107 protein-coding genes and 1 riboswitch (1 of these 108 only partly in view) are annotated in these 113,010 nt (G+C 58.6%); of the genes, 69 read left to right on the forward strand and 38 right to left on the reverse strand.

Annotated elements, in window-relative coordinates:
* The first annotated feature begins 235 nt into the window (after window positions 1–235).
* From hrpB to ACQZ5F_RS22255, 3 genes are all read left to right on the forward strand, one after another.
* Window positions 236–2,722, forward strand: coding sequence for an ATP-dependent helicase HrpB (gene hrpB, locus ACQZ5F_RS22245; protein ID WP_225339009.1), 2,487 nt, complete (start codon window positions 236–238; stop codon window positions 2,720–2,722).
* A 29-nt stretch (window positions 2,723–2,751) separates the two neighbouring features.
* Window positions 2,752–4,059 carry a two-component system sensor histidine kinase ActS gene (gene actS / locus ACQZ5F_RS22250; RefSeq protein WP_082178795.1) on the forward strand — a complete coding sequence of 436 codons (1,308 nt, stop codon included), beginning with the start codon at window positions 2,752–2,754 and terminating at the stop codon, window positions 4,057–4,059.
* A 73-nt stretch (window positions 4,060–4,132) separates the two neighbouring features.
* Entirely contained in the window at window positions 4,133–4,720 is a 588-nt protein-coding gene (locus ACQZ5F_RS22255; RefSeq protein WP_046799745.1) for an ActR/PrrA/RegA family redox response regulator transcription factor, read from the forward strand.
* A gap of 6 nt (window positions 4,721–4,726) precedes the next feature.
* Here ACQZ5F_RS22255 and ACQZ5F_RS22260 read toward each other — a convergent pair whose 3' ends face one another.
* Window positions 4,727–5,212, reverse strand: a complete 486-nt coding sequence (locus tag ACQZ5F_RS22260; protein ID WP_225339008.1) for an MmcB family DNA repair protein — start codon at window positions 5,210–5,212, stop codon at window positions 4,727–4,729.
* Window positions 5,213–5,395: 183 nt separating this feature from the next.
* Between ACQZ5F_RS22260 and ACQZ5F_RS22265 the strand changes: the two genes are divergently transcribed.
* The gene (locus ACQZ5F_RS22265; protein WP_046799744.1) at window positions 5,396–6,109 is read left to right on the forward strand and encodes a L,D-transpeptidase; all 714 of its coding nucleotides are present in this window, start codon (window positions 5,396–5,398) and stop codon (window positions 6,107–6,109) included.
* 80 nt (window positions 6,110–6,189) lie between these two features.
* Here the strand turns inward: ACQZ5F_RS22265 and ACQZ5F_RS22270 are convergent, their stop codons facing one another.
* The 4 genes from ACQZ5F_RS22270 to hslV all read right to left on the reverse strand — a co-directional run bounded on the left by ACQZ5F_RS22270 (window position 6,190) and on the right by hslV (window position 11,547).
* On the reverse strand, window positions 6,190–8,358 hold the full coding sequence (locus ACQZ5F_RS22270; RefSeq protein ID WP_225339007.1) for a malate synthase G: 2,169 nt from the start codon (window positions 8,356–8,358) through the stop codon (window positions 6,190–6,192).
* A 119-nt stretch (window positions 8,359–8,477) separates the two neighbouring features.
* On the reverse strand, window positions 8,478–9,443 hold the full coding sequence (locus ACQZ5F_RS22275; RefSeq protein WP_225244842.1) for a DUF1402 family protein: 966 nt from the start codon (window positions 9,441–9,443) through the stop codon (window positions 8,478–8,480).
* Between the two features lie 196 nt (window positions 9,444–9,639).
* Window positions 9,640–10,947: an ATP-dependent protease ATPase subunit HslU gene (gene hslU, locus ACQZ5F_RS22280; protein ID WP_225339006.1), complete on the reverse strand. Its 1,308-nt coding sequence runs from the start codon at window positions 10,945–10,947 to the stop codon at window positions 9,640–9,642.
* Between the two features lie 75 nt (window positions 10,948–11,022).
* On the reverse strand, window positions 11,023–11,547 hold the full coding sequence (gene hslV / locus ACQZ5F_RS22285) for an ATP-dependent protease subunit HslV (protein WP_046799741.1): 525 nt from the start codon (window positions 11,545–11,547) through the stop codon (window positions 11,023–11,025).
* A 201-nt stretch (window positions 11,548–11,748) separates the two neighbouring features.
* On the opposite strand from hslV, the gene hisB reads away from it, so the two are divergent.
* Genes hisB through coaA form a run of 7 tightly spaced genes read left to right on the forward strand, consistent with a single transcriptional unit; the run spans window position 11,749 to window position 16,375 of the window.
* Entirely contained in the window at window positions 11,749–12,345 is a 597-nt protein-coding gene (gene hisB, locus ACQZ5F_RS22290) for an imidazoleglycerol-phosphate dehydratase HisB (protein WP_046799740.1), read from the forward strand.
* Window positions 12,346–12,367: 22 nt separating this feature from the next.
* Window positions 12,368–12,862: a DUF2628 domain-containing protein gene (locus ACQZ5F_RS22295; protein WP_225339005.1), complete on the forward strand. Its 495-nt coding sequence runs from the start codon at window positions 12,368–12,370 to the stop codon at window positions 12,860–12,862.
* A 1-nt stretch (window position 12,863) separates the two neighbouring features.
* A complete protein-coding gene (hisH, locus tag ACQZ5F_RS22300; protein WP_137085585.1) occupies window positions 12,864–13,514 on the forward strand; it encodes an imidazole glycerol phosphate synthase subunit HisH in 651 nt (216 codons plus the stop codon).
* Window position 13,515: 1 nt separating this feature from the next.
* The gene (gene hisA, locus ACQZ5F_RS22305) at window positions 13,516–14,265 is read left to right on the forward strand and encodes a 1-(5-phosphoribosyl)-5-[(5-phosphoribosylamino)methylideneamino]imidazole-4-carboxamide isomerase (RefSeq protein WP_225339004.1); all 750 of its coding nucleotides are present in this window, start codon (window positions 13,516–13,518) and stop codon (window positions 14,263–14,265) included.
* Window positions 14,262–15,038: an imidazole glycerol phosphate synthase subunit HisF gene (gene hisF / locus ACQZ5F_RS22310; protein ID WP_046799736.1), complete on the forward strand. Its 777-nt coding sequence runs from the start codon at window positions 14,262–14,264 to the stop codon at window positions 15,036–15,038. Before hisA ends, hisF begins: the two co-directional genes overlap by 4 nt.
* 15 nt (window positions 15,039–15,053) lie before the next feature.
* A complete protein-coding gene (locus tag ACQZ5F_RS22315; protein WP_046799735.1) occupies window positions 15,054–15,377 on the forward strand; it encodes a phosphoribosyl-ATP diphosphatase in 324 nt (107 codons plus the stop codon).
* Window positions 15,374–16,375 (forward strand): type I pantothenate kinase, encoded by a 1,002-nt coding sequence (gene coaA, locus ACQZ5F_RS22320; protein WP_170979844.1) that lies wholly within the window; start codon window positions 15,374–15,376, stop codon window positions 16,373–16,375. The genes ACQZ5F_RS22315 and coaA overlap by 4 nt, the downstream gene beginning before the upstream one ends.
* 43 nt (window positions 16,376–16,418) lie before the next feature.
* Here the strand turns inward: coaA and lysM are convergent, their stop codons facing one another.
* From lysM to ACQZ5F_RS22335, 3 genes are all read right to left on the reverse strand, one after another.
* Window positions 16,419–16,868, reverse strand: coding sequence for a peptidoglycan-binding protein LysM (lysM, locus tag ACQZ5F_RS22325; RefSeq protein WP_225339003.1), 450 nt, complete (start codon window positions 16,866–16,868; stop codon window positions 16,419–16,421).
* Between the two features lie 86 nt (window positions 16,869–16,954).
* The gene (gene arfB, locus ACQZ5F_RS22330; RefSeq protein ID WP_046799733.1) at window positions 16,955–17,389 is read right to left on the reverse strand and encodes an alternative ribosome rescue aminoacyl-tRNA hydrolase ArfB; all 435 of its coding nucleotides are present in this window, start codon (window positions 17,387–17,389) and stop codon (window positions 16,955–16,957) included.
* A 127-nt stretch (window positions 17,390–17,516) separates the two neighbouring features.
* A complete protein-coding gene (locus ACQZ5F_RS22335; RefSeq protein ID WP_137085579.1) occupies window positions 17,517–19,127 on the reverse strand; it encodes a phosphoenolpyruvate carboxykinase in 1,611 nt (536 codons plus the stop codon).
* A 338-nt stretch (window positions 19,128–19,465) separates the two neighbouring features.
* Here ACQZ5F_RS22335 and chvI point away from each other — a divergent pair, with 338 nt between their 5' ends.
* The 12 genes from chvI (at window position 19,466) to trxA (ending at window position 37,018) form a co-directional block, all read left to right on the forward strand.
* Window positions 19,466–20,191, forward strand: a complete 726-nt coding sequence (gene chvI / locus ACQZ5F_RS22340; RefSeq protein ID WP_080842436.1) for a two-component system response regulator ChvI — start codon at window positions 19,466–19,468, stop codon at window positions 20,189–20,191.
* Between the two features lie 56 nt (window positions 20,192–20,247).
* Window positions 20,248–22,038, forward strand: coding sequence for a two-component system sensor histidine kinase ChvG (gene chvG / locus ACQZ5F_RS22345; protein WP_046799731.1), 1,791 nt, complete (start codon window positions 20,248–20,250; stop codon window positions 22,036–22,038).
* Window positions 22,028–22,492 (forward strand): HPr kinase/phosphorylase, encoded by a 465-nt coding sequence (locus ACQZ5F_RS22350; protein WP_046799730.1) that lies wholly within the window; start codon window positions 22,028–22,030, stop codon window positions 22,490–22,492. The genes chvG and ACQZ5F_RS22350 overlap by 11 nt, the downstream gene beginning before the upstream one ends.
* Window positions 22,493–22,617: 125 nt before the next feature.
* Entirely contained in the window at window positions 22,618–23,019 is a 402-nt protein-coding gene (locus ACQZ5F_RS22355) for a PTS sugar transporter subunit IIA (RefSeq protein ID WP_003505374.1), read from the forward strand.
* Between the two features lie 11 nt (window positions 23,020–23,030).
* Window positions 23,031–23,306: an HPr family phosphocarrier protein gene (locus ACQZ5F_RS22360; RefSeq protein ID WP_046799729.1), complete on the forward strand. Its 276-nt coding sequence runs from the start codon at window positions 23,031–23,033 to the stop codon at window positions 23,304–23,306.
* A gap of 127 nt (window positions 23,307–23,433) precedes the next feature.
* Window positions 23,434–24,834 (forward strand): adenosylhomocysteinase, encoded by a 1,401-nt coding sequence (ahcY, locus tag ACQZ5F_RS22365; RefSeq protein ID WP_046799728.1) that lies wholly within the window; start codon window positions 23,434–23,436, stop codon window positions 24,832–24,834.
* Window positions 24,835–25,042: 208 nt separating this feature from the next.
* Entirely contained in the window at window positions 25,043–27,628 is a 2,586-nt protein-coding gene (locus tag ACQZ5F_RS22370) for an ATP-binding protein (RefSeq protein ID WP_448731088.1), read from the forward strand.
* The gene (gene tsaE, locus ACQZ5F_RS22375) at window positions 27,625–29,136 is read left to right on the forward strand and encodes a tRNA (adenosine(37)-N6)-threonylcarbamoyltransferase complex ATPase subunit type 1 TsaE (protein ID WP_225244851.1); all 1,512 of its coding nucleotides are present in this window, start codon (window positions 27,625–27,627) and stop codon (window positions 29,134–29,136) included. Before ACQZ5F_RS22370 ends, tsaE begins: the two co-directional genes overlap by 4 nt.
* 16 nt (window positions 29,137–29,152) lie before the next feature.
* Window positions 29,153–29,890 (forward strand): nucleotidyltransferase family protein, encoded by a 738-nt coding sequence (locus ACQZ5F_RS22380; protein ID WP_225339001.1) that lies wholly within the window; start codon window positions 29,153–29,155, stop codon window positions 29,888–29,890.
* Complete coding sequence (addB, locus tag ACQZ5F_RS22385) at window positions 29,887–33,072, forward strand: double-strand break repair protein AddB (protein WP_225339000.1); 3,186 nt, start codon at window positions 29,887–29,889, stop codon at window positions 33,070–33,072. The genes ACQZ5F_RS22380 and addB overlap by 4 nt, the downstream gene beginning before the upstream one ends.
* Window positions 33,062–36,619, forward strand: a complete 3,558-nt coding sequence (gene addA / locus ACQZ5F_RS22390; protein WP_225338999.1) for a double-strand break repair helicase AddA — start codon at window positions 33,062–33,064, stop codon at window positions 36,617–36,619. Before addB ends, addA begins: the two co-directional genes overlap by 11 nt.
* 78 nt (window positions 36,620–36,697) lie before the next feature.
* Window positions 36,698–37,018 carry a thioredoxin gene (gene trxA / locus ACQZ5F_RS22395; RefSeq protein ID WP_046799722.1) on the forward strand — a complete coding sequence of 107 codons (321 nt, stop codon included), beginning with the start codon at window positions 36,698–36,700 and terminating at the stop codon, window positions 37,016–37,018.
* Window positions 37,019–37,066: 48 nt separating this feature from the next.
* Here the strand turns inward: trxA and ACQZ5F_RS22400 are convergent, their stop codons facing one another.
* The 8 genes from ACQZ5F_RS22400 to ACQZ5F_RS22435 all read right to left on the reverse strand — a co-directional run bounded on the left by ACQZ5F_RS22400 (window position 37,067) and on the right by ACQZ5F_RS22435 (window position 45,319).
* Window positions 37,067–38,446 carry a bifunctional folylpolyglutamate synthase/dihydrofolate synthase gene (locus ACQZ5F_RS22400; RefSeq protein WP_225338998.1) on the reverse strand — a complete coding sequence of 460 codons (1,380 nt, stop codon included), beginning with the start codon at window positions 38,444–38,446 and terminating at the stop codon, window positions 37,067–37,069.
* 84 nt (window positions 38,447–38,530) lie between these two features.
* On the reverse strand, window positions 38,531–39,427 hold the full coding sequence (gene accD, locus ACQZ5F_RS22405) for an acetyl-CoA carboxylase, carboxyltransferase subunit beta (RefSeq protein ID WP_046799720.1): 897 nt from the start codon (window positions 39,425–39,427) through the stop codon (window positions 38,531–38,533).
* A 26-nt stretch (window positions 39,428–39,453) separates the two neighbouring features.
* The gene (trpA, locus tag ACQZ5F_RS22410) at window positions 39,454–40,293 is read right to left on the reverse strand and encodes a tryptophan synthase subunit alpha (protein WP_046799768.1); all 840 of its coding nucleotides are present in this window, start codon (window positions 40,291–40,293) and stop codon (window positions 39,454–39,456) included.
* A 4-nt stretch (window positions 40,294–40,297) separates the two neighbouring features.
* Window positions 40,298–41,518 carry a tryptophan synthase subunit beta gene (trpB, locus tag ACQZ5F_RS22415; protein WP_046799719.1) on the reverse strand — a complete coding sequence of 407 codons (1,221 nt, stop codon included), beginning with the start codon at window positions 41,516–41,518 and terminating at the stop codon, window positions 40,298–40,300.
* A gap of 1 nt (window position 41,519) precedes the next feature.
* Complete coding sequence (locus ACQZ5F_RS22420; protein ID WP_225338997.1) at window positions 41,520–42,182, reverse strand: phosphoribosylanthranilate isomerase; 663 nt, start codon at window positions 42,180–42,182, stop codon at window positions 41,520–41,522.
* A 99-nt stretch (window positions 42,183–42,281) separates the two neighbouring features.
* On the reverse strand, window positions 42,282–43,049 hold the full coding sequence (locus ACQZ5F_RS22425; RefSeq protein ID WP_052818635.1) for a M48 family metallopeptidase: 768 nt from the start codon (window positions 43,047–43,049) through the stop codon (window positions 42,282–42,284).
* A gap of 68 nt (window positions 43,050–43,117) precedes the next feature.
* Window positions 43,118–44,350: a polyhydroxyalkanoate depolymerase gene (locus ACQZ5F_RS22430; RefSeq protein WP_225338996.1), complete on the reverse strand. Its 1,233-nt coding sequence runs from the start codon at window positions 44,348–44,350 to the stop codon at window positions 43,118–43,120.
* Between the two features lie 126 nt (window positions 44,351–44,476).
* Window positions 44,477–45,319, reverse strand: a complete 843-nt coding sequence (locus ACQZ5F_RS22435) for a fumarylacetoacetate hydrolase family protein (RefSeq protein ID WP_046799715.1) — start codon at window positions 45,317–45,319, stop codon at window positions 44,477–44,479.
* 128 nt (window positions 45,320–45,447) lie between these two features.
* On the opposite strand from ACQZ5F_RS22435, the gene ACQZ5F_RS22440 reads away from it, so the two are divergent.
* Window positions 45,448–46,050, forward strand: a complete 603-nt coding sequence (locus ACQZ5F_RS22440) for a nitroreductase family protein (protein WP_052818636.1) — start codon at window positions 45,448–45,450, stop codon at window positions 46,048–46,050.
* Window positions 46,051–46,153: 103 nt separating this feature from the next.
* Here ACQZ5F_RS22440 and gyrB read toward each other — a convergent pair whose 3' ends face one another.
* From gyrB to ACQZ5F_RS22465, 5 genes are all read right to left on the reverse strand, one after another.
* On the reverse strand, window positions 46,154–48,589 hold the full coding sequence (gene gyrB, locus ACQZ5F_RS22445) for a DNA topoisomerase (ATP-hydrolyzing) subunit B (protein WP_225338995.1): 2,436 nt from the start codon (window positions 48,587–48,589) through the stop codon (window positions 46,154–46,156).
* 157 nt (window positions 48,590–48,746) lie between these two features.
* The gene (locus tag ACQZ5F_RS22450; protein WP_046799712.1) at window positions 48,747–49,112 is read right to left on the reverse strand and encodes a helix-turn-helix domain-containing protein; all 366 of its coding nucleotides are present in this window, start codon (window positions 49,110–49,112) and stop codon (window positions 48,747–48,749) included.
* Window positions 49,109–49,678 carry a Smr/MutS family protein gene (locus ACQZ5F_RS22455; RefSeq protein ID WP_046799711.1) on the reverse strand — a complete coding sequence of 190 codons (570 nt, stop codon included), beginning with the start codon at window positions 49,676–49,678 and terminating at the stop codon, window positions 49,109–49,111. The genes ACQZ5F_RS22450 and ACQZ5F_RS22455 overlap by 4 nt, the downstream gene beginning before the upstream one ends.
* Window positions 49,675–50,787 carry a murein transglycosylase A gene (mltA, locus tag ACQZ5F_RS22460; protein ID WP_225338994.1) on the reverse strand — a complete coding sequence of 371 codons (1,113 nt, stop codon included), beginning with the start codon at window positions 50,785–50,787 and terminating at the stop codon, window positions 49,675–49,677. Before mltA ends, ACQZ5F_RS22455 begins: the two co-directional genes overlap by 4 nt.
* Window positions 50,784–51,482: a Tim44/TimA family putative adaptor protein gene (locus ACQZ5F_RS22465; RefSeq protein WP_046799709.1), complete on the reverse strand. Its 699-nt coding sequence runs from the start codon at window positions 51,480–51,482 to the stop codon at window positions 50,784–50,786. The genes mltA and ACQZ5F_RS22465 overlap by 4 nt, the downstream gene beginning before the upstream one ends.
* A 154-nt stretch (window positions 51,483–51,636) precedes the next feature.
* Between ACQZ5F_RS22465 and ACQZ5F_RS22470 the strand changes: the two genes are divergently transcribed.
* Window positions 51,637–52,197 (forward strand): FxsA family protein, encoded by a 561-nt coding sequence (locus ACQZ5F_RS22470; protein ID WP_046799708.1) that lies wholly within the window; start codon window positions 51,637–51,639, stop codon window positions 52,195–52,197.
* Window positions 52,198–52,299: 102 nt separating this feature from the next.
* Window positions 52,300–52,782: a protein-export chaperone SecB gene (gene secB, locus ACQZ5F_RS22475; protein ID WP_046799707.1), complete on the forward strand. Its 483-nt coding sequence runs from the start codon at window positions 52,300–52,302 to the stop codon at window positions 52,780–52,782.
* Window positions 52,783–52,890: 108 nt separating this feature from the next.
* Here the strand turns inward: secB and dnaQ are convergent, their stop codons facing one another.
* From dnaQ to ACQZ5F_RS22500, 5 genes are read right to left on the reverse strand one after another with little or no spacing between them, the layout of a single operon-like run.
* Window positions 52,891–53,589, reverse strand: a complete 699-nt coding sequence (dnaQ, locus tag ACQZ5F_RS22480) for a DNA polymerase III subunit epsilon (protein WP_046799706.1) — start codon at window positions 53,587–53,589, stop codon at window positions 52,891–52,893.
* Window positions 53,582–54,187 (reverse strand): dephospho-CoA kinase, encoded by a 606-nt coding sequence (coaE, locus tag ACQZ5F_RS22485; RefSeq protein WP_225338993.1) that lies wholly within the window; start codon window positions 54,185–54,187, stop codon window positions 53,582–53,584. The genes dnaQ and coaE overlap by 8 nt, the downstream gene beginning before the upstream one ends.
* Window positions 54,187–55,047 carry a shikimate dehydrogenase gene (locus tag ACQZ5F_RS22490; protein ID WP_225338992.1) on the reverse strand — a complete coding sequence of 287 codons (861 nt, stop codon included), beginning with the start codon at window positions 55,045–55,047 and terminating at the stop codon, window positions 54,187–54,189. The genes coaE and ACQZ5F_RS22490 overlap by 1 nt, the downstream gene beginning before the upstream one ends.
* Window positions 55,040–55,639: a Maf-like protein gene (locus ACQZ5F_RS22495; protein WP_052818643.1), complete on the reverse strand. Its 600-nt coding sequence runs from the start codon at window positions 55,637–55,639 to the stop codon at window positions 55,040–55,042. Before ACQZ5F_RS22495 ends, ACQZ5F_RS22490 begins: the two co-directional genes overlap by 8 nt.
* A gap of 31 nt (window positions 55,640–55,670) precedes the next feature.
* Entirely contained in the window at window positions 55,671–56,492 is an 822-nt protein-coding gene (locus tag ACQZ5F_RS22500) for a pyruvate, water dikinase regulatory protein (RefSeq protein WP_046799702.1), read from the reverse strand.
* Window positions 56,493–56,900: 408 nt separating this feature from the next.
* Here ACQZ5F_RS22500 and hemE point away from each other — a divergent pair, with 408 nt between their 5' ends.
* From hemE to ACQZ5F_RS22540, 8 genes are all read left to right on the forward strand, one after another.
* Window positions 56,901–57,935, forward strand: a complete 1,035-nt coding sequence (gene hemE, locus ACQZ5F_RS22505; protein ID WP_225338991.1) for a uroporphyrinogen decarboxylase — start codon at window positions 56,901–56,903, stop codon at window positions 57,933–57,935.
* Entirely contained in the window at window positions 57,932–58,477 is a 546-nt protein-coding gene (hemJ, locus tag ACQZ5F_RS22510) for a protoporphyrinogen oxidase HemJ (protein WP_225338990.1), read from the forward strand. Before hemE ends, hemJ begins: the two co-directional genes overlap by 4 nt.
* Window positions 58,478–58,663: 186 nt before the next feature.
* A complete protein-coding gene (gene rho / locus ACQZ5F_RS22515; RefSeq protein WP_004444236.1) occupies window positions 58,664–59,929 on the forward strand; it encodes a transcription termination factor Rho in 1,266 nt (421 codons plus the stop codon).
* Between the two features lie 88 nt (window positions 59,930–60,017).
* Complete coding sequence (mnmE, locus tag ACQZ5F_RS22520; RefSeq protein ID WP_448731089.1) at window positions 60,018–61,346, forward strand: tRNA uridine-5-carboxymethylaminomethyl(34) synthesis GTPase MnmE; 1,329 nt, start codon at window positions 60,018–60,020, stop codon at window positions 61,344–61,346.
* 62 nt (window positions 61,347–61,408) lie between these two features.
* A complete protein-coding gene (gene mnmG, locus ACQZ5F_RS22525) occupies window positions 61,409–63,292 on the forward strand; it encodes a tRNA uridine-5-carboxymethylaminomethyl(34) synthesis enzyme MnmG (protein WP_225338988.1) in 1,884 nt (627 codons plus the stop codon).
* An 11-nt stretch (window positions 63,293–63,303) separates the two neighbouring features.
* Window positions 63,304–63,921, forward strand: coding sequence for a 16S rRNA (guanine(527)-N(7))-methyltransferase RsmG (gene rsmG / locus ACQZ5F_RS22530; protein ID WP_225338987.1), 618 nt, complete (start codon window positions 63,304–63,306; stop codon window positions 63,919–63,921).
* A 19-nt stretch (window positions 63,922–63,940) separates the two neighbouring features.
* On the forward strand, window positions 63,941–64,735 hold the full coding sequence (locus tag ACQZ5F_RS22535) for a ParA family protein (protein WP_225338986.1): 795 nt from the start codon (window positions 63,941–63,943) through the stop codon (window positions 64,733–64,735).
* 30 nt (window positions 64,736–64,765) lie between these two features.
* Window positions 64,766–65,647, forward strand: coding sequence for a ParB/RepB/Spo0J family partition protein (locus ACQZ5F_RS22540; protein ID WP_046799695.1), 882 nt, complete (start codon window positions 64,766–64,768; stop codon window positions 65,645–65,647).
* Between the two features lie 62 nt (window positions 65,648–65,709).
* Here ACQZ5F_RS22540 and ACQZ5F_RS22545 read toward each other — a convergent pair whose 3' ends face one another.
* Window positions 65,710–65,910 carry a DUF1674 domain-containing protein gene (locus ACQZ5F_RS22545; protein WP_137085547.1) on the reverse strand — a complete coding sequence of 67 codons (201 nt, stop codon included), beginning with the start codon at window positions 65,908–65,910 and terminating at the stop codon, window positions 65,710–65,712.
* Window positions 65,911–66,029: 119 nt separating this feature from the next.
* Here ACQZ5F_RS22545 and htpX point away from each other — a divergent pair, with 119 nt between their 5' ends.
* The 4 genes from htpX (at window position 66,030) to purH (ending at window position 71,962) form a co-directional block, all read left to right on the forward strand.
* Window positions 66,030–66,989 carry a zinc metalloprotease HtpX gene (htpX, locus tag ACQZ5F_RS22550; RefSeq protein WP_046799693.1) on the forward strand — a complete coding sequence of 320 codons (960 nt, stop codon included), beginning with the start codon at window positions 66,030–66,032 and terminating at the stop codon, window positions 66,987–66,989.
* Window positions 66,986–68,386, forward strand: coding sequence for an RsmB/NOP family class I SAM-dependent RNA methyltransferase (locus ACQZ5F_RS22555; RefSeq protein ID WP_225338985.1), 1,401 nt, complete (start codon window positions 66,986–66,988; stop codon window positions 68,384–68,386). The genes htpX and ACQZ5F_RS22555 overlap by 4 nt, the downstream gene beginning before the upstream one ends.
* 124 nt (window positions 68,387–68,510) lie before the next feature.
* Window positions 68,511–70,178, forward strand: a complete 1,668-nt coding sequence (locus ACQZ5F_RS22560) for a heparinase II/III family protein (protein WP_225339011.1) — start codon at window positions 68,511–68,513, stop codon at window positions 70,176–70,178.
* Window positions 70,179–70,345: 167 nt separating this feature from the next.
* Entirely contained in the window at window positions 70,346–71,962 is a 1,617-nt protein-coding gene (gene purH / locus ACQZ5F_RS22565; RefSeq protein WP_225338984.1) for a bifunctional phosphoribosylaminoimidazolecarboxamide formyltransferase/IMP cyclohydrolase, read from the forward strand.
* 86 nt (window positions 71,963–72,048) lie between these two features.
* On the opposite strand, the gene ACQZ5F_RS22570 is transcribed toward purH, so the two are convergent.
* Both ACQZ5F_RS22570 and ACQZ5F_RS22575 read right to left on the reverse strand, forming a co-directional pair.
* Window positions 72,049–73,581 (reverse strand): UxaA family hydrolase, encoded by a 1,533-nt coding sequence (locus ACQZ5F_RS22570; protein WP_225338983.1) that lies wholly within the window; start codon window positions 73,579–73,581, stop codon window positions 72,049–72,051.
* A 42-nt stretch (window positions 73,582–73,623) separates the two neighbouring features.
* Window positions 73,624–74,316, reverse strand: a complete 693-nt coding sequence (locus tag ACQZ5F_RS22575) for a FadR/GntR family transcriptional regulator (protein WP_225338982.1) — start codon at window positions 74,314–74,316, stop codon at window positions 73,624–73,626.
* 257 nt (window positions 74,317–74,573) lie between these two features.
* Between ACQZ5F_RS22575 and ACQZ5F_RS22580 the strand changes: the two genes are divergently transcribed.
* The 9 genes from ACQZ5F_RS22580 (at window position 74,574) to ACQZ5F_RS22620 (ending at window position 83,888) form a co-directional block, all read left to right on the forward strand.
* Window positions 74,574–76,136 (forward strand): sugar ABC transporter ATP-binding protein, encoded by a 1,563-nt coding sequence (locus ACQZ5F_RS22580; RefSeq protein ID WP_225338981.1) that lies wholly within the window; start codon window positions 74,574–74,576, stop codon window positions 76,134–76,136.
* A gap of 8 nt (window positions 76,137–76,144) precedes the next feature.
* Entirely contained in the window at window positions 76,145–77,167 is a 1,023-nt protein-coding gene (locus tag ACQZ5F_RS22585; RefSeq protein WP_149900368.1) for an ABC transporter permease, read from the forward strand.
* Window positions 77,168–77,243: 76 nt separating this feature from the next.
* On the forward strand, window positions 77,244–78,185 hold the full coding sequence (locus ACQZ5F_RS22590; RefSeq protein WP_046799686.1) for an ABC transporter substrate-binding protein: 942 nt from the start codon (window positions 77,244–77,246) through the stop codon (window positions 78,183–78,185).
* A 64-nt stretch (window positions 78,186–78,249) separates the two neighbouring features.
* Complete coding sequence (locus ACQZ5F_RS22595; protein WP_137085537.1) at window positions 78,250–79,263, forward strand: aldo/keto reductase; 1,014 nt, start codon at window positions 78,250–78,252, stop codon at window positions 79,261–79,263.
* A gap of 4 nt (window positions 79,264–79,267) precedes the next feature.
* Window positions 79,268–80,089, forward strand: a complete 822-nt coding sequence (locus ACQZ5F_RS22600; RefSeq protein WP_225338980.1) for an amidohydrolase family protein — start codon at window positions 79,268–79,270, stop codon at window positions 80,087–80,089.
* A gap of 3 nt (window positions 80,090–80,092) precedes the next feature.
* Window positions 80,093–81,103: a zinc-binding alcohol dehydrogenase family protein gene (locus ACQZ5F_RS22605; RefSeq protein WP_046799683.1), complete on the forward strand. Its 1,011-nt coding sequence runs from the start codon at window positions 80,093–80,095 to the stop codon at window positions 81,101–81,103.
* Window positions 81,100–82,233 (forward strand): mannitol dehydrogenase family protein, encoded by a 1,134-nt coding sequence (locus ACQZ5F_RS22610; protein ID WP_225338979.1) that lies wholly within the window; start codon window positions 81,100–81,102, stop codon window positions 82,231–82,233. The genes ACQZ5F_RS22605 and ACQZ5F_RS22610 overlap by 4 nt, the downstream gene beginning before the upstream one ends.
* A gap of 11 nt (window positions 82,234–82,244) precedes the next feature.
* Complete coding sequence (locus ACQZ5F_RS22615) at window positions 82,245–82,574, forward strand: L-rhamnose mutarotase (protein WP_046799681.1); 330 nt, start codon at window positions 82,245–82,247, stop codon at window positions 82,572–82,574.
* Window positions 82,575–82,610: 36 nt separating this feature from the next.
* Window positions 82,611–83,888, forward strand: a complete 1,278-nt coding sequence (locus ACQZ5F_RS22620) for an L-fuconate dehydratase (RefSeq protein WP_448731090.1) — start codon at window positions 82,611–82,613, stop codon at window positions 83,886–83,888.
* Here the strand turns inward: ACQZ5F_RS22620 and cobD are convergent.
* The gene (gene cobD / locus ACQZ5F_RS22625) at window positions 83,870–84,916 is read right to left on the reverse strand and encodes a threonine-phosphate decarboxylase CobD (protein WP_225338977.1); all 1,047 of its coding nucleotides are present in this window, start codon (window positions 84,914–84,916) and stop codon (window positions 83,870–83,872) included. The two genes, ACQZ5F_RS22620 and cobD, sit on opposite strands and share 19 nt — an antisense overlap.
* Here cobD and cbiB point away from each other — a divergent pair.
* Complete coding sequence (cbiB, locus tag ACQZ5F_RS22630) at window positions 84,915–85,880, forward strand: adenosylcobinamide-phosphate synthase CbiB (RefSeq protein WP_225338976.1); 966 nt, start codon at window positions 84,915–84,917, stop codon at window positions 85,878–85,880. The genes cobD and cbiB overlap by 2 nt on opposite strands.
* On the opposite strand, the gene ACQZ5F_RS22635 is transcribed toward cbiB, so the two are convergent.
* A complete protein-coding gene (locus ACQZ5F_RS22635) occupies window positions 85,867–87,324 on the reverse strand; it encodes a cobyric acid synthase (RefSeq protein WP_225338975.1) in 1,458 nt (485 codons plus the stop codon). The two genes, cbiB and ACQZ5F_RS22635, sit on opposite strands and share 14 nt — an antisense overlap.
* A gap of 1 nt (window position 87,325) precedes the next feature.
* Entirely contained in the window at window positions 87,326–87,943 is a 618-nt protein-coding gene (gene cobO / locus ACQZ5F_RS22640) for a cob(I)yrinic acid a,c-diamide adenosyltransferase (protein WP_225338974.1), read from the reverse strand.
* A 133-nt stretch (window positions 87,944–88,076) separates the two neighbouring features.
* Window positions 88,077–88,294: riboswitch (cobalamin riboswitch) on the forward strand.
* Window positions 88,295–88,414: 120 nt separating this feature from the next.
* Here cobO and ACQZ5F_RS22645 point away from each other — a divergent pair.
* From ACQZ5F_RS22645 to ACQZ5F_RS22675, 7 genes are read left to right on the forward strand one after another with little or no spacing between them, the layout of a single operon-like run.
* The gene (locus tag ACQZ5F_RS22645; RefSeq protein WP_052818662.1) at window positions 88,415–88,840 is read left to right on the forward strand and encodes a DUF1636 family protein; all 426 of its coding nucleotides are present in this window, start codon (window positions 88,415–88,417) and stop codon (window positions 88,838–88,840) included.
* Window positions 88,837–89,874, forward strand: coding sequence for a cobalamin biosynthesis protein CobW (cobW, locus tag ACQZ5F_RS22650; protein ID WP_225338973.1), 1,038 nt, complete (start codon window positions 88,837–88,839; stop codon window positions 89,872–89,874). Before ACQZ5F_RS22645 ends, cobW begins: the two co-directional genes overlap by 4 nt.
* A gap of 24 nt (window positions 89,875–89,898) precedes the next feature.
* Window positions 89,899–93,249, forward strand: a complete 3,351-nt coding sequence (cobN, locus tag ACQZ5F_RS22655) for a cobaltochelatase subunit CobN (RefSeq protein WP_225338972.1) — start codon at window positions 89,899–89,901, stop codon at window positions 93,247–93,249.
* A complete protein-coding gene (gene cobG / locus ACQZ5F_RS22660) occupies window positions 93,249–94,607 on the forward strand; it encodes a precorrin-3B synthase (RefSeq protein WP_225338971.1) in 1,359 nt (452 codons plus the stop codon). The genes cobN and cobG overlap by 1 nt, the downstream gene beginning before the upstream one ends.
* Window positions 94,604–95,236, forward strand: a complete 633-nt coding sequence (locus tag ACQZ5F_RS22665) for a precorrin-8X methylmutase (protein WP_225338970.1) — start codon at window positions 94,604–94,606, stop codon at window positions 95,234–95,236. Before cobG ends, ACQZ5F_RS22665 begins: the two co-directional genes overlap by 4 nt.
* A complete protein-coding gene (locus tag ACQZ5F_RS22670; protein WP_225338969.1) occupies window positions 95,233–96,000 on the forward strand; it encodes a precorrin-2 C(20)-methyltransferase in 768 nt (255 codons plus the stop codon). The genes ACQZ5F_RS22665 and ACQZ5F_RS22670 overlap by 4 nt, the downstream gene beginning before the upstream one ends.
* Complete coding sequence (locus ACQZ5F_RS22675) at window positions 95,997–96,758, forward strand: precorrin-3B C(17)-methyltransferase (protein ID WP_052818668.1); 762 nt, start codon at window positions 95,997–95,999, stop codon at window positions 96,756–96,758. Before ACQZ5F_RS22670 ends, ACQZ5F_RS22675 begins: the two co-directional genes overlap by 4 nt.
* Here the strand turns inward: ACQZ5F_RS22675 and ACQZ5F_RS22680 are convergent.
* Window positions 96,725–97,507, reverse strand: coding sequence for a cobalt-precorrin-6A reductase (locus tag ACQZ5F_RS22680; RefSeq protein ID WP_052818669.1), 783 nt, complete (start codon window positions 97,505–97,507; stop codon window positions 96,725–96,727). The genes ACQZ5F_RS22675 and ACQZ5F_RS22680 overlap by 34 nt on opposite strands.
* On the opposite strand from ACQZ5F_RS22680, the gene cbiE reads away from it, so the two are divergent.
* The 3 genes from cbiE to cobM are packed head-to-tail and all read left to right on the forward strand — an operon-like array spanning window position 97,506 to window position 99,984.
* Window positions 97,506–98,801: a precorrin-6y C5,15-methyltransferase (decarboxylating) subunit CbiE gene (gene cbiE / locus ACQZ5F_RS22685; RefSeq protein ID WP_225338968.1), complete on the forward strand. Its 1,296-nt coding sequence runs from the start codon at window positions 97,506–97,508 to the stop codon at window positions 98,799–98,801. The two genes, ACQZ5F_RS22680 and cbiE, sit on opposite strands and share 2 nt — an antisense overlap.
* On the forward strand, window positions 98,795–99,214 hold the full coding sequence (locus ACQZ5F_RS22690) for a cobalamin biosynthesis protein (protein WP_225339010.1): 420 nt from the start codon (window positions 98,795–98,797) through the stop codon (window positions 99,212–99,214). The genes cbiE and ACQZ5F_RS22690 overlap by 7 nt, the downstream gene beginning before the upstream one ends.
* A complete protein-coding gene (cobM, locus tag ACQZ5F_RS22695) occupies window positions 99,211–99,984 on the forward strand; it encodes a precorrin-4 C(11)-methyltransferase (protein ID WP_052818672.1) in 774 nt (257 codons plus the stop codon). The genes ACQZ5F_RS22690 and cobM overlap by 4 nt, the downstream gene beginning before the upstream one ends.
* Here the strand turns inward: cobM and ACQZ5F_RS22700 are convergent.
* Complete coding sequence (locus ACQZ5F_RS22700) at window positions 99,939–101,069, reverse strand: cobalt-precorrin-5B (C(1))-methyltransferase (protein ID WP_225338967.1); 1,131 nt, start codon at window positions 101,067–101,069, stop codon at window positions 99,939–99,941. The genes cobM and ACQZ5F_RS22700 overlap by 46 nt on opposite strands.
* A 58-nt stretch (window positions 101,070–101,127) precedes the next feature.
* Here ACQZ5F_RS22700 and cobA point away from each other — a divergent pair, with 58 nt between their 5' ends.
* From cobA to ACQZ5F_RS22715, 3 genes are all read left to right on the forward strand, one after another.
* Window positions 101,128–101,916, forward strand: a complete 789-nt coding sequence (gene cobA / locus ACQZ5F_RS22705) for a uroporphyrinogen-III C-methyltransferase (protein WP_052818674.1) — start codon at window positions 101,128–101,130, stop codon at window positions 101,914–101,916.
* Window positions 101,913–103,229, forward strand: a complete 1,317-nt coding sequence (locus ACQZ5F_RS22710) for a cobyrinate a,c-diamide synthase (protein ID WP_225338966.1) — start codon at window positions 101,913–101,915, stop codon at window positions 103,227–103,229. The genes cobA and ACQZ5F_RS22710 overlap by 4 nt, the downstream gene beginning before the upstream one ends.
* A gap of 228 nt (window positions 103,230–103,457) precedes the next feature.
* The gene (locus ACQZ5F_RS22715; RefSeq protein WP_312357182.1) at window positions 103,458–104,699 is read left to right on the forward strand and encodes a cytochrome-c peroxidase; all 1,242 of its coding nucleotides are present in this window, start codon (window positions 103,458–103,460) and stop codon (window positions 104,697–104,699) included.
* Here the strand turns inward: ACQZ5F_RS22715 and leuB are convergent.
* The 3 genes from leuB to ACQZ5F_RS22730 form a co-directional block, all read right to left on the reverse strand.
* Window positions 104,680–105,792 carry a 3-isopropylmalate dehydrogenase gene (leuB, locus tag ACQZ5F_RS22720; protein WP_225338217.1) on the reverse strand — a complete coding sequence of 371 codons (1,113 nt, stop codon included), beginning with the start codon at window positions 105,790–105,792 and terminating at the stop codon, window positions 104,680–104,682. The two genes, ACQZ5F_RS22715 and leuB, sit on opposite strands and share 20 nt — an antisense overlap.
* Window positions 105,793–106,011: 219 nt before the next feature.
* On the reverse strand, window positions 106,012–106,617 hold the full coding sequence (gene leuD, locus ACQZ5F_RS22725; RefSeq protein WP_046799662.1) for a 3-isopropylmalate dehydratase small subunit: 606 nt from the start codon (window positions 106,615–106,617) through the stop codon (window positions 106,012–106,014).
* Window positions 106,618–106,781: 164 nt separating this feature from the next.
* Window positions 106,782–107,012: a hypothetical protein gene (locus ACQZ5F_RS22730; protein ID WP_046799661.1), complete on the reverse strand. Its 231-nt coding sequence runs from the start codon at window positions 107,010–107,012 to the stop codon at window positions 106,782–106,784.
* Window positions 107,013–107,121: 109 nt separating this feature from the next.
* Here ACQZ5F_RS22730 and ACQZ5F_RS22735 point away from each other — a divergent pair, with 109 nt between their 5' ends.
* Both ACQZ5F_RS22735 and ACQZ5F_RS22740 read left to right on the forward strand, forming a co-directional pair.
* The gene (locus ACQZ5F_RS22735) at window positions 107,122–108,033 is read left to right on the forward strand and encodes an HpcH/HpaI aldolase/citrate lyase family protein (protein ID WP_225338218.1); all 912 of its coding nucleotides are present in this window, start codon (window positions 107,122–107,124) and stop codon (window positions 108,031–108,033) included.
* Complete coding sequence (locus ACQZ5F_RS22740; RefSeq protein ID WP_003492695.1) at window positions 108,030–108,236, forward strand: DUF1737 domain-containing protein; 207 nt, start codon at window positions 108,030–108,032, stop codon at window positions 108,234–108,236. Before ACQZ5F_RS22735 ends, ACQZ5F_RS22740 begins: the two co-directional genes overlap by 4 nt.
* Before the next feature lie 17 nt (window positions 108,237–108,253).
* Here ACQZ5F_RS22740 and ACQZ5F_RS22745 read toward each other — a convergent pair whose 3' ends face one another.
* Entirely contained in the window at window positions 108,254–108,694 is a 441-nt protein-coding gene (locus ACQZ5F_RS22745; RefSeq protein WP_046799659.1) for a metallopeptidase family protein, read from the reverse strand.
* A gap of 332 nt (window positions 108,695–109,026) precedes the next feature.
* Between ACQZ5F_RS22745 and rplU the strand changes: the two genes are divergently transcribed.
* From rplU to proB, 6 genes are all read left to right on the forward strand, one after another.
* Window positions 109,027–109,341, forward strand: coding sequence for a 50S ribosomal protein L21 (gene rplU / locus ACQZ5F_RS22750; protein ID WP_003492690.1), 315 nt, complete (start codon window positions 109,027–109,029; stop codon window positions 109,339–109,341).
* Between the two features lie 40 nt (window positions 109,342–109,381).
* Window positions 109,382–109,651 (forward strand): 50S ribosomal protein L27, encoded by a 270-nt coding sequence (gene rpmA / locus ACQZ5F_RS22755; RefSeq protein WP_003492686.1) that lies wholly within the window; start codon window positions 109,382–109,384, stop codon window positions 109,649–109,651.
* 131 nt (window positions 109,652–109,782) lie between these two features.
* A complete protein-coding gene (locus tag ACQZ5F_RS22760; RefSeq protein WP_046799658.1) occupies window positions 109,783–110,415 on the forward strand; it encodes a GNAT family N-acetyltransferase in 633 nt (210 codons plus the stop codon).
* On the forward strand, window positions 110,412–111,002 hold the full coding sequence (locus ACQZ5F_RS22765) for a GNAT family N-acetyltransferase (RefSeq protein WP_448731091.1): 591 nt from the start codon (window positions 110,412–110,414) through the stop codon (window positions 111,000–111,002). The genes ACQZ5F_RS22760 and ACQZ5F_RS22765 overlap by 4 nt, the downstream gene beginning before the upstream one ends.
* 220 nt (window positions 111,003–111,222) lie before the next feature.
* Window positions 111,223–112,290, forward strand: coding sequence for a GTPase ObgE (gene obgE / locus ACQZ5F_RS22770; RefSeq protein WP_006310970.1), 1,068 nt, complete (start codon window positions 111,223–111,225; stop codon window positions 112,288–112,290).
* Window positions 112,287–113,010 carry the 5' portion of a glutamate 5-kinase gene (gene proB, locus ACQZ5F_RS22775; RefSeq protein ID WP_448731092.1) on the forward strand. It continues 446 nt past the right edge of the window, so 724 of the gene's 1,170 nt are visible here — the first part of the coding sequence; its start codon is at window positions 112,287–112,289; its stop codon lies beyond the right edge, outside the window. Before obgE ends, proB begins: the two co-directional genes overlap by 4 nt.

Here is a 113,010-nt window from a genome sequence, read left to right on the forward strand (position 1 = left end):
ACAGACTTTAACGAAAACACCAACAAAGAACCCGAAAGTGCAGAATCTCTCGCCGTTTTCATCATGCACGCGATGCATCCCTTCCATCTCCCATTAAAGACAGGGCGCGAGCGATCTCGATTTCGCCCGAAGCGCAATCACGAAACCCTCATAGTCCGCTGTCCAAGCGCCGGGTCGTGCTTTAGAACCGCAGGGAGACGCTCATATACCAACCCAATGCCGCAGGCTTCTTCGCATGACCAGAACACCAACTCCCATAAAGACCGACTTGCCCGCGCTTCCCGTCAGCGACGTTCTCGGCGATATTGCCGATGCGCTGGCCGGCGCGAAGCGCGCGGTCCTTTCGGCTCCTCCGGGGGCAGGCAAGACGACACTGGTCCCGCTTCATCTTCTGCGGCAGGAATGGCGAGGTGACGGCAAGATCATTCTTCTTGAACCGCGCCGGCTTGCCGCACGGGCCGCAGCCGGACGCATGGCGGATCTGTTACACGAAAGCGTCGGAGACACGGTCGGCTACCGCATGCGGCTCGACAATCGTATCTCCTCGAAAACCCGGATAGAGGTGGTGACCGAAGGGGTCTTCGCTCGGATGGTTCTCGACGATCCGGAACTTGCAGGCGTTTCCGCGGTGATTTTCGACGAGTTTCATGAACGGTCACTCGACGGCGATTTCGGTCTGGCTCTGGCACTCGACGTGCAGGATGGATTGCGAGACGATCTGCGTATCCTCGTTATGTCCGCCACTCTCGATGTGGAACGCATCAGCACGCTGATGGGCGCCGCGCCAGTGGTTCAGAGCCTCGGCCGGACATTTCCAATCGATATCCGCTACGAGGATCGCTGGCACGGAGCTCCGGTTGAAGAGAAAGTCACCAAGGCGATTATCGAAGCCCATGCGGCGGAAACGGGTTCCATCCTTGCCTTCCTGCCGGGGCAGGCGGAAATCACCCGCACGGCCGCACGGCTGGAGGGACGCTTTTCCGATGATACGGACATCATCCCGCTTTACGGTAACCTGTCGCAAAAAGAGCAGGACGCAGCGATCAAGCCGGCGGCGGCCGGACGACGCAAGATCGTGCTTGCCACCTCCATCGCGGAAACCTCGATCACCATCGACGGCGTGCGTGTGGTGATTGACAGCGGGTTGCAGCGACTACCGGTGTTCGAACCGGCAACGGGAATAACGAGGCTGGAGACCGTGCGGGTATCGCGGGCTTCTGCAGATCAGCGGGCTGGCCGCGCGGGGCGAACGGAACCCGGCGTTGCGATCCGTCTATGGCATCCGGGGCAGACGGCGGCGCTTAATGTCTTTACGCCACCACAAATTCTGGCGAGTGATCTTTCCGGCCTTGCGCTGGATCTCGCCCATTGGGGTGTTCACGATCCTTCCATGCTCGCCTTTCTGGACACACCGCCTGAAGTCGCGCTTAAGGAATCGGTGGCGCTTCTCAAAAATCTCGGTGCTCTCGATGAAAGCGGCGCACTGACACAGCGTGGTCGCCTGATGCGCGGCCTTTCACTGCCGCCACGGCTGGCGGCGATGGTGATTGCAGCGGCAAGCGAGGGTGCGGGGAAAAAGGCGGCGATGCTCGCCGTCATGTTGACGGAACAGGGGCTGGGCGGAAACGATCTCGATCTCGATGAACGGCTGCGGCGCTTTATCTCCGACAGGAGCGAAAGAGCGCAGGCGGCGCGCAAGCTGGCATCAAGGCTGTTCGATGCGATTGGCGATACAAAGACGGTAGCCGAATTGCCGAGCGAAGCCGGCCCGCTGCTGCTGCATGCCTATCCGGACAGGATCGCGCTTCAGCGCGGAGCACGCGGCCGTTATGTGATGGCGAATGGGCGCGGCGCCGAACTTGCCGAGACCGAGCGGCTGGCGGCGAGCAGAATGCTTGTCGTGGCCGACATTACCGGGCGAGCGGCGCAACCGCGCATCCTTGCGGCAGCAGGCATTGACAGGGTCGATATAGAAGAGCGGATGCCGCACCTTATCGTTCAGCAGGACCAGTTGCTCTTTGACAAGGCAAGCGGCCAGGCACGCGCCCGCCGGGTCACGCGCCTCGGCGCCATCATCCTCGATGAAACGCCCCTGCCCCGCCCGGAAGGCGAAAAGGCAGCACAGGCGCTGGCCAATGGCATTCGGGAATTCGGCATCGGCATTCTGCCCTTCTCGAAAGAAACCCTGCAGCTACGCGACCGGATCGGTTTTCTGAACGCGAGCATCGGTGATCTCTGGCCCGACGTCAGCGATGCGGCATTGCTTTCGCGACTTGATGACTGGTTCGTTCCTTTCCAGCACGGTGCGCGTAGCCTGCAGGACATTCGACCCGGCAGCCTTTCCGAAGGGATTATGTCTCTGGTACCGCACGAGGTGGCGCGTGACCTCGGAAGACTAGCGCCAACACATTTCGAGGCGCCGACGGGCCAGCGGCATCCCATTCGATATGATGCCAGCGAACCGACCCTTTCCATTCGCGTGCAGGAGCTTTTCGGGTTGACGTCGCACCCCGCAATCGCGCAGGGGCGCTTGCCTCTGCTGCTGGAATTGACGTCGCCGGCACACAGGCCGATACAGACCACACGCGATCTTCCCGGTTTCTGGGCGGGATCGTGGAAAGATGTGCGGGCGGATATGCGTGGGCGTTATCCGCGCCATCCATGGCCGGAGGACCCGGCAGCGGCGCTGCCGACCAGCCGTGCGAAACCGCGCGGAACGTGACGACGATGAATAGGGTAAAGGAGACGAAGGTGGCTGGCCATCCTATCGAAACCACAAGGCTTGGCCGCGCCAGCCGCAGAATAAGGCTGCAGACAATTGTCTGGCTGCGATGGCTCGCCGTTGCCGGACAGACGGCGACGATCTTGTTCGTTGCTTTCGGGCTTAACTTCCCGCTGCCGCTTCTGGCCTGCGGCCTGCTGATTGCGGCGCTGGCGCTTGCCAATCTGTTTCTCACCGCCCGCTTTCCCTCCACCTATCGCCTGGAACCCTGGGAAGCGACATTGCTGCTGGCCTTCGACCTACTGCAATTGACGGCGCTGATCTATATTACCGGCGGCCTTTCCAATCCTTTCGCACCGCTGATCTGCGTGCAGGTGATCATCGCGTTTGCCTCGCAGCCGTTGCGGCATTCGCTTATTCTTCTTGCCTTTGCCGTCATCTGCTCAACAGCGATCGCCTTTTCGCCGTTTCCGGTTCCCTGGTATCCCGGCGAGGTTTTGCCGATCCAGCTCCTGCTGCATGTCGGTACCTGGGTCGCGATCATCGCCACCACATCCTTTGCGGCCTTTTATGCCTATCGCGTTTCGCATGAGGCCAATCAGCTGGCGGACGCGCTGGCCGCAACCGAACTGGTGCTGGAGCGGGAAAAACACCTCTCGCAGCTGGATGGGCTGGCAGCCGCCGCAGCGCATGAGCTCGGCACGCCGCTTGCGACCATCAGCGTTGTCGCCAAGGAAATGGAGCGCGAGCTCGGAAATGATGAAAAATATGGCGAAGACATAGCGCTGCTGCGCAGCCAGAGTGAAAGGTGCCGCGATATTCTGCGCCGCCTCACATCGCTTTCCGCCGATAATGAGGAACATATGCGTCGCCTGCCGCTCTCTTCACTGATCGAGGAGGTAATGGCGCCGCACCGGGAATTCGGCATTCGCCTCGAACTTGTGGAAAAGAGCAACCGGGCCGACGAACCGGTCGGCATTCGCAATGCCGGCATCATCTATGGACTGGGCAACCTCATCGAAAACGGCGTGGATTATGCGCGGGAGAAGGTGACGGTGACGGTGGAGCATGATTCGCAGAACGTCGCGGTCCTCATCGAGGATGATGGGCCGGGTTATGCCCATGACGTGCTTGCCCGTATCGGCGAGCCCTATGTGACCGAACGTCACAACGACACGCGGGCGGGCGGGCTGGGGCTTGGCCTTTTCATTGCCAAGACGCTGCTTGAGCGATCCGGCGCCACCGTTACCTTCGAAAATCTTGGCTCCAGCAAAACCGGCGCGCGGGTCACAATCATCTGGCCTCGCGCGCTTATGGACGATAAAAGAAACCGTTGACTTTACCATCCACGTTGAAGCGGCGATAAGAAGAAGAAAACAAAGCCGACGAAGTTGCCGGAAGGCCGGAAACATGAAGACAGAAGACCAGACCCCAACCACCAGCGCACCCGCGGACGATATCGATCCCATCGGACCCGACAAATCTCTGCTGATCGTCGATGATGACGGGCCGTTTCTGCGTCGGCTTGCCCGGGCAATGGAAACGCGCGGCTTTGCCGTCGACACTGCCGAGACGGTGAGCGAGGGCATTGCCCGCTCCAAGGCCGCGCCGCCCAAATATGCGGTGGTCGATCTGCGGCTTACCGATGGCAACGGGCTGGAAGTGATCGAAGCTATCAGGCAGAACCGGGACGATACACAGATTGTCGTGCTGACCGGTTATGGCAATATCGCAACCGCCGTTACCGCCGTGAAGCTCGGAGCGCTGGACTATCTCGCCAAACCCGCAGATGCGGACGATGTCTTTAATGCGCTTACACAGCGCAAGGGTGAAAAGACCGAAGTTCCCGAGAACCCCATGTCAGCCGACCGTGTGCGGTGGGAGCATATTCAGCGCGTTTATGAAATGTGCGAACGCAACGTCTCAGAGACCGCCCGCCGTCTCAACATGCACCGGCGCACCTTGCAGCGCATTCTCGCCAAGCGCGCACCCAAATAAGCGGCGTCATTCGCCGAAACTGCGCCCGGTTGTCCATTCCGCCAGCATCAACCGGGTTGCAGCAGTTCTCGAGAAATCCAGCATCACCGATTTGCGGGTCGCCGGCGGCAATTTATGCTCCGGCGCATCGCGAAGCATATGGGCGCCATATCCATCCGAGAGGATCAATCCGCATTCTTCCGGAAAGATATCGGTCGGCACTTCGGGATGTGTCGCGAAAAACAGCCTGTCGCAATGCAGGCGGTATTCCGGCCATTTGCGATCGACACGGAAATCCTCGACCGAGGATTTGATTTCGATGATCCAGATCTCCCCCTTGACCGACAGGCTGATGAGATCCGCCCTTCGTCCACTCGCAAGCGGCAGTTCCGGCAGCACCGAATGGCGCATCTCGTGCAAAAGCACCTGAACGCCACGACGCACCAGCATCGCCTTGTCCGACTGGCGGCCGTCTATTAAGGGATTATTGTTGGTAACGGAAAGAATAGTCATGGATAAAGGCTGCTGAAGCGTTTGGCCTATTGTTGCAAAAAGGCAATCAACCGGCAATTTTAGATGCGCAGCCGTTTCGCGGCGACGCAACGGCTTGCCAAGAGCGGCTGAATGGAAAATAACCGATTTATCCAATTAAGCCTACTCCTTCGCACAATTTGGCGAATTTTCCGCGAGAACGACATGCGCATCCGTACTTCATTGACCGCACTTGGTCTGACGGCAGCACTGGCTCTGGCCGGCTGCGCTGAAACCACATCCCAATCAACTCGCCCGACATCCGGCAAGATAGCGGCATCAGTGCCGGTTGCTGATCCCGTTCCGGCAAAAGTCGAAACCGTTCAGATTTTCAATGACGTATACGGTCCCGTGACCGATGCGGGCTACGCGCTGCCGGCCATTCCGATCAATCGTGTAAACGAGAAGTTCCGCCGTCAGATCGTTGAGTTCCAGACGAACGAACGTCCCGGCACGATCATCGTCAATACGCGCGATCGTTACCTCTATTATATACTGTCCGGCAACCGCGCCGTCCGTTACGGCATCGGCGTCGGCAAGGCAGGTTTCGCCTGGGCCGGTGAAGCCTATGTCGCCTGGAAGCAGGAATGGCCGATGTGGCATCCGCCGAAGGAAATGGCGGACCGCAAGCCGGAAGTCGCGAAATATGTCGAGGCAGGCATGGGCCCCGGCCTGTCCAACCCGCTCGGCGCGCGCGCCATGTATCTCTTTAACGAAAAGGGACAGGATACGCTGTTCCGCATCCATGGTTCGCCCGAATGGGCTTCGATCGGCACCGCCGCCTCTTCCGGCTGCATCCGCATGATCAACCAGGATGTCATGGATCTTTACAGCCGCGTCCGTCCGGGCCGCAGCTCCAAGGTCGTCGTGATCCAGTAAGATCAGATACAAGCAAAGAAAAAGCCGCCGTGGAATTTCCCGGCGGCTTTTTTTTTATCCTAGACGTCTAAGCAGCAGCTTCAGGCTGACTGCTTCGCCTTCAATTCCAGACGGCGGCGGTGCAGAACCGGTTCAGTGTAGCCATTCGGCTGTTCACGGCCCTTCAGTACAAGCTCGACAGCCGCCTGAAATGCGATCGATCCTTCAAAATCGGACGCCATCGGCAAATAGGCTGGGTCGTCGGCATTCTGCCCGTCGACTACCGCAGCCATGCGCTTCATTGTCTCAACGATCTGCTCTTGCGTCACCACGCCATGGCGCAGCCAGTTCGCCATGTGCTGTGCGGAGATGCGCAGCGTAGCGCGATCTTCCATCAGTCCGACATTGTTGATATCAGGCACCTTGGAACAACCCACACCCTGATCGACCCAGCGCACGACGTATCCCAGAATGCCCTGCGCATTATTGTCGAGTTCGCGCTGGATTTCCTCCGGCGTCCAATTGGGACGCGGCGCGACCGGCACCGACAGAATATCGGAAAGCTTCGCGCGGCCTCGGCTTTTCAAGCCTTCCTGAACGGCTGCGACATCGACCTTGTGATAATGTGTGGCATGCAGCGTCGCCGCCGTCGGCGAAGGCACCCAGGCGGTGTTGGCGCCTGCTTTCGGATGTGCGATCTTCTGCTCCAGCATTGCCGCCATCAGGTCCGGCATGGCCCACATGCCCTTGCCGATCTGCGCATGGCCGGAAAGGCCGCATTCCAGCCCGATATCGACGTTCCAGTTCTCGTAAGCCGCGATCCAGGCCGCCTGCTTCATGTCGCCCTTGCGGATCATCGGCCCCGCTTCCATCGAGGTATGGATTTCGTCGCCCGTGCGGTCGAGGAAGCCGGTGTTGATGAAAACGACGCGGTCCTTCGCAGCACGGATGCTTTCCTTGAGGTTGACTGTGGTGCGGCGCTCCTCATCCATGATGCCCATCTTCATGGTATTCGGCGCCATGCCGACGAGGTTTTCGACGCGAGAGAATATCTCGTTGGCGAAAGCGACCTCTTCCGGCCCGTGCATCTTCGGCTTGACGACATACATGGAGCCGGCGCGGGAATTCTGCCGCCGCCCGGACGGGCCGACATCGTAAAGCGCGATCAGCGCGGTGACGACAGCATCCATGATGCCTTCCGGGACCTCACGACCATCTCTATCGAGGATTGCCGGATTGGTCATGAGATGACCGACATTGCGCACCAGCATCAGCGAGCGCCCCGGCAAAGTGAGCGCCGAACCATTGGGTGCGGTATAATAACGATCTGGGTTCAGCCTACGGGTGAAGGTCTTGCCACCCTTCGCAACCTCTTCCGTCAGATCGCCGCGCATCAGGCCAAGCCAGTTGCCGTAAACCAGAACCTTGTCTTCGGCATCAACGGCAGCGACCGAATCCTCGCAATCCATGATGGTTGTCAGCGCGGATTCGAGAATGACATCCGAGATACCTGCCTTATCCCCCTTGCCGATTTCGGTCGAAGGATCGATGACGATCTCGGTGTGCAAACCATTCTTGCCAAGCAGGATGGTTGCCGGCCTTTCTGCCTCGCCGGTAAAACCCTTGAATTGCGCGGCATCCTTCAGTCCCGTCGTGCCGTCACCGATTGCAAGCTGCAATGCCCCGTCAGCGATCTTGAAGCCGGTCACATCCGACCAGCCTGCCGTTTCGAGCGGGGCCGACTCGTCAAGAAAGTTGCGCGCCCAGGCGATGACCTTTTCGCCGCGTTTCGGATTATAGCCCCTGCCCTTTTCCGCGCCATCGGCATCAGAAATGGCATCCGTGCCATAAAGCGCATCGTAAAGCGAACCCCAGCGGGCATTGGCGGCATTCAGCGCGTAACGCGCATTCATGACCGGGACAACGAGCTGCGGGCCGGCGACAGCGGCAATTTCAGGATCGACATTGCTGGTTTCCACCTTGAAGCCGGGACCTTCAGGCAGCAGATAACCGATTTCCTTCAGAAAGCTCTCATAGGTGTCAAAATCCACCGGAGCGCCATTTTGCCGATACCAGCCATCCAGCTTTTCCTGCAGGGCGTCGCGCTTTGCCAGCAATTCACGGTTCTTGGGAGCAAGCGCATGGACGATGGCAGAAAAGCCTTCGAAGAAAGTCTCGTTGTCCAGGCCCGTGCCCGGCAGGACTTCATCCGTCAAAAAGGCATAAAGCCTGTCATCGATGGAAAGACCGAATTTATTCGTGCGGCTCACATGCGCCTCCTTTATTCTGAAGGCACAGATTGGACGCGGAGACCGCCGCTCGTCAATTGCGGCAGGCAGCCAAATATTATTTCCTTTTTGGAAACAATGTAGGCGATAATCGCCTTTTTCTACAAAAGCGCCTGCAGGTCCTTGATACGGTCATTCACCAGCCAGCCGTAATAGTTTTCTTCCGGCAACAGGGGCTGTTCGCCGCCTGCGGCGCGCTGGCGGTTTTTCTGTGCGAGAGCGGCCGCCCGCTGCTGAGAGCCGCCGACATTATAAAGCGTGGAGGTCACGCCCGGATTTCTCGAAATATCCATGTCGGCAATCGATCTGTAATCATCGATCGATTTGCGGATGGAGGCGGCCATGAAGGCCAGCGAGCGGTCCGGGTCCATGATCGCGGTATAGACGGCGGTGGCGTCGTTCTCATCCAACCTGTCATAACCAGAGGTTTTCGAAACCATGTCGGACAACATCAGCGCCGTCAGCGGGTTGATCTGGCCGAGACCGAAGGTCTGTCCGGCGTAGAAGGGCTGGAAAAACACAGCACTGAAACGGTTGTTCGGATAGGCAATGCCATCCACCGTCTTGCCGCGGAAGCTGTCGTCCCAGACATCTTCCCGACAGTTCCAAAGGCCGTAGGAATCCTTTTTCGACTGACATCTGGTAAATTGCGAACGTGCCAGAAACTGCGCGATGGTTTCGTCCTTGTAGCCGAAACGGAAGCTGCTGCCGGCATAGGAGGCAGCTTTGACATAGTAGGATTGCAGCCGGTCATAGGCGTCGACATTGTAGGTATGCTCGCCGACAATCGCACCGATCATATGGATCGGATCGATGCCGTAGCGCCCGGCAGTCGACTTGATCTTGGCGATCAGCGCCTTGTCGGAGGACAAGAGGTCGATCACCTTCTGGTATTTGCGTTCGAAAGAGCTGTTGGACGCCTTGGTTCTGCGGGCGGAAGCGCCGGGAACACCGGGCTGTTCGGCGTTGCGATTGCCCGGTGGAACGACCGTCGCCGCCTCGGCATAAGAAGATGAAACGGCAGTGACCGCCAGAGCCACGGCAAATGCCAGAAGAGTTTTGCGCACGAGCGAATGCCTTTTCTCAAGCCTGCGGCTTCCCTTCGAAACACGTGAGGAAAACCGGACCATTCCACGAAAGCGGTTCCAACCGGAATGCAGCCCTTCCCATAAACAAAATGCGGGCTGAATGCGAGATGAGGCAGATAAAATAAAAGAGTGCGGCAAATATGGCCGCACTCTTCTTTCGTTCTCCCTGAAGTCTTCAGAGAATATAACGCGACAAATCCGTATCGGCGGCAAGATCGCCGACATGTTTTTTGACGTATTCCTGATCGATCTTGACGGCAGAGCCGCCGCGATCCGGCGCGTTGAATGAAATCTCGTCCAAGACACGCTCCATCACCGTCTGCAGGCGACGAGCACCGATATTCTCAACCGACGAATTGAGATGAACGGCCACATCGGCCAGGGCGTCAATCGCATCATCGGTGAAATCAAGGTTGAGTTCTTCCGTCGCCATCAGCGCCTTGTACTGCCGGATGAGGCTTGCTTCCGTCTCGGTCAGGATACGGCGGAAATCCTCCTTGGTCAGCGGCTTCAACTCGACGCGGATCGGCAGGCGGCCCTGAAGCTCCGGCAAAAGATCGGATGGCTTTGCCACATGGAACGCGCCTGACGCGATGAACAGGACGTGGTCGGTCTTGACGGGGCCGTATTTCGTCGAAACCGTCGTGCCTTCGACAAGCGGCAGGAGATCGCGCTGCACGCCTTCACGCGAGACACCGGCGCCCATGCCGCCATCGCGCGCCGCGATCTTGTCGATCTCGTCGAGGAAGACAATGCCATCATTTTCCACCGACTTCACTGCTTCGCGCTGGATCATTTCATTGTCGAGCAGCTTGTCGGATTCGTCGCGGACGAGATCGGTATAGGATTTCGAGACCGTGGTGCGCACCTTCTTGGTGCGTCCGCCCATGGCCTTGCCGAACATTTCAGACAGGTTGAGGACACCGATATTGGCGCCCGGCATGCCGGGAATTTCGAAACCGGGCATGCCCGAGCCGCTATCGGCCACCTCGATATCGATTTCCTTGTCGTCCAACTCGCCATCACGCAGCTTCTTGCGGAAGCTTTCGCGGGTGCCGGGCGACGCCGTCGTGCCGACAAGCGCATCAAGCACCCGTTCTTCAGCACTGGCATGCGCCTTGGCCTGTACTTCGGCGCGTTTCTTTTCACGCACGAGGCCGATACCGATTTCCACGAGATCGCGGATGATCTGTTCGACATCGCGGCCGACATAACCGACTTCGGTGAACTTGGTCGCCTCGACCTTGATGAAGGGAGCGCCGGCAAGCTTGGCGAGACGCCGGGAAATCTCGGTCTTTCCGACGCCGGTCGGTCCGATCATCAGGATATTCTTGGGCATCACTTCATCGCGCAGGCTCTCATCGAGCTGCTGACGACGCCAGCGGTTGCGCAGTGCGATCGCGACCGCACGTTTCGCATCATGCTGGCCGATGATGTGGCGGTCCAGTTCCGAGACAATTTCCCGGGGTGAAAAATTGGTCATTCTATCCTCTCGGCTTTCCTGCTCCGGCCGGCCATTCCGGCCCGGCCCACAGGACCCATGTTTGAGAAAATTCGCTTATTCGGCGTCGAGCGTTTCGACGACGAGATTATGGTTGGTATAAACGCAGATATCGGCGGCGATATCGAGCGCCTGGCGCGCCACCTCTTCGGCAGACTTGTCCGTGTCCATCATGGCGCGGGCAGCCGCAAAGGCGTAATTACCGCCGGAACCGATGGCGATCGCACCGTGCTCAGGCTCCAGCACATCGCCATTACCGGTGATGGCGAGCGTGGTGGATTTATCGGCCACCAGCATCATCGCTTCGAGGTTGCGCAGATATTTGTCCGTGCGCCAGTCCTTCGCAAGCTCCACGGCCGCGCGCATCAACTGGCCGGGATATTGCTCGAGTTTCTTTTCAAGACGGTCGAGCAGCGTGAAGGCATCCGCAGTCGCGCCAGCAAAACCAGCAATCACTTCACCCTTGCCGATGCGGCGAACCTTGCGGGCATTACCCTTCATGACGGTCTGGCCAAGGCTTACCTGACCATCGCCAGCCATGACGACCTTGCCGCCTTTTCTGACTGTAATAATCGTTGTCATCAAACACCTGTCTGCCCTTAAGGGCCTGCGGTTAGCGGGCCGGCATGCGGCCCTTCTCGAGTTCTATGTAAGTTTGCTTTTCGCGATTGCAATCTTCGAGGCGACGCACCGTTTTCGGCATGTCAGGCAAGACGATGGAACAACTGGATATTTGTGTCCCGTGCTGATAAGGAACGGCGACATTTTCACGGAGCGGCCAAAATGGCAGAACGTAAAGGCGAGATTATCCGCACCACCAACGAAACCTCGGTTTCGGTGCGCGTGGATATCGACGGCACCGGCAAGTCGACAATTTCCACCGGCGTGGGATTTTTCGACCATATGCTGGACCAGCTGAGCCGCCATTCGCTGATCGACATGGACATCGAGGTCAAGGGCGACCTGCACATCGATGATCATCACACTGTTGAAGATACCGGCATAGCCATCGGTCAGGCGATTGCCAAGGCGCTGGGTGACCGCCGCGGCATTACCCGTTACGCCTCGCTCGATCTTGCCATGGACGAAACGATGACCAAGGCGGCGGTCGATATTTCCGGCCGGCCCTTTCTCGTGTGGAATGTGAACTTCTCCGCACCGAAGATCGGCACATTCGACACCGAACTGGTGCGCGAGTTCTTTCAGGCGCTGGCCCAGAATGCCGGCATTACGCTGCATATCCTGAACCATTACGGCGCCAACAACCATCATATCGCCGAAACATGCTTCAAGGCCGTTGCCCGCGTTCTTCGCACGGCAACCGAGATCGACCCCCGGCAGGCAGGCCGCGTTCCCTCGACAAAGGGCATGCTGGCCTGACGCCAAAGCTGTCAGGAAGCCCATGACAAGCTATCTCGTTCTGGAAGCCCCCAACGGGCCGGACAGGGACCACAAGACGACCCGCTTCATCGCAGACCGTTTCGTCTGGCTGGCGCTGGTCGCGCCCTGGCTCTGGTTGGCCATTAACCGGTTGTGGCTGGCGGCGGCCATCGTTGTCATTGTGCTCCTTCTGGCCGGGCAGGTCTCAATATTAGCCGGATTCGAACCGGTTGGTATTCTCTTCGGTTTCGCCATTGGACTCGTCACGGCGCTGGAGGGACGCGATTTTCTCGTCCGGCACCTGATCCGCAAAGGCTGGACGCTGACGTCAGTTGTTTCCGCCCCTGATCTTTCGAGCGCCGAAGACATATATTTCTCCGGTGTCTCCGAAAACGCCGAAACGGCGGAACAACTGTCCCAGCCGGTCTGGACCCCCTCGCCGCAAAAGCGAGGTGACAAGAATTTCGTCAACGATCCCGCCGGATCGTTTCTTTTCGACTTGAATGGAAGGCGCTGACATGCGTGTCGCGATCATCGACTACGGTTCTGGCAACCTGCGTTCGGCCACCAAAGCTTTCGAGCGTGCCGCCCGCGAAGCTGGCATCAATGCAACCATCGACCTGACCGACAGGCCGGATCACGTCGCTTCGGCGGACCGCATCGTCCTGCCTGGTGTCGGCGCCTATGCGGATTGCCGTGCCGGTCTCGATGCCGTTCCCGGCATGCATGAGGCGCTCATTGAAGCCGTCGAGAAAAAAGCCCATCCCTTCCTCGGCATCTGCGTCGGCATGCAGCTGATGTCCTCGCGCGGGCTCGAAAAGACTGTCAGCACCGGGCTCGGCTGGATCGAAGGCGACGTCGTTGAAATGACGCCGTCCGATCCGACGCTCAAAATTCCGCAGATCGGCTGGAACACGCTGGAAATCCGGCATACCCACCCTCTTTTCGACGGCATCAAGACCGGTGCTGACGGCCTGCACGCCTATTTCGTGCATTCCTACCATCTGGCAGCCAAGCACTCGACGGATGTCATCGCCACCACCAATTACGGTGGCGCGATGACGGCTTTCGTCGGTCGCGACAATATGGCCGGCGCGCAGTTCCACCCGGAAAAAAGCCAAACGCTCGGCCTTGCCCTGATTTCCAATTTCCTGCGCTGGAAGCCCTGACATGATCCTTTTTCCCGCAATCGACCTCAAAGACGGCCAGTGCGTTCGCCTGAAACTCGGCGATATGGACCAGGCCACAGTCTATAACGAGGATCCTGGCGCGCAGGCGAAGGCCTTCGAGGATCAGGGTTTCGAGTGGCTGCACGTCGTTGATCTCAACGGTGCCTTCGCCGGTGAGACCGTCAATGGTGAGGCGGTCGACGCCATTCTGAAAGCCACGAAAAATCCAGTGCAGCTTGGCGGCGGCATCCGCACGCTCGATCATATCGAAGCGTGGCTGAGCCGTGGCCTTGCCCGCGTCATTCTCGGCACCGTCGCGGTGCGCGATCCGGTTCTGGTTATCGAAGCCTGCAAGCGTTTCCCCGGCCAGGTCGCCGTCGGCATCGATGCCAAGGGCGGCAAGGTTGCCGTCGAGGGCTGGGCGGAAGCTTCCGAACTCGGCGTCATCGAACTCGCCAAACGTTTCGAAGGCGCCGGCGTTGCCGCCATCATCTATACCGATATCGATCGTGACGGTATTCTGGCTGGTATCAACTGGGCCTCGACGCTGGAACTGGCGGATGCCGTCTCCATCCCGGTCATCGCTTCCGGTGGCCTTGCCTCCATCGACGACATCAAGCGCATGTTGCAGCCGGATGCCGCAAAGCTCGAGGGCGCGATTTCCGGCCGCGCGCTCTATGACGGGCGCATCGACCCCGCCGAGGCGCTCGCCCTCATCAAGGCGGCTGCAGCCAAGGAGGTAAAAGCATGACCCTCAAAGCCCGCGTTATTCCCTGCCTCGATGTGAAGGACGGCCGTGTCGTCAAGGGCGTGAACTTCGTCGACTTGATCGATGCCGGCGACCCGGTCGAGGCGGCGAAGGCCTATGATGCGGCAGGGGCCGATGAACTCTGCTTCCTCGACATCACCGCCTCCTCGGATAATCGCGACACGATCTTTGATGTCGTATCACGCACGGCCGACCATTGTTTCATGCCGCTAACCGTCGGCGGCGGTGTCCGCGCCGTCGCGGACATCCGCAAGCTGCTTCTCTGCGGCGCGGACAAGGTCTCGATCAATTCCGCAGCCGTCAAGGATCCGGATTTCGTGGCGCAAGCGGCCGACAAGTTCGGCAACCAGTGCATCGTCGTTTCTATCGACGCCAAGCGGGTTTCGAAGGATGGAGAAGAAGGCCGCTGGGAAATCTTCACCCATGGCGGACGCCAACCGACGGGCATCGACGCCGTGGAATTCGCCATCAAGATGGTTGAACGCGGCGCCGGCGAATTGCTCGTGACCTCAATGGACCGCGACGGCACCAAGAGCGGCTACGATATCGGCCTGACGCGCAGCATTGCCGATCAGGTTCGTGTACCCGTCATCGCCTCGGGTGGCGTCGGGACTCTCGACGATCTGGTGGCAGGCGTGCGTGATGGCCACGCAACTGCGGTGCTTGCCGCCTCCATCTTCCACTTCGGCACCTATTCGATCGGGCAAGCCAAAAACTACATGGCCGAGCATGGCATCGCCATGCGTCTCGACTGATTGCAGGAACTCTTCATGAGCGCATTTTCCCTTTCCGATCTGGAACGCATTGTCGCGACCCGCGCCGCTGCATCTCCCGACGAATCCTGGACAGCCAAACTCGTTGCGGCGGGCCAGGATCGTGCAGCGAAAAAATTAGGCGAAGAGGCGGTCGAGGCCGTCATCGCCGCCATCGCAAAAGACCGCGACGGGCTGAAAAACGAGGCTGCCGACCTGCTTTATCATCTGCTGGTGGTACTGAAGATCGCCGACATTCCGCTGAGCGACGTTTTTGCCGAACTGGAGCGCCGGACGGGCCAGACGGGCCTTGCGGAAAAGGCGGCGAGGCCGACATCATGAATGTCACGGCAGGCAGCGGGGAGAGAGGCATGCCAGGCACACTCGATCATTTTCGGCCGGATGAATATTCGCCCTATCACTTCTTCAGTTCCGAAGAATGGGCGAAATTCCGTGCCGACACGCCACTTACATTGTCGGCCGACGAGGTCAAAAGACTACGCTCGCTGGACGACCCGATCGATCTGGACGAGGTGCGGCGCATTTACCTGTCGCTGTCGCGCCTACTGTCCTCGCATGTGGAAGCATCGCAGCTGCTGTTCGAGCAGCGCAACCGCTTCCTCAACATGGGGGACGTCAACAAGACGCCTTTCGTCATCGGCATCGCCGGTTCGGTGGCCGTTGGCAAATCCACGACAGCGCGTATCCTGAAAGAGCTTCTGGCCCGCTGGCCCTCCAGCCCGAAGGTCGATCTCATCACCACTGACGGATTTCTCTATCCGAACGAGGTGCTGCGGCGTGAGAACCTGATGGAGCGCAAGGGCTTTCCGGAAAGTTACGATATCGGCGCGCTCTTGCGTTTCCTCTCGGCGATCAAGGCGGGCCAGCCGAATGTGAAGGCGCCGCGCTATTCGCACCTGACCTATGACGTTCTGCCGAACGAATTCACTGTCATCGACCAGCCTGATATCCTGATTTTCGAAGGCATCAACGTGCTGCAATCGCGCGACCTGCCGGCGGGCGGGCGGATCGTGCCGATCGTTTCGGATTTCTTCGATTTCTCGATCTATATCGATGCTGACGAGGACTTCATTCATAACTGGTATGTGAACCGGTTCATGAATCTTCGGCAAACCGCGTTCCGCGACCCGAATTCATTCTTCAACCGCTATGCCTCGATCAGCGAAGAAGCGGCGCTGAGCATTGCCGAAGGTCTCTGGCAGAACATCAACCTGAAGAACCTGCGTCAGAACATCGTGCCGACACGCCCGCGTGCCGACCTTATTCTGCGTAAGGGAAAGAACCACCTGATCGACACGGTGGCGCTTCGCAAGCTGTAAAAGATGCCGCGCATGGCGGCATCTCCGGTGATTAAACCCGTTATTATGTGAGGTCGGGAATACGCAGAACCTGTCCGGGGTAGATTTTATCGGGATGGGTCAGCATCGGCTTGTTGGCTTCGAAGATAATGTTGTTCTTCGCGCCATTAGCCTTGCCGTACTGGGCTTCGGCAATCTTCCAGAGATTGTCGCCCTTCTTGACCGTGTAGAAGACGGGTTCTTTTGCCGGGGCTTCGGCCACTTTCAGCTCGCCGGCCTCGACCTTGGAAATGCCGAGCGTATTGCCGACCGCGATGACCGCCTTTTCGAAAACCGACTGATCGGCCACTTCGCCCTTCAGAACGACTTTGTCGTCCACCACTTCGACCTGAACCTTGTCCGTGCCGAGATCGTGGGAAGCGAGCTCCTTCTTGACCGCATCGACATCAGGTGCGTCATCGCCGCCGATACCGAGCTTCTTTCCCGCTTCCTTGATGAAATTGAACAGACCCATAGCACCCTCCTTGGTTGTAGGGAGGATTACCAGACGATATTTGAAGCTCTATGACAAGGGCGAAACATTTGTCGCCGCGCGGGAGCCTAGTCGCCCGAGGGTTTGCCGCGCATTTTCTTGATATCGGAGCGACCGGACTTCGCCTTGAGACGACGCTCCACAGAACCCTTGGTGGGTTTGGTGGCCTTTCGCACCGGCGGCGGCGGGGCGGCGGCTTCGAGGATCAGCTCCTTCAGCCGTTCGCGCGCATCTTCGCGATTGCGCTCCTGGCTGCGAAACCGGCTCGCCTCGATCATCAGCACGCCGTCTTTCGACACACGTCTGCCACCCAGACGCAGGGCATTCGCCTTCACCCGTTCCGACAGGGAGGGCGAATTGGCGATGTCGAAAAACAGCTGGACCGCCGTCGAGACCTTGTTGACGTTCTGGCCGCCCGGCCCGCCAGCCAGCACGAATTGCTCCGTCAGCTCCCAGCCGGCAATGGTGATACGGTTGCTGATGTAAAGCGGGTCGCTGGCCATGATCTTTCTCCGCGCCGGTGATGCCACAGAACGCGCGAAATGAAAACAGTGGCCAGAATCAAGAGCCCGGCAAAAAAGAAACCCGGCACAAGGCCGGGTTCCCTCCTCCTCACATATGAGGCTTCATTCATTCAGCCGCGAGCAGAAGGCCCGGCGCTGCGTCGCGAACCTTGCTGTCGACGTGGTCTTCGAACTTGGTGAAGTTCGTGACGAACATCGACACCAGCTTCTTCGCCTGCGCGTCATAGGCTGCGCCATCGGCCCAGGTCGAACGCGGATCGAGGATTGCGCTGTCAACGCCATCAAGCGACAGGGGTACGGCGAAACCGAAATTCGCATCGGTGCGGAACTCGGCATCCTTCAGCTCGCCGGTGAGTGCGGCCGTCAGAAGCGCGCGGGTCGCTTTGATCGGCATGCGCTTGCCGATGCCATAAGCGCCGCCGGTCCAGCCGGTGTTGACCAGCCAGCAATCGACGCCGTGCTTGCCAATCAACTCGCGCAGCAGGTTGCCGTATTCCGCCGGATGGCGCGGCATGAAGGGGGCGCCGAAGCAGGTGGAGAAGGTCGCTTCCGGTTCCGTTACGCCCTTTTCCGTGCCGGCAACCTTTGCGGTGTAGCCGGAGAGGAAGTGGTACATGGCCTGTTCCGGCGTCAGCCGGGCAATCGGCGGCAGCACGCCGAAGGCATCGGCCGTCAGCATGATGATCGTCTTCGGATGACCGGCAATGCCCGTTTCCGATGCATTCGGAATGAAGTGCAGCGGGTAGGCGCTGCGGGTGTTTTCCGTCAGTGAATTGTCATTGAAATCAGGAACGCGGTTTTCGTCGAGCACGACGTTTTCAAGAACCGTGCCGAAACGACGGGTCGCAGCATAGATTTCCGGCTCGGCTTCGGCCGAAAGCTTGATCGCCTTGGCATAGCAGCCACCTTCGAAATTAAAGATGCCGTGCTCGCCCCAGCCATGTTCATCATCGCCGATAAGCGTGCGCGAAGGGTCAGCCGAAAGCGTGGTCTTGCCGGTGCCGGACAAACCGAAGAAGACGGCGGAATCACCCTCAGGACCGACATTGGCCGAGCAATGCATCGGCATCACGCCCTTGGCCGGCAGAAGGTAGTTCAATACCGTAAAGACCGACTTCTTGTTTTCACCGGCATAGGAAGTCCCGCCGATGAGGACGAGGCCATTGGTCAGGTCGCAGGCGATGACGGTTTCCGAACGGACGCCGTGACGGGCCGGATCGGCCTTGAAGCTTGGCAGGTTGATGATGGTGAGTTTCTGCTTGAAGCCCGCCAGTTTTTCCTGCTTCGGACGGATCAGCAGATTGCGGATGAACAGCGAATGCCAGGCAAGCTCGGTGACGACGCGAGTCGGTAGCGCATTTTCCTCATCGGCGCCGCCGATCAGGTCCTGAACATAGAGGGTCTTGCCGGCGGCATGGGCCAACATGTCCTGACGCAGCAGCTCGAAGTTTTCTGGCGACAGCGGCTTGTTATTGTCCCACCAGATGGTGTTCTCGGTGGAAGCGTCGCGAACGACGAATTTGTCCTTCGGCGAACGGCCCGTGTGCTGGCCGGTGACGGCGCGCAGCGCGCCATCAATGGTCAGTTCGGCCTCGCCGTTGCGGATCGCCTCTTCGTATAATTCGCTCTCATTGAGGTTATAAAAGACGCGGGAGGCCTCGCCCAGTCCGAGTTCCGCAACTCCATTGGCAGGATTATGAACCCCAAGCTCGTTCATGACGCGTTCCTTGTTAATGACGGTAAGGACGTTGAAATTTTCACGGAAAATACGTGGCGGCTTTTGGAAACGCAAGAGCCGAACTTTAAAAAACTTAGTGATTTCAATATATTAATCGATTTAAAAGATTTTATTTCTTTTTAAATCGGTTGAAGACGCATTAAAATCCAGCTGCGGCGTTTTCACGAAATCCGCTCGCCGCACCCTTACGATTTTGGGGCGAGTTTTCCTTTGCCACAATTTGTTCCACCTTTATACTCAAGAGAGTGGCTCGCGGCGCACAACCTGGCTGGGTGAATGTCGGGAGTTACGAGAAAATGACGATGGAGACCAACTACATGCAGACGATCGCGCTTGTCGACGATGACCGGAATATTCTGACTTCGGTATCGATCGCGCTCGAAGCCGAAGGCTACCGGGTCGAAACGTATACGGACGGCGCCTCCGCGCTTGACGGGTTGATCGCCCGTCCGCCGCAGCTCGCCATTTTCGATATTAAGATGCCCCGCATGGACGGCATGGAGCTTTTGCGGCGCCTGCGTCAGAAATCGGATCTGCCGGTGATCTTCCTCACCTCCAAGGATGAAGAGATCGATGAATTGTTCGGCCTGAAGATGGGCGCGGATGACTTCATCACCAAACCCTTCTCGCAGCGCCTTCTGGTGGAACGCGTCAAGGCGATCCTGCGCCGCGCCAGCAGCCGCGATGCCGCGCCAGCAACTGGCGGCGCACTAAAGCCGACGGCGGACCAGCAGGCCCGCACGCTGGAGCGCGGGCAGCTCGCCATGGACCAGGAACGCCACACCTGCACCTGGAAGGGCGAACCGGTAACACTCACCGTCACCGAATTCCTCATCCTGCACTCGCTGGCGCAGCGGCCGGGCGTGGTGAAAAGCCGCGACGCGCTGATGGACGCCGCTTATGATGAGCAGGTTTATGTGGATGACCGCACCATCGACAGCCACATCAAGCGCCTTCGCAAGAAGTTCAAACTGGTCGATGGCGACTTCGATATGATTGAAACGCTTTATGGCGTAGGATATCGCTTCCGCGAAGCGGCCTGAATCGGCACGCAAATCGGAAGAGACCACCCGAAGAGTGGTGGCGAGGACTTAAATACGTGCTGAAGAAAACGCCGGAAACCGTCTCGGATAGCGACGATGCCGAAGAACGCGGCAGCGAACGCCGCCATCGTATCCATCCGCTGACGATCATCCGGCGCATTTTCGGCAATGCGGTGTTTTCCAGCCTCACGCGCCGTATTCTTTTCTTCAATGTCGCGGCGACGGTCGTTCTGGTCGGCGGTATTCTCTATCTCAACCAGTTCCGTGAGGGGCTGATCGACGCGCGGGTCGAAAGCCTTCTGACGCAGGGCGAAATCATTGCCGGCGCGATTTCGGCTTCCGCTTCGGTCGATACCAATTCGATCACCATCAATCCCGAAAAGCTTCTCGAATTGCAGGCGGGGCAGAGCATCACCCCCGCTCCCAATGACGAGGATTTGAGCTTCCCGATCAATCCGGAACGGGTGGCGCCAGTGCTGCGACGGCTGATTTCACCGACGCGCACCCGCGCACGGCTCTTCGATGCCGATGCCAATCTGCTGCTCGATTCGCGCCATCTTTATTCACGCGGACAGGTTCTGCGCTTCGATCTGCCGCCGGTAACACCGGAAACCCAGACCTGGGGCGACTGGTTCACCAGCATGTTCAACCGTATGCTGCAGCCGAGCAGCCTTCCGCAATATAAGGAGGCGCCTGGCGGCGACGGTTCGATCTATCCGGAAGTCATGAATGCGCTGACCGGTGTGCGCGGCGCGGTCGTGCGCGTCACCGAAAAGGGCGAGCTGATCGTTTCAGTCGCCGTGCCGGTGCAACGCTTCCGGGCCGTGCTCGGCGTCTTGCTGCTCTCCACGCAGGCGGGCGATATCGACAAGATCGTGCATGCGGAGCGCCTGGCCATCATGCGTGTTTTCGGCATCGCCACGCTGGTCAATATCGTTCTGTCGCTGCTTCTGTCATCGACCATCGCCACACCGCTGCGGCGGCTTTCGGCCGCCGCGATCCGTGTACGCCGCGGGGCGCGAACGCGTGAGGAGATACCGGATTTTTCGGCACGTCAGGATGAAATCGGCAACCTGTCGATTGCCCTGCGTGAAATGACGACGGCGCTTTACGACCGTATCGACGCAATCGAAAGCTTCGCCGCCGACGTCAGTCATGAACTCAAGAACCCGCTGACCTCGCTGCGCAGCGCCGTGGAAACCCTGCCGCGCGCGAAAACCGAAGAGTCGAAGCAACGGCTGACCGAGATCATCTTCCATGATGTACGCCGCCTCGACCGCCTGATCAGCGACATTTCGGACGCGTCGCGGCTCGATGCCGAGCTGGCGCGCGCCGATGCCTCGCCGCTCGACCTCGATGTGCTGATGAAGGGGCTGGTGGACATATCCCGCCAGATCAGCACCAAGAAGAAAAGCGTGGCAATCGACTATGTGGCCGACCGGAAGGCCGGAAGCAAAACCTCTTTCGTGGTGAATGGCCACGACCTTCGCCTCAGCCAGATCGTCACCAATCTGATCGAGAATGCCCGTTCTTTCGTGTCAGAAGAAAGTGGCCGCATCACCGTGCGTCTTTCCCGCCACAAGGATCGCTGCCTCGTGCAGGTGGAAGACAATGGACCCGGCATTCAGGCCGAAGATATCGACCGGATTTTCGAACGGTTTTACACAGACCGACCGGCAAGCGAAGGCTTCGGCCAGAATTCCGGCCTTGGCCTTTCCATCAGCCGCCAGATCGCCGAAGCCCATGGCGGCAGCCTCAGGGCGGAAAATGTCGTCGACAAATACGGCGTGATTTCCGGCGCGCGCTTCACCCTGTCGCTGCCGGCGGCCGAAACCCATGAACGCTGAACGCTTCAACCTGCACGCCACCGCCATCACCGTTCAAAACACGGGAATCCTCTTTACGGGACCATCCGGCAGCGGCAAAAGCGAGCTTGCCTTCAGTTTTCTGACCGAGGCTGAACGCTGCGGATTGCCGGCGGCGTTGATCGCGGACGATCAGATTTTCGTGTACCGCGACGGCGAACACATCATTGCCGAGCGGCCGCAAACGATTGCCGGCCTGCTGGAGTTGCGCGGCAGCGGCATTGTTTCGCTCAACAGCGTTGCGAGCGCTCCACTACATTTTGCGGTTACGACAGTTCTTTCACCGGAAAATCCGAGACTTCCCGAAGATGACGAAGCGTTTTTGCTGCCCTGTGGCGGGCATATTCCGCTTCTGCGCATTCCGCTTGCAAGTCTTACGCCCTATGGAAAATTTGCTGCACTTGCTCAGAATCTTTTTAAAACGAATGTGAAGTGACGATGATTCGGGCGATTTTAGGCTTGCGATTCGCATTTTCCTCATCAAGATGAAATCCCACCGATGGACAGGATTGCCGCGTTGCGATAGTCGGCAATGAGAGTGCGTGTGCAAGGGAGCATTTCATGATCGGACTAGTGCTTGTCACCCATGGCAAGCTGGCTGAGGAGTTTCGCCATGCGTTGGAGCATGTCGTCGGTCCCCAGAAATTGATCGAGACGGTTTGTATCGGTCCCGAAGACGACATGGATCAGCGCCGGCAGGATATCATCGACGCCGTTGCGCGTGCCAATGATGGCAATGGTGTTATCATACTGACGGACATGTTCGGTGGCACACCGTCCAATCTCGCAATCTCCGTCATGAATAACGGCAATGTCGAAGTCATCGCCGGGGTCAATCTTCCCATGCTGATCAAGCTTGCCGGCGTTCGCAGCGAGGACAATATGGACAAGGCCCTTCAGGATGCATCCGATGCCGGCCGCAAATATATCAACGTCGCCAGCCGCGTTTTAAGCGGCAAGTGAGAAGTCAGCCCATGTCGCCTCTCTCCCGGGAATTGCCGATCATCAACAAGCGCGGTCTCCACGCCCGGGCATCTGCGAAATTCGTTCAGATGGTCGAGGGCTTCGATGCGACGATCACGGTTTCCAAGGACGGCATGACCGTCGGTGGCACTTCCATCATGGGCCTGATGATGCTGGCGGCCAGCCCCGGCTGCAGCGTCTATGTCGAGGCAAGCGGCAATCAGGCGTCGGAGGCGCTGGCCGCATTGGAAGCTCTGGTGGCCGACCGCTTCGGCGAAGAAGCCTGAGCCAGCAACATATAAAGACATAAAGACCTCTTTATATCATCATTGCCAGATCGTTTGTGGCCTGCTAAACCGCTGCTACGTTTAAAAGCTGGGCCAACAGGCGTGGCATTCTGATCTGGAGAACTTCATGAGCCTTGAGAAGGACTACATTGTCGCCGACATCAACCTTGCCGCATTTGGCCGCAAGGAGCTGGACATCGCCGAAACCGAAATGCCCGGCCTGATGTCCTGCCGCAAGGAGTTCGGCGAAAGCAAGCCGCTGAAGGGCGCACGTATCACCGGTTCCCTTCACATGACGATCCAGACCGGCGTTCTCATCGAAACGCTGAAGGAACTGGGCGCAGACGTTCGCTGGGCCTCCTGCAACATCTTCTCGACGCAGGATCATGCGGCAGCGGCCATTGCAGCGGCTGGCATTCCGGTCTTCGCCGTCAAGGGTGAAAGCCTGACGGAATATTGGGAATATACCGACAAGATCTTCCAGTGGACCGATGGCGGTCTGTCCAACATGATCCTCGACGATGGCGGCGATGCCACCATGTACATCCTGCTTGGCGCACGTGCCGAAGCTGGCGAAGACGTTTTGTCCAATCCCGGCTCTGAGGAAGAAGAAATTCTTTTCGCGCAGATCAACAAGCGCCTGAAGGCTTCTCCCGGCTGGTTCACCAAGCAGCGCGACGCACTGAAGGGCGTTACCGAAGAAACGACGACGGGCGTTCATCGTCTTTACGATCTCAGCAAGAAGGGCCTCCTGCCGTTCCCGGCCATCAACGTCAATGACAGCGTCACCAAGTCGAAGTTCGACAATAAATACGGCTGCAAGGAATCTCTGGTAGACGGCATTCGTCGTGCAACCGACGTGATGATGGCCGGCAAGGTCGCCGTCGTTTGCGGTTACGGCGATGTTGGCAAGGGCTCTGCCGCCTCGCTGCAGGGTGCCGGCGCCCGCGTCAAGGTCACCGAAATCGACCCGATCTGCGCGCTTCAGGCTGCCATGGATGGTTTTGAGGTCGTTCGCTTGGAAGACGTCATTTCCTCGGCGGATATCTTCATCACGACCACCGGCAACAAGGACGTGATCCGCATCGAGCATATGCGCGAGATGAAGGACATGGCGATCGTCGGCAATATCGGCCACTTCGACAACGAGATTCAGGTCGCATCGCTGCGTAACCTGAAGTGGACGAACATCAAGCCGCAGGTCGACATGATCGAGTTCCCGAAGGGCAACCGCATCATTCTTCTGTCCGAAGGTCGCCTGCTGAACCTCGGCAATGCCACCGGCCACCCGTCCTTCGTCATGTCTGCGTCCTTCACCAACCAGGTGCTTGGCCAGATCGAGCTCTTCACCAAGCAGGGCGAATACAAGAACGAAGTTTACGTGCTGCCGAAGCACCTCGATGAGAAGGTCGCGCGTCTTCACCTTGAGAAGCTCGGTGTGCGGCTAACTGAACTTTCCGATCTGCAGGCAGATTATATCGGCATCTCCAAGGAAGGCCCGTTCAAGGCCGAACACTACAGATATTAATATCATAGTTAATATCCACTGAAATTACACAACATCTAGATGCCGCGCACTTGACAAAGTGCGCGGCATCTTTTTTGCGCGCTCCCTTTCCGCAGATTTATGAAGGCGGTATTGTCATCAGACTTGATTCGGACACGCCAAAGGGCGGCGGGGACGAAATGGGATGTCTTGTCGAAGATGCGGCACATAGGACGGAGACAGACCGGGGATGACGGTTCACAATTCGGATCTGCGCGAGCAGACAGTTCAACGCGTTGAAAACACGCAAGCTGGCGTGGCATTGAGCGCGCAGGTTCTGGCGCATTGCCGGCTGGCGATCAGCGCGGTCCGGACAGGCTTTTCACGGCTTCCCGTGCTGATGTCGGGGACGATCCTTGCCGGTTCGGCAAGTGTCGCGCTGGCGCAGGATGGCCTTGTTGCCAAGACGGGTGCGCGGCTGTTCTCCTCCGGCGAAACAATCACCTATTCGCTCTTTGTCGGCATGCTTTCGGCGACGCTGTTTTCCGTCGTCTGGCTGGTGCGCCAGCGCGGCAATATAGAGTCGGAAAGCAGTGAATACCGCAAGGCCCTTGCCGAAACCCATCACAAGATCGCCAAATACGAGGCGCTGATTTCCGATAAGGGCCGGCGCATCGTTATCTGGGACGGCGCTGACAAGCGGCCCGAATTTCTGGGGCAATTGCCCGTGGAGACCGGCGCGCCGCAAGCGGATCATGATTTTCTGGCCTTCGGGCGCTGGCTGAAACCGTCCTCTGCGAGCCAGCTTGAAAAATCCCTCGAAAAACTTCGCAGCCACGCGCAGAGTTTCGACCTGACCATCGAGACGCAGCGCGGCGAAGTCATTGAAGTTCAAGGCCGGGTCTCCGGCGGCAATGCATTTGCACGTTTCGTCGCGCTTAATAATCTGCGCGCCGAACTTGCTGAATTGCAGGTGGAGCGCGAGCGTTTGATCGCCTCGGTCTCGACGTTTCAGGACCTTCTGAATTCCATCGAACAGCCCGTCTGGCGCCGCAATGGCGAAGGCGAGCTAACCTGGGTCAACCATGCCTATGCGCAGGCCGTGGATGCGCGCGATGCCGATCAGGCCGTTCTTGAAAAACGCGAGCTGTTGAACACCGTTACCCGGCAGAAGATACGCGCCGCCGCAACGCCGGAATCACCCTATCACGATCGCATTTCGACCGTGGTCTCCGGCAACCGCACCTTCTTCGACGTTGTCGATATCAAGACCGCGGCGGGTTCGGCCGGTATCGCCATCGATGCCACCGAAACGGAAACAATCAGCGAAGAACTCAAGCGGGTTCTCAAGAGCCATGCCGAAACGCTGGATCATCTGGCGACGCCCGTCGCCATCTTCGACGGCCGGCAGCGGCTGCAATTCTACAATCAGGCTTTTGCGACCCTTTGGGGTCTCGATCTGGTTTTCCTCGAATCCGGTCCTGATAATTCCGAGCTTCTCGACAGGCTGCGCACCGCCGGCAAATTGCCCGAACAGCTGAATTGGAAAAACTGGAAGGAGACGGCCCTCGCCGTTTACCGTTCGCTCGATACCAAAACCGATCTCTGGCACCTGCCGAATGGGCAGACGCTGCGGGTCATCGCGACCGCCCATCCGCAGGGTGGCGCGACCTGGGTTTTTGAAAACCTGACCGAACAGGTCGACCTGCAGATGCGCTACAACACGCTGGTGAAGGTGCAGGGCGAAACCATCGACCATCTGGCTGAAGGTGTGGCCGTGTTCGGTGCGGATGGCCGCATTCGCCTCTCCAACCCGGCATTCCGGGCGCTCTGGGGTGTAACCTCCGAGCAGGCGGAAACAGGCACCCACATCCGTGCCCTCGAAACCGCCTGCGCACAATCCTATGACAGACCGGATGGCTGGCGCGCCTTTAGCCAGTTCATTACCAGTTTTGACGATGAGCGCCCGTCCAAACAGGGTACGCTCGAACTGCTCTCCGGTCTCGTACTCGATTTCGCGATCATTCCGCTGCCGGATGCGCAGACCATGCTGACCTTCGTCAACATGACCGACAGCGTGCGGGCGGAAAGGGCGCTCAAGGAAAAGAACGACGCACTTCTGAAGGCCGACGAGCTGAAGAACGATTTCGTTCAGCATGTTTCCTACGAATTGCGCTCGCCGCTGACGAATATTATCGGTTTCACCGACCTCCTGAAGACGCCCGGCATTGGCCAGTTGACGGACCGGCAGGCGGAATATCTCGACCATATTTCCACCTCGTCCTCGGTGCTTTTGACCATAGTCAACGATATTCTCGATCTTGCGACCGTCGATGCCGGCATCATGCAGCTGAATTATTCAGACAATGATCTGAACGAATTGCTTGAAGACGTTTCTGTGCAGATTGCCGATCGCCTGCAGGAGAGCGGCATTTCGCTTGAAATCGTCGCGCCGGCTCATCTTGGCAGTCTGGTGGCCGATCACCAGCGCCTGAAGCAGATTCTCATCAAGCTCCTGACCAATGCAATCAACTTTGCGCCGGAAGGCTCCGCAGTTGAACTGTCGTGCCAGCGCAGCGAGGGCGACTTCCTGTTCTCGGTGGCGGATAAGGGCCCGGGTATTCCAGAAGACATGCTGAAGACCGTATTCGACCGCTTCGCGACACGCGGCAATGGTGGGCGGCGGACCGGCGCGGGGCTTGGCCTTTCCATTGTCGAGAGTTTTGTCAGCCTCCATCATGGCACGGTCAAAATCGATAGCCGCCCCGGCAACGGCACCATTGTCACCTGCCGCATTCCTTCCGGCACGCGCCCGCATTCCATCGCCGCAGAATGAGCGAAGACATCTTGCCGATCACTATTTCCCTTGAGGGAGAAAAAGATACCATCAGGCTCGGTGAAGACCTCGCGCTGGCATTGAAACCCGGCGATTGCCTGGCGCTGATCGGTGATCTCGGCGCCGGTAAATCCACACTTGCCCGCGCCTTCATCCGCGCGATGGCGGATGAGCCGGATCTCGAGGTTCCAAGCCCGACCTTCACGATCATCCAGACCTATTCCACTCGCATTCCGGTTGCCCATCTCGATCTTTACCGGCTTTCGGATGTCTCCGAACTGGACGAGCTCGGCATCGACGAGATGCTGGAGGACGGCGTCTGCCTGATCGAATGGCCGGATATCGCCACCGAGGTTTTGCCACCGGAGCAGACCGTCACGCTTCGGCTGACGCATTCCGGCGAGGGACGGCTGGCCTCCATCGAAGCTCCGGCAAAGCTGAAAGCACGGCTTGAACGGGTTTTCGCCATTCGCGAATTCCTCGCGAAAAATGGCAGAGGCGATGCGGCCCGGCGTTTTCTGAGCGGTGACGCTTCAACACGCGCCTATGAGACCATTTCCACTGACGGCCCTGACCTTATCCTGATGGACTGGCGACGCCCCATGAGAGGTGCGATCGTGGCTGATGGCAAGACCTATGCCGAAATCGCCCATCTTGCCCAGGATGCGCGCTCCTTCGTGGCAATCGGCGAGTATCTGCGAAACAGCGGCTTTTGCGCGCCAGAGCTTCTGGCAGCGGATATCGATCAGGGCATTCTCCTGCTGGAGGATCTGGGGCGCGACGGGGTGCTTGCGCCGGACGGAACGCCGATAGAAGAACGTTATCTGCAGAGCGTCGCCTGCCTCGCAGCCCTTCATCAGACCCCGCGACCCGACCTGCTGCCGGTGATTGACGGCAGCACCTACAAGGTTCCTCCCTTCGATCGCCAGGCGATGAAAATCGAAGTCTCGCTGCTGGCGGAATGGTATCTTCCTCACAAACGCGGCAAGCCGCTCACCGATAGCGAGAAGAGCGACTATTACGCCCTGTGGGATAGTCTGATCGACTCACTCGCTTATTGTGAAACGGGGCTCCTGCTGCGCGATTTCCATTCACCCAACCTTCTCTGGCAGGCGCAGAATAGCGGCATTCGACAGGTTGGCCTGATCGATTTTCAGGACGCGATGATCGGCCCGACCGCCTATGATCTCGCCTCCATCGTGCAGGATGCCCGGGTTACCATCGAACCCGAACTGCAGGCGCATCTGCTTTCGCATTATCTCGATAGCAGAAGAAACACGCCTTCATTTGATGAGGCCGCTTTCCTCAAGGCTTTTGCTATCATGTCGGCGCAGCGCAACTGCAAGCTTGCCGGTATCTGGGTGAGGTTGTTGGAACGGGATCGAAAACCCGGTTATATGAAACATATGCCGAGGACGTTCCGCTATCTTGCCGCGGCGCTTTCGCATCCGGAACTTGAGCCTCTTCGAGACTGGTGTGTCGGTATGGGTATGGAATTCAACGACTGAAAGACGGTTGACGACGATGACGATCAAAAACGCGATGGTGCTGGCCGCGGGGCTTGGCACGCGGATGCGCCCGATCACGGATACGATCCCGAAGCCGCTCGTCAAGATCGCCGGCAAGCCGATGATCGACTATGCGCTCGACGCCCTTGTGGAAGCCGGGGCGGAGACGATCGTTGTCAATGTGCATCACCACGCAGATCAGATGATCGCCCATCTGGAGCACCGCTCCGACGCCAAAATTCTGATCTCCGACGAGCGGGCGCAGCTGATGAATTCCGGCGGCGGGCTTGCCAAGGGTCTGAAGCTTCTGGAACCCGGCCCGGTCTTCGTCATGAATGCCGATCTATTCTGGATCGGCGAGCAATTGAATGCGGTCAGCAACCTGCGCAAGCTTGCGCAATTCTTCGATCCGGAGCGCATGGATATGGCCCTGCTCTGTGTCGATATGGATCGTACCACCGGTCATAACGGCAAAAGGGATTTCAACCTTTCTGACGACGGTAAATTGGTGCGGTATTGCGATGGCGACCCAAACCCGGTGGTTTATGCCGGCGCCATCGCCATGGATTCGCGCCTGCTTTATGATGCGCCGGCGGATGCCTTCAACCTCAACATCTATTTCGACCGCGCCATTAAAAAAGACCGGCTTTCCGGGATTTCGCTTGACGGACACTGGATCACCGTCGGCACGCCCGATGCGATAGAAGACGCAGAAAACATCATCCGGCAATTCAGGGAAAAACGCTCGGCATGACGACGTCCCGCCCCGAAAAGCGCGTCCTGACGATCGCTGCGGGAACACCGTTCCTCAAAACGCTCGCGGAAACGCTGTGTGACGGGACACTGACAGCCAGCTATAGATACGATCCTGCCGATCCGCTTTCACTGGCCAAGGTGACGATCTATGTGCCGACGCGGCGCTCGGCCCGCGTGCTGCGCTCCGAATTCGTTGATCTTCTGGGCGGCCGATCCGCCATTCTGCCGCTGATCCGGCCGCTTGGCGAAACGGACGATGACAGCGGCTTCTTCGAGATCGAAAATCCTGAGATCATGGATCTCGCGCCACCGATTTCCGGCATCGGCCGGCTGATCGAACTGGCGCGTCTTATTCTGGCCTGGCGCAACAGCCTGCCGGACGCCATCCGGGCGATCCATTCGGATTCGCCGCTCGTCGCCCCCGCCAGCCCTGCGGACGCCATATGGCTGGCGCGTGCGCTTGGCGAGGTGATTGATGCCATGGATACGGAAGAAAAGGATTGGGAAGCGCTTCAGCATCTCGATACCGGCGAACATGCGCAATGGTGGCAGCTGACGGCGGATTTCCTGAAGATTGCCAGCGTCTTCTGGCCCGCGCGCCTTGCTGAACTCAACCGCTCCTCGGCCGGCCGGCATCGAAACGGCATCTTACGGGCCGAGGCAAACCGGCTTGCCAATTTGCCGGATACCGGACCGATCATCGTGGCCGGGTCTACGGGCTCCATTCCGGCCGCAGCCGACCTCATCGCCGCCGTTGCCGACTTGCCGCAGGGCGTCGTCGTGCTTCCGGGGCTTGATCTTGCCATGTCAGAGGAGCAATGGGAGGCAATTGCCGAGGACCCGACCGACCCTTCGAGCCGCACCCATTCGCAATACGGGCTCTATATACTGCTGCAGAAGCTCGGCATCCTACGCGACGACGTGGATCAGATCGGAGCCATAGATAGCGATCTTGAAAAACGCGCGGCCGTATTTTCGGCGGCGCTGGCGCCGGCCAAGTCCACCAGCGACTGGAACCGGTGGCGCGAAGACAGGGACCCCGGTTTCTTCGATGAGGCTTTTGCAGCGGCCACACTGATAGAAGCCGCCAACGAGCGCGAAGAGGCAACCGCCATCGCGGTGGCGCTCAGGCTGGCGCTGGAAGCTCCCGGTGCCGGACGTCCTTCGCAGGCAGCACTGATAACACCCGACCGCGGATTGGCGCGGCGGGTGGCGACGGAACTGCAGCGCTTTGGCATAGAGGCCGACGATTCGGCGGGTACGCCACTTTCTGCCACACCGCAGGCCGGACTGACGCAACTGGCGCTGGAAGCGATCCTGAGGCCCGGAGACCCGGTGCCGATCATTTCACTTCTAAAGCATCCACTCTCCCGTTTCGGGCTTTCCGAGGCAGCTTTCACACAAGCCTCGAAAGCGCTGGAACTCATAGCACTGCGTGGCGGCCGCGTCGAAACCGAAATCGGTAATCTGGAAGCGGTTCTGGAGGCACAGCTGCTGGCGCAGCGCGATGATCGGCACCCACCTGCCTGGCGGCTGGCATTGCCGGAAGGAAGCCTTGAAGCAGCACGCGATCTGGCGCAGCGGATCGCTGTTGCAACCGAGCCGCTTGGTTCTGCCTTCGTCCGTCGCGATCGATCCGGCCGGGCCTTTACCGACAAACTGCCGCTCTCCCATTGGGCGGAGCGGACAGGCCGCGTGATTGAAGCGATCTGTGCGGATGAAAACAATGATCTTGCTGCGCTCTGGTCCGGCGAGGCTGGCGACACGCTTTCCGGCCTGTTCGGCGAATTGATGGAAAGCGGCGAAATCCTCGATGCGGATGGGCCACAATGGGCTGACATATTTGCGGCGCTGGTTGCCGGAGAATCGATCAAGCCGCGATCCATGCGTCATCCGCGCATCTTTATCTTCGGTGCGCTCGAAGCGCGGCTGCAAAGCGTCGATACAGTTGTGATTGGCGGCCTCAATGAAGGCCTCTGGCCGGGCCAAACGGCGAATAACCCATTCTTGTCCCGAACCATGAAGACAGCGATCGGACTGGAGCCGCCGGAACGGCGCATCGGCCAGCTGGCGCATGACTTTGAGATGGCGAACGGCACCCGGCAGATCTTTTACACCCGGGCGCTGAGGCAGGGCTCCACCCCTGCTGTCGCTTCTCGATGGCTGCAACGATTGCTGGCACTGGGTGGTGAGGATTTTGCCGGAGAGCTGAAGAAGCGCGGCGAGACCTATCGGCATTGGTCCGGTCTGATGGATGAAAGCATCGATCAGGATGCGGCAAAGCGCCCTGCCCCCAGGCCGCCGGCTGATCTGCAGCCAACCCGTTATTCCTTCAGCGAAGTGGGGCGGTTACGGCGCGATCCCTATTCGATCTATGCGCGGCGTATCCTGAAGCTCGACCCGCTCGAGCCCTTCAATCGCGATCCAAGCGCCGCCGATCGCGGCACGCTCTATCACGCGATCATCGAGCGCTATTCGCGGGAGGGACACATCCCCGGCACGCCGGCTTCGCTCGAGGCCATGCAGCGCATTCTGGACGAATGTTTCGACGCGGAAAACCTGCCGCCGCATGTGGATGTCATCTGGCGGCCACGTTTTGCGGCGGTGGCACGCGCCTTCATCGACTGGGAAAAGGACCGGCACCCATCCATTCGCCATAGTTTTTTCGAGGCACGCGCCGGGCAGAAAATCGCCGAGGCGGGTATAAGGCTGACCGGAATTGCCGACCGCATCGACATCAAGTCAAACGGTCACGCGGATATTATCGACTACAAGACCGGGCTTGCGCCATCCGTCAATCAGGCGCGCGCGCTGCTTGACCCACAGCTGGCGCTGGAAGCGGCGGCGCTGATGCGCGGGGCCTTCCGCGAAGCCGGATCGCCAACACCGGAAAACCTTATCTATGTGCGCCTGCGGCCGGGCGATCGTTTTTTTGCCGACCAGGTCAATAACGAACATTCCAGCCGCAGCGGCAAAAGACCGCCGAAATCGGCTATCGAACTGGCAACGGAATCGATCGAGCAGCTCGCCAAATTCGTGCGCTCGCTGCGCGAAGGCGAGAACGGTTTCGCCTCGCGGCTGGTGCCGGAAGAGCAACAATCCTATGGCGGGGAATATGACCACCTCGCCCGTGTTTCGGAATGGTCAACGGCGGAACCAGGAGACGGCGATGACGATTGATCCTGTCGATCACGGCCCCGCCGCCGACACGCCGGAAAGCTGGATCGACTGGACCAGCGCCCGGCAGCGGCTTGCCTCTGATCCGTCCAGTTCCGCATGGGTGTCAGCCAATGCCGGCTCCGGCAAGACCCATGTGCTGACCCAGCGCGTCATCCGCCTGCTCCTGGCCGGATGCCGCCCCTCGGCGATTTTGTGCCTCACCTATACCAAGGCTGCCGCGTCTGAAATGTCCAGCCGTGTCTTCGACCGGCTGGCGGAATGGGCAACGTTGCCGGATTCCGATCTTAGGGATCGCATCACCGCTATCGAAGGCAAAGCGCCAGATCGCATAAAGCTTGCTGAAGCGCGGCGGCTATTCGCCAAGGCGCTGGAAACGCCGGGCGGGCTGAAAATCCAGACCATTCACGCTTTCTGCGAGGCTCTGCTGCATCAGTTTCCACTGGAAGCCAATGTAGCGGGCCATTTTTCCGTTCTCGATGACCGCGCCGCCACGACCCTGCTGGCCGAAGCCCGCCGCTCTCTTCTGACGGCGGTTTCGACAGGAGGCGACACGGAACTGGCGCAGGCGCTTGCCTATGTGCTCGATCTTGCCGACGAAAGCGGGCTGGAATCTCTGCTCTCCGCCATCATCGCCAATCGCAGCGCCCTTCGCGCCTTTCTGCTCGAGGCAAAACAATCCGGCGGCATCGATGCCCGTTTGCGGCAGGCGATGCAGATCGATCATGAGGAAACCGAGGAAACGGCGGCGGCGGCCTTCTGGCCCCTGCCCGGTCTTTCCGGGCTCGCGCTTGACACCTATCTGACGCTTGCCGACGAGGTGGGCGGATCGCGCGTCATCGATGTTGCTTATGCGCTGCGGGAAGCGAAACGGCAGTCGGACCCAGTGCGGCGTATGGAGTTCATCGAGGCCGCGCTGCTGACGGCCAAGGGTGAGAAAAAATCGGATGCCTATGTCATCAACAAGGGGATGCAGAAATCCGCCCCTGATCTTGTCGATGCGCTGACGCTGGCGCGGGACCATGTTGTCTCCTGCCGCAACCGATATCGTCTGGTGCGGATGCTGGCGGCGACAAAATATGCCCTTGTTCTGGCAGAGAGGCTGATCGGCGATTTCGAAGACCTGAAAAAACAGCGAAGCCAGCTCGATTTCGAAGACCTGATCGAGCGCGCGGCCAATCTCCTCAACCGCGATACGGCCGGCGCCTGGGTACATTACAAGCTGGATCAGGGCATCGACCATATTCTCGTCGACGAGGCGCAGGATACCAGCCCGGTACAATGGTCGATCATCCAGTCGCTTGCTGCGGATTTCTTCACGGGCGAGAGCGCCCGCATGGGGCGGCGCACGCTGTTTGCCGTGGGCGATGAAAAACAGTCGATCTATTCCTTCCAGGGCGCGCGGCCGGAACGGTTTTCGCAGGAGCGCGAAGAGACCAAAAGGCGCGTGGATTCCGTGGAGCAGGCGTTTCACCGCATCCGCCTGCCGCTGTCCTTCCGGTCCACGGAGGATGTGCTGGCCGCCGTCGATCAGGTCTTTTCAGATCCGAGTAACGCCAGCGGTCTTAGCGCCGATAACGAGCCGGTGGAGCACCGATCCAACCGCGCCGGCCATCCCGGCACCGTGGAAGTTTGGGACATGGTGGCACCGGAAACCGCCGAAGATGAAGAGGATTGGACAGCGCCCTTCGATGCGCTGCGGGAAAGCGCTCCGGCCACAATCGTCGCCCGAAGGATCGCCGCACGCATCGCCGAGATGATCGGAAGCGAGACCATCATTGAAAAGGGCGTCGAGCGTGCTGTCGAGCCGGGCGACATTCTGGTGCTGGTCAGAAAACGCCACGCCTTCGTCAATGCGCTGACCCGCGAGCTGAAACGGCGCAAGAATATTCCCGTTGCCGGTGCAGATCGCCTTCGCCTGACCGACCACATTGCCGTGCAGGATCTTCTGGCGCTCGGCCGTTTCGTGGTGCTGCCGGAGGATGATCTTTCGCTTGCCGCACTGCTGAAGAGCCCGCTCTTCAACCTGACGGAAGATGATGTCTTCGAGATCGCCGCGACGCGATCGGAGACGGAGAGCGTATGGCAAAGGCTACAGGTCCTTTCGCGGGAAGAAAACAGTCACCTTTCCCCCGTTGTCGGTAAGCTGGGCGGTTTCATCGCGCTTTCGAAAACGGCCACCGTGCATGATTTCTTCGCGGCGGTTCTGACACTGCATGATGGGCGCAAGAAATTCCTCGGCCGGCTCGGTAACGAAGCGAGCGACGTTCTGGACGAGTTCCTGTCCTTTGCGCTGGACCACGAAAGGACAGGCCTGCCCGGCCTGCAGGCTTTTCTGTCCGTTCTGGAGACTGATTCGCCTGAAGTAAAGCGCGAGCAGGACAAGGATCGTGGCGAAGTACGGATCATGACCGTACATGCCTCCAAGGGCCTCGAAGCACCGGTCGTTTTTGTCGTCGATGGTGGTTCGAAAGCCTTCAACCACAGCCATGTGCCGAAACTGCGCTTCATAGAAGCGGATGGGGACACAGTCCCGGTCTGGCTGCCCGGCAGCGGCTTTTCCAATCATCTCATTCGCTCGGATGAGGAGCGCCTGAAGACGGCCGCGGAAGACGAATATCGACGGCTGCTGTATGTGGCGATGACCCGCGCCGCCGATCATCTGGTCGTTTGCGGTTATCGTGGCCAGAAAGAAAACCCGGAATGCTGGCACGCCATCGTCAAGGCGGCGCTTGCCGATAATCAGGATCACTGCCAGCCGCAGCAGTTCGTAGCCGATGGCGAGGAATGGCAGGGGCTTGTCTGGCGCAAGTCCGAAGCTCGCTCGACACTTGCCCCGCAGACTGTGCCAGAACCGCAGCGAGATGAAGATTACACTCTTCCGGCGGGACTTCTTGCCCCCTTGCCGGCCCTGCCCTCTCTGCCCAGACCGCTAAGCCCTTCCGGTGCGGGCACCATCATCGATGACGGCGCGGACGATCTTGCCGTGCGTTCACCGCTGTTTGGCGAAAAAGCCGATGTCTCCTCTCTGGCGTTGCAACGGGGCCGACTGGTGCATCGCATGCTGCAGGCCCTGCCCGATTTTGCCGAGAGTGAACGGGAAGCCGCGGCGCGGCGTTATGCTGAACGGGCAGCCCGTTTCTGGCCTCCCGACGAGCGCGAGTATCTGATACGGGCGGTCTTGCGGGTTCTGTCCGAACCGGTGGTGCAACCGGCCTTTTCCGCCAACAGCCGTGCGGAAATATCGATCATGGGCACGATGACGATCGGCCGACAGCAATATGCGGTGTCGGGCCGTATCGACCGGCTGGCGGTGAATGGCGACCGCGTCATTCTGGTGGATTTCAAAACGAACCGCGTTCCTCCACGTGAAGCACGTGAGATCCCCTATTCCCACGTAGCGCAGCTTGCCATCTATCGGGAAATTCTGGCACCGCTTTATCCCGGCAAGGAATTTGTCTGCGCGCTGATCTATACGGAAAATGCCAGTTTTGTGACGGTTGGTGATGATGCGATGAGAGAGGCTCTTGCCGCAATAAAGACAAAGTGAGATACCGGGGCATTGAAATTCCGACGCGCCCGCATCACATGCGATAGCGGAAAAGTTTAGCTGAAAGGAGAGCCAGATATGGCTACCGTAAAAGTCGACGCCGCCAACTTCCAGTCCGAAGTCCTCGAATCCGCCGAACCCGTTGTGGTGGATTTCTGGGCCGAATGGTGCGGCCCGTGCAAGATGATCGCGCCGAGCCTTGAAGAAATTGCATCTGAGCTTGCCGGCAAGGTCAAGGTTGCAAAGCTCAACATCGATGAAAACCCGGAACTGGCCGCCAAGTTCGGCGTTCGCTCGATCCCGACGCTCGCCATGTTCAAGGGCGGCGAAGTGGCCGATATCAAGGTAGGTGCTGCACCCAAGACAGCGCTTTCCGCCTGGATTTCCGGCGCCGCATAAGCCATTTTTTTTGGAATGAAAAAAGCCCGGCATCACTGCCGGGCTTTTTTATTGGGGAACCGTGCCGTTCAATGCAAGCGCATTTCCGGCAAGATAAAGCGATCCGCCGATCAGGATGCGCGGCGGTGGCCCTTCCGGATCGAAGCGGCGGGAAAGCTCATCCAGCGCCTCGGTAAGAGACGAGGTCGGTGCCGCGACCAGCCCGGCATCAAAGGCCGCATGGGCGAGCACGACAGGATCAATCGCCGCATCCGTGCCGCCGATCGGCACGGTGAAGACATATTCGGCAATATCGGCGAAAGCCTTGAAATAGCCCACCGGATCCTTGGTATTGATCATACCGGCGATGATGAACAGCGGCCGTGGTGTCTTCTCCTCGAACCCCGCCATCGCCTCGGCAATGACTTCGCCCGCACCGGGGTTGTGACCGCCATCGACCCAGATTTCCGAATCCTTCGGAGCCATTTCAGCGATTTTGCCGGTCAGGATGCGCTGAAGACGGCCGGGCCACTCCACTGACGTCATGGCCTTTTCGATCATCCGCTCCGTTACCTCAAAACCGGCGGCCTTGACGGCACGGATCGCGGCGGCGGCATTGGCAAGCTGGTGGCGGCCGGGAAGCCGCGGCAGCGGCGCATCGGTCAGGCCGTATTCATCCTGATAGACCATGCGGCCGAATTCTTCATGGGCGGAAAAATCCTGCCCGTAGACTGCCACCGGGCAGCCGAGCCGCTCCGCCGTGGCGACGAGCGTTTCCAGAGCCGCATCATATTCCTGATGGCCGATGACGACGGGGGAACCCGACTTCATGATCCCGGCCTTTTCGGCGGCGATTAGCTCCACGCGGTCACCGAGATAGGCCTGGTGGTCCAGCGAGATCGGCATGATGACCGACACGGCAGGATTGTTGATTACATTGGTCGCATCAAAGCGGCCGCCCAGACCAACCTCGACAACGGCGGCATCAGCGGGCTGTTCCGCAAAGAGTACGAACATTGCGGCGGTCAGAATTTCGAAAACCGTTATCATCTGGCCGCCATTGGCAGCTTCAATACGGCGCAGCGCATCCGCAAAGACCTCGTCCTCGACATACTGGCCCTTATTGCCGGTAACGCCGATGCGATACCGTTCATGCCAGTTCACGAGATGCGGAGAGGTATGGACGTGGACGGAAAGACCTGCGGCCTCCAGTAAAGCACGACAAAAGGCCGTGACCGAACCCTTGCCGTTCGTGCCTGCCACATGAATAACGGGCGGCATCCTCTTCTGGGGATTTCCGAGTTTTTCGAGAAGACGGGAAATTCTGTCGAGTGAAAGATCGAACCCCTTGGGGTGGAGCTGCATCAGCTCTTCAATGATCTTCTCGGCCTCACTGATCGCGGGCTTCGTCATGTCTTCTGTTCGCCTTTCAGGCGTTTTGCTTGCCATTTGTCCGCCGCACCAAAGATGAAATCATGCAACGTATAGCATCATCCCGAAGGCCATTCAGGCCTTCGGGCGACATATTTTTGCTCAGGCCGAAGCGGCCAGCGGTACGACAGCGTTTGCGTTGTCAGCAGGCGCCTTGGTCATGATCTTAAGCAGATTGGCCAGCGTATCCGGGATTTCGCGACGGTCGATCACCATGTCGACCATGCCGTGCTCCAGAAGATATTCCGATGTCTGGAAACCTTCCGGCAGCTTTTCGCGAATGGTCTGCTCGATCACACGCTTGCCGGCGAAGCAGATTTCCGCACCCGGCTCGGCGATATGAACATCGCCCAGCATGGCATAGGAAGCGGTCACACCACCGGTCGTCGGGTTCGTCAGAACCACGATGTAGGGCATGCCGGCTTCTTTCAGCATATTCACTGCAACGGTCGTACGCGGCAGCTGCATCAACGAAAGAATGCCTTCCTGCATGCGGGCCCCACCGGAGGCCGGGAACATGACGAGCGGGCAACGCTCGGAAATGGCGCGCTCGAATGCCTTGACGATGGCTTCGCCGGCAGCAATGCCCAGAGAGCCCCCCATGAACTGGAATTCATGCACGACGGCAACGATCTTCAGGCCTTTCAGGAGGCCGACGCCGGCAAGGATCGTATCTTCCTGCTCGGTCTTCGTGCGGCTGTCACGCAGGCGATCGGTGTATTTCTTGGAATCGCGGAACTTCAATGGGTCCTGCGCCACCTTCGGCTGCGGCAGAGCCTCATAGACACCGCCATCGAAAAGATCGACGAGACGCGCCTTTGCCGGCATCTTCATGTGATAACCCGAGGCCGGGATAACCCACTTGTTATCCTCGAGATCCTTGTGGAAGACCATCTCGCCCGTTTCCGGGCACTTGATCCACAGGTTCTCCGGAACCTCCGGACGGCGGCCAAGCATGGAATTGATCCGGGGCCGAACGTAATTGGTGATCCAGTTCAATCAATTACTCCTTGACTGAGCCGCGCTTATTCCGCAGCGGCAAGGCGCGACGCACGCACGCCCGTTGAAAGTCCCTTTACCAGCGTCGTGACGGCCGGCACGGTATCTGCGGTCGCCTGCCCGTCCTTGGTCAGGCTGCCGGCAATCTGGTTGACGATGGCCGAACCGACCACCACACCATCCGCCACAGCACCGATCGCTTTCGCATGATCGGCCGTCTTGACACCAAAACCGACACAAACCGGCAGTTCCGTATGCGCCTTGATACGACCGACCGCGCCCGAGATCAACGAGGGATCGGGCAGCGCGGAACCGGTAATACCGTTCATCGAGACATAATAAACGAAACCTGAGGTATTTTTAAGAACGGCAGGCAGACGCTTGCCATCCGTCGTCGGCGTGGCGAGACGGATGAAATTCACACCCCGCTCAAGAGCCGGAACGCAAAGCTCGTCATCCATTTCCGGCGGCAAATCGACCACGATCAGACCATCGACGCCGGCTGCCAGCGCATCTTCCAGAAACCTGTCGACGCCGTAAATATAGATCGGATTGTAATATCCCATCATAACGATCGGGGTCGCATCGTCTTGCCTGCGGAATTCGCGGGCGAGATCGAGCGTGGTTTTCAGCGTCTGGCCGCCTTTGAGTGCACGTTGTCCGGCCAGCTGGATTGCCGGGCCGTCCGCCATGGGATCGGAAAACGGCATGCCAAGCTCGATAATGTCGGCTCCTGCCTCCGGCAGCGCCTTCATGATGCCGAGCGAGGTTGCGAAATCCGGGTCACCACCCATGAAATAGGTGATCAGGGCCGGGCGATTTTCAGCGCGCAGATCGGCGAAGCGCTTGTCCATACGTGCGGTCATGGTCTTATACATCCATTCCAAGGAACTTGCTGACGGTGTGGACATCCTTGTCGCCGCGACCGGACAGGTTCATCAGGATGATCTCATCCTTGCCCATCTTCGGCGCGCGCTTGATGACCTCAGCCAATGCGTGGCTCGGCTCCAGTGCCGGAATGATGCCTTCAAGGCGGGTCAGCATCTGGAAGGCGTCCAGCGCTTCATGGTCCATGATCGGCACATATTCGACACGGCCAATATCATTCAGCCAGGAATGTTCAGGGCCGATGCCGGGATAATCGAGACCGGCGGAAATGGAGTGGCCTTCCTTGATCTGGCCGTCCTCGTCCTGAAGCAGATAGGTGCGGTTGCCGTGCAGAACACCGGGCGACCCGGCGGTGATGGAAGCGCAGTGCTCGTCGCCCGAAAGGCCCTTGCCACCCGCTTCGACGCCGACGATGCGGACATTCTTGTCATCGAGGAACGGGTGGAAAATGCCGATGGCATTCGAGCCGCCGCCGACAGCCGCCACGACCAGATCCGGCAAGCGGCCTTCCGCCTCCAGCATCTGTGCCTTGGCTTCCTCGCCGATGACAGCCTGGAAATCACGGACCATTTCCGGATAGGGATGCGGGCCGGCGGCGGTGCCGATCAGATAGTATGTATCGTCGACATTGGTGACCCAGTCGCGTAGCGCCTCGTTCATGGCGTCCTTCAGGGTGCCGTGGCCAGCCGTCACCGGCTTCACTTCGGCACCGAGGAGCTTCATGCGGAACACGTTCGGGGCCTGACGGGCAACATCGGTCGCGCCCATGTAAACGACGCAAGGCAGGCCGAAACGTGCGGCAACGGTGGCTGAGGCAACCCCGTGCTGACCGGCACCGGTTTCGGCGATGATGCGGGTCTTGCCCATGCGCTTGGCAAGCAGGATCTGGCCGAGGCAATTGTTGATCTTATGCGAGCCGGTGTGGTTCAGTTCTTCGCGCTTGAAATAAATCTTCGCGCCGCCGAGTTCCGCGGTCAGGCGCTCCGCGAAATAAAGCGGGCTCGGACGACCGGTGTAATGAGCGCCGAGATATTTCAGTTGCGCCTGAAATTCGGGATCGTCCTTAGCCTTGTCCCATTCCGCCTGCAAATCCAGAATGAGCGGCATCAGCGTTTCGGCAACGAAGCGACCTCCGTAAATGCCGAAACGGCCGTCCTCATCGGGACCAGCGCGGAAAGAATTGGGTGTTGGCGCGTCGTTCACTTCAAGCTCCCTTTGGGCCTTTCGACCAATCATTCACCACATCAAAAAATGCGTCGATCATGGCCAGATCCTTGACGCCCGGTGCGCTTTCGACACCGGACGATAAATCTAATCCGCTCGCCCTGGTCTCCGCCAGAGCTTCAGCGACATTGTCCTTGTTCAGCCCTCCGGAAAGCATGTAATCCACACTTCCGTCAAGAGAGCGAAGGATGGTCCAGTCGAAGGAAACACCGTTGCCGCCCGGCAGGTTAGAGCCGGCAGGCGCCTTGGCATCCAGCAGGAAACGGTCGGCGATGCCGATATAAGGGTCGATTTTGGCAAGATCAGCGGCATCACGAATGGAAATGGCCTTCATGACAGGCAGGCCATATAGCGCCTTGATATTCAGCAGTCGCTCCGGGCTTTCGCTGCCGTGTAATTGCAGGATATCCGGTTTTACGAGATCGACGATCTCATCGAGATAATCATTATCAGCATTGACGGTGACGGCAACAACCTTGGCGGCGCCACGGACGTCGTCCGCCAGCCTGGCAGCGATATCGGGCTCGATGTTGCGCGGGCTTTTTTCAAAGAAGATAAAACCGACATGGGACGCACCGCGCCTGACGGCGCGCTCCAGCGCTTCCGGTGTCTTCAATCCGCAAATCTTGATATCCGGTTTCATACCCGCGACCTGACATGAAATGCGACGAGAGTCGAGCCAAATCGCATTCGTCTATGGAATGTTTCACGTGAATCCAGATGGCGATCCGCGTCTCCGGTTTCAATCGAAATCGATGGCGTGGAGTTTAGAGCCATGGCGTTTCAGCCAACCCTTGGCTTCTTCCGTATGCGGGCAAAGCTTTTCACATAGAGCCCAGAATTTCGGGCCGTGGTTCATTTCCCTGAGATGCGCGACCTCATGGGCGGCGAGATAATCGATGACCTTTTCCGGAGCCATGACAATGCGCCAGGAGAAACTCAGGTTGCCATCATGGGAACAGGAGCCCCAGCGGCTGCGGGTATCCTTCATGCTGATGGAACGCACCGGCCGGCCGGCCGCACGCGCATGAACCGCAACCAGTCTTTCCAGATCGGCCTTTGCTTCTTTTTTGAGGAAAGTTGCGATCCGCCGTCTCAGATGTTCCGGCGCGCCGCTGACTTTCAGAATGGCCGCGCCGTCCGCGTCTTTAGAAAAATGGGTCAAGCCGCGCAGGCTGCCGGTATGGTCTATGCGGTGGGGTATGCCGCGAATATCGATGGTCGCGCCGGGACGCAGACCGTCATCCGGGTTGAATTTCAGAAGCTTGCCTTCCAGCCAGCCTTGATGCCTTTCGAGAAAATCATCAACCTGGCCGTGGTGAAGTCCCATCGGGATCGTCAGCTTCAGTGCCCGGCCACCGGGTTCAATACGCAGGGTAATGCGGGTGGCGCGCGGGTTTTCCCTTACCGTGATCGGCACCTGTCTGCCCGCCACCGCAACAGTGCGCTGGCTGGGTGCGGCCTTTTTGGCCGCTGGCGATTTCACGGATTTTCCGAAGAGCGAAAACATGCGCTGTTCATAGCCGATTCGCCGCCGGTTTGGCCATGCAAATGCGCGTCACCGCCTGCCGTCTTACCCTATGCGGTCTGGTGTTTGCGGATGAAATCCAGCATGCGTGGCACGATTTCCTTGCGGAACCGCGAACCGTTGAACACGCCGTAGTGGCCGACATCGGGTTGCATGTAGTGCGCGCGTTTTTCATCTGGGATGTTCCGGCAAAAATCATGGGCGGCCTTTGTCTGGCCGACGCCGGAGATATCGTCATTTTCACCTTCCACAGTGAACAATGCGACATTGCGAATTGCGGCAGGATCGACCGCCCTGCCCCGGTGAACCATACTTCCCTTTGGAAGCGCATGTTCGATGAAGACCGTTTCCACCGTCTGCAGATAGAACTCCGCCGTCAAATCCATGACGGCCAGATATTCATCGTAAAATTCGCGGTGTTTTTCGGCGGAATCGCCATCATTCTTGACGAGGTTGAGGTAAAAATCCTTGTGCGCCGTCATGTGCTTGTCGAGGTTCATGGACATGAAACCGGACAGTTGCAGGAAGCCGGGATAGACATTTCTGCCAAAGGCCGGCTGCGGCCACGGCACCTGCATGACGACGTTGTCGCGGAACCATTCAATCGGCTTGGCCTTGGCGAGACCATTGACGGCGGTGGGATTGATGCGCGTATCGATTGGCCCGCCCATCAGCGTCATGGATGCCGGCGCGAAACGATCTTCATCCGCTTCCATCAGGGAAACGGCGGCCAGAACCGGCACGGATGGCTGACACACGGCGACTACATGCGCGCCCGGACCAATCTGCCGCAACATCTCAATGACATAGCTGATGTAATCGTCGAGATCGAAAGTCCCCTCACTCACGGGCACCGTGCGGGCATCGGTCCAATCGGTGATGTAGATATCCGCTGAGGGCAACAGGGCCTCTACCGTCCCGCGCAGCAGGGTGGCATAGTGACCGGACATCGGCGCAACCAGCAGCACCATCTGATCGGACTGGCGGGCCGCATCGAGTTCTCTTCTGAAATGAACGAGATTGCAGAACGGGCGCGACCATACGATCTCTTCCGCGACAGTGACGCTCTGGCCATCAATAGTCGTGCTGCCAAGACCAAATTCGGGCTTTACGTAACGGCGGGTCAGGCGCTCGAACACCTCGAAACCGGCATCGAGGCTTCGCCCGAAGGCAGTGCTGGAAAGCGGGTTGAGTGGATTGTTGCAGGCCTGGCGCATCATATCGGCACCGGCACGCAGCGGCATCATGGCCGCATGGTTCATTTCATAAAGATGGTAGAACACTGATGACGCCTCCCTCGCGGATCAAGCTCTTTTTTTGACCATAGCAGCTTTTCGCATGTGCACAAAATCGAAGGCGCCGGCAGTTTCCCGCCGACGCCTCAATTTCAGTTGAATGCCCGACGGCAATCAGATGTCGGCGACGAAAGTCTGCTTCTGGGAACCGAGGGCTTCAATGCCGAGTTCCACGACATCGCCAGCCTTCAGATAACGTGGCGGCTTCTGACCCATGCCGACGCCGGGGGGCGTGCCAGTGGAGATGACGTCGCCGGGATGCAGCGACATGAACTGGCTGAGATAGGAAACCACATGGGCGACGCCGTAAACCATGGTCTTGCTGGAGCCATCCTGCATGGTCTGGCCATTCACCTTCAGCCACATGCCGAGGTTCTGCGGATCCGCGACTTCGTCCTTCGTCACCAGCCAGGGGCCGATGGGGCCGAAGGTGTCGCAGGACTTACCCTTGGTCCACTGCCCGGCACGCTCCGTCTGGAAAGCGCGCTCGGAAACATCGTGGGAAACGCAATAACCGGCGACGTAGTCGAGGGCATCCGCTTCCGAGACATATTTGGCGGTCTTGCCGATGACGACACCAAGTTCGACTTCCCAGTCGGTCTTTTCGGAACCGCGCGGAATGGTGACGTCATCGTTCGGACCGACGATGGCCGAGGTCGCCTTCATGAAAATGACAGGCTCCGGCGGTACGGTCGCACCTGTCTCGGCAGCATGGTCGGAGAAATTGAGGCCGATGCAGATGAACTTCCCGGTTCCCGCAACGCAGGCGCCGATACGCTCCTCGCTCAGAACCGGAAGCGTGCCGAGATCAATGGCGGCAATCTTCTTGAGGCCTTCGGGCGAGATGGCGTCGCCGCCGATATCCTTCACGTGGGCGGACAGATCGCGGACTTTTCCTTCCGCGTCGAGAATGGCAGGCTTTTCCTGGCCGGGCTGGCCAACGCGCATCAATTTCATGGAACTCTCTCCCGGTTGTCAGACAAGATGATGCATATATGAACGATGCATTCATCCTTGTCACCCCTTGACTGCGCCAAGTTTCGAAAAATACCTTTTCCTTCCCGTCAATCAAAAGGACATGGCCCGTGACGAACAGCAATTCCCGGCAATCTGAATATCCCGTCGATCCCCTCTTCCTCGACCGCTGGTCTCCGCGCGCCTTTGATGGCAGCGCCATATCGCAGGAACACCTGCTGACCATTCTGGATGCGGCCCACTGGGCGCCCTCGGCATCCAACCTGCAGCCATGGCGATTTGTCTATGCCCATAAGGACAGCGAAGACTGGCCGCTCTTCGTGGAACTGCTGATGGAGGGAAACCAGCGCTGGGCAAAAAATGCCTCGGTGCTGCTGTTCGTCGTTTCGCGGGACTATAATATCTCCCGCGAAGGCGAGAAAAAACCTTCAGCGACCCATTCCTTCGATGCTGGTGCTGCATGGTTTTCACTCGCGATGCAGGCGCATCTGCTCGGTTATCATGCCCACGGCATGGGTGGCATCCTGAAGGACAGGATCGTTGAAGCGCTGGATATTCCTGAAGGCTACAAGGTGGAGGCCGGGATTGCCATCGGTACGCTAACCGACAGTTCCGTCCTTCCGGACGATCTGGCGGAAAGGGAAGTGCCGAGCAAGCGCCTGCCGCTTGCGGAGGTGGCTTTCGAAGGGCGCTTCACCGGTAAGGCCGATTGATATCAGGCAATTCAGAGAACAAAAGGCCCGGCGATTATCGATCGCCGGGCCTTTTGTTAAAGTATCGTTTCACGTGAATCGTTACGCGAGACGCTCCACAGGATTAAATGTCGAGGTTGGCGACGCTGAGCGCATTTTCCTGGATGAAGTCGCGGCGCGGTTCCACCTCGTCACCCATCAGGCGGGCAAACAGGCCGTCGGCGTCGGTCGCATCGTTGACCTTTACCTGCAGCAGCGAGCGGACATTGGCGTCGAGCGTCGTTTCCCACAGCTGCTCGGCATTCATCTCGCCGAGCCCCTTATAACGCTGCATGGAAAGACCCTTGCGACCGGCGGCGAAAATCGCATCCAGAAGCGCACGTGGTCCTGCCAGTTCCAGGGTGCCATCCTTGCGTTGCAGGACCGGCGGCGTGGCGTAGATTTCCCGGGTGCGGGCCGTGAGTTGATCGATATGGCGGGCATCGGCCGAACCGAGCAGTCCCATATCCAGCGTCGAGACCTCCTTGACACCGCGCACCATGCGCTCGAAACGCAGACCGCCATCCTCCAGCACCGTGCCGGACCAACCGCGTTCGGTTTCTTCCGCAATCATGTCCAGACGGCGGGCCACTTCGGCAACGGTTTCCTGAGCACGGGCCGCATCGGCCGAAAGCTCCGGGTTAAGCGCACCGGCAATGGCAGCCTGTTCGACAATTGAACGGCTGTAGCGGGAATGCAGACCATCGATCAGCGAACGCATGCGCAGCGCATCGAGAATGACTTCACGAAGATCGGCGCCGACGCGAACCTCACCGGTGCCGAGGGTCAGCGATGCTTCCTCAAGACCCATGGAAATGAGGTATTCTTCCAGCGCCTTCTCATCCTTGAGGTACTGCACCGATTTGCCGCGTGTCACCTTATAAAGCGGCGGCTGGGCGATATAGAGATGGCCGCGCTCGATCAGTTCCGGCATCTGGCGGAAGAAGAAGGTCAACAGCAGGGTACGGATGTGGGCGCCGTCGACGTCAGCATCCGTCATGATGATGATCTTGTGGTAACGCAGCTTGTCGGCGTTGAATTCGTCCTTGCCGATCGATGTGCCGAGCGCGGTAATCAGCGTCCCGATTTCCTGGCTGGACAACATCTTGTCGAAACGGGCGCGCTCAACGTTGAGGATCTTACCGCGAAGCGGCAGGATGGCCTGCGTTTCACGCGAGCGGCCCTGCTTGGCGGAACCGCCGGCGGAGTCGCCCTCAACGAGGAAGAGTTCGGATTTGGCCGGATCGCGCTCGGAGCAGTCGGCAAGTTTGCCGGGCAGAGAAGCAATATCGAGCGCGCCCTTGCGACGCGTCAGTTCGCGCGCCTTGCGGGCGGCTTCACGGGCGACGGCCGCTTCCACCACCTTGCCGACGAGGATTTTTGCTTCCGAAGGGTGCTCTTCCAGCCAGGTGGAGAGCGCTTCGTTAACGAGGCTTTCCACGACCGGACGAACTTCGGACGACACAAGCTTGTCCTTCGTCTGCGAGGAGAACTTGGGGTCAGGAACCTTGACAGAGAGAATGGCCGTCAGGCCTTCGCGGCAGTCTTCGCCCTGCAAGCTTACCTTTTCTCTTTTCATGATGCCTGACGTATCGGCATAGGAGGTGACCTGACGGGTGAGCGCCGCGCGGAAACCGGCCATATGGGTGCCGCCATCGCGCTGGGGAATGTTGTTGGTGAAGCAGAGCACATTCTCGTGGTAGCTGTCGTTCCACCACAGTGCGACCTCGACGGTGATGCCATCCTTCTCGCCATGAATGGCAACAGGCTTATCCACCAGCGGTTTCTTGGCGCGGTCCAGATAACGGACGAAGGCCTCAAGTCCGCCGTCATACAGCAATTCCTGCTGCTTGACGTCCGAGTGGCGCTTGTCGGTGAGCAGAATGCGAACACCGGAGTTCAAGAACGCCAGTTCGCGCAGACGGTGCTCCAGCGTGCCGTAATCATAGTCCGTCATGGTGAAGGTTTCGGGGCTTGCAAGGAAGGTAACTTCCGTGCCGGAGCGGCCTTCATATTCGCCAATCACCGCGAGCGGTGCATCGGCGACGCCATGGGTGAAGCCGATTTCGTGCAGCTTGCCGTTACGGCGGATTCTGAGCTTCAGCCAGACGGACAGCGCATTGACCACCGAGACGCCCACGCCATGCAGACCACCCGATACCTTGTAGGAGTTCTGGTCGAATTTACCGCCCGCATGCAGCTGGGTCATGATGACTTCAGCGGCGGAAACGCCTTCGGAAGAGTGGATATCGGTCGGAATGCCGCGGCCGTTATCCGTCACCGTCACCGACCCGTCGGCGTTCAGCGTCACCGTCACCAGATCGGCATGGCCCGCGAGCGCCTCGTCGATGGCGTTGTCGACCACTTCGTAGACCATGTGGTGCAGGCCCGAACCGTCGTCGGTATCGCCGATATACATGCCGGGCCGCTTGCGCACGGCATCAAGACCCTTGAGGACCTTGATCGAATCGGCTCCGTATTCCGTGTTAACGCCGACTTCGCTTGACGATGTTTCGGTCATAAGTACTCTTTCCAAAGTTTCCTGGCCAGGTTTTCCAGTGAGAAGGCCTGAAGCCAGCGAATCACTCAAATCCGACATGCGACTATAGAAATTCTACACCCAATCCCAAAGGCCGCATGCTTCAGGATGCTGCATAAAGCAGGGGATAGAGGGGGTTTCAATCGCAAGAACGGCTTTTTTGCAGCACCGCTGACAGTTCCTCTATCACACTCGGCGACAGCTTGCGAATATCCCGCGCCAGGCGATTGGCGAAAGCCGTATATTGCGGCGCAAGACCGACCGTATCGATCACCACCTTGGGGTCGGACGAACCGGCCAGAAAGAACAATTCCTCCGCCTCGTCCCAGATGATGTTGAAATATCCGGCGATGCGCTGGAGGAGATCGAAGCTCGGCTTACCGCGCTTGCCATGCTCAAGCGCCGAGAGATAGGCGGGCGAAACACCGATTGCCGCAGCCATCTGCTTTTGCGTCACGCCCTTGCGTTCGCGAAGCTGCCGTACGGCCTCAGCAAACGGTGTCATGATTTTTCGCCCCGCCGGCGCGCCAGCCGCACATAGAGTGCGCCGTCGCCGCCGTGATTGGCGGATGCGTCCTCATAGGACGAAATCAGGTGGCGATATTCCGGTTTGGAAAACCACATGGGCACCGCTCTTTTCAGCGCACCGTCGCTGCCGATCGAGCGCCCCTTGCCGGTGATGACGAGCACGTGCCTGAGACCCCGTTCATGCGCGCGCAACAGAAAATCCAAGAGCACCGCATGGGCTTCACTCTGAAACATGCCGTGCAGATCGATACGCCCTTCCAGAGGCAACCGGCCACGGGTTAGTTTGCGTTTGACCGGCTTTTCCATCGGCTGATGAATTTTCGGCTTCTTGTCCAACGTTGCCGGCGACACATCGACCGGTTCCGCAAGCATGCGCGGAAAAAGGCTGTTGCCGGTTTGCGGGACAATGGGCTCCATCGGAGCCTCTTCTATGTCGTCGAAAGCCAGCAAATCCTCCAGCCTGCCGGAGATAGGCCGCGCGGTTCTTGCGACCTTGCCCCACAGAATGCGTTCTTCCTTGCCAAGCTTTCTGCTGCCTTTCATCGCCGATACCTTTCCGCAGCACTGCGCGGCATCAGTATATAAAAATCGGCCTCATTGCGCACCGTGCCGGCAAGCTCTCCTGCCTCGAAACCGGAGCCGGTGAAAATATCGCCCCGCGCCGGGCCGACGATAGCCGAACCCGTATCGAGCGCCAGCATCAGCCGGGCAAAGGGTTTTCCATCATCCAGATGCGTCAGGTTCGGCGCATGGATAAAAAAGGGAAAACCGAAAGTATGGATCAGCCTGTCCACGGCAAGCGCCCGCCCGGCAACCAGCGGCACCTTGGCGGCGGCAATTGGCCCCATGTCCTGATCGACGACATCCGCCTCGCGGAAAAAAATGAAGGAGCGGTTGTGCCACAGTATCTCATCGACCTCATCCGGGTGATCGGCAAGCCACTTGCGGATCGTCTGCATCGAGATCGTCTTCGGATCGAGCTCTCCGCGATCCAGAAGCAGTCGGCCGATCGGCGAAAACGGATGCCCGGCCTTGGCCGCATAAGTCATGCGTTTTATTGTGCCATCCGGAAATACCAAACGGGCCGCACCCTGAACGTGGACGAAAAACAGATCGACCTTCGATTTCGCCCAAGCGATCTCAAGACCCCTGCCCGCCAGATACCCCTCCTCGATCACCCGCCGATCGGGAAAATAGGAAATACCGTCCTCTTCCGCTTTTCCGAAAGCATAGGACTTATCGAAACCGGTGGGACGATTGTCGTCGTCTATATCCACCAGCTCCGGCGGTCTGCGATAGATAGGGTGGCACCAGACATCATCACGAACGGATGATACTTCCAGCTCGGGTTCATAGAAGGCGGTTACAAAACCGCTTTTTCCTCCAGTTGGAGAAATTTTAAAGGGTACACAATTTGTCTCGAAGAAGCGGCGGGCCTGTTCCGGACTAACCCCATCCTCCTCATCGGCCATTTCCAGAAGAGAAACCAGTTCAGCGGCGGTCAGCCCCAGCGCACCGCTCCTATAAGGCTTTGCATTCCGGAGATGCGACAGAACCGTCCGCATCACCGGAAAAAGCTTGCCCGGATCGTCTTCCCGCCAGCCGGGCAGGTTTTGGAAAGAAACTTCCTCGATCGAAAAGGACGCGGTCATTGCTCGGATTCGGTGGCGATCAGCTTCCAGTTCGGATCGCGCGAGCGCATGTCACGCGAGAAGGTCCAGATATCGTCCACTTCCGCAACCGCGTCCGGGTCGCCATCCACCAGCTTGCCGTCCTTGTCATAGGTTGCCGAAATCAGCTGGCTGACGATCCTCAGCGTGATCTGCACCTCGGAATCGCGAATGCCGGCCTGGGTGATGTCGGCTTTCTCGATACCCACGAAAGTGGATTTAACGACTTCGCCGCGGCTTTCACGTTCGGAGATCGCCGCCTCAAAGCCTTCGAAGACCTCTTTCGACAAGAGATTCTTGAGGGTATTTCGGTCGCCATCGGCAAAACCCATGACAATCATTTCATAGGCCATGCGAGCACCATTCAGGAATTCCTTGGGCCGGAACGTCGGGTCCTTGGTCATCACCTCACGCAGGGACGCATTCAGGGAAGAATCCACAGGCGCCAGAGCATCCGCCTCGGCAAAGGGATTTTCATCCTCGGCCTCACCGCGTTTCGGCAGGGTCACGACCTTGTTATCGTCCGTGACGGGGCCTTTGGCGACATCGCGCGGGCTATAGGGATCGAATGGCGGTTTCTCATTGCCCGTCCGGCGGCCGAGAACACTGCGCAACTGAAGGAATATCAGCACCGCCGCAACGAGAAAAAACAATGTGATAAAGTCGCTAAAGCCCATCTTTTACCAAAACCGCCATTTAAATTCGAAAACCACACCATCATATAGTCTGCATCTTATCATCATTCAAATGTGCAGATTCAATCATTGGTGTCCCGGCATCGATGTTCCGGAAACAAGCAATCTGCCAGAGATGCACACGCAAGGCTAGAAGATGCGTTTTTCCTTTCTCCCCATTGTCATCCTGATGATGCCCATTCTCGAAATCGCCGGTTTCATCATTGTCGGCAAAGCCATAGGCCTCTGGCTCACCTTGGCGCTCGTTCTCTTCACGTCGTTTCTCGGATTGCTCATCCTGCGCCTCGGCGGCATCGGCATGGTGAGAAATCTTCAGGATGCGGGACGCACCGGCGCCCAGCCGGCCGACGAGTTGGTCAATGGCGCGATGCGGGTGGTTGCCGGGATACTGCTGATCATCCCCGGCTTCATCACTGACATCCTCGGCCTTCTGCTTCTGTCGACCACTGTACGGCGTTTTTTCTGGAAGGCATTCGGACCACGTGTCGTCGTGGCGGGTTCCTTCCGCCAACCCGGCCAGCAATCAGGCCATCAGGCCGGTCCACAGCAGGGAGACTATTCCGGGTTTCGCAATGGTCCGGGACATGCGGGCAGTTCGAAGGTTGTCGATCTGGATGAGGACGACTTTCACCGTGAGGAACAGAAGGACTCTCCATGGTCGCACAAGCCGGATGATCGCGATCTGCCCAAGCCCTGATCGCCCCTCAGAACCGATGTAGGGCCCCGATCACGAAGGGTTGTAAGGCTCCGGTCGAAATGATAGACCGCCATCCACGAATTCACGCCGCGAGGAAACGTAATGACCGCTGAAAATGGTGCACAGGGCGCAGTTAGTCCTTCCCTCAACATTCTTACCCAGTACATCAAGGATCTTTCCTTTGAAAATCCGGGCGCACCTCGTTCGCTCCAGGCTCGTGACAATGCGCCGGCGATCAACATCAATGTCAACGTCAACGCAAACCCGATCTCCGGTTCGGATTTCGACGTTGTTCTGTCGCTGAACGCGGAAGCCAAGGATGGCGACAAGGTCCTGTTCGCGGCCGAGCTGGTTTATGGCGGCGTGTTCCGCATCGCTGGTTTCCCGCAGGAGCACATGCTGCCGGTGTTGTTCATCGAATGCCCCCGTTTGCTGTTCCCCTTCGCCCGCCAGATCATTGCGGACGTTACCCGCAACGGTGGTTTCCCGCCGCTGATGATCGACCCAATCGATTTCGCTCAGATGTTCGCCCAGCGCGTTGCCGAAGAGCAGGCCAGAGCCAAGGTCCAGGCCGTACCGAACTGAAGCCTTTAGAGCTTTCTAAAAAAACAAAACCCGGGTTCTTCGCCCGGGTTTTTCTTTGCCTTCATTTTTCGTTCCCGGCATTTGCTATTTTCCGGCTCTGAGCAGACCTCAATTCTGGTAACGGTTCCAGATCGCCTTGTCCCCCATGCCGAGAACGAGCTTGCCATGGGCCGCAACCGTCTCCGTATCCAGCCGCGGCGCCAATGCCCTCGGCCTCTGTAGCGGCTCAAATGGCACATCGTCCTCGATGATCACTGCTTCCTGCTTGGCGGCGGAGCCGAAACCGAGGGCCGTCTGACGCCCGCCGATCATTTCGATATAAACTTCTGCAAGCAATTCGGAGTCGAGAAGCGCGCCGTGCTTGGTGCGGTGGGAATTGTCGATGCCGTAACGCCGGCAAAGTGCATCCAGGGAATTAGGTCCCATCGGGTTCTTGCGACGAGCGAGCGAAAGCGTGTCCGTCACCAGATCGGCTGCGACAGGCTCAATGCCGAGACGGGCAAATTCCGCATTGATGAAACCCATATCGAATGTCGCATTATGCGCCACCCAGCGGGCACCCTCGAAAAAATCGCGAATCTGATCGACGACTTCGGCGAATTTTGGCTTGTCTTTCAGGAAGTCGTCGGTGATGCCGTGAACCGCAAGCGCGTCCGGGTGAACCTTGCGGTCTTCCGGGCTGATATAGAGATGCAGCGTCCGGCCGGTCGGAAAATGGTTGATCAGTTCAATGCCGCCGATTTCGATCACACGGTCGGACTTCGATTCAAGACCGGTGGTTTCCGTATCGAAAATGATCTCACGCATTATTCTCTCCGTGACCGGTATCGGCCAATCTCTGCAATATTCCTCTTACCTGATCCCGCGCCGCTTCGACACCATTTCCGCTATCGATAACAAAATCGGCGCGCTGACGCTTTTCGGCGTCCGGCGTCTGGCGCGCAAGTATCATTTCGAATTTCTCTTGGGTCATGCCTGGCCGGGCCAAAACCCGCTGCCGTTGTATCTCCGGCGCGCAGCTCACCACTACTATTTTATCGACACGCTTCTCCGCCCCGGTTTCAAACAGCAGGGGAATATCGAGAAGAGCGAACTGGCGACCATCTTCCCTCGCCTCCGCCAGAAAGGCTTCCTGCCTTTCGCGGACAAGCGGGTGGACAATCGCTTCGAGCCGGCTGAAATTAGCCGGATTCCCTCGCAGAACTTCGCCAAGTTTCTGCCGGTCCACCGCACCGGAAATGGTGGTGCCGGGAAAGGCCGCTTCAATCAGCGGAACCGCTTGTCCACGATAAAGCGCGTGCACGACCTCGTCCGAATCCAGAACCGGAACGCCTTCTTCGGCAAACAGCCGCGCCGTCGTCGTTTTCCCCATACCAATCGAGCCGGTAAGACCGATGACGTTCATCAATGTTTCTCCATGTCCGCTATGATCAGGGAACGGAGAGTTTCATCGACTTCCGGCATTTCGCCGAACCATCGTTGGAAACCGGGCTTCGCCTGATGAAGCAACATACCGAGCCCATCCACCGTTTTTATGCTCTGCGCCTCCGCCATCTTCAGGATCGGTGTTTGCAACGGTACATAGACGATATCGGTCACGACGGCATTGGAGGCGAGTGGCGAAAAATCGAATTCAGGCGCTTCGGTGCCGTCCATGCCGAGCGATGTGGTGTTCACGAAAAGCCCGGCACCCCGCATAACTTCATGAAGTGCCGCCTGGGGGTGCGAAAAAACCCGAGGGCCAAAACGGTCGGCCAGTTCCCGAGCGCGCTCAACCGTACGATTCAGAACGTGGATTTCCGCAATACCCCGATCGCGCAGGGACTGAATGACCGCCCGGCTTGCACCGCCGGCTCCCAAAACCACCGCCCTGTCGATTTTGTCCCAGCCGGGATGACGCTCATCGAGATTGGCGACGAAACCATAACCGTCCGTATTGGTGGCATGGAGCTTACCTTCTTCCACCCAGATGGTGTTGGCCGCACCCAGTTCTTCCGCCAGAGCATCGGGGCTGTCTGCTAAGCTATATGCCGCTTCCTTGTGCGGTATGGTGACGTTGCCGCCAACCGCCGTACCCGGTTTGGCTTCCTTAAGTGTGGCAATGAAATTCGGAAAATCTTTCGGAGAAACTTCCACAGCCGTATAAGACCCGGCAATGCCGAATTTCTTTAGCCAGTAGGAATGGATGATCGGTGAGCGCGAATGCTTGATCGGGTAACCCGCGACGAAGGCGTTTATGGTTAATGTTTCACGTGAATCAGCCATCGATGACATCCATGTCGCGCAGTTTCGATAAAAGTGGCAGCAGCGGCAGGCCGAGTATCGTGAAATAATCCCCCTCGATAGAGGTGAATAGCTGGATTCCCTCCCCTTCGAGCTGATAGGCACCGACGCTGGTCAGCGCTCTGTCACCCACCCGCTGCAAATGACGGGAGACAAATTCGGCGCTCAAAATCCGCACGGCAAGTTCCGCACTGGAAACCGTCTGCCATATCACCTCACCGGCATGAACGAGAACAGCGGCACTGTTCAGACGATGAACCTGGCCGGACAATGACAGCAGATGCGCTTCGGCCTCCGCCATGGTTTTCGGCTTGTGGTAGACACGCGTGCCGAGTGCCATGGTCTGGTCGCATCCAAGAACCAGCGCCGCCGGATGCAGCTTGCTGACTGCAAGGGCCTTTGCCTTTGCCAGTTCCAGCGCCACCTCTTCCGGGCTCGCGCCGTCTCGTTCAAGCTGCTCATCAAGCGCACGCTCATCAATATCCGCGGGTATTGCAGAAAATGTCAGCCCCGCATTGCGCATCAGCATCTGGCGGGATGCACTGGACGAGGCGAGGATCAACTCTTGTTTCATCGACTGTCTGCTCCGAATGGTGAGATTCGGATTATCGTGTCCTTTGGCGAAGGGCAAGGATGGCAGCCGCCGTTTCCTCAATGGAGCGGCGTGTGACATCGATCAGCGGCCAGTTGTTTCTGGCGCAGAGCGCACGGGCATATTTCAGCTCTTCCATGATGGTGGCACGATCCGTGTAACGGCCGCTGTCAAATCCGCCCGTCACGCCGAGTTCCCGGTTTTCGCGCACCTGCGATATTCGGTCTGACGTTGCGACAAGACCGACTATCAGTGGGCGGGTGGCGGCATAGAGGCTATCGGGCAATGGCACATTGGGAACGACCGGGATGTTGGCGGTCTTTATTCCCCGGTTGGCGAGATAGATGCTGGTTGGGGTTTTTGACGTGCGGCTGATGCCGATGATGACGATATCGGCCTCGTCATAGGTTTCCGGCATTTGCCCGTCATCGTGGTCCATGGCGAAATTCAACGCCTCAATCCGCGCAAAATAATCGGCGTTCAATGCATGCTGCGCACCCACCCGCCTTCTTGATGGGGCACCGAGATAGGTCTGGAAAATGCCGATGATCGGTTCAAGGACATTAACGCAAGGAACGCCGATCGCATGGCAGCGCAGATCCAGGAACTCGGCCAGCTGCTGGTCCACGATGGTATAAAGAACGATGCCCGGTTCCTTGTCGATCAGATCAACGACCTGTCCAAGCTGTTTCTGGTTCCTGATCATTGGATAAACATGTTCCACCGGCATGGAGGCATGGAACTGGGCCGAGACGGCACGACCCGCCGACATCAGAGTCTCTCCCGTTGAGTCCGAAATCAGGTGCAGATGGAAGAAACTTTTTTTGTTCTCCACGCTGTTTTTCTCCCGCTGTTGATAAACCGGGACAAACTTCAAAATTGTCCTGAGGGCCGAGCCGCTACGTGAATAAGGTGGTGTTTTTCCACAATCCGCAAGTGGCTGCAATCATCCCCGGCGTGCCTGTGAATTATTGGAAGAACGCAAAACTGTTCAAACTTTTCCCCAAATTATCCACAGATGAGGTGCTCTCGAAATTCAATCTAAATTGCTGAAATTACTTTAAAAATATCTGTTTTCCCATTTAGCATGCGATGCTGCGTGGAACAATATCCGCTAATGCCCATCAAACCCTGCGGCTGCGGCATTTCGACTGGAATGATTTTAATCCTTGCTACCCACAGACTCTAAGAAATAGAAAATCTTTTAAATCTCTTTGATTTTATTTTTTAGAAGTTGGGTGCCATGAGCGAACGCAAGGTAATGATGGTGTTGAACGGGCAGACGGTCACACCGCCACCCATATGGCTGATGCGCCAGGCCGGACGCTATCTTCCGGAGTACAGGGAAACGCGAAAGAGCGCCGGAAGTTTCCTTGATCTCTGTTATAATCCCGAGCTGGCAACTGAAGTGACCCTTCAGCCCATCCGCCGGTTCGGGCTGGATGCCGCGATTCTATTTTCCGATATTCTGGTGATACCTGACGCGCTTCATCGCAACGTATCCTTCAGTGAAGGAAAGGGTCCGGCCATGGATCCGATCGATGTAAGCGGCATCGAGAAGCTGGATCCGACTGATGTGATGGCGCATCTTGCGCCCGTTTTCGAAACCGTTTCGCGTCTGCGCAAGACGCTGCCGGATGAAACGACGCTTCTGGGCTTCTGCGGTGCGCCCTGGACAGTTGCGACCTATATGATTGCCGGCCATGGAACGCCGGATCAGGCGCCAGCGCGGCTGTTCGGGTATCAGGAACCTGCGGCGATGGAAAAGCTCTTGGCTTTTCTTGCCGATGTTTCCGCCGATTATCTGGTGGCGCAGATCGATGCCGGTGCTGATGCGGTGCAGATTTTCGATTCCTGGGCCGGCGTGCTCGGTGAAAAGGAATTTGAGGAATATGCGGTAAAACCGGTTGCCCGCATCATCGCATCGGTGCGTGCTCGTCGTCCCTCAGCAAGGATCATCGCCTTCGCCAAGGGTGCCGGTTATCTGCTCAAGGATTATCGCCGGAAAACGGGTGCAGACGCCATCGGGCTCGACTGGTCGGTGCCGCTGACCTTCGCCCGGGACTTGCAGAAGGAAGGCCCTGTGCAGGGCAATCTGGACCCGATGCTGATGGTGGCGGGCGGCAGGGCTTTGCAGGAAGGCATCGATGCGGTGCTGCAGGTGCTTGGACAGGGGCCGCTGATCTTCAATCTGGGCCATGGCATCACCCCGCAAGCCGACCCGGAGAACGTTACCAGACTGGTGCAGCGTGTGCGGGCTGGCGGAGCCGGGGCATGAGCGGGGAGAAACAGACCTCTCCCCGTTCCGGAAACAGGGCAGCCTTGCGGGCTGGTATAGCACTCGGTGTTTTTGCGGGTTTTGTTGCCCTGTTGTTTTACGCCGATCCGGCCGATCTCTATCTCTGGATCAAGGCGCTGCATATCATCGCAGTGATCTCCTGGATGGCGGCGATTTTTTATCTGCCGCGGCTTTTCATCTATCATACCGATGCGCCCGCCGGTTCGCAGCAATCCGAAACCTTCAAGGTGATGGAGCAGCGGTTGATCAAGGTGATCATGAACCCGGCAATGATGATAAGCTGGATATTGGGGCTCTATCTGGGATGGTCGGTTTACGGTTTTTCCGGCGGCTGGCTGCACGCGAAAATCGCGCTGGTCGTGCTTCTGACAGCCACTCATGTTTATTTCACCCGCAGCGCCAAACGTTTCGCCAAGGATGAAAACACCCGACCTGCCCGTCACTGGCGGTTGATGAACGAGGTTCCAACCGTGCTGATGATCCTCATTGTCATACTTGTGGTTGTGAAACCCTTTGGTTAAGGGGCTTTGACGATAAATTTCGCGGAATTCGTGCTTTCCTCTTGCAGCGGCCGTATTCAGTCGCTATTTTCAGGCCACTCATCTTCGTGGCATGTGAATTATTCAGTCCTCTGCGGCATTTCCCACAGCATCTGATTCGCGAACACGCCCTCCCCCGACATTACATTATTAGACGGTCTTCCCTTCATGGCTGAAATGAAGCTTCAGGAACTTAAGAGCAAATCGCCTACCGACTTGCTGACTTTTGCCGAATCCCTGGAAGTTGAAAATGCGAGCACCATGCGCAAGCAGGAGCTTATGTTCGCAATCCTCAAGGTTCTCGCGAGCCAGGACATCGAAATCATCGGCGAAGGTGTCGTTGAAGTCCTGCAGGATGGTTTCGGGTTCCTGCGATCCGCAAACGCAAACTACTTGCCCGGTCCGGACGATATTTATATTTCCCCCTCGCAAATCCGCCGCTTCTCCTTGAAGACCGGTGACACTGTTGAGGGACCGATCCGTGGTCCGAAGGAAGGCGAACGTTATTTCGCGCTTCTCAAGGTGAACACGATCAATTTCGACGATCCTGAAAAGATCCGTCACAAGGTTCACTTCGACAATCTGACGCCGCTCTACCCGAATGAGCGCTTCAAGATGGAACTGGATGTTCCGACATCGAAGGATCTGTCGTCTCGCGTGATCGATCTGGTAGCACCACTCGGCAAGGGCCAGCGTGGTTTGATCGTCGCACCGCCGCGTACCGGTAAAACGGTTCTGCTGCAGAACATCGCTCACTCGATCACGGCAAACCATCCGGAATGTTATCTGATCGTTCTTCTGATCGATGAACGTCCGGAAGAAGTCACCGATATGCAGCGCTCGGTCAAGGGCGAGGTTGTTTCCTCCACCTTCGACGAACCGGCTGTCCGTCACGTCCAGGTGGCTGAAATGGTCATCGAAAAGGCGAAGCGTCTTGTCGAACATGGTCGTGACGTTGTGATCCTGCTCGATTCCATTACGCGTCTCGGCCGCGCCTATAACACGGTTGTTCCTTCCTCCGGCAAGGTTCTGACCGGTGGTGTGGATGCCAACGCCCTGCAGCGCCCGAAGCGCTTCTTTGGCGCTGCGCGTAACATCGAAGAAGGCGGTTCGCTGACGATCATCGCAACGGCGCTTATCGATACGGGTAGCCGTATGGATGAAGTGATCTTCGAAGAGTTCAAGGGCACAGGCAACTCGGAAATCGTGCTTGACCGCAAGGTTGCCGACAAGCGTATCTTCCCGGCGCTGGATATTCTCAAATCCGGTACCCGTAAGGAAGACCTGCTGGTGCCGCGTCAGGACCTGCAGAAGATCTTTGTTCTTCGTCGTATTCTCGCGCCGATGGGAACGATGGATGCCATCGAGTTCCTGATCGACAAGTTGAAGCAGACCAAGAATAATTCCGATTTCTTCGAATCCATGAATACCTGATCCGGAGTTTAGCCGGATTCATCTGAAGACCTTGAAGCCGCGTCCGTTCATTCGGATGCGGCTTGACTGTTTTGAACCGAGGTGAGTGATGCCTGCTTCCGCCGATACGATCTATGCGCTTTCAAGCGGTGCTCTGCCGGCGGGCGTTGCCGTGATCAGGATCAGTGGTCCGCGAGCATTTCTGGCTCTAACGACGCTGACAGGTCGAGAAACCCCGTCACCGAGGCGGGCTGTTTTGAGTTCGATTCGGAATCGAAACGATGAAGTTATCGATCAGGCACTGATCCTCCTTTTTCCCGCGCCTAATTCCTTCACGGGTGAAGATTGTGTCGAGATACACAGCCATGGTAGCCGGGCGGTGCTGGCTTCGATTTTTGCCGAGCTGGAGAATCTTGAGAGGGTTCGCCCTGCTGATGCCGGTGAATTTTCTCGCCGAGCTTTCGAAAACGGCAAGATGGACCTTCTCGAAGTCGAAGGACTGGCCGACTTGCTGCAGGCGGAAACTGAAATGCAGCGGCGCCTGGCAGTGGAGCAGAGCACGGGTAAGCTTTCCGCGCTCTATGATGGCTGGGCAGGTCGATTAACGCGGGCCCGCGCATTGATCGAAGCGGAGCTGGACTTCGCCGATGAAGACGACGTACCGGATTCGGTTGCAACTCAGGTGTGGGACGCGATGTGGCAGCTGCGGGGGGAGATTGCCGATCATCTTCGCCAGGGTGCTGGCGGTGAAATCATCCGTGATGGATTTAAGGTCGCATTGGTGGGCGAGCCTAACGTCGGGAAATCCACCCTGCTTAATGCTCTAAGCGGCCGTGATGTTGCGATCGTCACCGATATAGCGGGCACGACGCGGGACGTTCTCAGTGTCGATATCAATCTGGATGGCTATCTTGTCCGGATATTTGATACGGCGGGTATCAGGGAGACTGAGGATGTTGTCGAACAGGAGGGTGTTCGACGTGCGAAATTGACAGCCGAGAATGCGGATCTCATTCTGTTACTTCAGGATAACGATTCGTTTCCGAAACAATCCTCTCTTTCATTCAGCAATACGCGTCGCCTCCATCTCCGTACGAAGTCGGCTCTTTCTTCAGATTTTCTAGAAACCCCCTTCGACCTTTCTATCTCTGCCAAAGAGGGACACGGTCTGGACGAATTGCGATTAGTGATCACCCAGGAGATCAAGAACCGCGTTGGTGGCGGCCAGACACTGGTTCCTGCACGCGCCCGCCATAAAAAACGACTTGAAGAGACGCTGAACTATGTTAGTGATGCGCTGGATTCCGAAGCCATGGACCTTGCGATAAGGTCAGAATATTTACGGCTCGCGGCGACATCGCTTGGGCGCATTACCGGCCGAGTTGATGTGGAAGATTTGCTGGGCGTAATCTTCTCGGAATTCTGCATAGGAAAATGATTCACGTGAAACATTGGCTACCGTGGTGGCTATGTGGATGATTTAGGATAAGGCGCGGGAACATGCACCAGTCATTTGATGTCATAGTTATCGGAGGCGGCCACGCCGGCAGTGAAGCCGCTGCCGCTGCCGCGCGACATGGTGCAAAAACCGCCCTCGTTACCCATAAGCGTGAGACGATTGGGGTGATGTCCTGCAACCCTGCGATTGGCGGTCTTGGCAAAGGACATCTGGTTCGCGAGATTGATGCACTGGACGGTTTGATGGGCCGGGTCGCTGACGCTGCCGGTATCCAATTTCGCATGCTCAATCGTAAAAAAGGCCCTGCGGTTCGAGGACCTCGGACTCAAGCTGACAGGCGGCTTTACCGCGAGGCGATGCAGCGCGAAATCGACGCGATTGAAAATTTGACGATTATTGAGGGTGACGCCTTTGATATTGAAATGGTGGATGATCGGGTCTCCGCCGTTATTATGGTGAATGGTAGCCTGATTCCGTGCGGCGCCGCCGTTTTGACCAGTGGAACTTTCCTGCGTGGCCTGATTCATATCGGTTCCGAAAAGATTCCTGCCGGCCGCGTTGGCGAAAAGCCGTCATTGGGTCTTTCAGAGACGCTTTCTCGTCTTGGCTTGGTCATGGGACGGTTGAAAACGGGCACGCCTGCCCGGCTCGATGCTCGCACCATTCACTGGGACGCTGTCGATCGGCAGGGGGCGGATGAGGATCCAGTGCCCTTTTCGTTTATGACGGATCATATTCTCAACCCGCAGATCGAATGTGGCGTGACTCGCACGACACCGGCCGGGCATAAGATCATCCAGGACAATATTCATCTGTCGGCGATGTATTCTGGACAGATCGAAGGTGTTGGCCCACGCTATTGCCCATCCATCGAAGATAAGATCACCCGTTTTGGGGAGCGGGACGGTCACCAGATATTTCTGGAACCCGAGGGTCTGGACGACCATACCATCTATCCGAATGGTATCTCGACCTCCCTTCCCGCTTCCGTACAGGAACAATTTATCCGCACAATACCGGGGCTTGAACAGGTTGCTATTCTTCAGCCTGGCTATGCCATTGAATATGACTATGTCGATCCGCGAGAGCTCAAGCCCTCGCTTGAATGCCGCAAAATTCCCGGCCTGTTCCTCGCGGGACAGATCAATGGCACCACTGGTTATGAGGAAGCCGGCGCTCAGGGTCTTGTTGCGGGATTGAACGCTTCTCTGTATGCGAGCAATACCGATCCGCTTTATTTCAGCCGAACGGAATCCTATATCGGCGTCATGATCGATGATCTGACCTCGAAGGGAGTGAGCGAGCCCTATCGGATGTTCACGTCCAGAGCCGAATATAGGCTCTCCCTGCGGGTGGATAATGCCGATTTGCGGCTGACGCCAATTGGCCAAAGCGCAGGCATTATCGGTTCCAAGCGCGAAAAGCGCTTTGAGGCATTTATTGCTGATCTGGAATCGGGTCGTGAGCTGATGAAGGCAACTTCCATCAGCCCCTCCCAGGCGGCGAAGCAGGGATTGAAACTCAATCAAGATGGCCAGCGTCGTTCCATTTATGAATTACTCGCTTATCCCGATATAACACTGGATATCCTCACGCAGCATTGGCCGGAGTTGGAATCGCTTCGGGGCAAGGTTGCAGAAACTCTGGAAATTGAAGCGAGCTATGCGGTTTATATGCAGCGGCAGAGCGCGGACATTGTTGATATCAAAAGGGACGAAGATAGAAAGATCCCGGATGATTTTGATTTCCAGAGCCTCTCAGGTCTTTCCAACGAACTTAAACAAAAGTTGGAAAAGGCTCGTCCCGAGAACATTGCGCAGGCGGCGCGTGTTGACGGTATGACGCCGGCTGCGATATCCCTGCTGCTTGCCCTGCTGCGGAAAAGTTCTGCCGGGCAAGGCGAAAAATTGCGCATGCACCAATAGCGAGTCGGATTATGAAGATAAACGGCCAGAGTGTTTCACGTGAAACACATGAGAGGCTCGAGCACTTTGTCGAGCTTTTTAAGAAGTGGAATAGAACCACAAATCTGGTCGCGCCCTCCACTCTCACAGAGCTTTGGAGTAGGCATGTTGCCGACAGCGCCCAGATATTCCAGCTGTCTCCCAAGACACAGAGATGGGCTGACTTAGGCAGCGGTGGTGGTTTCCCCGGCGTTATTACCGCCATTTTTCTTGCGGAACTCGACGATGGTTGGGTCGATCTGGTCGAAAGCAACAACAAAAAGGCTGCATTTTTGCGGATTGCCCTGAAGGAAACCGGGGCGAGAGGCAGTGTTCATCCAATAAGGATCGAAAAAGCACCCGAAATTGTCAAAACCTGCGATGCGGTTTCTGCGCGGGCACTCGCCGAGCTTGATCTGCTTTTCGACTACATACATCCCTGGGCGCAGAATAATCCCAATCTCAAGGCATATTTTAATAAAGGCCGGGATTATGATTCTGAAGTGCAGAAAGCGCATGGTCGCTGGCAGTTTGATCTGGTAAAACATCAGAGTGCCATTGAGGCAGATTCTGTTGTTCTTGAAATCAGCAATCTCACTTTGAGACGCTGACAAGCTGGCCAGGTGCGGCATGACTTTTGAAAAAAACCGGATTATCGCAGTCGCAAACCAGAAAGGTGGCGTTGGAAAGACAACGACGGCCATTAATCTGGCAACGGCACTGGCGGCTATTGGCGAGCGCGTACTGATCATAGATTTGGATCCGCAGGGCAATGCCAGCACCGGGCTTGGAATTGACCGCAAGGAACGCAAGTTTTCCTCCTATGATCTTCTGGTGGGCGATCACACCATTGGTGAAGTCGCTGTTCCGACGGCGGTGCCAAATCTCGACATCGTACCGTCGACCATGGATTTGCTTGGCTTCGAGATGCAGGTTGCCAATGTTTCCAACCGCGTCTTTCTGTTGCGTGCGGCCATGGAAACGCAAGAGGCAAGAGACTATTCCTATATTCTCGTCGATTGCCCACCCTCTTTCAATCTTCTGACCATGAATGCCATGACAGCCGCCCACTCTGTGCTTGTGCCGCTGCAATGCGAATTCTTTGCTCTCGAAGGCCTTAGTCAGTTGTTGGATACTGTCAGCCAGATCCGCGGCTCGGTTAATCCGCAGCTTGATATACAGGGTATCGTTCTGACGATGTTTGATGCGCGGAACAATCTTGCGCAGCAGGTTGTTACGGATGTACGTGCCCATTTGGGTGAAAAGGTTTACCACACGCTCATTCCGCGTAATGTTCGTGTGTCAGAAGCGCCGTCTTATGGTAAACCCGCAATTCTTTATGATCTGAAATGCGCCGGTAGCCAGGCCTATTTGCAGTTGGCATCGGAAGTGATCCAGAGAGAGCGGCTGCGAAAAGCCGCCTGACGTCTGCCGGAATGTATGGAGTAATATCTTATGAGTGATGATCTTTCCAAGCGTCGACTCGGGCGTGGTCTTGCTGCATTGATCGGCGAAATGGATCAACCGATGCCGGTGGGCGAGCCGCAGCGTACCGTCAATGCTGACCGCACCATTCCGATTGAGTTCATCGCTCGCAGCCAAAGAAACCCAAGGCGTCATTTTGACGAAAATGAATTGCAGGATCTGGCCGCATCCATTCGCCAGCATGGAATTGTTCAGCCGGTGGTCGTGCGGACGGTTGCGGTCAACCGTTACGAGATTATTGCCGGTGAAAGACGCTGGCGTGCGGCGCAACTGGCTGGCTTTACCGATGTGCCTGTCATCGTTCGAGATGTGGACGACCGCACTGCGCTTGAGCTTGCCATTGTCGAGAACGTCCAGCGTTCAGACCTGAACCCACTTGAAGAGGCGATGGGTTATGAACAGCTGATCGCCGAACATGGCTATACCCAGAATGATCTCGGCGAGATTATTGGCAAGAGCCGTAGCCATGTTGCGAACAGTCTCCGGCTTTTAAAGCTTCCAGATCCGGTACGGGATATGCTCGCAGACGGTTCCCTGTCTGCGGGCCACGCGCGGGCGCTTGTTTCCACGTCTGATCCGGCAAATCTGGCGAGAACGATCGTCTCCAAGGGATTGTCGGTGCGTGACGCCGAGCGTCTGGCGCAAAACGACATTAAGTCACAGGGCGACGTTGCGGAGAAGCGACCGGCGGCTGAGAAGGATTCTGATACGATTGCGTTGGAGCGAAGCCTGTCGGACGCCCTAGGGCTTGATGTAAAGATCAACCACAAGGGTGGTTCCGGGCAAATCCGCATCGGATACCGCACGCTTGAGCAGCTGGAAGCGGTCTGCCGACTTCTGGAACAAAAATAGTCAACTATTTGTTTTTGTTGATAAATACCCGATTTTGGCGGGTATTTATGTTCTGGTGCGGCTCAAAAGTCGATTGCGCGGCCTTTTATTTCATAATCACCGAAACGAACGGGTTCGGCACCACCGCGGCCGCCTGTTTCCGGCGGCAATTGAAGCTCTGCCTGTTGTTGACGTCGCTCTTCGGCTTCTTTCAGGGCACGTTCCGCTGCCGGCGATAGCCGTCTCGGCGTTTCCGTGCCGTTGTCATTATCCGCATCTTGCATGAGAAATCCTCCCTATGACGGGATATTGAAATATGTTTGGCGTTTACCAGATTATATAATCAAGCGGGGTTTATAAACCCCGCAATGGTTGCTGATGAACGACAAGGAGATTTTAACGGATGAACATGATGCGCACGGCAATGCTTCTGGCCTTCATGACGGCATTGTTCATGGGTGTCGGTTTTCTGATCGGCGGCAAGGGCGGCATGATGATTGCCCTTCTCATTGCTGCAGGTATGAACCTCTTCTCCTATTGGAATTCGGATAAAATGGTCCTCTCCGCCTATCGCGCGCGGGAGATTGACGAGGCCAATGCGCCCGAATTTTTCCACATGATCCGCGATCTTTCGCACAATGCCGACCTGCCGATGCCGAAGGTGTATATTTACGACAGCCCCCAGCCCAACGCCTTTGCGACGGGACGAAACCCGCAGAACGCCGCTGTGGCGGCCTCTACGGGTCTGCTGGAGCGTCTAACCCCGGAAGAAGTGGCTGGCGTCATGGCCCATGAGCTGGCGCATGTGCAGAACCGCGATACATTGACCATGACGATCACCGCTACGCTGGCGGGCGCCATCTCCATGCTCGGCAATTTCGCTTTCTTCTTCGGAGGCAACCGTGAAAACAACAATAATCCGCTCGGCTTTATTGGTGTGCTGGTTGCGATGATCGTTGCGCCGCTCGCCGCAATGATGGTGCAGATGGCGATCAGCCGGACGCGGGAATATTCCGCCGACCGCCGCGGCGCGGAAATTTGTGGTAATCCGCTATGGCTTGCCTCGGCGTTGCAGAAAATCTCCGGCATGGCGCAGCAGATTCACAATGACGATGCCGAGCGCAACCCGGCAACGGCGCATATGTTCATCATCAATCCCCTCTCCGGTGAACGTATGGACAATCTCTTCTCCACGCATCCGAATACGGAAAACCGCGTGGCGGCGCTGCATGCCATGGCGCAGGAGTTTTCCCCGCGAGCATCGACGCCGCCGCCATCGGGTGATAGACCTCTGCGCAAATCAGGCTCCGTTCCTAATACGGGACGAAGCAACGAAAACGAGCGCAAGGGACCGTGGTCTTGACATCCGATATTCAGAATAAGCCGGCCCGGTCCAGAAAACCGAGACCGGGACAAGCGAGACCGGGACAAGGCGGGGGCCGTGAAGACGGCCCTTCGTCTTTCGAGGACAAGCCAGGCCTTGCTGCGCGCATCGCCGCGACCCGTATTCTCGCTGCCGTTCTGGAAAAGAAGACTTCGCTTGATGGCATGCTGGATAGCGAAAACGGCAATCCTGTCTATCGGGCGCTTTCCATTGCGGACCGGGCGCTGGTGAGAGCCATCGTCAACAGTGCGCTTCGCCACCTCCCCCGCATTGAAACGGCACTATCGATGCTGCTTGATGGGCCGTTGCCACAGGGTGCGCGATCGCTGCACCACGTGCTTGTCGTCGGCGCAGCGCAGATGCTCTATCTCGATGTCCCCGATCATTCCGCTGTCGATCTGGCGGTGGAACAGGCCCATCGTGACCCGCGCAACAAGCGTTTCGTGAAGCTGGTCAACGCCGTTCTCAGAAGGCTTGGCCGGGAGAAAGCGGAAATCGAACAGGCCATTGCCGACGTACCGGTGTTGCCGGACTGGTTCTATGCGCGGCTTGTTTCCGCATATGGCAATGAAGTGGCGCAACGGATTTCCGAAGCGCAGCTGACACCGTCCTCCATTGATCTTACAGTCAAGGCTGATCCGGCTCTGTGGGCGGAGAAGCTGGGCGGCACGGTTTTGCCAAATGGCAGCGTGCGCCTTGGAGATTTCGAAGGGCAGATTCCCTCGCTTGAAGGTTTTGCCGAGGGCGCCTGGTGGGTGCAGGATCTTGCCGCCAGCATGCCGGTGCGGCTGCTGGGAGATATTTCCGGCAAACGTGTCGCCGATCTCTGTGCAGCCCCCGGTGGCAAAACGGCCCAGCTTGCGCTGGCGGGCGCTAAAGTGACGGCGCTGGACCAGTCCGGCAATCGTCTGCGGCGCCTCAGGGAAAATCTCGACCGGCTTGGCCTCCATGCCGAAACGGTGGAGGTGAACATGTTGAAGTATCAGCCGGAGCTGCTGTTTGACGCTGTTCTCCTGGATGCGCCGTGTTCGTCAACCGGCACGCTGCGTAAACATCCCGATGTCTGCTGGACGAAGGATGAAACGGACATTGCCAAACTTGCGGCTCTTCAGGGCCAGATGTTGCGGCATTCGCTGACATTGGTGGGTTCTGGCGGTATCGTCGTGTTCTCCAACTGCTCGCTTGATCCTTCGGAAGGCGAAGAGATGATCGCGCAGGTTCTCGCGGAAAATCCAGATGTGGAGCGTATTGCCGTTCGCAAGGAAGATTGGCCGGGAATGGAGACGGCTGTCAGCCCAGAGGGTGATCTGCGCACGACGCCGGATATGTTCGGCGGTGTCGACGGGTTTTTTAGCAGTGTCTTGCGTAAGAAGTAGAAAAAAGCGAAGCTTTCGCGAATCATTGATATTTATCGATAATGTTCCGGTCATCACGGTTCACTGATAAAAACAAAACATGTGAAGCGGGAAACACAGCTTGTTAGGGTCCTTTGCAGGCAGCATGAATGCGGCCGGTCTTCTTTCACGGATGGCGTATCGTCATCTGTGTGTCGGCCTTACACCTTTGCGCTTGCATGTCTCGCGGTTTGCCAACCGTGTGCCCGATGGTCTGGTAGCGGCACCGACGGATTTGAGGGCAATCGATCCTTATTTTGCCGAGGAATTGTTGCGCGGTCGGATTGCGCTTGCCGGCCGTGTCGTGGAAACCGGTGGTCTTTCGCCTTTTCAGGTGGATTATCCCTCGCTTGTTTTTGAGGAGCGGCTGCACGCCTTCGGCTGGTTGAGGCATATCCGCTCCGACAGGTCGAGTGAGGCTTGCAAGCGGGCGCGTCGCATTGTCGCCGAATGGATTGCCCTGAACGGCAGGCGCGTTACCGGGACAGGCTGGTCGCCGGAGATTACGGCGCAGCGGCTGATTGCCTGGCTGTCCCATTCTCCCGTTGTTTTATTCGAGGCCGATGCTGGTTTTTACCGCCGTTTCCTCAAAAGTCTCGCTTTTCATGTGCGTTATCTGGACAGGATCGTCAAACACGCGCCGGATGGCGAGACGCGGCTCAGGATCAGGATTGCGCTTGCCATGGCCTCCATTGCCATGCCGACACGCCTCTCCCGTATCACCCGGCACGGTATGAAGCTGGCTCAGGAAATGGAACGCCAGATTCTGCCCGATGGCGGGCATGTGTCCCGTAACCCGCGGGTCATGCTTGATCTGCTGCTCGATCTTCTGCCGCTTCGGCAAAGCTATATCAATCTTGGCCACGATCTGCCCTCCGGGCTGGTGCCGGCGATAGACCGGATGTTTCCGGCAATCCGCTTTTTCAGGCATCAGGGTGGCGACCTCGCACTATTCAACGGCGCGACGGCGACGCTTGCCAATGAGCTTGTCTCCGTGTTGCGTTACGACGAAACCGCCGGTCGGCCGTCGAAAATGTTGCCGGATGTGAATTACCATCGGCTTGCGACAGATGAGACCGTCATCATCGTCGACACCGGTTATCCAGGCTCGGCGGAGCTTTCCCGTAATGCCCATTCGGGTTGCCTGTCTTTTGAAATGTCCTGCGGCAAGAACCGGTTCATCATCAATTCCGGCTTTCCGAAAAATGCAGCCCCGGAATATCAGCGGGCCAGCCGGTCAACGGCCGCCCATTCCACCGTCACGCTTGCAGATACCTCCTCTTGCAGATTGTCGCGCTCCAGGCTGCTTGGCCCTATCATGATTTCTGGCGTCAGCCGGGTGGATAGCGAGCGTGGAACTGATGGAAACGGCAACGACGTCCTGCGGGCGTCGCATGATGGCTATCTGCAAAACTTTGGCTGCTATCATGAGCGGGAAATCGAGTTAAATGCGGCCGGCACGAAAATTAAAGGCCGTGACCTGCTCAGAGCCGACGAGAGTACGACGAAGACACAATTGCAGTCGATCTCGGCGGTTTCGCGTTTTCATATCCATCCTCATATTCAGTTGTTCCAGCGGGATGAGGAGTCGGTTTACCTGGAGGCGGCTGACGGAACCACCTGGCTGTTCTCGGCGCCGGGTCTGGAGGTTTTCGTGACCGAAGATGTGTTCATGGCCGATGCATCCGGCATGCGGCCTTCGCAACAGATCGAGTTGCCCTTCAATCTCGCCAACACGCGGGAAATCTGCTGGATCATCGAACGCAAGGCCTGAGCCGTATCTCATCCCGCAATCCGGGCTATTTCGGACGAAAACTGCTCATGGATTTCGTCCTCCGTCATCCCTGCTGTTTATTAATCCGGTAAGCTGTGTTAACGCGGCGGCAATTGCTGGATCAATTCCATTTCAGCCCGTCTTCCCCGTCAAACGGAGTATGCCCGATGGCCGTCGTGTCCAAAAAAATCCCCGCCCCCGACAAAGTCAAAATCCGCACGGCGCTTCTTTCCGTGTCCGACAAGACTGATATCCTTGAGCTGGCGACGGTTCTGTCAAAGCTCGGCGTCAAGCTCCTGTCGACAGGCGGCACCGCAAAAGCCATCGCCGAAGCGGGCTTGCCGGTGACGGATGTTTCCGACGTGACCAATTTTCCTGAGATCATGGACGGCCGCGTTAAGACCTTGCATCCCAACGTACATGGTGGGCTTCTGGCGATCCGGGATGATGCGGAACATGTCGAGGCGATGAAGGCACATGGTATCGAGGCGATCGATCTTTCGGTCATCAATCTTTATCCCTTCGAGGAAGTTCGCGCCAAGGGCGGCGATTATCCGACGACGGTCGAAAACATCGATATTGGCGGTCCGGCGATGATCCGCGCTTCCGCCAAGAACCATGCCTATGTCACGGTCGTCACCGATCCTTCGGACTATCCGGCACTGGTTGAAGCCCTGCAGGCTGATGATGGCCAGACGTCTTATGCGCTGCGCCAGACATTTGCCGCCAAGGCCTATGCCCGCACGGCCGCCTATGACGCGGTGATTTCCAACTGGTTCGCTGAAGCGCTTTCCATCGAGACACCGGATTACCGTGCCATCGGCGGGACGCTGAAGGAAAAGATGCGTTATGGCGAGAACCCGCATCAGAGCGCCGGTTTTTACCTGACCGGCGAAAAGCGTCCCGGCGTCGCAACCGCAACGCTGCTTCAGGGCAAGCAGCTTTCCTACAATAATATCAACGATACGGACGCGGCTTACGAGCTGGTGGCGGAATTCCTGCCTGAAAACGCGCCGGCAGTCGCCATCATCAAGCATGCCAACCCTTGTGGTGTTGCAACTGGTCCGACACTCGCCGAAGCGTACCGGCGGGCACTGGCATGCGATTCCGTTTCTGCCTTTGGCGGCGTCATCGCCTTGAACCAAACGCTTGATGCGGAAACGGCGGAAGAGATCGTCAAGCTCTTCACCGAAGTCATCATCGCACCTGACGTCACCGAAGAAGCAAAGTCCATCATTGCCCGCAAGCCGAACCTGCGTCTGCTGACCGCTGGCGGCCTTCCGGATCCGCGTGCAGCCGGCATCACCGCGAAGACCGTGTCCGGCGGCCTGCTTGTGCAAAGCCGTGATAATGGCATGGTCGAAGATCTCGACCTCAAGGTTGTCACCAAGCGCGCGCCGACGGCGCAGGAGCTTGAAGACATGAAGTTCGCCTTCAAGATCGCCAAGCATGTGAAATCAAATGCCGTGATATACGCCAAGGATGGACAGACGGCTGGTATCGGTGCCGGCCAGATGAGCCGGGTGGATTCCGCCCGCATCGCCGCCCAGAAGGCGGAAGATGCGGCCAAGGCGCTTGGCCTTGCCGAACCGCTGACGCGCGGCTCCGCTGTTGCTTCGGAAGCGTTTTATCCTTTCGCCGACGGCTTGCTTGCAGCGATTGCCGCTGGTGCCACAGCTGTCATCCAGCCGGGTGGATCCATGCGTGACCAGGAAGTGATCGACGCTGCAAACGAGCATAATGTGACGATGGTGTTCACGGGCATGCGTCACTTCCGCCACTAAGTCGCGGACCTATAGTCAGAAATAGTGAAGGCCCGGAAAGTGATTTCCGGGCCTTTTGTTTCACGTGGGACAGTTTTGATTTTTGTTCAGGTGACTGCCCCGACCTGCCACGGCACGAATTCGTTGTCGCCGTAGTCGTAAATCTCGCTGACGGTCTTGTCGCCGGAAGCCACGGCCAGAATCTGTTCGAAAATTCGTTTACCGGATTCTTCTATGGTTTCTGCGCCGGTAACGATCTCACCGCAGTTGATATCCATGTCTTCCTTCATATGTTCATACATTTCGGAATTGGTGGCGATCTTGATGCAGGGCGACGGCTTGAAACCGGAAACCGAGCCGCGGCCGGTGGTGAAACAGATGACGTTGCAGCCGCCGGCGACTTGGCCAGTGACGGCGACGGGATCGTAGCCGGGCGTATCCATGAAAACGAAACCCTGCTCGGTGACGGTTTCGGCAAATTCATACACGGCCTTCAACGGCATGGAACCGCCCTTGGCGACTGCACCCAGTGATTTCTCCAAAATGGTGGTCAGGCCGCCAAGCTTGTTGCCATGGGAGGGGTTGTTGTTGAGTTCGTCGCCATTGCGGGCGGTATAATCCCGCCACCAGTCAATGCGCTGCAATAGTTTTTCGGCGACCGCCGGGGTGACGGCACGTTTTGTCAGCAGGTGCTCGGCGCCGTAAATCTCCGGTGTTTCGGAAAGAACCGTCGTACCGCCATTGCGGACAATGAGGTCGGACGCATAGCCGAGTGCCGGGTTGGCGGATATGCCGGAGTAGCCATCCGAACCGCCGCATTCCAGCGCCACCTTCAGCTTCGAAAGCGGTTGTTCGGTACGGCGGGCGGCATTGACCATTGGCAGCATGGCCTTGATCTCGGTAATCGCCGCATCGATTGTCTTGCGCGTGCCGCCGTGCTGCTGGATCGTCATGGTGCGCAGCCGCTCGCCTTCCTCCATCTTGTAATGTTCGAGGATGGGGGCGATCTGGTTGGTTTCGCAACCGAGGCCGATCAGCAGAATACCGCCGAAATTGGGATGACGGGCATAACCCTGAATGGTTCGGATCAGAAGGCGGTAGCCTTCCGATTTGGTGTTCAGCGCGCAGCCGCCGCCATGGGTTAGCGCGACGACACCATCGACATTGTCGAAACCGTCAAGTCCGCCCTGCTTGTTGAAGTAGTCGGCGATATAACGCGACACCGTGGCGGAACAGTTCACCGATGCGATGACGCCAATATAGTTGCGTGTGCCCACGCCGCCGAGACCACGATCATAGCCCATGAAGGTGCGGCGTTCGGTTTCCGGCACCATGCCCTTTTCTTCAATATCGACACTGAACTGATGAGCGTGTTCGGAAGGTACCATGGCGAGATTGTGCAGATGCACGTGCCGGCCCGGCTCGATATCCTGAGTGGCGATACCAATCACCTGGCCGTATTTCAGCACCTCGTCTCCGGATTTGATGTATTTCAGGGCCACTTTATGCCCGCGTCCGATCAGTTCGCGAGCTGTCAGATCGCCCCTGCCCGTCGCACCACCGGCCGGAATGGACCGGCGCGCCACCGCAACATTGTCGTTGGCGTTCAGCAAAATGGTTGCCTCGGAATTCTCACTCACGGGTTTTCCTCCTCCCGGTATATTGCCTGCTATGTTTCTAACTTAGCTTTCGACCCAGCGCCGTTTGGAGCCTTCAAGATGGGTATGAATGGCCGCCTGCGCCAGCAGCGGATCCTTGAGTTCCAGAGCTGCCAGAATGGCTTCGTGCTCCTGAAGCGCATGGGTCCAGGTATCACGATCCTCGAATTTGACCCGCAACTGGGCTGAAATGGGGCTGTGTCGTTCGTCGAAAAGACTCGCCACCAGCCGTGTGAGGACGCTGTTGCCGGATTGCTCGGCAATGGTGACGTGAAACAGCCGATCCTGATCCAGAGGCTTACGTCCCGCCTCGATTTCCTTCTGCATGGTATTCAGGATCTGGCGAAGGCTTGAGATCGTTTCGTCGGTCATGCGGCTTGCCGCCAGCACGATGGTCGCGCCTTCCAGAGCCGCGCGCGCCTGCATCAGCTCAGAGGGGCTGTCGCCCAGCGATTTGGTGTTGTGGGTTGTCTGGAGAGCCTCTGTCGAGACATAGACACCGGAACCCATGCGAATTTCAACAGTGTTGTCGATTTCAAGCGCAATCAGCGCTTCTCGCAACGAGGGTCTCGATACACCGAGTTTCTGCGCCAGTTCCCGTTCGGCCGGAAGCCGGGTTCCAGGCAGAAACTCACCGAGATCGATGAGTTCACGTATCTGGTCCGCTATCTGCTGATAGAGCCGGCGTGGTTCCGCTATTTTGGCCTGACCATTCATGTGTTTTTCGATGAGCCCTGTCTTCAATATCTATTTGGCCTTACCGTAACGCCAAGCGTATCAATACGCAAGAAATTACTTAAATATAAGAATTTACAGTATTATATCGAATTTTCGGCGATGAAGATTCCGCGTCATTCAAAGGCGTATTTCAAATTTCGCCCTAATTGGCTTGACCATTCCAGAAAACCGGCCTAACCATTTGGCCTGTTCAAGGCACCCCGGTGGAGTGGGGAGCACGAGTGGGAGGTTTCCAGATGTCGCAGGGCGCATCGACAATTCGGGGCGATTTTTCGCCTGAGGAGACGGGCGCGGAGCGTTCGGCCCTCCTGCGTCTTGAAAACATCAGCAAGGAATTTCCGGGCGTCAAGGCGCTGTCGAATGTGCATTTCGATCTGCGCAGCGGTGAAGTGCATGCTGTCTGCGGCGAGAATGGCGCGGGAAAATCGACGCTGATGAAAATTATCAGCGGCGTCTACCAGCCGAGCGACGGCACGATCCTGCACAAGGGCGTGAAGGTGCAATATGCGTCGCCGCTGGAGTCTGAAGCGGCGGGCATCGCCATCATTCATCAGGAACTCAATCTGGTTCCGCATCTTTCCGTCGCCGAAAACATCTATCTTGCCCGTGAGCCGCGCCGCGGTTTTCTCGTTGACCGCAAAAAGCTGCGCCACGATGCCAAACGCTGTCTCGATCGACTGGGAGTCGATATCGATCCCGACCAGATCGTGCGTGGCCTCTCGGTTGCCCAATGTCAGATGGTGGAGATCGCCAAGGCGCTCTCTCTTGACGCTGAAGTGCTCATCATGGATGAGCCGACCTCCTCGCTAACCGAGCAGGAAACACGGCTCTTATTCAAGGTCATTCGCGATCTAAAGGCATCCGGTGTCGGCATCGTCTATATTTCTCATCGTCTCGATGAAATGGCCGAGATCGTCGACCGCGTGACGGTCCTGCGTGACGGGCGTTATATTTCGACCGACGATTTTGCGTCGATCACCGTTGACGATATCGTCACGCGCATGGTCGGGCGCTCACTGGAAGACAAGTTTCCGGAGCGCACATCGAAGCCCTCTGAAGATATCATCTTCTCTGCCGAGGGATTGACGCGCGCGGGCGTGTTTCAGGATGTCTCCTTCTCGCTGCGGCGCGGCGAAATTCTCGGTTTTGCCGGGTTGATGGGGGCCGGGCGTACTGAGGTGGCGCGTGCGATCTTCGGAGCTGATGCCCTTGATAGCGGAAAAATTGTTTTTGAGAGCCGCGAGCTTTCCATCCGCTCACCGCAGGACGCCATCAGGGAAGGCATTGCCTATCTTTCGGAAGACAGAAAGAGCGATGGTCTCGCCATCAAGATGTCCGTTGCCGCAAACACCACTCTTGCCAATATTGGCGAAGTTTCCAACCGTTTCGGGTTGATCGATTTCAAGAAGCACGACGATGTTGCCAGACGTTACGTCGATCTTTTAAATATTCGTACACCTTCCATCCAGCAGACCGTGCGGCTGCTATCGGGTGGCAATCAGCAAAAGATCATCATCGGTAAATGGCTGTTCCGGCAGTCGCGCGTGCTGTTCTTCGATGAGCCGACGCGCGGCATCGATGTCGGCGCGAAATTCGCGATCTACAAGATCATGGATGAGTTGGCCGCGCAGGGCATCGGCGTTGTTCTCATCAGCTCGGAGCTGCCGGAAATTCTCGGGCTGACGGATCGCATTGCCGTTTTCCACCAGGGCCGGATCACGGGCGTGCTTGAGACCGCCAAGACCAATCAGGAAGAAATCATGCGGTATGCGTCCGGTTACGGCCGGGCCGCGCAGTGAGGAACGACATGGCCAATATTGCAGAACCCAAGAAGAGCTTCGCTTTCAGCGACCGCCAAAAGGACATCATCCAGAAATTTGCGGCGCTTGGCAGCCTCGTTGCGCTTGTCGCGGTCTTCTCCGCAACCAGCAGCGCTTTCTTCACCGTCAATAATGGCATGACGATCGCATTGCAGGTCACATCCATCGCGCTGCTCGGTATTGGCGCAACCTGTGTCATCATCACCGGCGGTATCGATCTTTCCGTCGGTTCGGTGCTTGCGCTTGCCGGGGTCGTTGCAGCCCTTGCGGTGAAAGAACTTGGCATGCCGGTGCCAATCGGCATGTTTCTCGGCATTCTGACGGGTTCGCTTTGCGGCTTCATCAACGGCCTGCTTGTCACGCGCTTCAAGCTGCCGCCCTTCATCGCCACACTCGGCATGATGCTGATCGCCCGCGGTGTGGCCCTGCAGATCACTGGCGCGCGTGCTGTGTCCGGCCTCGGGGAATCCTTCGGTGAACTCGGCAATGGCGCGCTCTTTCGCATCGTCAATATCGGTGATGACGGCTTTCCGAACGTCGTGTTTCCGGGCATCCCCTACCCCGTCATCCTGATGGTGGTGATTGCGCTTGCGGTTTCCTTCATGCTCAACCGCTCGATCCTCGGCCGTCATATCTATGCCGTCGGTTCCAATGCGGATGCGGCGCGGCTGTCTGGCGTGAATGTCGCCCGCGTTACCAACTTCACCTACATCCTGTCCGGAACTCTGGCTGGACTGACGGGCTGCGTGCTGATGTCGCGCCTCGTCACCGCCCAGCCGAATGAAGGCGTGATGTATGAGCTGGATGCGATTGCCAGCGCCGTCATTGGCGGCACGTCCCTGATCGGCGGTGTGGGCACGATTTCCGGCACGGCCATCGGCGCCTTCGTCATCGGCATCCTGCGCAACGGTCTCAATATGAACGGCGTCTCCGCCTTCACACAACAGATCATCATCGGCCTCGTCATTCTGGTCACCGTCTGGATCGACCAGTTGCGCAACCGCCGCTGATCAAGGGCCTGCGGACCCTTTCCGCAAAAAAGATCGGCAAGGGGAGGCCCGGTATGCCGACATCACGGAGGAAGAAATGAACAAACTTGCGACCGCCCTTCTGACATCCGCAATTGCGCTGTGGAGCGTTTCCACCGTGCAGGCCGGCGAAATCGCCGTCATCGTCAAGACCGTCAATTCCACCTTCTGGCAGAACGTCCAGAAGGGCGCCGATGCGGCGATGAAGAACTCTGCCGGCAACACCATGACTTTCCAGGGTCCGGCTGCCGAATCTGCGATTGCCGACCAGGTCAACATGGTTGAAAACGCCATCAACCGTAAGGTCGCGGGAATCGTTCTTGCCCCTTCCGATCCGGATGCGCTGGTTCCGGCCGTCAAGAAGGCCTGGGAAGCCCGTATTCCCGTGGTTCTGATCGACTCGCAGCTGGCGAGCGGCTCCGAGCAATATTACCAGTCGTTCCTGGCGACCGATAACAAGAAAGCCGGCGAACTGGCAGCGCAGGCGCTGATCGACAAGGTGGGCAAGGAAGGCAAGATTGCCGTCATGTCTTACGTTGCCGGTGCCGGTTCTGAAATCGGCCGCGTTGGCGGTTTCACCGATTACATCCAGATGAATTCCAACCTGAAGATCGTCGGTCCTTTCTATTCGCAGTCGCAGATGGCGACCGCGCTGAACCAGACCACCGACGTTCTGGCCGCCAATTCCGATCTGAAAGGTATCTTCGGCGCCAATGAGCCGACGGCAATCGGTGTTGGCCGTGCGCTTGCCCAGACCGGCAAGGCCGGCAAGGTCGTTGGCATCGGCTTCGACGGCAATCAGGATCTTCAGGGCTTCGTCAAGGATGGCACACTGGCCGGCATCGTCGTTCAGGGTTCCTACCAGATGGGTGAGAAGGGCGTGGAAACCATCACCAAGCTCATCAACAAGGAAAAGGTCGAGAAGTTCGTCGACACCGGCGTCGTTGTTGTCACCAAGGACAATGTCGACAAGCCGGAAGCCAAGAACGTTCTTTATTGATGCATGATGGCGCGCCGCTTCACGGTGGCGCGCCTTTTCAAATAAAACCTGGAAAGTCCCTGCGATGAAAGTCTCCGACACACGTAAATTGCCGCGCCGCGCCGTTGACGTCACGGTCATGGGCCTCGGCTGCGCCCAGATGGGCAATCTCTACCGCGTCACGCCCTATGAGGAGTCCAAAGGTGCGTTCGACACGGCATGGGAAAGCGGCATGCGTTATTTCGATACCGCGCCCTTTTACGGTTATACGCGGTCGGAGCGTCGTCTCGGCACCATGGTAACGGAGCATGAGCGGAACGAATATACGCTCAGCACCAAGGTCGGCCGTGTGATGGTTCCTGACGAGACCGTCGGTCCGGAGGAGGATGCCTATATAGCGCCGCTGCCGTTCCGCCCGGTCTATGATTATTCCTATGACGGTATCCTGCGCTCCTTCGAGGCAAGCCAGCAGCGGCTGGGCGTTCTGAAGCCGGATATTCTTTACGTGCATGATATCGGCTCCTTCACCCACGGCGAAAAGCACCGGCATTACTGGGAGCAGCTGACCACTGGCGGCGGCTTCCGGGCGCTTGGCAAACTGCGCGAAGAAGGGTCGACCGGAGCTGTTGGGCTTGGCGTTAACGAATGGCAGATCGTCAGCGACGCCATGGATGTCTTCGATATAGACGTCGCCATGCTTGCTGGTCGCTATACGCTCCTGGAACAGCAGAGCCTTACCTTCATGAACCGCTGCGCTGAAAGCGGTGTCGGCATCGTTGTCGCTGGTGCGTTCAACTCAGGCATTCTGGCTGGTAACCGCAAGTTCAACTATGCCGATGCGCCTGCCGATATCCTTACGCGCGTCGATGCGCTGCAGGGCGTGTGCGAGGAGTTGAGCGTGTCGTTGCAGGCGGCTGCGCTGCAGTTTCCGCTCGCCCATCCGGCTTCAGTCACGGTCGTGTCAGGCGCGCGCAACGCGCAACAGCTTGCCTCCAATATCGAATGGTTCGAACAGTCGATTCCAGATGAATTCTGGTCCGAGCTGCACAGGCGCGGCCTGATTGCCGAAGGTTCGCCCGTGCCCGGCGGAAAGGCCTGAGGCAATGCTCATAGACGCCCACCAGCATTTCTGGCTGATGAAGGATCGCGCCGGGCAATGGCCGCCGCCGGCGCTCGCCGCCATCTACCGGGATTTTCTTCCGGCCGATCTATCGCCGTTGCTGGCTGAGGCAGGGGTTTCGGGAACAGTGCTGGTGCAGACAATGGAGACTGCCGCCGATACGGATTTCATGCTGGAGCTGGCGGATAAGACAGATTTCATCAAAGGTGTGGTTGGCTGGATGGACATGAAGTCCCCCGATGCGGCGACGGAAATTGCCCGCCGGGCAAAACATTCGGCCTTCAGGGGTGTACGCCCCATGCTGCAGGGCATTGAGGATGTGGCCTGGATCGACGATCCGGCGCTGGATACCGCTGTGGACGCGCTGGTGAAACACGGGCTTGTGTTTGATGCGCTGGTCCTGCCGCCAAATCTGCCGCATCTCCTGTCTTTCGCCCGCCGCCATCCGCAACTGCCTGTTGTCATCGATCATGGTGCGAAGCCGTTGATCGCCACCGGTCATTATAGCGGCTGGCGGAGCGACATGGCGGCTCTGGCTGCCCTACCCAATGTCCATTGCAAGCTTTCTGGCCTGTTGACCGAGCGCGGTGATCAGCGGCCGGAAGCGGTGCGACCCTATGCGGAAACCATTCTGGAACTCTTCGGCGCAAACCGCGTGATCTTCGGCAGCGACTGGCCGGTGTTGCGACTGGCCGGCGATTACCAGGTCTGGCTGGATTTCTGCCGCGATATCGTGCCGGCAGAGGACCATGCGGCAGTTTTTGGCGGCAACGCCATCCGTTTTTATTCCCTTTCTGACAGGTGATGCATGCTGGCGATTTTCTGTGACACTCCCGGTCAACTTACCGCCAAGGATTTACCGAAACCTGTACGCGGTGAAGGTGAAGTGCTGGTGCGCATTCGCCGCATAGGCGTCTGCGGTACGGATCTGCACATCTTTACTGGCAACCAGCCCTATCTTTCCTACCCGCGCATCATGGGCCACGAGCTTTCCGGCACCGTGGAAGAAGCACCTGATGGCAGTCCTCTTTCCGCTGGCGACGTGGTCACCGTCATTCCCTATATCTCCTGCGGAAAATGCAGCGCCTGCCTGAAAGGCAAGAGCAATTGCTGCCGCAATATTGGTGTCCTCGGCGTTCATCGCGATGGCGGCATGGTGGAATATTTGAGCGTTCCGCAGCAATTCGTGCTGAAGGCGGAGGGGTTGAGCCTCGATCAGGCGGCCATGACCGAATTTCTGGCCATCGGCGCGCATGCCGTGCGCCGCGGCGCGGTCGAGAAGGGGCAAAAGGTCCTGATCGTCGGCGCCGGCCCTATCGGCATGGCGGTTGCGGTTTTCGCGGTTCTCGATGGTGGCGAGGTGACAATGATCGACGGGCGCACTGACCGGCTGGATTTCTGCAGGGAGCATCTCGGCGTCGCCCATACCGTAACGCTCGGTGAAGGTGATAAGGACCGCCTCTCTGATATTACCGGCGGTGATTTCTTCGATGCGGTTTTTGATGCGACGGGCAATCCGAAGGCCATGGAACGCGGGTTTTCCTTCGTCGGGCACGGCGGCTCCTATGTGCTGGTATCCATAGTCGCCAGCGATATCAGCTTCAACGATCCGGAGTTTCACAAGCGCGAAACGACGCTGCTGGGCAGCCGAAATGCAACGCTTCAGGATTTCGAGCGGGTGTTGCAGGCGCTGCGGGACGGGAAGGTACCGGAAGCACTGATTACCCACCGGATGACGCTTGCCGATGTGCCTTCCAAATTCTCTCAGCTGACCGATCCGAAAGCCGGAGTGATCAAAGGCATGGTGGAGGTCGCATGACAGCTGACACGCCCATTCTGCAATTTGGCACCAGCCGTTTTCTTCTGGCGCATGCGGATCTGTTCGTTTCGCAGGCGCTGGATAAAGGCGAGGCTCTCGGGCATATCGCTATTGTTCAGACGACCGGCAATGCGGAAAGCCTGAAGCGTGTTGCCGCACTGAATAGCGGCGCGCCCTACCCTGTGCGCATTCGCGGTATCAGCGATGGGAGGGAAGTGGACGAGGAAATTCCGGGTAAGGCTGTCGCGCGCGCGCTGACCGCCGCGACCGACTGGGCCGAGGTGCGGCGTCTCGCCTGCATGGCCGAGGTCATTCTGTCCAATACGGGTGATCGCGGTTATGAGCTGGATTCCGCTGACGGGCCTGGGCTTGTGGCCGATTTTTCGGTGGTGCCGAAAAGCTTTCCGGCGAAACTCTGCATGTTGCTGCTGGAGCGTTTTCAGAGCAATCCGGAGGCGCCTTTGTCGATCTTCCCCTGCGAACTTGTGCCGCGCAATGGCGAAAGGCTGCAGCAAGTCATTCGCCAGCTTGCAGACGAATGGCAGTTGCCGGCGGGGTTTGCGTTTTATCTCAACGAGAAATGCCGTTTCGCCAATAGTCTGGTCGACCGTATCGTCTCCGAGCCGATCGATCCAGTTGGTGCGGTGGCGGAGCCCTATGCGCTCTGGGCAATAGAGAGGCAGGAAGGGCTCGTTTTGCCATGCGCTCACCCTGCGATCGTGCTGACGGATGATCTCGACCACTACGAAAAGCTGAAGCTCTTTCTGCTCAATCTCGGCCACTCCTATCTGGCGGAGCGCTGGATGCAGGATGCGCGTGCGAATGACGAGACAGTGCGTCAGGCAATGGGCGACGACGCTCTCGTTACGGATCTGGAAACGCTCTGGCGGGACGAGGTTCTGCCGGTCTTTGCTGCCGAAGGCATGGGAGATGAGGCTGAGGTCTATATCAGTGTGTTGCGCGAACGTTTGCGCAATCCTTTTCTCGCGCATCGGCTGGCCGATATCGCCGGTAACCACGATGAAAAGAAGCGTCGTCGATTCATCCCGATCATTGCTGCTGCAGAACGGCTGGGATTGAACCTGCCGCAACACGGGCTGCGCGCAGCGCTCGCTACCATCAAGCAATAACGGAGTTTTTCATGCAGCGTATGGGCATGGTCATAGGTGTCAAACCCGAGATGATCGCGGAATATAAAAGGCTGCACGCTGCCGTCTGGCCGGAAGTTCTGGCGCTCATCAGCGACAGCAACATCCGTAACTATACGATCTTCCTGCGTGAACCGGAAAATCTGCTGTTCGGCTATTGGGAGTATCACGGCACGGATTTCAGCGCCGACATGGCGAAGATAGCCGCAAGCCCCAAGAACCAGGAATGGTGGTCTTTCACCATTCCCTGCCAGCAACCGCTCGAAAGCCGCAGGCAAGACGAGTGGTGGGCGATGATGGAAGAAACCTTCCACCACGATTGAACGATTTCCTTTGACACTGACCGCGAGTAACCGGCCATGACCAAAATTACAGATCTGCGTGTTTTCGACCTGCGTTTCCCGACGTCCCAGAGCCTTGACGGTTCGGATGCGATGAACCCCGACCCGGATTATTCCGCGGCTTACGTCATTCTCGACACCGACGAGCCAGGCCTGAAAGGCCACGGGCTGACCTTCACCATCGGTCGCGGCAATGACATCTGCTGCATGGCAATCGAAGCGATGCGGCATCTGGTGGTCGGCACCGACCTCACCACCGTCACCGAGAACCCCGGTAAATATTGGCGGCATCTGACGAGCGACAGCCAACTCCGCTGGATCGGCCCGGACAAGGGTGCGATGCATCTCGCCACCGGCGCCGTCGTCAATGCGGTCTGGGATCTGCTGGCGAAGAAGGCGGGCAAGCCGGTGTGGCAGCTTGTTGCCGATATGAGCGCGGAAGAAATCGCCGACATCGTTGATTATCGTTATCTGACCGATGTGCTGACCCGCGATGATGCGCTTGCGATCCTCAAAAAGGCCGAAAGCGGCAAGAAGGAGCGTATAGAGACGCTGAAGAACGAGGGTTATGCCTGCTACACGACGTCAGCCGGCTGGCTGGGTTATAACGATGCCAAGCTGCGCCGTCTTTGCCAGGAAGCGATTGATGCCGGATTCAACCATGTGAAGATGAAGGTCGGCCGCGATCTGGAAGACGATATTCGCCGTCTCACCATCGCCCGCGAGGTGATTGGTCCTGACCGTTACCTGATGATCGATGCCAATCAGGTGTGGGAAGTGGATCAGGCAATCGAGTGGGTGAATAAGCTCGCCTTTTCCAAGCCCTTCTTCATCGAAGAACCGACCAGCCCGGATGATGTCGCCGGCCATCGCAAGATTCGCGCAGCCATCGGTTCCGTGAAGGTGGCGACGGGCGAAATGTGCCAGAACCGCATCATGTTCAAGCAGTTCATCGCTGAAGGCGCCATCGACGTGGTGCAGATCGATAGCTGCCGCATGGGTGGTCTGAATGAAGTGCTGGCGGTGCTGCTGATTGCTGCCAAATACAATCTGCCGGTCTGGCCGCATGCCGGCGGCGTCGGCCTTTGCGAATATGTGCAGCACCTGTCAATGATTGACTATCTGGTTGTGTCAGGCACGAAGGAAGGCCGCGTCATCGAATATGTCGACCATCTGCACGAGCACTTCATCGAGCCCTGCGATATCCGCAACGCCGCCTACATGCCGCCGAAACTGCCGGGCTTCTCCATCGAAATGAAGCCGGAGTCGATCGAGACCTACACCTTCGAGGGATGATCGAAAGAGAGCAGCGCCACTTCCAGGCGCTGCCACTCCGCTTCGCTGCCGGGAAGACCGAAACGCATGTCGTTCGGCCTTTCATCGAAGATGCGGACCAGAATGCCACGTTGGCCAAGATGCCCGAACAGTGCTGTGGCGCGCTTGTCCCGGGCCAGCGTGAACAGGGACGTGCCGCCTTTGATTTCCAGCCCCGCTTTTTTCAGCAGGTCATTCATGCGCCGGGCTTCTTTCGTGAGTTGAAGGCGCATGGATGATTGCCATTCCTCGTCTGCCAAAGCTTCGGTCGCAATATGCAGTGCCGGGCCGGAAACTGCCCAGGGACCGAGCCTTGCCTCGAGTGCGGCGGCTGTATCAGGATGCGCAATCGCGAAACCGAGGCGCACGCCCGCCATGCCATAAAATTTGCCGAAGGATCGCAGCACAACCAGCGCATCGTGATCGGCGGCATCGGCGAGGCTTTCTGTACCTCCCGCTTCGACAAAGGCTTCATCCACGACGAGCAGGCCGTTTTTACGACGCATCGAGTGGGCCAGAGACAGCAAGGCGTCTCGATCCGTGACACGACCATCGGGATTGTTGGGATTGACCACCACCGCATATACGGATGCTGACAGGTCGCCAAGGTTGTCAACTTCGGTCACGTTCAGTCCGGCCATGCGCGCGGTGCGGGCGTGTTCCGCATAGGCGGGTGAAAGCACAGCCCCGTTTTTTGCCCCACGGGAAAGAGCGATTTGAGCTAATAACGGCATCAGCATCTGGGTGCCAGGCGAAAGCGTGATGTGCGCGGCAGAAGGTGCGCCAAAATGGGTTGCTGCCAGCCGCTTCAACGCTTCGGCGGCATCCGGTTCCGGCAGGCGGGCGAATGCGCTGGCGGGAATGGGAGAATGCGGATAGGAGTGCGGATTGATCCCGGTGGATAGGTCGATCCACGGTTCAGGCGCGTCAGGAAACGTCAGGCGCGCCTTGCCGAGATTGCCGCCGTGACGGATCGCAGCCTGCGGCTTTTCTGGTACTGTCTCGCCCATGTTCTTTGCTCTCGCTTTCCTGTCGCTCGTGATCGAACGCTTGACCGGCTATCCGGACTGGTTGTTCAAACGTATCGGCCACCCCGTCACCTGGATCGGTTCGCTTATCGCGCTGCTGGACAAAAAATGGAACCGGGAGAGCGCTTCATTTTCGCAGCGTAAGGCGGCAGGCGTGGCTGCGCTGGTTGTTTTTGCCGGTCTCACCGTCATTCTTGCATGGTCCGTACAATCGGTTCTGCTTCTCTTGCCCATCGGCCTGTTGGCTGCGGCTGTCCTCGGCGCCTCGCTTCCGGCGCAAAAAAGTCTGGAACAGCATGTGGAGGCCGTTGCCGTTGCATTGGAGCGCGAGGGTGTGGAGGGTGGCCGCAAGGCGGTGTCGATGATCGTCGGTCGCGATCCGCAGGCGTTGGACGAGGCGGCGATATGCCGGGCGGCAATTGAGAGTCTGGCCGAGAATTTTTCTGACGGTATTGTTGCCCCTGCCCTTTGGCTCGGCCTGTTGGGCCTGCCGGGCGGTGCAGCCTACAAGGCGATTAATACGGCCGACAGCATGATCGGCCACCGTTCTCCACGCCATGAGGCCTTTGGCTGGGCCTCGGCCCGGCTGGACGACTTGGTCAATCTGCCGGCCTCAAGATTGAGCGGCGGTCTTTTCGTCATCGCCGCGTTTTTCGTGAAAGGTGCTTCTCCGCTAGGGGCCCTCGCCGCAATCCGTCGCGATGCGCACCACCATCGCTCCCCCAATGCCGGCTGGCCGGAGGCGGCGCTGGCTGGTGCGCTTGGCTTTGCGCTAGCCGGCCCGCGCTCCTATGGTGGGCAGATGATCGATGCGCGTTTTATGGGCGAAGGCGGGAGGGCGGCGCTGGTTGCCGGCGATATTCGCGCGGCACTCCGGCTGGCAAGGATCGCAGATGTCCTGTTGATCGGCCTGTTCGGGCTTCTCGCAATCCTTATCGCGCTATAGATAGCAGCCTGTCGAGATCGAGGTGCTCTTCCATATGCGCCGCCAAACGGTCAAGAACGGCTTCAATCTGCGCATCGTAGTTCAGCTGTGTATGCTCACCGCCGAGCCGCTGCAGCCATGCGCTACGCTGGCGGTCATCCGCGAAAAGCCCGTGAATGTAGGTGCCGAAGGCGCGGCCGTCAGGCGAGATGGTGCCATCGGCATATCCCCCGATCATCGAAAACGGCAGGCTATCTGCAGCACTCTTCGTTTCGCCGACATGCATTTCATAGCCGGATAAATCAATCCCGTCGAAACTCCTGCCATGTACGGAAACGAGCCGCTTATCGCCGGTCAAAACCGTATCGACATCCAGCAGGCCAAGCCCTGCTACCGTCGCCGGCGGCCCTTCTATGCCGTCAGGATCGGCAACGGTTTTGCCGAGCATCTGGTATCCGCCGCAAAGGCCGAGAACATAGCCACCACGCCGGGCATGGGCCTTGATGTCGATATCGAGGCCAGCGTTTTTAAGCACGGCCAAATCGGCGATGGTGGATTTCGAACCGCAAAGCAGCACCAGCCGGCAATCGGCAGGAATGGTTTCGCCCGGCCGTATGCGGATCAGTTCCACATCCGGTTCCATGTCCAGCGGATCAAGATCGTCGAAATTGGAGATATGCGGCAGGATTGGCACCGCGATGCGGATCTTTGCGCCCGGTTTCCGTTGGGCCGGGCCGGAAACACCGAGAGCATCTTCTGCCGGCAGTTTCGCGGCATCGGAAAAATGCGGCAGAAGCCCGATGGAGGCCCAGCCGGTCTTTTCCGCGATCATCCGCATGCCATCGGAAAACAGCGCCGGATCGCCGCGGAAGCGGTTGACGATGAAACCTTCGATCATTGCCGCATCGTCCAGCTCAAGCACTGCCTTGGTGCCGACGAGGCTGGCGATGACGCCGCCCCGGTCGATATCGCCGATCAGGATCACCGGTGCACCGGCCGCGCGGGCGAAACCCATATTGGCGATGTCATTGGCGCGCAGGTTGATTTCAGACGCGCTGCCCGCCCCTTCCACCAGTACCAGATCGGCCTGCTGTTTCAGGCGATCGAAGCTTTCCAGCACGCGCGGCATCAGTCCCGCCTTCATGTGCTGATAATCGGCGGCCTTGGCATTGCCGACGATCTTGCCCTGCACCACCACCTGTGCACCGGTTTCGCTTTGGGGTTTAAGCAATACCGGGTTCATGTGGACGGAGAGCGGCACGCCCGCCGCCCGCGCCTGCAGCGCCTGGGCGCGGCCGATCTCGCCGCCATCGGCGGTCACCGCCGCATTGTTCGACATGTTCTGCGGTTTGAACGGCATTACCGACAGGCCGCGCCGGGTGAATGCACGGGCAAGGCCGGCCACCATCAGCGATTTGCCGACATCCGAGCCGGTTCCCTGAAACATCAGCACCCGCGCAGTCATGTCAGAATTCTATCCCCGCCTGCGCCTTCACTCCCGCCTTGAAGTGGTGTTTCACCAGCGTCATTTCCGTTACCATGTCGGCCGCCTCGATCAGCGGTTGCTTGGCGTTGCGGCCGGTGACGACGACATGCAGATCAGGTCTGCGGCTGGACACGGTTTCAACAACCTCTCCCAGCGGCAGATAGTCGTAACGCAGCGCAATGTTCAGTTCATCAAGGATCAGGAGGCCGATCGTTTCATCGGCCATCAGGACCTTGGCTTCTTCCCAGGCTTTTGTGGCTGCGGCAACATCGCGTTTCAGATCCTGCGTGTCCCACGTGAAACCCTCGCCCATGGTGCGCCAGACAACACTGTCGCCGAAAAGCGTCAACGCCTGCTGTTCGCCCGTCGACCACGCGCCCTTGATGAACTGCACGATGCCGACCCGCCGCCCGGTGCCGAGCATCCGCAGGGCAAGACCGAAGGCGGCCGTGGACTTGCCTTTGCCCGGGCCAGTATTGATCATCAGCAGACCTTTTTCGATGGTCTTTGCCGCAACTTCGGCATCCTGCACCGTCTTGCGGTTGACCATTTTCTGCCGGTGACGTTCGGCTTCGTTGTCGCTGATGTCGCGTGTCATCGCGTTTTCCTTCTCATCCTGCGGTGCGGGACTGGATGCCCCTGCCATTCGGAGCGGCGACTATACCCAATTTGCCGCACCCGGCAATGTATGAGGGGAAGGCCACGGCATTGACCCCCACCCCCGTTCAGCCTAATGGTATCGGACTGACGGTCTTTTCCCGGCAACGGGAAAAGCTAAGAGGGAACACGGTTCCACCCGGACAATGGGTCATTCCGTGGCTGCCCCCGCAACTGTAAGCGGTAAGCCCGCACCGTAAAGCCACTGGACCTCCAAGATGGGTTCGGGAAGGCGGTGTCCGGGTGTTTTGAAGCCGCAAGCCAGGAGACCTGCCGTTTCAGAAAAAAACGTCTGCCGGGCGGGGTGCTCCGGTCAGTCGGTCAGATCGAACATTGGGTTTGCGCATCTGCGCACGCCGTTTTCGATATCCGCACCCCGACGATTTTTTAAAGGCGCGGGAAGCGAAACGGTTTGGATATTTCAGCGACATCTCCATGTGCAGGCGGAAACACGCAGGCTAACACGGCATCTGGTGTTGTCGTCTTCGTTTGCCGAAGCTGTCGCGATGAAGCCGATCCCAATGCCGAACCGCGCGCCGGTTCGCGTCTCGCTGATGCCGTTATCGCAAAGGCGGAAGAATCCGGCGTCGTCGTTCGTTCCGTCAATTGCCTTGCCAATTGTAAGCGCGGCCTCAGCGCCGTGCTTCGCGGTGCCGACGGCTGGTCCTATGTGTTTGGCGGGCTGACGCCCGATGACGCAGAAGACCTGCTGACAGGCGCGCATATGCTGGCCGCCTCCGCAGACGGCCTGATGCCCTGGCGCGGCCGCCCCGAACCATTGAAGCGCGGCATGGTGGCGCGCATTCCCCCATTCGATTTTACCGAGGAGAGATCATGAGCACCGTTCTGGACCGCGTTCCCTGCACCATCGTCACCGGCTTTCTGGGGGCTGGAAAAACCACGCTGCTGCGCGGCCTTCTCGAAAAGCTGGATGGCAAGCGGCTCGCCATCATTGTCAATGAATTCGGCGATATCGGCATCGATGGGGAAATCCTGAAGGGCTGCGGCATTGAAAGCTGCCCGGAAGAAAACATCGTCGAACTGGCCAATGGCTGCATCTGCTGCACGGTGGCGGATGATTTCCAGCCCGCTATCGAACAGATTTTGAGCCGCCAGCCGAAGGTGGAGCATATCCTCATCGAAACGTCCGGCCTCGCCCTGCCGAAGCCGCTGGTGCAGGCCTTCCAGTGGCCGGCGATCAAGAGCCGCCTGACGGTGGATGCAGTGGTGGCCGTGGTGGATGGCGCCGCCCTTGCCGAAGGACAGGTCGCCCACGACATGGAAGCGCTTGCCGCCCAGCGGGCCAATGACGAGGCGCTCGACCACGATGATCCGGTGGAGGAAGTTTTCGAGGATCAGGTCGCCTGCGCCGATCTTATCGTGTTGACCAAGGCCGATCTTCTCGATGATGCCGGTCTCGACAAGGCGAAGGCCCATATCCTTGAGCATCTGCCGAAGGCGGCGAAGATCGTCGTCGCTTCGAATGGCGCCATCGACCCTGCCGTGCTGATCGGCCTGGGTCTTGCGGTGGAAGAGGATATTGAAAACCGCCGCACGCATCATGATGGCGCGTTTGACCATGAACACGACGATTTCGACAGCTTCGTCATCGACCTGCCGGCCGTGAGCGATCCGGAAGCGCTGGCGGCCCGCATCGCCGAGACGGCGGCTGCGGAAAATGTTTTGCGTATCAAGGGTTTCATCGAGGTTTCCGCCAAGCCGATGCGCCTGCAGGTGCAGGCTGTCGGTAGCCGCGTCAATCATTATTACGACCGCCCATGGGCGGTGGGTGAGGAGCGCCGCAGCCGGCTCGTTATCATTGGTGAAAAGGGCATCAACCGCGAAAAGATCGAACGGATGCTGGCCGCCTGACACTTTTTAATGGAAATGCTGTAGATGCATATTCTCGCCACCACATCCTCGTCTCTGGACGATCTGATCGAGCCGGTTGATCTCAACCAGCCCCGCTCGGATGTGGTGATGCTGTCTTTTTCGGCAAGCGATCTTGCCGGGCTGGAGCGGGCGTGGCGGGAAGCTGGAGATATTCTCCCTGCGCTCTCCGCCGCCAACCTCTCCGAGCTTCGCCACCCCATGTCGGTTGATCTGTGGATCGAAAAGACGGCGGAGCACGCCCGCGTTATCCTTATCCGGATTCTCGGCGGGGCGGATCGATGGCGCTATGGCGTCGATCAGCTTGCCATTATGGCCCGCCGGCGCGGCATCAAGCTTCTATTTTTGCCGGGCGAGTGCAGCGACAGGGACGAAAAACTCGAAGCGGCGTCGACCGTGGACATTCAGATACTGGCCTCTGCCCTTTCCTTTTTTCGTGAAGGAGGAAGGGCGAATATGGGCAGCCTTGCAGCTGGTCTTGCGGCTCTGGCAAAGGATAGCGCGTGGCCGGATATCCAGGCTGAACCATTGCCGAAGGCCGGATTTTACCGGCCCGGGCATGGCGTCGTCAGTCAAGCGGAGGCCAGTGCCGCTTTTGCAGCCGATACAGTCAGACTGCCCATTCTCTTTTACCGCTCGATGCTGCTGGCAGATGATGCAGCACCCGTTGATGCGCTGTTCCACGCCCTTTCCGGGCGCGGTTTTGCGCCAATGCCGATTTTCGTCAGCGGCCTGAAGGATGGCGAGGCCATCCGCTTTCTCGAAACCGTGTTGCCTGACCTCCAGCCTGCCGCCATCATTGCCGCCACCGCCTTTGCCAGCCAGACGGATGAAGTCGGGAAAACAGTGTTCGACCGCCTTGGCGTTCCGGTGTTTCAGGTGGTCATGGCAACGACCCGGCGAGATGGCTGGGCGGAAAATGCGCGCGGCCTCAACCCGTCCGATCTTGCCATGCATGTGGTTCTGCCGGAATTGGATGGCCGGATTCTCGCCGGTGCGATCTCGTTCAAACAGGCGCGGGCGGATGGCGGGGCCAGCCTTCTGAACGTGCCGGAGGTGGATCGTGTCGAGCAGGTGGCGAACCGCATCTCCGCCTTCCTGCGAATGAAACAGGCACCGAAACAGGATCGCCGTGTCGTCATTCTGATGCCCGATTACCCGGGCGCCGCGCCGGGGCGCACGGGTTACGCCGTCGGTCTGGATGTGCCGCAAAGCGTGCTTGAAATGTTGCGCGATCTTGCCGGGGCAGGATATGCGGTGTCGAATATTCCTGAAACCGCTCGGGCTCTGCTGGATTGTGTCGAGCGCCAGGAAGCGGCGATTGGTCTTTCCGCTTATCGAGATTTTCTTGAGGCTTTGCCGGAAACGGCCACCGCATCCGTGAATGCCACGTGGGGAACTGCGGAAAGTGACAATGCGCTTGCCGATGGCGCATTCCGCTTTCGCGTTGCCCGCTTTGGCAATGTGTTCGTGGCGCTCGCACCGGACCGTGGGCGAAACGAGGATCGACGGGTGGACTACCACGACCCCGCCTTGCCACCCCGCCATGCACTTGTCGCCTTCGGTGCGTGGATGCAGCGGGTCGCAGCGGCGCATGCCATCGTGCATGTCGGCGCACATGGCACGCTGGAGTGGTTGCCGGGCAAGACGGTCGCGCTTTCGCGCAATTGTTTTCCCGAAATCGTCACCGGCCCGCTGCCGGTGATCTATCCGTTTATCGTTTCCAATCCAGGCGAGGCAGCGGTGGCCAAACGGCGGATTGCGGCCATCACCATCGGTCATATTCCGCCAATGCTGGTCAATGCCGGGCTTTCGCCGGAACAATCGGCGTTGGAACAGCTGGTTGACGAATATGCGCAGGCGGATGGGCTGGATCGCCGCCGTCGCGATCGGCTGGCGAAACTCATCGTCGAAAAGGCGCTGGAAACCGGGCTTGCGGCGGAGGCAGGCGTAGGGGCGAAGGACGATGCCGACGCGGCCCTGTCGCGCATCGACGCCTTTCTCTGCGACCTCAAGGATTTCGCCATCAAGGATGGTCAGCATATTTTCGGCCGTTGCCCGGAAGGTGAAGCCGATCCGTTGAGGCTTGAAAGTGCGAAAGCGGAGAAAACCGCGCTGCTCGCCGCGCTCGACGGTTGCCACATTTCCCCCGGCCCTTCCGGCGCACCCGCACGCGGAAGGCTGGATGTGCTGCCCACAGGGCGTAATCTTTATGCCGCCGATCCACGCACCATGCCGACGCCGACGGCCTTCGAGCTTGGCCGCATGGCGGGCGAAGAGGTACTTCGCCACCATCTGCAAAGCCATGGAGACTGGCCGAAACATCTGGTTTTCGATCTCTGGGGCAGCGCCAGCCTGCGTAATGGTGGCGAGGATGTGGCGCAGGCGCTGCATCTGATGGGGGCGAGACCGATCCATGACCCTGCTACCGGCCGCGTCACCGGCATTGAGGTTCTGCCGCCGGCGAGCCTCGGGCGGCCACGTGTCGACGTCACTTTCCGGATTTCCGGCCTATTTCGCGACATGTTCCCGGCGCTGATCGCGCTCCTTGATGCCGCCGCCAAAGCCGTGGCGCGGCGGGACGAAGCACCGGGCGATAACCCGCTGGCAGAAGAAGCGGCTGCGCTGGGGCACATTCCGGCGCGCATTTTCGGTTCCGCGCCCGGCACCTATGGCGCGGGTATCGAAGAAAAACTCGCCAGCGGAAAATGGGACGAACGCGAAGAACTGGGGCAGGCCTATCTCGACGCTGCAAGCCATGCTTTTGGCGGCGCGGACGGGCTGGAGATTTTCGAGGATGCCGGTTTTGTGGAACTGGTGCGCCGGGCCGATCTTCTTGTCCATACCGGCGATGATCCCGGCCGTGATCTTCTCGACGGTTCTTCCGATGTCGCCTTTATCGGTGGCTTTTCTGCCGCGAAGGCTGCACTTGGCGGCGTGGCGGATATTGTGGCGCTGGATACGACAGATCCGGCACGCCCGCGTGCAAGGTCGATGACGCAGGCGCTGACGCGTGTGGTGCGCGCACGCGCCGTCAATCCGCGTTTCATTGCCGGCCAGATGCGGCATGGCCCACGCGGAGCGGCGGAATTTGCCGAAACGGTGGACAGGCTGGTCGGTTTCGCCGAAACCACCCATGCGGTTTCCTCTTCGCTGATCGAGGCGCTTTATGATGCCTATTTCGGCAATGAGGAGGTGCGCGATTTCATCCTGCGGGAAAACCCGAAAGCAGCCCAGGTGATGGCCGAGCGCTTCCTCTCCGCTCGCCGTCGTGGCCTGTGGCACAGCCGGCGAAATGCGGTGGATGCGGAGCTGGAAATGCTGATCCTGCCCCGCACGGAAAGGGTGGGCGCGTGATGGCTGCTGCTGCCGATCCCGTTCAGCCATTCGGTCGCCGCGGTCTTTGCCCGGCGCTCTCAGCACCCATGCGGACCGGCGATGGTTTTCTGTCCCGGGTAGCTTTCGAAGCGGATATCTCGCCCCGTGCGATGGTGACACTTTGCGATCTCTCCGAGCGGTACGGCAATGGGCTGCTCGATATCACCGCACGCGGCAGCCTCCAGTTCCGTGGCCTGACGCCGGAAAGCGCATGCGCCTTGGAAAAAGATGTTCTGGCGCTTGGCCTGCCGCTGCGGGAGGGCATGGCAGTCGAGACTTCGCCTCTCGCCGGCCGGGATGATGCGGAAATCGCCGATGGACGGTTGCTTGCCGAGCAGATTCGGAAAGCGGCCGACAGGCTCGCTTTTCATGAAAAGCTCGCCGCCAAAATTTCTGTTGTCATCGATGGCGGCGGACATCTCTCCATGGGGGATTTGCTGGCGGATATCCGCCTGAAAGCGATCCGGCTGGACGGCAGGATCTCCTGGCAATTGCTTGTCGGTGGGCCGGAAAGCAAGGCGCTGAATGCGGGATTGGTCGAGACGGGTGTGGCGGCGGATGTCGTTCTGTCGCTTCTCCTTTATCTCGCCGGCAAGGGGCCGCTTGCCCGTGGCCGCGATCTGGACCACTCGACCATCAAAGCGGTTTGTGGTGACCTACTGCTGGATCGGGTGATAAAGACCGAGGCCGTCCGGGCACCTTCTTCGCCGCTGGGGTTGATGGCGGCGGGCACGGGTTTTTTTGCCGCCGGTGCCGCGCCTGCCTTCGGGCAGGTCCGAGGCTCTGATTTATCGCGTCTCTGCCAGGACGCCGATATGCTCGGCATCAAGGCCTTACGGCCGTCACCAAACCATAGCATGCTATTTTTTGGATCGAAATCCGATTGCGATGCACTGCTTGAGACTGCGGGCGCGTGTGGTTTCGTTACCGAAGCGGGTGATGCGCGATCTTCCATCGCCGTCTGTCCCGGCGCGCCGGGCTGTGCATCGGCTTTTCTCCCCACCCATGAATTGGCGGCTTTTGCTTCCCGGGAATGCGCCTCATTGCTCGACGGTTCTTTCACGCTGCATATTTCCGGCTGTGGCAAAGGTTGTGCGCACCCTGCCCCGTCGCTTCTGGCCGTTTGCGGCACGGCGGATGGCCTTGCCTTTTCCGTTTCCGGCCGCGCCGGCGACCCGCCGGACGGCATTTTACCTTTCGCGCAGCAGAGGACGGCGCTTTCGCGGCTTGCCCGTCTTTACGAAAAAGAACATAAGCCCGGGGAAAACGGTGCCACCCTGCTTGCCCGTCTTGGCAGGCAAGCGATTGGTGCGGTGCTTCGACAGGATGACCGATGACCGACTATGACTATATTCGCGACGGCAACGCGATCTACGAGCGCTCCTTTGCCATTATCCGCGAAGAAGCGGATTTATCCGGCTTTACCGAAGAGCAGGCGGATATCGCCATTCGCATGATCCATGCCTGCGGGCAGGTGGAAGCGGCCGGCCATTTCCGTTTCTCGCCCGATTTCGTTGCCGCTGCGCGGGGTGCGTTGCTGGCGGGAAAGCCCATCCTCTGTGATGCGCAAATGGTTGCCCATGGCGTGACCCACGCCCGGCTTCCGACTGACAATGCCGTCATCTGCACATTGCGTGATCCACGCACACCGGAGCTTGCGAAAAAGATCGGCAATACGCGTTCGGCCGCGGCACTCGATCTCTGGGCGGAAAAACTGGACGGCGCTCTTGTTGCCATCGGCAATGCACCGACGGCACTGTTCTATCTTCTCGAGATGCTGGAAAAGGGTGCGCCGCGCCCCGCCGCCATCATCGGCATGCCCGTCGGGTTTGTCGGTGCGGCGGAATCGAAGGATGCGCTGGAGGCAAGTGCGCTCGGCATTCCCTATGCCATCGTCAAGGGACGTATGGGCGGTTCGGCCATGACGGCCGCCGCCATCAATGCGGTTGCGAGGGCAGGCCTGTGAGTGCGGCTCTTTTTGAACATGCCAAGGGTAAACTGGTTGGCGTCGGCACCGGTCCCGGTGATCCGGAACTTCTGACGCTGAAGGCGGTGCGCGCCATCGAAAATGCCGATGTGCTTGCCTTCTTTTGCAAGAAGGGCGGCAGCGGTAATGGTCGCGGCATCGTTGAAGCTTTCATCCGCCCCGGCACGCTGGAAATGCCGCTGGTCTATCCGGTAACCGTTGAAAGCGACAAGAACGGCGAGGATTATCGCGGCGCGATCACCGCATTCTTCGACCAGTCGGCGAAGGACATTGCCACTCATCTTGAGGCTGGGCGCAATGTGGCCGTGCTTTCGGAAGGCGATCCGCTGTTTTACGGCTCCTATATGCACCTTCATCTGCGGCTGTCTCCGTCCTATGATGCAGAGGTGGTTGCGGGTATCACCGCCATGTCCGGCTGCTGGTCCATGGCCGGGCTGCCGCTGGTACAGGGTGACGACATATTGAGCGTGCTTCCCGGAACGCTGGCGGAAGATATTCTCGCGGAACGACTTTCCGGCACCGATGGGGCCGTTATCATGAAGGTTGGGCGCAACCTGCCGAAAATCCGCCGGGCTCTGGAAAGGGCCGGCAAGCTCAGCGAAGCACTTTATGTGGAGCGCGGCACCATGGCAAACAGCCATGCGGTACCGCTTGTCGAGCGTGACGCATCGCCGGCACCTTATTTTTCACTGGTTCTGGTGCCCGGCTGGAAAACCAGACCCTCTGCAGGGGAAAAGCCATGACGGGCAGGCTTGTCGTCGTTGGCCTCGGCCCCGGCAGTGCAGCGCAGGTAACGCCGGAAGCGCTGGCTGCAGTTGAGGCTTCGGAAGATTTCTTCGGTTATATTCCCTATCTAGACCGTCTGTCGCTTGGCCCACACCAGCGCTGCCATGCCTCCGACAATCGCGAGGAAATTTCCCGCGCCGAACAGGCGTTGCGACTTGCGGCCGAAGGCGGCAAGGTCTGTGTGGTTTCCGGTGGCGATCCCGGTGTTTTCGCCATGGCGGCGGCCATCTGCGAGGCGATTGAAAATGGCCCGTCTGAATGGCGCGACATCGATTTTTCCGTCGTACCGGGTGTGACCGCCATGCTGGCCGTTGCGGCAAAGGCCGGTGCGCCGCTGGGCCATGATTTCTGCGCCATTTCACTGTCGGACAATCTCAAGCCGTGGGGCATCATCGAAAAGCGGCTGATCGCGGCGGCGGAAGCCGGATTTGTGATGGCTTTCTACAACCCCGTCAGCAAGGCGCGGCCGCACCAGCTCGGCACCGCTTTTGATCTTTTGCGCGCGCATCTGCCCGGCTCGGTGCCGGTGATCTTCGGTCGCGCCGCAGGCCGGGCAGACGAGCGCATTCGGGTCGTGCCCCTGTCGGAAGCATCAAGCGATATGGCTGACATGGCCACCTGCGTCATCGTCGGTTCGGTGGAAACCCGTCTGATCGAGCGTTCCGGCAAGGAGCCGATCGTTTATTCACCGCGGTTTTCAAAAAGGGAGAGCTGATGGCGGATGGCGGTGAGCGCAGTCGCTATGTCCGACACCGTCGTGCCTTTCAGGCGCGCGACGCCGAGAGTGCGTGGCCGCTCGATCATGATGACCGGCAGGCCAAGCCGTCTCGCCGCTTCGATCTTGCCGTAACTGGCGCTGCCACCGGAATTCTTGGAAACCACCGTCTCGATCCGGTTTTCCTCCAGCATGCGGATTTCGTCATCGAGCGCAAAGGGGCCGCGCGCGGTGATGTAGCGCGCATCCGGTACTTTCAGCGGCGGCTCCACAGGATCGACGCTGCGGATAAGATAGCTGTGCCGGTGTGCTGCTTCGAAGGGAAGCAACTCCTGACGGCCAAGAGCCAGAAATACACGTCTGCTTTCATCTCCGAGCGCGGCAACGGCCTGTTCTATGGTGTCGACGCTCTGCCACCTGTCACCCGGCTGGTGCTGCCAGACGGGGCGCGAAAGCGCGACAAGCGGAATGTCGGCCAGCCTTGCCGCTTCAACCGCGTTGGCGGAAATTCTCGCCGCATAGGGATGGGTGGCATCGACCAGAATATCGAAACCCTCGGAGCGGATGAAATCCGCCAGCCCTGCTGCGCCGCCAAACCCGCCGCTGCGCATCGGTACCGGCTGTTCGACCGGCGAGAGCGTGCGGCCCGCCATGGACAGCAGAATTCGGTAGCCGGAGTCCTCCGCCAACCTGCCGGCCAGAATGCGGGCATCCGCCGTGCCGCCAAGGATGAGTATGGAGCGTGTCATGACGTCTGAATATTCCGGAACGGCCAGTTCTTCTACTGAAAAGATAGCTTCTAGTGAAAAGAGCGCTTCCGCTGAAAAGAAAAAAGAGCCGTGGCTTTCCATCGTCGGCATAGGCGAGGACGGGCTTGAAGGGCTCGGCAAAAATGCTCTCCGGGCGATCGAAGCGGCCGATGTGGTTTTTGGCGGCAAACGCCATCTGGAATTGGCCGCTGCGGCCATTCAGGGCGATGCGCGCGCCTGGCCGGTGCCGTTCGATGTGGAGATGAGCGATGTTCTCTCATTGCGCGGATGCCGGGTGTGCGTGCTCGCCTCCGGCGATCCATTTTTCTACGGTGTCGGCGTTACGCTTCTACGGCGGATTCCGTCGGAGGAAACAGTCTGTTATCCCTCGCCTTCCGCCTTTTCTCTGGCTGCAGCGCGGCTTGGCTGGGCGCTGCAATCGGCTGCATGCGTTTCGCTGCACGGGCGCTCCATCGATCTTTTGCGGCCGCATCTGCATCCCGGCGCGCGCATCATTGCGCTGACCTCGGATGAGCGAGACCCGGCCTTGATCGCAGGGTTGCTGGCCGAGTCCGGCTTTGGTCGGTCGGAATTCATCCTGCTCGAGGCATTGGGCGGAGCGCGCGAAAGGCGGCGGCAAGCCAGGGCGGCTGGTTTTGCCTTTGAAGATATTGACCCGCTGAATGTTGTGGCGATTGATGTCGTGGCGGATGAGGATGCGCGTGTCCTGCCGTTTACGCAGGGGCTCGATGACAGCCTGTTCGAACATGACGGACAGATAACCAAACGTGAAATCCGGGCTGTGACTCTCTCCTCGCTGGCGCCCCGGCGTGGAGAATTGCTGTGGGACATCGGCGCGGGCTCCGGCTCGATCGGCATCGAATGGATGCTGTCGCATCCTTCGCTGCGCGCCATCGCCATAGAGCAACATCCGGAAAGAGCGGAGCGAATTACCCGCAATGCCGATGCTTTTGGCGTTCCGGGGCTGGAGGTCATGATCGGCGTGGCCCCGGCGGCTTTTGAAGGCTTGCCTACGCCGGATGCTATTTTCATTGGCGGTGGCGGCAGTGAAGCAGGTGTGTTCGAGGCTGCCATGGAGGCTCTGAAACCCGGGGGTAGACTGGTCGCCAATGCGGTGACGCTGGAAATGGAAGCGGTGCTGCTCGCCGCTCATGCGCGGCTTGGCGGTTCGATGATCCGGCTGGAGGTGTCTCGCGTAGTGGCTGTCGGTTCCATGTCAGGCTGGCGTCCGGCCATGCCGGTAACTCAATGGAGCTGGGTCAAGCCATGTTGACCGTGGCCGGTATAGGCTGCCGCAAAGGTGCTGCTTCGGATGCGATCATCGCGGCTATACGCGCCGCCGAGCGGACCTTTGGCTTGACGGTCGACTCTTTGGCGACTGCACCGCTCAAGGCCGGGGAAGCCGACCTTGCGGAAGCAGCAAAAGCCCTGTCGCTGCCGCTCGAAATCGTAACGCAGGAGCGGCTCGAAGCGGTTGCCGCGGAGACAATGACATTTTCACGGGCCAGTCTCGATCACGCCGGAACGCCAAGCGTCAGTGAAGCTTCGGCGCTTGCGGCAGCTGGAGTAGGTGCACGGCTGGTTGGGCAACGACTCGTCGTCGGTGATGTAACTGTGGCTATCGCAACGACGAGCAATGCGCCACGTGGTAGCGACTGCGCCATTGAATACGGAGAAGAAGAATGACGGTTCATTTCATCGGCGCCGGTCCGGGTGCCGCAGATCTCATAACGGTGCGCGGGCGCGATCTCATCGCTGCCTGCCCTGTGTGTCTTTATGCCGGTTCGCTGGTTCCGAAGGCCTTGATCGATTATTGCCCGCCGGGTGCCCGCATCGTCGATACGGCTGCTCTTTCACTTGATGAAATCGAGGCGGAATTTGTTGCGGCGGCAAAGGCAGGCAAGGATGTGGCGCGGCTGCATTCCGGCGACCTTTCCGTCTGGAGCGCCATGGGTGAGCAGATCCGCCGTCTGGAACGGCTGGGGCTTGATTATACCGTCACGCCTGGCGTGCCCTCTTTCGCTGCCGCTGCCGCCACCTTGCAGCGGGAACTGACGGTGCCCGAAGTGGCGCAGAGCCTCGTGCTGACCCGTATCTCCGGTCGCGCATCGAAGATGCCTGACGGTGAGACGCTGAAGGCTTTCGGTGCGACTGGCACGACACTCGCCATTCACCTCGCCATCCATGCCATCGGCAAGGTGGTGGAGGAGCTGTCGCCGCTTTATGGGTCCGATTGCCCAGTTGCCATCGTGGTACGTGCGTCCTGGCCGGATGAGCGGGTCATTCGCGGCACACTGTTCGATATTGAGGGCAAGCTTGCGGCCGAGCCGGTGGAGCGCACGGCGCTGATCTTTGTCGGTCGCGGGCTTGCCTCGACGGATTTTCGTGAAAGCGCGCTTTATAGTACCGACTATGTACGCCGGTTCCGTTCTCCGAAAGAAGATGCGGCGGGTTGATGCGACGGCGTGGAGGCGGTGCGCCCCTTGAGCGCGCCCTGACGATCGAAAACCACAATATCGAGCGCGATGGCCGGCGTGTTCAGCGCCGCCGCGGCGGTTACCCAGGCTTTTTCCGCAACGATTGCCCCGAGGTCTATCCCCGCGTCTTCGGCCAGCTGAAAGGCGTGCGCGACCATGTTGGCCTGACGGATGGCAGTGGCGAGATTGTCATCCCCTCCCGCCTCCGCGGCCAAAGCCGCCAACGCTTCAAGGTCGGCAAGCCCTTTCTTGGAATGCACGTCGAGCATGCCCTGGGCGAGCTTGGTCATTTTGGCGACACCGCCGGCGATCGTTACCCGCTCGACTGGATGGCTGCGCAGATATTTCAGCATGCCGCCGATAAAATCGCCCATGTCGATCAGCGCCGTCTCAGGCAGGTCATACAGTGCTTGCCCGGCCTTTTCGGAGGTGTTTCCGGTCGCGCCAAGTACGTGGGCGCAGCCAGTTGCCCGCGCCACATCGATGCCGCGCCAGATGGAGTGGATCCAGGCCGAGCAGGAAAAGGGAATGACGACGCCGGTGGTGCCGAGAATGGAAATGCCGCCGAGAATGCCGAGCCTGCCATTCAGGGTTTTTTCCGCCAGTTTTTCGCCGTCGCGAACGGAAATCTCGACTTCGAAATCGGTCTGCGCGCCAGCCACTTCGCGAATGGCGGCCTCGATCATCTTGCGCGGCACCGGGTTGATGGCGGGTTCTCCCGGCGGCAGCGGCAGGCCCGGCCGGGTAACGGTGCCGACGCCCTTGCCGGCCTTGAAAGTGATGCCGCTTCCGGGTTCTCCCCGTCTGACCGTGCTTTCAATCAGGGCGCCATGGGTGACGTCGGGATCGTCTCCGGCATCCTTGACGACGCCGGCGCGGGCGAAGTCCTCACCTTTTTCTTCCGTTGCGAGGGAAAATGCCGGCCTTGCGCCGCTTGGAAGTTCGACCTCGACAGGGTAAGGAAATTCCCCGGTCAGAAGGGCGGCGCAAGCCGCCTTCGTGGCGGCTGCCGCGCAGGTACCCGTGGTCCAGCCGCGGCGAAGGGTCTTTCCATCTGTTTCCATATGAATTCCTATAGCCGGGACGGCTTTTTCCGTCATCGTTAAAAAGCAGCCAAAAAGAATGTCGACACCGCATATTTTGAACAGCATTGCCGCAAAAGGTCCGGTCTTTGAGGCCGGTCACGTCTGGCTCGCAGGCGCAGGGCCGGGCGACGTGCGTTATCTGACACTGGAAGTGGCGCTGGCGCTTTCTGAGGCCGATGTCATCGTTCGCGATGCTCTGGTCAGCGACGATGTTGTTGCCCTCGGTCCGCAGGCTGAAATCGTCTTTGCCGGCAAGCGCGGCGGCAAGCCTTCCGCGACGCAGGATGACATTACCGCCTCGCTGATCGATTTCGCCCGCCAAGGCAAAAAGGTGCTGCGGCTAAAGGGCGGTGACCCCTTCATCTTCGGGCGCGGGGGTGAAGAGGCGGAGGCGCTTGTCTGCGCCGGTATTCCGTTCCGGATTTTACCGGGCATGACCTCGTCACTCGCTGCTCTTGCTTCAGCGCGAATTCCCGCCACCATGCGCGGCATCAGCCGCGCCGTGACCCTCGCCACCGGCCATGCGGCGGGCACGGAGGAGGATCTCGACTGGCTGGCGCTCGCGAAAACGCAGGAACCCATCGTCGTTTACATGGGGCTGAAGAATATCGGGTCGATTGCAACGCTGCTGATGCAGGGTGGACGTTCGGGCACGACGCCGGTTGCGGTTATCATGTCAGCGACCACTGAGCAGGAGCGCATTTTCATCGGTAAGCTGGAAAGCATAGCCGACGATGCAAAGCGGGAAAACTTCGAAGCCCCGGCTTTGATCGTGATCGGTGAGATTGTTTCGATGCGAAGCCGTCTCGGTGGGGTCGGTTCATGACGGCGCGGGCGATCATCATCGGCGCACCGCGCTCGGGGTCGGGCAAGACCAGCGTGACCATCGGTCTGCTCAGGGCCTTTGCCCGTCGAGGGATTAAGGTGCGCGGCATCAAGACGGGACCGGATTATATCGATCCCGGTTTCCACGCCTTCGCCACCGGCACGCCCGGCCTTAATCTGGATAGCTGGGCCATGCAGCCGGATTTGTTGCGGCATCTGTTTTCGCAGCAGACCGAGGCTGCGGAACTCGTTCTGATCGAAAGCGCCATGGGCCTGTTCGATGGCATTCCGGTGGCGGAAAACCGCACCGGTTCGGCGGCGGATCTGGCGCGACTATTCGGCATTCCCGTACTGCTGGTGCTGGATGTGTCGGGCCAGTCACAGACGGCCGCCGCTGTTGCTCATGGTTTTGCCCATTACGACCCTGACGTCACCATGGCGGCAGTGGTGCTGAACCGGGCCGGTAGTGAAAGACACCGGACATTGTGCACGGAAGCCATCGAAAAAATTGGCCTACCCGTTGCCGGCTGTGTCCTGCGCGATCCCTCCCTTATCCTGCCAGAGCGGCATCTGGGGCTGGTGCAGGCCAGCGAACACCCGGAAATCGATGCGCATATAGAACGGCTGGCGGATGCGATGGAAAAATCCATCGATCTCGACGCCTTGCTTTCGCTCGCGGCGCCCGTGCAGGTGCCTTCCGGTTCGGTGGACGCGGCGATTGCACCGCCCGGCCAGCGCATCGCGCTGGCGGAAGATGCCGCCTTCACCTTTCTTTATCCGCATCTCAGGAAGCATTGGTATGCGGCGGGGGCCGAAATCGTGCCGTTCTCGCCGCTGGCTGATGAGGTGCCGGACGAAAGCTGCGATGTCTGCTGGCTACCGGGCGGGTATCCCGAACTTTTTGCCGGAAAGCTTGCGGATGCGGCCGGTTTCAAGGCGGGTATTGCCCGTTTTGCCGCGACAAGGCCTGTTCATGGCGAGTGCGGCGGTTACATGGTGCTTGGCGAGGCGCTGGAAGATGCCGATGGGGTGACCCATGCCATGACCGGGCTTCTGTCGCATGCCACCAGTTTTGCGACACGCAAGATGAACCTTGGTTACCGGCAGGCAACGATCACGGCAAGTGGTCCGCTCGGCTCGGCGGGGGATGTTCTGCGCGGCCATGAGTTTCACTATGCGCGGGTCATCAATCCCGGCCATGATGCAGCTTTTGCCGAGATCGCCGACGGTCAGGGCCGTCCGCTCGGGCCATCGGGCGGTAGAAGGGGTGTCGTATCCGGCACTTTCTTCCATGCAATCGCGAGAGGCGGTTGAGTGTTCTGCATCATCGCCATTCCATGGTATGTGCGGCGAAGTGGAGCAAGCTGCGAAAGTTTGTAGGCTCTGGCCAGGGGAAAGTGCTATAGATCGCGTCAGGGAACATGGAAAAGCGGAAATAACTCCTGCGATCCATGTTCCGTGAAGTCTGGTCGGATTGAAAGCTGTTTCATATTTTCCGGCCAGAACCTGCTATCGCGCATTTTGTCTCGAGCGTGCCTACCGATGATAAAGCCCCGAATTTTTCTCTCTGCCGCTCTTGCCGCATCCATTCTGCTGGCTCCCTTCGGTGGGAACGGCACGTCCGCTCATGGCGGTGAAGATTATGCGACGCTGGAAAAGCTGGGCGCAGCGCTGTTCGACGATCCCAATCTTTCGATGAACCGCACCATGGCCTGTTCCACCTGCCATATGCAGGCGGCCGGTTTTTCCGATGCGCGGGAGAGCGAGAAGGTCGGGCGGGATGTATCTCTGGGTGACGACGGCATTTCGCTCGGCGACCGCAATGCGCCGACGGCGGCCTATGCGAGGTTCACGCCGCCTTTCGGCAAGAATGCGACCGGTGAGTATGTCGGCGGCCAGTTCTGGGATGGCCGGGCCTCGCTGCTGGAAGATCAGGCGGGCGGCCCGCCGCTTAATCCGCTTGAAATGGGCATGCCGGACAAGACCTCTGTCGTAAAACGGCTAAGGGAAAACCCGGATTACGTTGCAGCCTTCGGTACGCAATTCGGCAATGATGTCTTCCAGAGCGATGAAACCGCCTATGCCGCGATGACCAAGGCGCTGGCGAGTTTCGAGCGTTCGGACGAATTCTCAACCTTCGATTCGAAATATGATCGCTTCCTGCGCGGCGAGGAAAAGCTGACGGATCAGGAGGAGCTGGGCCGGGTTCTGATTTCCTCGACGCAGTTCACCAATTGCAATACCTGCCATGAAATCCGCGGCGCCAGGGGGCTGGAAGACGGCCTCTTCACCAACCACAAATATTTCAATATCGGCGTTCCCGCCAATATGGCGGTCAGGGCGGTGAATGGCTCGAAGCCCGGTGCGGTCGATCTGGGTTTGGCGCAAAATCCTGACGTGGGCGGCGACCCCGCCCAGCGCGGCAAGTTCAAGGTGCCGACCCTGCGCAACGTCGCCGTTACCGGTCCTTATATGCACAATGGCGTGTTCAGGGATCTGCGCACGGTGGTGCTATTTTACGTGAAATATAAGAGCAAGAAGCCCAGCCGCCAGATCAATCCGGAAACCGGCAAGACATGGGATGCGCCTGAGGTGCCCGAGAATATCGCCATGACGGAGCTGACATCCGCGCCGGCGCTGGATGACAAGCGAGTGGATGCCGTCGTGGCTTTTCTGAAAACGCTGACCGACCGGCGGTATGAGCATCTTCTACCCGAGGCTGGGCAGATGGCGGTGCCGCCTGCCCAGCCGGTTCCTGTCAACGTTACGCCGAAAGCGCCTTGAATTCGGCGAGAACCGCGTCGCCCATTTCACCGGTGCCGACCTGACGGCAACCGTCGGCCATGATATCGGCGGTGCGGATGCCCTTGTCCAGCACGTTTGCGATTGCCGCTTCGAGCTTCGTCGCCTCGTCAACCATGTTGAACGAGTAGCGCAGGCACATGGCGAAGGAGGCGATCATGGCGATGGGGTTGGCGATGCCCTTGCCGGCAATGTCAGGTGCCGAACCGTGCACCGGCTCATACATGGCCTTGCGCTTGCCGGTCTTGGCATCAGGTGCGCCAAGCGAAGCGGAAGGCAGCATGCCGAGCGAACCGGTGAGCATGGCCGCAACGTCGGAAAGCATGTCGCCGAAGAGGTTGTCGGTCACGATCACGTCGAACTGTTTGGGCTTGCGCACCAGCTGCATGCCGCCGGCATCAGCCAGCATATGCTCCAGCTGCACGTCCTTGTATTTGGCGGCGTGGGTTTCGGTGACGACCTGGTTCCACAAAACGCCTGATTTCATGACGTTGCGCTTTTCCATCGAGCAGACGCGGTTATCGCGGGTGCGGGCCAGTTCGAAGGCGACGCTGGCGATGCGCTCGATCTCGAAAGTGTCGTAAATCTGCGTGTCGATACCGCGCTTCTGGCCGTTGCCGAGATCGATGATCTGCTTCGGTTCACCAAAATAGACACCGCCCGTCAGTTCGCGAACGATGAGGATATCCAAGCCTTCGACCAGCTCCGGCTTCAGCGAGGAAGCGGCGGCAAGTGCGGGATAGCAGATGGCAGGGCGCAGATTGGCGAAAAGTTCGAGGTCCTTGCGCAGGCGCAGCAAGCCGGCTTCCGGGCGATGTTCATAGGGAACGCCATCCCACTTCGGGCCGCCAACAGCGCCGAACAGGATCGCATCGGCGGCAAGCGCCTTTTCCATGTCCGCATCGGAAATCGCCACGCCGTGGGCGTCGTAAGCGGAGCCGCCGACGAGGCCTTCCGAAACGGTGAAGCCGGAATTTTGCGCGCTGTTCATATAATCGATCAGCTTGCGGACCTCAGTCATGGCTTCAGGGCCGATACCGTCACCGGGCAGCAGGAATAGCGAACGGACTGTCATGAGAACCCTCCTTGGGCGGCGCGCCGGAAAACATCACGAAGGGTTTTCGATGGCGGCGCGCGCGGCGTCAAACTCGTTTCCGTCCTTGCCAGGTCATATCGCCAGCCGGACGGGATCGAGGGCTTCTTATCTCCGCCTCAAGGGCTTTTCAAGCAAAGCAAAAGCCGATCCGGTACGGTTTGGTACGGGATCGGCTTTTTTTGAAGAGCGTAAATATGATCATGCCCAGGGACGGACCGAGGCGTTGGCCTTTTCGAAAGTGTCGATAGCGCCGGAATGCTCCATGGTCAGGCCGATGTCATCGAGGCCGTTCAGCATGCAATGGCGCTTGAATTCATCAATCTCGAAGGTGATGGTGCCGCCATCGGGACCACTGATTTCCTGGCGTTCCAGATCGATAGACAGAACGGCATTCGATCCGCGCGAGGCGTCATCAAGCAGCTTTTCGAGGTTCTCGGGGCTGACGACAACAGGCAGGATGCCGTTCTTGAAACAGTTATTGTAAAAGATATCGGCAAAGCTGGTGGATATCACGCAGCGGATGCCGAAATCGAGAAGTGCCCATGGCGCATGTTCGCGCGAGGAGCCGCAGCCGAAATTGTCGCCAGCCACCAGAATCTGGGCGTTCTGGTACGCGGGCTTGTTCAGAACGAAATCCGGATTGGGCGAGCCATCCTCAAGGTAACGCGACTCGGCGAAGAGGCCCTTGCCAAGGCCCGTGCGTTTGATGGTCTTCAGATAGTCTTTCGGAATGATCATATCGGTGTCGATATTGACCACCGGCATGGGCGCGGCGACGCCCGTCAGCTTGGTGAATTTTTCCATCTGTCGCTTCCCGTGTTTCCCTTGAACAAATCCGGCGCGGGCAAAGCCTGCCGGATGTTCTCTTTCGGGAAATACTGCAAAACTTGGCGCTTTAGAAGCGCAAACCCGCGTTCTTCGGTACGCCTCGTGCAGCGTCCTCGCATTTTGACCCGATTAAAACGATCTCAGAGATCGATAATCGTGCCTTTGCCATCGTTCCAGACGCGCATATCGCGCTGGTGGCGAGGCTTGACGGGGATGGGGGCCGGCTTAAGGCGCGCGGAAAGCATACGGGCAGCGCTGAGAACGGCGAGCACGCCGATAAAAGCGACCGTGAGCGACGCCGTGAAAAGAGCAGCCATGGCCAGAATTGCGATGCCAGAGGCGGCGATGAAAAATGAACGGATGCCTTGCATGATTCAACCTTTCTTTCCAGACGAATGTGGGCCTTCTTCTTCCGGCTTGCAAGAGGATTCAGTGGATTGTCAGCTTGCAGATGTCACAAAAGCTTGACACAAGTGCGGCATGGTCAATTTTTCTGAAAATATTCTTGTGAGACCTCGCCGTTCGCTGCTGTCGGTTCCGGCCATAAATATCCGAGCACTCGAAAAAATCCGCGATCTCGATTGTGACGGCGTGATCCTCGATCTTGAGGATTCCGTCGCGCCCGACATGAAGGGCAAGGCGCGGGAAAATCTCGAAAAGCTGTTTTTAGACGCACCCTTTGCCGGGCGCGAGGCGATTATCCGCATCAACCCGCTCTCCACTCCGGATGGAAAGGCGGATTTGCAGCTCGTGCTTTCCTGCCGACCGCACGCGGTTCTTCTGCCGAAGGTGGAGCAGCCCGCCGATATTCATGAAGTGGCCGACCTTCTGGCGGAGGCGGACGCGCCGCAGGCAATGAAAATCTGGGCTATGATCGAAACGCCGCTCGGTGTTCTCAACGCTGCGTCGATTGCCGATGCCGCCCACACGCCGGATGCCCGGCTTGCCGCTTTCGTCATCGGCCTCAACGATCTGCGCAAGGAAACACGTGTTCCGGCCTTGCCCGGTCGCGCCTATCTTGTGCCATGGATGATGCAGGTGGTGCTGGCCGCCCGGGCCTATGGCCTCGATGTCATTGACAGCGTCTCCAATGATTTTCGCGATATCGCGGCTTTTCAGGTCGAATGCGAACAGGGACGCGCGATGGGCTTTGACGGTAAGATGCTGATCCATCCGGCCCAGATCGAACCGGCCAACCGGCATTTCGGCCCGGATGAGGCGTCGGTTGCGGAAGCCCGCGAGATTATTGCCGCTTTCGCAAAACCGGAATCTGTGGAATTGAACGTCATCAACATGAACGGGCGGATGATTGAGCGGCTGCATGTGGTTGAGGCCGAAAGGCTGGTCGCCATGGCCGATATCATCGCCCAAAGAAAGGCAGAAAAGACGTGAAGGTCTATCGTTTCATAACCGGCCCTGATGACTCAAAATTCTGTCACCGGGTCACAGAGGCGCTGAACAAGGGATGGGAACTTGCCGGCTCACCGAGCTATGCCTTCAACGCCGCAAGCGGCGTCATGCATTGCGGCCAGGCCGTGACCAAGGTGGTCGAGGGCAAAGAATATCATCCGGATATGAAGCTCGGCGAACAATAAGACGCGCCGCGGCGGGGCTATCGCTCCGCAGCGGCCTCGTCGGCGCTTTCCTCGATCCGCTCCATGTCATCATCCGACAGGCCGAAATGATGGCCGATTTCATGGATGAGGACATGGGTGATGATGTCGCCAAGCGTTTCCTCATTCTCGGCCCAATAGTCGAGAATGGGGCGGCGATAGAGCGTGATGCGGTTCACCATCTCGCCCGTTTCCATGGTGAAACGTTCGGAGATGCCACGACCCTCGAATAGTCCGAGAAGATCGAAGGGCGTTTCGAGCGCCATGTCCTCGAAGACTTCGTCGGTCGGAAAATCCGCGATCTCGATGATGAGATCCTTCGTCAGTGCGCGGAATTCTTCTGGCAGGTGGCCATATGCCTCGATCGCAAGCGACTCGAAGGCGGAAATTGTCGGCGCATGGCGGTCCCGCCAATCGTCGGTCTGGTCTATGCGGGCCATTTCTGCTCCTTGTTGGTAGGCCCATATAAACACTTGCTGCGCAAATTTCGAGACCTGACTGCTTCACCCGCCGAAAAAGCATGAAATTCTTGGCGTTACAGTTACTTTTCAAGCCGTCGTCATCTTGACATAAACCGGCGTCTCGCGTAATCGGCACCCAAATTGATGGCGTAGTGCGCCTTCCGTTTATTCCGTCCTTCAAAAGGCGGCTTCACCGGCAGACATTCAAAGGGACAGCCTGTCCCGACGGGTTTCTACCAAATTCCGACTGATAAAAAGACGGCCAGCTTGCTTTGGCGGGCAGAGCCGGAACGAACATGAAAGGATAACAAATGTTCGCAGTCATCAAGACCGGCGGTAAGCAGTACCGCGTAGCAGCCGACGCCGTGCTGACCATCGAAAAGCTGGAAGCAGAGGCAGGCGCAACTGTAGAATTCACCGAAGTTCTCGTTGTTGGCGAAGGCGCCGACGCCAAGTTCGGTGCACCCTTTGTCAAGGGCGCCATCGTCAAGGCTGAAGTTGTCGAGCACAATCGCGGCAAGAAGGTCATCGCCTTCAAGAAGCGTCGTCGTCAGAACTCCAAGCGTTCGCGCGGCCATCGTCAGCATCACACTGTCGTCCGCATCACGGACATCGTTGCTGCCTGATCGGCGCGACACGGGAAACAAGGTTTAAAGGAGAACTCCAATGGCACACAAAAAAGCTGGCGGTTCCTCGCGTAACGGTCGCGATTCCGAATCCAAGCGCCTTGGCGTGAAGAAGTTCGGCGGCGAAGCCGTCATTCCAGGCAACATTATTCTGCGCCAGCGCGGCACGCAGTGGCATCCGGGCGCCAACGTCGGCATCGGCAAGGACCACACGATTTTTGCGCTGACCGCAGGCAATGTAAACTTCCGCACGAAGGCCAACGGCCGCGTGTTCGTATCCGTGGCTCCGAAAGCGGAAGCCGCAGAATAAGCCGGTAAGCGTCATATGCAGCCGGTGTCCCATCGACCCGGCTGAGACGTATCAGGTTCAGTCAAGAAAACAGGGGAGATGGGGCACCACCCAACTCCCCTTTTTCTTTAACCTCATGGAGGGACTGAACCATGCAAGCTGAATTGTTAAGGGATGACCAATCACGGTCACCCGAGGAACGGCCGAGGCCCGATCGGTCGAGGAGCGATTGCCCCGTTTTACTGTCGCAGAGGCTGGTTTTACGCAAGCCTCACGAAGAAGACATCGACGCCCTTGCCCATCTTGCCAACAATGCCAATATCGCGACCATGGTGTCGCGTATGCCGCACCCTTACACGGCCAAAGACGCCGCGGATTTTGTGCGACGCTCCAAAGCTGGCGAGATTGGCAAGTGCGTCTATGCGATTACCCGCATGGACAATGGCGAGTTTCTGGGCTGCTGCGCGCTGGAACCCCAGGAAGATGAAAAGACCCTGGAAATCGGTTACTGGCTGGGGGAACCCTACTGGAACCGGGGCTATATGACGGAAGCGGCGCATGCGCTGATCGACATGGCCTTCCGCACGCGTGAAATCGACCAGATCGATGCCCGTTGCCGGGTCACCAACATCGCTTCGCGCCGCGTCATCCAGAAGTGCGGTTTCCAGTTCCAGGGGTCCGGCATGGTCGGCTCGCTGGCGCTCGGTGGCATGGTGCCGGTAGAATGGTACAGGCTGGACCGCAAGACCTGGGTTTCGCTGAAGAGCTGGGGGGACATGGGATGAGTGCGCTCGAACTGACCCGCCGCCGGGCCACCACCGCCGCAGCGCCGCCTGGCCCCTGCCCCGTCATCGAGACGCGGCGTCTGGTGTTGCGGCCGCAGCGGCTTTCCGATGCTGGCAGCATTGCGGAATCGCTTGGCGATTTCGCCGTGACGAAGATGCTGGCCCGCGTTCCTGCGCCCTACCATAAGCAGGATGCGCTGGAATGGTTGGTGCTGCGTACCTCCGGCACGCTGCCCGACTGGAATTTCGCCATCACCAGTGGCGACGATACCCTGATCGGTGTGGTCTCGGTGGAGTTGCGGCACGGCGAGTGGCATCTCGGCTACTGGCTCAACCGTTTCTACTGGGGCAAGGGTTACATGACCGAGGCGGTGGCCGCCGTGGTCGAGCGGTTTTTCCGCCGTATGCCGGGGGTGATCCTTCATTCCGGCGTGTTTGCGGATAATCCCGCTTCGCTGCGTGTCCAGGAAAAACTCGGCTTCCGGGTGACCGGCTGCCACCAGATCTACGCCACGGCACGCGCCGCCATGGTGGCGCATATCGATACGATGATCACGGCTGAGGATTTCATCCGGCCGCACCGCTGACACTTAAGGAGCATCGGGTTTTCCGAAAACCGCTATACACTTTTCGGCCCGATGCTTTGAACAAGGCCGGTTTACCCCAAACCGGCCTTGTCTCACGCAGGGGCTTCCCGCACGATAGTCTTTGACCTCGTGACGAAGCGCTTGTATTCGAAACGACGATATTTTTGTTTGACGCAACGGCAAGATTGTTGCGTCCGCAAACCGATAGAACGGCAGTCCGATGAAATTTCTCGATGAAGCAAAAGTCTATATCAAGTCCGGTGATGGTGGTGCTGGCGCCGTTTCCTTCCGGCGTGAAAAATTCATCGAGTTCGGCGGCCCTGACGGTGGTGACGGCGGACGCGGTGGCGACGTCTGGGTCGAAGTGGTCAATGGTCTCAACACACTGATCGACTTTCGCTTCCAGCAGCATTTCAAGGCCTCGATTGGACAGCACGGCATGGGCAAGACCCGCACCGGCGCCAAGGGTTCGGACGTGGTGCTGAAAGTCCCTGTTGGCACCCAGATTTTCGAAGAAGACAATGAAACGCTGATCATGGACCTCACCAAGGAGGGCCAGCGTTTTCGTCTTGCCGCCGGTGGCAATGGCGGTTTCGGCAATGCTTACTTCAAGTCCTCCACTAATCAGGCGCCTACCCATGCCAATCCGGGTCTGGCTGGTGAAGAAAAGACGATCTGGCTGCGGCTTAAGCTGATTGCCGATGCTGGTCTGGTCGGTCTGCCAAATGCGGGTAAATCCACATTTCTTGCGACGGTTACGCGCGCCCGTCCGAAGATCGCCAATTATCCCTTCACCACCCTTCATCCGAACCTCGGCGTGGCGACCATCGATGGTCGTGAATTCGTACTGGCTGATATTCCGGGCCTGATCGAAGGTGCGCATGAGGGCGTCGGCATCGGTGACCGGTTCCTCGGCCATGTGGAGCGTACCCGTGTGCTTCTGCACCTCGTCTCCGCACAGGAAGAAAAGGTCGGCAAGGCCTATAAGACTGTCAAGGCCGAGCTGGATGCTTATGGTGGTGGCCTGACCGACAAGCCGGAAATCGTGGCGCTGTCGCAGATCGACGTGCTTGATGAGAAAGAACTGAAGAAAAAGGCCAAGGAACTGGAAAAGGCCTGCGGTCGTCCGCCGCTTCTTCTGTCGGCTGCCGCGCATATCGGCATGACGGAAGCGCTGCGCGCCCTTCGCGATATCATCGTTTCGGCAAGCAATGGCGGCGATACCGCCCTTCCAGACCGGTCGATGCCGCATGAGAGCGAGGTCGAGGAAGAGGACGACCGCCTATGAGCCTGACGCGCAAGCCGCTGGGCAGCCACCACCGGATCGTCATCAAGATCGGGTCGGCGCTTCTGGTGGACCGTAAAACCGGCCTCAAGAAAGACTGGCTGGACGCCATCTGCGAGGATATCGCTGTGCTGAAGAAAAACGGCGCGGATGTCCAGGTCGTGTCTTCGGGCGCCATCGCGCTTGGCCGCACCGTGCTTGGCCTGCCCTCCGGTGCGTTGAAGCTGGAGGAGAGCCAGGCGGCGGCGGCCGTCGGCCAGATCGCGTTGGCGCGGGCATGGTCGGAAAGCCTGTCGCGGCATGAGATCGTCGCTGGCCAGATTCTGCTGACGCTCTCCGATACCGAAGAGCGTCGCCGTTATCTCAATGCGCGCGCCACCATCAATCAGTTGCTGAAGATCGGCGCCATCCCGATCATCAATGAAAACGATACCGTGGCAACCACCGAAATTCGTTATGGCGACAATGACCGTCTGGCCGCACGCGTGGCGACCATGACGGGTGCTGATCTGCTGGTGCTGCTGTCGGACATTGACGGGCTTTACACGGCTCCGCCGCATCTCGATCCCGATGCGAAATTCCTGGAGACGATCGCCGATATTACGCCTGAAATCGAGGCCATGGCAGGCGGTGCGGCATCCGAGCTTTCACGCGGCGGCATGCGCACCAAGATCGATGCGGGCAAGATCGCAACCGCTGCCGGTTGTGGCATGATCATCGCCT

This window comes from Agrobacterium sp. 22-210-1, assembly GCF_053522525.1.

What these genes read in the sequence shown, in the direction of transcription:
- ACQZ5F_RS22455 (WP_046799711.1), bottom strand. Translation starts at nt 49,678, where the DNA reads ATGAAAGGCAGCAGAAAGCTTGGCAAGGAAGAACGCATTCTGTGGGGC.
- ACQZ5F_RS22665 (WP_225338970.1), top strand. Translation starts at nt 94,604, where the DNA reads ATGACCGACTATGACTATATTCGCGACGGCAACGCGATCTACGAGCGC.
- addB (WP_225339000.1), top strand. Translation starts at nt 29,887, where the DNA reads ATGACGACGTCCCGCCCCGAAAAGCGCGTCCTGACGATCGCTGCGGGA.
- purH (WP_225338984.1), top strand. Translation starts at nt 70,346, where the DNA reads ATGGCCGTCGTGTCCAAAAAAATCCCCGCCCCCGACAAAGTCAAAATC.
- trxA (WP_046799722.1), top strand. Translation starts at nt 36,698, where the DNA reads ATGGCTACCGTAAAAGTCGACGCCGCCAACTTCCAGTCCGAAGTCCTC.
- ACQZ5F_RS22335 (WP_137085579.1), bottom strand. Translation starts at nt 19,127, where the DNA reads ATGAACGAGCTTGGGGTTCATAATCCTGCCAATGGAGTTGCGGAACTC.
- cobM (WP_052818672.1), top strand. Translation starts at nt 99,211, where the DNA reads ATGACGGTTCATTTCATCGGCGCCGGTCCGGGTGCCGCAGATCTCATA.
- ACQZ5F_RS22355 (WP_003505374.1), top strand. Translation starts at nt 22,618, where the DNA reads ATGATCGGACTAGTGCTTGTCACCCATGGCAAGCTGGCTGAGGAGTTT.
- ACQZ5F_RS22765 (WP_448731091.1), top strand. Translation starts at nt 110,412, where the DNA reads ATGAGTGCGCTCGAACTGACCCGCCGCCGGGCCACCACCGCCGCAGCG.
- ACQZ5F_RS22295 (WP_225339005.1), top strand. Translation starts at nt 12,368, where the DNA reads ATGACAAGCTATCTCGTTCTGGAAGCCCCCAACGGGCCGGACAGGGAC.
- hisH (WP_137085585.1), top strand. Translation starts at nt 12,864, where the DNA reads ATGCGTGTCGCGATCATCGACTACGGTTCTGGCAACCTGCGTTCGGCC.
- cobA (WP_052818674.1), top strand. Translation starts at nt 101,128, where the DNA reads ATGTCGACACCGCATATTTTGAACAGCATTGCCGCAAAAGGTCCGGTC.
- ACQZ5F_RS22495 (WP_052818643.1), bottom strand. Translation starts at nt 55,639, where the DNA reads ATGAAACAAGAGTTGATCCTCGCCTCGTCCAGTGCATCCCGCCAGATG.
- ACQZ5F_RS22590 (WP_046799686.1), top strand. Translation starts at nt 77,244, where the DNA reads ATGAACAAACTTGCGACCGCCCTTCTGACATCCGCAATTGCGCTGTGG.
- ACQZ5F_RS22745 (WP_046799659.1), bottom strand. Translation starts at nt 108,694, where the DNA reads ATGGCCCGCATAGACCAGACCGACGATTGGCGGGACCGCCATGCGCCG.
- cbiB (WP_225338976.1), top strand. Translation starts at nt 84,915, where the DNA reads ATGTTCTTTGCTCTCGCTTTCCTGTCGCTCGTGATCGAACGCTTGACC.
- rsmG (WP_225338987.1), top strand. Translation starts at nt 63,304, where the DNA reads ATGAAGATAAACGGCCAGAGTGTTTCACGTGAAACACATGAGAGGCTC.
- ACQZ5F_RS22580 (WP_225338981.1), top strand. Translation starts at nt 74,574, where the DNA reads ATGTCGCAGGGCGCATCGACAATTCGGGGCGATTTTTCGCCTGAGGAG.
- trpA (WP_046799768.1), bottom strand. Translation starts at nt 40,293, where the DNA reads ATGACCGCACGTATGGACAAGCGCTTCGCCGATCTGCGCGCTGAAAAT.
- htpX (WP_046799693.1), top strand. Translation starts at nt 66,030, where the DNA reads ATGAACATGATGCGCACGGCAATGCTTCTGGCCTTCATGACGGCATTG.
- ACQZ5F_RS22265 (WP_046799744.1), top strand. Translation starts at nt 5,396, where the DNA reads ATGCGCATCCGTACTTCATTGACCGCACTTGGTCTGACGGCAGCACTG.
- cobN (WP_225338972.1), top strand. Translation starts at nt 89,899, where the DNA reads ATGCATATTCTCGCCACCACATCCTCGTCTCTGGACGATCTGATCGAG.
- ACQZ5F_RS22600 (WP_225338980.1), top strand. Translation starts at nt 79,268, where the DNA reads ATGCTCATAGACGCCCACCAGCATTTCTGGCTGATGAAGGATCGCGCC.
- hemE (WP_225338991.1), top strand. Translation starts at nt 56,901, where the DNA reads ATGAGCGAACGCAAGGTAATGATGGTGTTGAACGGGCAGACGGTCACA.
- cobO (WP_225338974.1), bottom strand. Translation starts at nt 87,943, where the DNA reads ATGACACGCGACATCAGCGACAACGAAGCCGAACGTCACCGGCAGAAA.
- ACQZ5F_RS22420 (WP_225338997.1), bottom strand. Translation starts at nt 42,182, where the DNA reads ATGAAACCGGATATCAAGATTTGCGGATTGAAGACACCGGAAGCGCTG.
- mltA (WP_225338994.1), bottom strand. Translation starts at nt 50,787, where the DNA reads ATGACCGCGTCCTTTTCGATCGAGGAAGTTTCTTTCCAAAACCTGCCC.
- hrpB (WP_225339009.1), top strand. Translation starts at nt 236, where the DNA reads ATGACCAGAACACCAACTCCCATAAAGACCGACTTGCCCGCGCTTCCC.
- dnaQ (WP_046799706.1), bottom strand. Translation starts at nt 53,589, where the DNA reads ATGCGTGAGATCATTTTCGATACGGAAACCACCGGTCTTGAATCGAAG.
- ACQZ5F_RS22595 (WP_137085537.1), top strand. Translation starts at nt 78,250, where the DNA reads ATGAAAGTCTCCGACACACGTAAATTGCCGCGCCGCGCCGTTGACGTC.
- ACQZ5F_RS22370 (WP_448731088.1), top strand. Translation starts at nt 25,043, where the DNA reads ATGACGGTTCACAATTCGGATCTGCGCGAGCAGACAGTTCAACGCGTT.
- ACQZ5F_RS22690 (WP_225339010.1), top strand. Translation starts at nt 98,795, where the DNA reads ATGTTGACCGTGGCCGGTATAGGCTGCCGCAAAGGTGCTGCTTCGGAT.
- ACQZ5F_RS22260 (WP_225339008.1), bottom strand. Translation starts at nt 5,212, where the DNA reads ATGACTATTCTTTCCGTTACCAACAATAATCCCTTAATAGACGGCCGC.
- rpmA (WP_003492686.1), top strand. Translation starts at nt 109,382, where the DNA reads ATGGCACACAAAAAAGCTGGCGGTTCCTCGCGTAACGGTCGCGATTCC.
- ACQZ5F_RS22315 (WP_046799735.1), top strand. Translation starts at nt 15,054, where the DNA reads ATGAGCGCATTTTCCCTTTCCGATCTGGAACGCATTGTCGCGACCCGC.
- hisB (WP_046799740.1), top strand. Translation starts at nt 11,749, where the DNA reads ATGGCAGAACGTAAAGGCGAGATTATCCGCACCACCAACGAAACCTCG.
- ACQZ5F_RS22380 (WP_225339001.1), top strand. Translation starts at nt 29,153, where the DNA reads ATGACGATCAAAAACGCGATGGTGCTGGCCGCGGGGCTTGGCACGCGG.
- ACQZ5F_RS22675 (WP_052818668.1), top strand. Translation starts at nt 95,997, where the DNA reads ATGACGGGCAGGCTTGTCGTCGTTGGCCTCGGCCCCGGCAGTGCAGCG.
- cbiE (WP_225338968.1), top strand. Translation starts at nt 97,506, where the DNA reads ATGACGTCTGAATATTCCGGAACGGCCAGTTCTTCTACTGAAAAGATA.
- ACQZ5F_RS22575 (WP_225338982.1), bottom strand. Translation starts at nt 74,316, where the DNA reads ATGAATGGTCAGGCCAAAATAGCGGAACCACGCCGGCTCTATCAGCAG.
- cobW (WP_225338973.1), top strand. Translation starts at nt 88,837, where the DNA reads ATGAGCACCGTTCTGGACCGCGTTCCCTGCACCATCGTCACCGGCTTT.
- rplU (WP_003492690.1), top strand. Translation starts at nt 109,027, where the DNA reads ATGTTCGCAGTCATCAAGACCGGCGGTAAGCAGTACCGCGTAGCAGCC.
- ACQZ5F_RS22585 (WP_149900368.1), top strand. Translation starts at nt 76,145, where the DNA reads ATGGCCAATATTGCAGAACCCAAGAAGAGCTTCGCTTTCAGCGACCGC.
- mnmE (WP_448731089.1), top strand. Translation starts at nt 60,018, where the DNA reads ATGCCTGCTTCCGCCGATACGATCTATGCGCTTTCAAGCGGTGCTCTG.
- coaA (WP_170979844.1), top strand. Translation starts at nt 15,374, where the DNA reads ATGAATGTCACGGCAGGCAGCGGGGAGAGAGGCATGCCAGGCACACTC.
- cobG (WP_225338971.1), top strand. Translation starts at nt 93,249, where the DNA reads ATGGCTGCTGCTGCCGATCCCGTTCAGCCATTCGGTCGCCGCGGTCTT.
- leuD (WP_046799662.1), bottom strand. Translation starts at nt 106,617, where the DNA reads ATGGAAAAATTCACCAAGCTGACGGGCGTCGCCGCGCCCATGCCGGTG.
- hslV (WP_046799741.1), bottom strand. Translation starts at nt 11,547, where the DNA reads ATGACAACGATTATTACAGTCAGAAAAGGCGGCAAGGTCGTCATGGCT.
- ACQZ5F_RS22450 (WP_046799712.1), bottom strand. Translation starts at nt 49,112, where the DNA reads ATGACACCGTTTGCTGAGGCCGTACGGCAGCTTCGCGAACGCAAGGGC.
- arfB (WP_046799733.1), bottom strand. Translation starts at nt 17,389, where the DNA reads ATGGCCAGCGACCCGCTTTACATCAGCAACCGTATCACCATTGCCGGC.
- ACQZ5F_RS22700 (WP_225338967.1), bottom strand. Translation starts at nt 101,069, where the DNA reads ATGGAAACAGATGGAAAGACCCTTCGCCGCGGCTGGACCACGGGTACC.
- coaE (WP_225338993.1), bottom strand. Translation starts at nt 54,187, where the DNA reads ATGAACGTCATCGGTCTTACCGGCTCGATTGGTATGGGGAAAACGACG.
- mnmG (WP_225338988.1), top strand. Translation starts at nt 61,409, where the DNA reads ATGCACCAGTCATTTGATGTCATAGTTATCGGAGGCGGCCACGCCGGC.
- cobD (WP_225338977.1), bottom strand. Translation starts at nt 84,916, where the DNA reads ATGGGCGAGACAGTACCAGAAAAGCCGCAGGCTGCGATCCGTCACGGC.
- ACQZ5F_RS22615 (WP_046799681.1), top strand. Translation starts at nt 82,245, where the DNA reads ATGCAGCGTATGGGCATGGTCATAGGTGTCAAACCCGAGATGATCGCG.
- obgE (WP_006310970.1), top strand. Translation starts at nt 111,223, where the DNA reads ATGAAATTTCTCGATGAAGCAAAAGTCTATATCAAGTCCGGTGATGGT.
- secB (WP_046799707.1), top strand. Translation starts at nt 52,300, where the DNA reads ATGACCGCTGAAAATGGTGCACAGGGCGCAGTTAGTCCTTCCCTCAAC.
- ACQZ5F_RS22730 (WP_046799661.1), bottom strand. Translation starts at nt 107,012, where the DNA reads ATGCAAGGCATCCGTTCATTTTTCATCGCCGCCTCTGGCATCGCAATT.
- ACQZ5F_RS22255 (WP_046799745.1), top strand. Translation starts at nt 4,133, where the DNA reads ATGAAGACAGAAGACCAGACCCCAACCACCAGCGCACCCGCGGACGAT.
- rho (WP_004444236.1), top strand. Translation starts at nt 58,664, where the DNA reads ATGGCTGAAATGAAGCTTCAGGAACTTAAGAGCAAATCGCCTACCGAC.
- ACQZ5F_RS22735 (WP_225338218.1), top strand. Translation starts at nt 107,122, where the DNA reads ATGGTCAATTTTTCTGAAAATATTCTTGTGAGACCTCGCCGTTCGCTG.
- ACQZ5F_RS22400 (WP_225338998.1), bottom strand. Translation starts at nt 38,446, where the DNA reads ATGGCAAGCAAAACGCCTGAAAGGCGAACAGAAGACATGACGAAGCCC.
- ACQZ5F_RS22715 (WP_312357182.1), top strand. Translation starts at nt 103,458, where the DNA reads ATGATAAAGCCCCGAATTTTTCTCTCTGCCGCTCTTGCCGCATCCATT.
- ACQZ5F_RS22605 (WP_046799683.1), top strand. Translation starts at nt 80,093, where the DNA reads ATGCTGGCGATTTTCTGTGACACTCCCGGTCAACTTACCGCCAAGGAT.
- chvI (WP_080842436.1), top strand. Translation starts at nt 19,466, where the DNA reads ATGCAGACGATCGCGCTTGTCGACGATGACCGGAATATTCTGACTTCG.
- tsaE (WP_225244851.1), top strand. Translation starts at nt 27,625, where the DNA reads ATGAGCGAAGACATCTTGCCGATCACTATTTCCCTTGAGGGAGAAAAA.
- leuB (WP_225338217.1), bottom strand. Translation starts at nt 105,792, where the DNA reads ATGACAGTCCGTTCGCTATTCCTGCTGCCCGGTGACGGTATCGGCCCT.
- ACQZ5F_RS22470 (WP_046799708.1), top strand. Translation starts at nt 51,637, where the DNA reads ATGCGTTTTTCCTTTCTCCCCATTGTCATCCTGATGATGCCCATTCTC.
- hisA (WP_225339004.1), top strand. Translation starts at nt 13,516, where the DNA reads ATGATCCTTTTTCCCGCAATCGACCTCAAAGACGGCCAGTGCGTTCGC.
- addA (WP_225338999.1), top strand. Translation starts at nt 33,062, where the DNA reads ATGACGATTGATCCTGTCGATCACGGCCCCGCCGCCGACACGCCGGAA.
- ACQZ5F_RS22435 (WP_046799715.1), bottom strand. Translation starts at nt 45,319, where the DNA reads ATGAAATTGATGCGCGTTGGCCAGCCCGGCCAGGAAAAGCCTGCCATT.
- ACQZ5F_RS22545 (WP_137085547.1), bottom strand. Translation starts at nt 65,910, where the DNA reads ATGCAAGATGCGGATAATGACAACGGCACGGAAACGCCGAGACGGCTA.
- ACQZ5F_RS22635 (WP_225338975.1), bottom strand. Translation starts at nt 87,324, where the DNA reads ATGACTGCGCGGGTGCTGATGTTTCAGGGAACCGGCTCGGATGTCGGC.
- ACQZ5F_RS22360 (WP_046799729.1), top strand. Translation starts at nt 23,031, where the DNA reads ATGTCGCCTCTCTCCCGGGAATTGCCGATCATCAACAAGCGCGGTCTC.
- ACQZ5F_RS22610 (WP_225338979.1), top strand. Translation starts at nt 81,100, where the DNA reads ATGACAGCTGACACGCCCATTCTGCAATTTGGCACCAGCCGTTTTCTT.
- ACQZ5F_RS22490 (WP_225338992.1), bottom strand. Translation starts at nt 55,047, where the DNA reads ATGGCTGATTCACGTGAAACATTAACCATAAACGCCTTCGTCGCGGGT.
- ACQZ5F_RS22560 (WP_225339011.1), top strand. Translation starts at nt 68,511, where the DNA reads ATGAATGCGGCCGGTCTTCTTTCACGGATGGCGTATCGTCATCTGTGT.
- ACQZ5F_RS22535 (WP_225338986.1), top strand. Translation starts at nt 63,941, where the DNA reads ATGACTTTTGAAAAAAACCGGATTATCGCAGTCGCAAACCAGAAAGGT.
- ACQZ5F_RS22350 (WP_046799730.1), top strand. Translation starts at nt 22,028, where the DNA reads ATGAACGCTGAACGCTTCAACCTGCACGCCACCGCCATCACCGTTCAA.
- hisF (WP_046799736.1), top strand. Translation starts at nt 14,262, where the DNA reads ATGACCCTCAAAGCCCGCGTTATTCCCTGCCTCGATGTGAAGGACGGC.
- ACQZ5F_RS22465 (WP_046799709.1), bottom strand. Translation starts at nt 51,482, where the DNA reads ATGGGCTTTAGCGACTTTATCACATTGTTTTTTCTCGTTGCGGCGGTG.
- gyrB (WP_225338995.1), bottom strand. Translation starts at nt 48,589, where the DNA reads ATGACCGAAACATCGTCAAGCGAAGTCGGCGTTAACACGGAATACGGA.
- ACQZ5F_RS22425 (WP_052818635.1), bottom strand. Translation starts at nt 43,049, where the DNA reads ATGTTTTCGCTCTTCGGAAAATCCGTGAAATCGCCAGCGGCCAAAAAG.
- ACQZ5F_RS22760 (WP_046799658.1), top strand. Translation starts at nt 109,783, where the DNA reads ATGCAAGCTGAATTGTTAAGGGATGACCAATCACGGTCACCCGAGGAA.
- ACQZ5F_RS22540 (WP_046799695.1), top strand. Translation starts at nt 64,766, where the DNA reads ATGAGTGATGATCTTTCCAAGCGTCGACTCGGGCGTGGTCTTGCTGCA.
- ahcY (WP_046799728.1), top strand. Translation starts at nt 23,434, where the DNA reads ATGAGCCTTGAGAAGGACTACATTGTCGCCGACATCAACCTTGCCGCA.
- hslU (WP_225339006.1), bottom strand. Translation starts at nt 10,947, where the DNA reads ATGACCAATTTTTCACCCCGGGAAATTGTCTCGGAACTGGACCGCCAC.
- ACQZ5F_RS22710 (WP_225338966.1), top strand. Translation starts at nt 101,913, where the DNA reads ATGACGGCGCGGGCGATCATCATCGGCGCACCGCGCTCGGGGTCGGGC.
- ACQZ5F_RS22680 (WP_052818669.1), bottom strand. Translation starts at nt 97,507, where the DNA reads ATGACACGCTCCATACTCATCCTTGGCGGCACGGCGGATGCCCGCATT.
- lysM (WP_225339003.1), bottom strand. Translation starts at nt 16,868, where the DNA reads ATGGGTCTGTTCAATTTCATCAAGGAAGCGGGAAAGAAGCTCGGTATC.
- ACQZ5F_RS22620 (WP_448731090.1), top strand. Translation starts at nt 82,611, where the DNA reads ATGACCAAAATTACAGATCTGCGTGTTTTCGACCTGCGTTTCCCGACG.
- hemJ (WP_225338990.1), top strand. Translation starts at nt 57,932, where the DNA reads ATGAGCGGGGAGAAACAGACCTCTCCCCGTTCCGGAAACAGGGCAGCC.